Annotated in this window: 81 protein-coding genes, 5 tRNA genes and 1 pseudogene (1 of these 87 running past the window's edge); 63 read left to right on the top strand and 24 right to left on the bottom strand. The window is 69.3% G+C overall.

Translation table 11 applies throughout. The annotated features are described in order from the left end of the window. The 8 genes from ACGFSB_RS31445 to ACGFSB_RS31410 form a co-directional block, all read right to left on the bottom strand. Nucleotides 1-434: ATP/GTP-binding protein (locus ACGFSB_RS31445; protein ID WP_393406223.1), on the bottom strand; the 434-nt coding region annotated here is incomplete at its 3' end. Further along, nucleotides 415-1,014 (bottom strand): DUF742 domain-containing protein, encoded by a 600-nt coding sequence (locus ACGFSB_RS31440; protein ID WP_393406221.1) that lies wholly within the window; start codon nt 1,012-1,014, stop codon nt 415-417. The genes ACGFSB_RS31445 and ACGFSB_RS31440, both read right to left, overlap by 20 nt. Nucleotides 1,015-1,107: 93 nt before the next feature. Continuing rightward, complete coding sequence (locus ACGFSB_RS31435) at nt 1,108-1,521, bottom strand: roadblock/LC7 domain-containing protein (RefSeq protein ID WP_135330751.1); 414 nt, start codon at nt 1,519-1,521, stop codon at nt 1,108-1,110. Between the two features lie 10 nt (nt 1,522-1,531). Then, the gene (locus ACGFSB_RS31430) at nt 1,532-4,756 is read right to left on the bottom strand and encodes a nitrate- and nitrite sensing domain-containing protein (protein ID WP_393406219.1); all 3,225 of its coding nucleotides are present in this window, start codon (nt 4,754-4,756) and stop codon (nt 1,532-1,534) included. Nucleotides 4,757-5,096: 340 nt separating this feature from the next. Beyond that, nucleotides 5,097-5,681, bottom strand: a complete 585-nt coding sequence (locus tag ACGFSB_RS31425) for an ATP/GTP-binding protein (protein ID WP_249587535.1) — start codon at nt 5,679-5,681, stop codon at nt 5,097-5,099. After that, nucleotides 5,662-6,066 carry a DUF742 domain-containing protein gene (locus ACGFSB_RS31420; protein ID WP_160507411.1) on the bottom strand — a complete coding sequence of 135 codons (405 nt, stop codon included), beginning with the start codon at nt 6,064-6,066 and terminating at the stop codon, nt 5,662-5,664. Before ACGFSB_RS31420 ends, ACGFSB_RS31425 begins: the two co-directional genes overlap by 20 nt. Before the next feature lie 123 nt (nt 6,067-6,189). Continuing rightward, nucleotides 6,190-6,609, bottom strand: coding sequence for a roadblock/LC7 domain-containing protein (locus ACGFSB_RS31415; RefSeq protein WP_098244998.1), 420 nt, complete (start codon nt 6,607-6,609; stop codon nt 6,190-6,192). Further along, entirely contained in the window at nt 6,610-10,455 is a 3,846-nt protein-coding gene (locus ACGFSB_RS31410) for a nitrate- and nitrite sensing domain-containing protein (RefSeq protein ID WP_393406215.1), read from the bottom strand. It abuts the gene before it with no gap. Between the two features lie 576 nt (nt 10,456-11,031). Between ACGFSB_RS31410 and ACGFSB_RS31405 the strand changes: the two genes are divergently transcribed. The 9 genes from ACGFSB_RS31405 to ACGFSB_RS31365 all read left to right on the top strand — a co-directional run bounded on the left by ACGFSB_RS31405 (nt 11,032) and on the right by ACGFSB_RS31365 (nt 15,195). Continuing rightward, nucleotides 11,032-11,232 (top strand): hypothetical protein, encoded by a 201-nt coding sequence (locus ACGFSB_RS31405; RefSeq protein ID WP_393406239.1) that lies wholly within the window; start codon nt 11,032-11,034, stop codon nt 11,230-11,232. A 118-nt stretch (nt 11,233-11,350) separates the two neighbouring features. After that, nucleotides 11,351-12,139, top strand: coding sequence for a fumarylacetoacetate hydrolase family protein (locus ACGFSB_RS31400; protein WP_393406213.1), 789 nt, complete (start codon nt 11,351-11,353; stop codon nt 12,137-12,139). Beyond that, on the top strand, nt 12,132-13,613 hold the full coding sequence (gene gltX / locus ACGFSB_RS31395) for a glutamate--tRNA ligase (protein ID WP_393406211.1): 1,482 nt from the start codon (nt 12,132-12,134) through the stop codon (nt 13,611-13,613). Before ACGFSB_RS31400 ends, gltX begins: the two co-directional genes overlap by 8 nt. Nucleotides 13,614-13,885: 272 nt before the next feature. After that, complete coding sequence (locus ACGFSB_RS31390; protein WP_393406209.1) at nt 13,886-14,611, top strand: HAD family hydrolase; 726 nt, start codon at nt 13,886-13,888, stop codon at nt 14,609-14,611. An 89-nt stretch (nt 14,612-14,700) separates the two neighbouring features. Further along, nucleotides 14,701-14,772, top strand: a tRNA-Gln gene (locus tag ACGFSB_RS31385). A 21-nt stretch (nt 14,773-14,793) separates the two neighbouring features. Further along, nucleotides 14,794-14,866 (top strand) — tRNA-Glu (locus ACGFSB_RS31380). A gap of 62 nt (nt 14,867-14,928) precedes the next feature. Continuing rightward, a tRNA-Glu gene (locus ACGFSB_RS31375) sits at nt 14,929-15,001 on the top strand. Nucleotides 15,002-15,028: 27 nt separating this feature from the next. Continuing rightward, nucleotides 15,029-15,100: transfer RNA gene (locus ACGFSB_RS31370), tRNA-Gln, on the top strand. Nucleotides 15,101-15,122: 22 nt separating this feature from the next. Beyond that, nucleotides 15,123-15,195, top strand: a tRNA-Glu gene (locus ACGFSB_RS31365). 58 nt (nt 15,196-15,253) lie between these two features. Here the strand turns inward: ACGFSB_RS31365 and ACGFSB_RS31360 are convergent. Continuing rightward, the gene (locus ACGFSB_RS31360; protein ID WP_393406207.1) at nt 15,254-15,901 is read right to left on the bottom strand and encodes a MerR family transcriptional regulator; all 648 of its coding nucleotides are present in this window, start codon (nt 15,899-15,901) and stop codon (nt 15,254-15,256) included. 106 nt (nt 15,902-16,007) lie between these two features. Between ACGFSB_RS31360 and ACGFSB_RS31355 the strand changes: the two genes are divergently transcribed. Next, on the top strand, nt 16,008-16,493 hold the full coding sequence (locus ACGFSB_RS31355) for a DUF4188 domain-containing protein (RefSeq protein ID WP_393406205.1): 486 nt from the start codon (nt 16,008-16,010) through the stop codon (nt 16,491-16,493). 126 nt (nt 16,494-16,619) lie between these two features. Here the strand turns inward: ACGFSB_RS31355 and ndgR are convergent, their stop codons facing one another. Further along, nucleotides 16,620-17,336, bottom strand: a complete 717-nt coding sequence (gene ndgR, locus ACGFSB_RS31350) for an IclR family transcriptional regulator NdgR (RefSeq protein ID WP_393406203.1) — start codon at nt 17,334-17,336, stop codon at nt 16,620-16,622. 180 nt (nt 17,337-17,516) lie between these two features. Between ndgR and leuC the strand changes: the two genes are divergently transcribed. The 4 genes from leuC (at nt 17,517) to ACGFSB_RS31330 (ending at nt 20,886) form a co-directional block, all read left to right on the top strand. Next, on the top strand, nt 17,517-18,950 hold the full coding sequence (gene leuC / locus ACGFSB_RS31345; RefSeq protein ID WP_393406201.1) for a 3-isopropylmalate dehydratase large subunit: 1,434 nt from the start codon (nt 17,517-17,519) through the stop codon (nt 18,948-18,950). A gap of 5 nt (nt 18,951-18,955) precedes the next feature. Further along, nucleotides 18,956-19,549: a 3-isopropylmalate dehydratase small subunit gene (leuD, locus tag ACGFSB_RS31340; RefSeq protein ID WP_393406199.1), complete on the top strand. Its 594-nt coding sequence runs from the start codon at nt 18,956-18,958 to the stop codon at nt 19,547-19,549. Nucleotides 19,550-19,787: 238 nt separating this feature from the next. Next, nucleotides 19,788-20,024 carry a hypothetical protein gene (locus ACGFSB_RS31335; RefSeq protein WP_393406197.1) on the top strand — a complete coding sequence of 79 codons (237 nt, stop codon included), beginning with the start codon at nt 19,788-19,790 and terminating at the stop codon, nt 20,022-20,024. 184 nt (nt 20,025-20,208) lie between these two features. Continuing rightward, nucleotides 20,209-20,886, top strand: a complete 678-nt coding sequence (locus ACGFSB_RS31330) for an HU family DNA-binding protein (protein ID WP_393406195.1) — start codon at nt 20,209-20,211, stop codon at nt 20,884-20,886. Between the two features lie 118 nt (nt 20,887-21,004). Here ACGFSB_RS31330 and ACGFSB_RS31325 read toward each other — a convergent pair whose 3' ends face one another. Continuing rightward, nucleotides 21,005-21,208 (bottom strand): hypothetical protein, encoded by a 204-nt coding sequence (locus tag ACGFSB_RS31325; protein WP_393406193.1) that lies wholly within the window; start codon nt 21,206-21,208, stop codon nt 21,005-21,007. A 13-nt stretch (nt 21,209-21,221) separates the two neighbouring features. Then, the gene (gene cofC / locus ACGFSB_RS31320; RefSeq protein WP_393406191.1) at nt 21,222-21,857 is read right to left on the bottom strand and encodes a 2-phospho-L-lactate guanylyltransferase; all 636 of its coding nucleotides are present in this window, start codon (nt 21,855-21,857) and stop codon (nt 21,222-21,224) included. A gap of 159 nt (nt 21,858-22,016) precedes the next feature. Between cofC and ACGFSB_RS31315 the strand changes: the two genes are divergently transcribed. The 3 genes from ACGFSB_RS31315 to ACGFSB_RS31305 are packed head-to-tail and all read left to right on the top strand — an operon-like array spanning nt 22,017 to nt 25,065. After that, nucleotides 22,017-22,841 (top strand): lysophospholipid acyltransferase family protein, encoded by an 825-nt coding sequence (locus ACGFSB_RS31315; protein WP_393406189.1) that lies wholly within the window; start codon nt 22,017-22,019, stop codon nt 22,839-22,841. Then, nucleotides 22,838-23,848, top strand: a complete 1,011-nt coding sequence (locus ACGFSB_RS31310; RefSeq protein ID WP_393406187.1) for an NAD(P)H-dependent glycerol-3-phosphate dehydrogenase — start codon at nt 22,838-22,840, stop codon at nt 23,846-23,848. The genes ACGFSB_RS31315 and ACGFSB_RS31310 overlap by 4 nt, the downstream gene beginning before the upstream one ends. A 35-nt stretch (nt 23,849-23,883) precedes the next feature. Beyond that, nucleotides 23,884-25,065, top strand: a complete 1,182-nt coding sequence (locus ACGFSB_RS31305) for a D-alanine--D-alanine ligase family protein (RefSeq protein WP_393406185.1) — start codon at nt 23,884-23,886, stop codon at nt 25,063-25,065. Nucleotides 25,066-25,090: 25 nt separating this feature from the next. On the opposite strand, the gene ACGFSB_RS31300 is transcribed toward ACGFSB_RS31305, so the two are convergent. Together ACGFSB_RS31300 and ACGFSB_RS31295 are read right to left on the bottom strand one after the other, a co-directional pair. Continuing rightward, a complete protein-coding gene (locus tag ACGFSB_RS31300) occupies nt 25,091-25,582 on the bottom strand; it encodes a DUF3515 domain-containing protein (RefSeq protein ID WP_393406183.1) in 492 nt (163 codons plus the stop codon). Nucleotides 25,583-25,602: 20 nt separating this feature from the next. After that, entirely contained in the window at nt 25,603-25,836 is a 234-nt protein-coding gene (locus tag ACGFSB_RS31295; protein WP_016642988.1) for an Lrp/AsnC family transcriptional regulator, read from the bottom strand. Nucleotides 25,837-26,045: 209 nt separating this feature from the next. On the opposite strand from ACGFSB_RS31295, the gene ACGFSB_RS31290 reads away from it, so the two are divergent. Both ACGFSB_RS31290 and thiD read left to right on the top strand, forming a co-directional pair. Then, entirely contained in the window at nt 26,046-27,011 is a 966-nt protein-coding gene (locus ACGFSB_RS31290) for a thiamine-phosphate kinase (protein ID WP_344524763.1), read from the top strand. Between the two features lie 2 nt (nt 27,012-27,013). Next, nucleotides 27,014-27,826, top strand: coding sequence for a bifunctional hydroxymethylpyrimidine kinase/phosphomethylpyrimidine kinase (thiD, locus tag ACGFSB_RS31285; protein WP_393406180.1), 813 nt, complete (start codon nt 27,014-27,016; stop codon nt 27,824-27,826). On the opposite strand, the gene ACGFSB_RS31280 is transcribed toward thiD, so the two are convergent. The 3 genes from ACGFSB_RS31280 to rpmB form a co-directional block, all read right to left on the bottom strand. Continuing rightward, nucleotides 27,799-29,088 (bottom strand): FAD-dependent monooxygenase, encoded by a 1,290-nt coding sequence (locus tag ACGFSB_RS31280; protein ID WP_393406178.1) that lies wholly within the window; start codon nt 29,086-29,088, stop codon nt 27,799-27,801. The two genes, thiD and ACGFSB_RS31280, sit on opposite strands and share 28 nt — an antisense overlap. A gap of 34 nt (nt 29,089-29,122) precedes the next feature. After that, nucleotides 29,123-32,158, bottom strand: coding sequence for a BTAD domain-containing putative transcriptional regulator (locus tag ACGFSB_RS31275; protein ID WP_393406176.1), 3,036 nt, complete (start codon nt 32,156-32,158; stop codon nt 29,123-29,125). A gap of 117 nt (nt 32,159-32,275) precedes the next feature. Then, on the bottom strand, nt 32,276-32,461 hold the full coding sequence (rpmB, locus tag ACGFSB_RS31270) for a 50S ribosomal protein L28 (RefSeq protein ID WP_135330749.1): 186 nt from the start codon (nt 32,459-32,461) through the stop codon (nt 32,276-32,278). Nucleotides 32,462-32,713: 252 nt separating this feature from the next. Here rpmB and ACGFSB_RS31265 point away from each other — a divergent pair, with 252 nt between their 5' ends. The 9 genes from ACGFSB_RS31265 to mutM all read left to right on the top strand — a co-directional run bounded on the left by ACGFSB_RS31265 (nt 32,714) and on the right by mutM (nt 41,886). Further along, complete coding sequence (locus ACGFSB_RS31265) at nt 32,714-34,357, top strand: DAK2 domain-containing protein (protein ID WP_393406174.1); 1,644 nt, start codon at nt 32,714-32,716, stop codon at nt 34,355-34,357. Between the two features lie 72 nt (nt 34,358-34,429). Beyond that, nucleotides 34,430-36,631: an ATP-dependent DNA helicase RecG gene (gene recG, locus ACGFSB_RS31260; protein ID WP_393406172.1), complete on the top strand. Its 2,202-nt coding sequence runs from the start codon at nt 34,430-34,432 to the stop codon at nt 36,629-36,631. A gap of 131 nt (nt 36,632-36,762) precedes the next feature. Then, on the top strand, nt 36,763-37,356 hold the full coding sequence (gene rsmD / locus ACGFSB_RS31255; RefSeq protein ID WP_393406170.1) for a 16S rRNA (guanine(966)-N(2))-methyltransferase RsmD: 594 nt from the start codon (nt 36,763-36,765) through the stop codon (nt 37,354-37,356). A gap of 26 nt (nt 37,357-37,382) precedes the next feature. Continuing rightward, a complete protein-coding gene (coaD, locus tag ACGFSB_RS31250) occupies nt 37,383-37,862 on the top strand; it encodes a pantetheine-phosphate adenylyltransferase (protein WP_393406237.1) in 480 nt (159 codons plus the stop codon). A gap of 110 nt (nt 37,863-37,972) precedes the next feature. Then, on the top strand, nt 37,973-39,046 hold the full coding sequence (locus ACGFSB_RS31245) for a cell division initiation protein (protein WP_393406168.1): 1,074 nt from the start codon (nt 37,973-37,975) through the stop codon (nt 39,044-39,046). A gap of 170 nt (nt 39,047-39,216) precedes the next feature. Continuing rightward, nucleotides 39,217-39,861: a YceD family protein gene (locus tag ACGFSB_RS31240; RefSeq protein WP_393406235.1), complete on the top strand. Its 645-nt coding sequence runs from the start codon at nt 39,217-39,219 to the stop codon at nt 39,859-39,861. Nucleotides 39,862-39,863: 2 nt separating this feature from the next. After that, a complete protein-coding gene (gene rpmF, locus ACGFSB_RS31235; protein WP_053675094.1) occupies nt 39,864-40,037 on the top strand; it encodes a 50S ribosomal protein L32 in 174 nt (57 codons plus the stop codon). A gap of 7 nt (nt 40,038-40,044) precedes the next feature. After that, nucleotides 40,045-40,911: a ribonuclease III gene (gene rnc, locus ACGFSB_RS31230; protein ID WP_393406165.1), complete on the top strand. Its 867-nt coding sequence runs from the start codon at nt 40,045-40,047 to the stop codon at nt 40,909-40,911. Between the two features lie 111 nt (nt 40,912-41,022). Then, nucleotides 41,023-41,886, top strand: a complete 864-nt coding sequence (mutM, locus tag ACGFSB_RS31225) for a bifunctional DNA-formamidopyrimidine glycosylase/DNA-(apurinic or apyrimidinic site) lyase (RefSeq protein WP_393406163.1) — start codon at nt 41,023-41,025, stop codon at nt 41,884-41,886. Here the strand turns inward: mutM and ACGFSB_RS31220 are convergent. Together ACGFSB_RS31220 and ACGFSB_RS31215 are read right to left on the bottom strand one after the other, a co-directional pair. After that, nucleotides 41,856-42,236 carry a winged helix-turn-helix transcriptional regulator gene (locus ACGFSB_RS31220; RefSeq protein WP_393406233.1) on the bottom strand — a complete coding sequence of 127 codons (381 nt, stop codon included), beginning with the start codon at nt 42,234-42,236 and terminating at the stop codon, nt 41,856-41,858. The two genes, mutM and ACGFSB_RS31220, sit on opposite strands and share 31 nt — an antisense overlap. Before the next feature lie 123 nt (nt 42,237-42,359). After that, a complete protein-coding gene (locus ACGFSB_RS31215; RefSeq protein ID WP_393406160.1) occupies nt 42,360-43,304 on the bottom strand; it encodes a CAP domain-containing protein in 945 nt (314 codons plus the stop codon). Between the two features lie 131 nt (nt 43,305-43,435). Between ACGFSB_RS31215 and ACGFSB_RS31210 the strand changes: the two genes are divergently transcribed. The 4 genes from ACGFSB_RS31210 to ACGFSB_RS31195 all read left to right on the top strand — a co-directional run bounded on the left by ACGFSB_RS31210 (nt 43,436) and on the right by ACGFSB_RS31195 (nt 49,815). Continuing rightward, nucleotides 43,436-43,717, top strand: coding sequence for an acylphosphatase (locus ACGFSB_RS31210; RefSeq protein ID WP_393406158.1), 282 nt, complete (start codon nt 43,436-43,438; stop codon nt 43,715-43,717). 384 nt (nt 43,718-44,101) lie between these two features. Beyond that, nucleotides 44,102-44,305 (top strand): hypothetical protein, encoded by a 204-nt coding sequence (locus ACGFSB_RS31205; protein ID WP_393406156.1) that lies wholly within the window; start codon nt 44,102-44,104, stop codon nt 44,303-44,305. Between the two features lie 279 nt (nt 44,306-44,584). Then, entirely contained in the window at nt 44,585-48,148 is a 3,564-nt protein-coding gene (gene smc, locus ACGFSB_RS31200; RefSeq protein ID WP_393406154.1) for a chromosome segregation protein SMC, read from the top strand. 242 nt (nt 48,149-48,390) lie between these two features. Further along, the gene (locus ACGFSB_RS31195; RefSeq protein WP_393406152.1) at nt 48,391-49,815 is read left to right on the top strand and encodes a sugar porter family MFS transporter; all 1,425 of its coding nucleotides are present in this window, start codon (nt 48,391-48,393) and stop codon (nt 49,813-49,815) included. 44 nt (nt 49,816-49,859) lie between these two features. Here the strand turns inward: ACGFSB_RS31195 and ACGFSB_RS31190 are convergent, their stop codons facing one another. Next, nucleotides 49,860-50,840: an LLM class flavin-dependent oxidoreductase gene (locus ACGFSB_RS31190; protein WP_393406150.1), complete on the bottom strand. Its 981-nt coding sequence runs from the start codon at nt 50,838-50,840 to the stop codon at nt 49,860-49,862. A gap of 109 nt (nt 50,841-50,949) precedes the next feature. After that, nucleotides 50,950-52,401 carry a purine-cytosine permease family protein gene (locus tag ACGFSB_RS31185; RefSeq protein WP_393406148.1) on the bottom strand — a complete coding sequence of 484 codons (1,452 nt, stop codon included), beginning with the start codon at nt 52,399-52,401 and terminating at the stop codon, nt 50,950-50,952. A 198-nt stretch (nt 52,402-52,599) separates the two neighbouring features. Here ACGFSB_RS31185 and ftsY point away from each other — a divergent pair, with 198 nt between their 5' ends. Beyond that, entirely contained in the window at nt 52,600-53,808 is a 1,209-nt protein-coding gene (ftsY, locus tag ACGFSB_RS31180) for a signal recognition particle-docking protein FtsY (protein WP_393406146.1), read from the top strand. 95 nt (nt 53,809-53,903) lie between these two features. Here the strand turns inward: ftsY and ACGFSB_RS31175 are convergent, their stop codons facing one another. Next, a complete protein-coding gene (locus ACGFSB_RS31175) occupies nt 53,904-54,566 on the bottom strand; it encodes a bifunctional DNA primase/polymerase (RefSeq protein WP_393406144.1) in 663 nt (220 codons plus the stop codon). A gap of 422 nt (nt 54,567-54,988) precedes the next feature. Here ACGFSB_RS31175 and ACGFSB_RS31170 point away from each other — a divergent pair, with 422 nt between their 5' ends. The 6 genes from ACGFSB_RS31170 to ftsH all read left to right on the top strand — a co-directional run bounded on the left by ACGFSB_RS31170 (nt 54,989) and on the right by ftsH (nt 65,080). Beyond that, entirely contained in the window at nt 54,989-56,464 is a 1,476-nt protein-coding gene (locus ACGFSB_RS31170; protein WP_393406231.1) for a hypothetical protein, read from the top strand. A 300-nt stretch (nt 56,465-56,764) separates the two neighbouring features. Then, nucleotides 56,765-58,132 carry an ammonium transporter gene (locus ACGFSB_RS31165; RefSeq protein ID WP_393406142.1) on the top strand — a complete coding sequence of 456 codons (1,368 nt, stop codon included), beginning with the start codon at nt 56,765-56,767 and terminating at the stop codon, nt 58,130-58,132. Beyond that, the gene (locus ACGFSB_RS31160; protein ID WP_249587501.1) at nt 58,129-58,467 is read left to right on the top strand and encodes a P-II family nitrogen regulator; all 339 of its coding nucleotides are present in this window, start codon (nt 58,129-58,131) and stop codon (nt 58,465-58,467) included. Before ACGFSB_RS31165 ends, ACGFSB_RS31160 begins: the two co-directional genes overlap by 4 nt. Nucleotides 58,468-58,526: 59 nt before the next feature. Next, a complete protein-coding gene (locus tag ACGFSB_RS31155) occupies nt 58,527-61,010 on the top strand; it encodes a [protein-PII] uridylyltransferase (protein ID WP_393406140.1) in 2,484 nt (827 codons plus the stop codon). 469 nt (nt 61,011-61,479) lie between these two features. After that, nucleotides 61,480-63,036, top strand: a complete 1,557-nt coding sequence (gene ffh, locus ACGFSB_RS31150) for a signal recognition particle protein (protein ID WP_393406138.1) — start codon at nt 61,480-61,482, stop codon at nt 63,034-63,036. A 106-nt stretch (nt 63,037-63,142) separates the two neighbouring features. Further along, a complete protein-coding gene (gene ftsH, locus ACGFSB_RS31145) occupies nt 63,143-65,080 on the top strand; it encodes an ATP-dependent zinc metalloprotease FtsH (protein ID WP_393406136.1) in 1,938 nt (645 codons plus the stop codon). Between the two features lie 27 nt (nt 65,081-65,107). Here ftsH and ACGFSB_RS31140 read toward each other — a convergent pair whose 3' ends face one another. Further along, a complete protein-coding gene (locus ACGFSB_RS31140) occupies nt 65,108-65,968 on the bottom strand; it encodes an SAM-dependent methyltransferase (RefSeq protein WP_393406134.1) in 861 nt (286 codons plus the stop codon). A 245-nt stretch (nt 65,969-66,213) separates the two neighbouring features. Between ACGFSB_RS31140 and proS the strand changes: the two genes are divergently transcribed. From proS to ACGFSB_RS31050, 18 genes are all read left to right on the top strand, one after another. Further along, nucleotides 66,214-67,644 carry a proline--tRNA ligase gene (gene proS / locus ACGFSB_RS31135; protein ID WP_393406132.1) on the top strand — a complete coding sequence of 477 codons (1,431 nt, stop codon included), beginning with the start codon at nt 66,214-66,216 and terminating at the stop codon, nt 67,642-67,644. 272 nt (nt 67,645-67,916) lie between these two features. After that, nucleotides 67,917-68,513 (top strand): hypothetical protein, encoded by a 597-nt coding sequence (locus ACGFSB_RS31130; protein ID WP_365864749.1) that lies wholly within the window; start codon nt 67,917-67,919, stop codon nt 68,511-68,513. Nucleotides 68,514-68,712: 199 nt separating this feature from the next. Beyond that, nucleotides 68,713-69,150: a 30S ribosomal protein S16 gene (gene rpsP / locus ACGFSB_RS31125; RefSeq protein WP_351165392.1), complete on the top strand. Its 438-nt coding sequence runs from the start codon at nt 68,713-68,715 to the stop codon at nt 69,148-69,150. Between the two features lie 2 nt (nt 69,151-69,152). Beyond that, complete coding sequence (locus ACGFSB_RS31120; RefSeq protein WP_030361979.1) at nt 69,153-69,392, top strand: RNA-binding protein; 240 nt, start codon at nt 69,153-69,155, stop codon at nt 69,390-69,392. A gap of 113 nt (nt 69,393-69,505) precedes the next feature. Continuing rightward, nucleotides 69,506-70,114: a ribosome maturation factor RimM gene (gene rimM, locus ACGFSB_RS31115; protein ID WP_393406129.1), complete on the top strand. Its 609-nt coding sequence runs from the start codon at nt 69,506-69,508 to the stop codon at nt 70,112-70,114. Next, nucleotides 70,114-70,935 carry a tRNA (guanosine(37)-N1)-methyltransferase TrmD gene (gene trmD, locus ACGFSB_RS31110; protein ID WP_393406127.1) on the top strand — a complete coding sequence of 274 codons (822 nt, stop codon included), beginning with the start codon at nt 70,114-70,116 and terminating at the stop codon, nt 70,933-70,935. Before rimM ends, trmD begins: the two co-directional genes overlap by 1 nt. A gap of 132 nt (nt 70,936-71,067) precedes the next feature. Then, entirely contained in the window at nt 71,068-71,418 is a 351-nt protein-coding gene (gene rplS / locus ACGFSB_RS31105) for a 50S ribosomal protein L19 (protein ID WP_351165399.1), read from the top strand. A gap of 45 nt (nt 71,419-71,463) precedes the next feature. Further along, nucleotides 71,464-72,183, top strand: a complete 720-nt coding sequence (lepB, locus tag ACGFSB_RS31100) for a signal peptidase I (RefSeq protein ID WP_393406125.1) — start codon at nt 71,464-71,466, stop codon at nt 72,181-72,183. After that, a complete protein-coding gene (gene lepB, locus ACGFSB_RS31095) occupies nt 72,176-73,261 on the top strand; it encodes a signal peptidase I (protein WP_393406123.1) in 1,086 nt (361 codons plus the stop codon). Before lepB (ACGFSB_RS31100) ends, lepB (ACGFSB_RS31095) begins: the two co-directional genes overlap by 8 nt. Continuing rightward, nucleotides 73,146-74,117, top strand: a complete 972-nt coding sequence (lepB, locus tag ACGFSB_RS31090; protein WP_393406121.1) for a signal peptidase I — start codon at nt 73,146-73,148, stop codon at nt 74,115-74,117. The genes lepB (ACGFSB_RS31095) and lepB (ACGFSB_RS31090) overlap by 116 nt, the downstream gene beginning before the upstream one ends. 81 nt (nt 74,118-74,198) lie before the next feature. Further along, nucleotides 74,199-74,966, top strand: coding sequence for a signal peptidase I (gene lepB, locus ACGFSB_RS31085; RefSeq protein ID WP_393406119.1), 768 nt, complete (start codon nt 74,199-74,201; stop codon nt 74,964-74,966). Further along, complete coding sequence (locus tag ACGFSB_RS31080; RefSeq protein ID WP_393406117.1) at nt 74,956-75,477, top strand: NUDIX hydrolase; 522 nt, start codon at nt 74,956-74,958, stop codon at nt 75,475-75,477. The genes lepB (ACGFSB_RS31085) and ACGFSB_RS31080 overlap by 11 nt, the downstream gene beginning before the upstream one ends. A gap of 55 nt (nt 75,478-75,532) precedes the next feature. After that, nucleotides 75,533-75,841 carry a DUF2469 domain-containing protein gene (locus ACGFSB_RS31075; RefSeq protein ID WP_003965949.1) on the top strand — a complete coding sequence of 103 codons (309 nt, stop codon included), beginning with the start codon at nt 75,533-75,535 and terminating at the stop codon, nt 75,839-75,841. A gap of 105 nt (nt 75,842-75,946) precedes the next feature. Beyond that, a complete protein-coding gene (locus ACGFSB_RS31070) occupies nt 75,947-76,324 on the top strand; it encodes a YraN family protein (RefSeq protein WP_393406115.1) in 378 nt (125 codons plus the stop codon). Next, complete coding sequence (locus tag ACGFSB_RS31065; protein ID WP_393406113.1) at nt 76,324-77,943, top strand: YifB family Mg chelatase-like AAA ATPase; 1,620 nt, start codon at nt 76,324-76,326, stop codon at nt 77,941-77,943. The genes ACGFSB_RS31070 and ACGFSB_RS31065 overlap by 1 nt, the downstream gene beginning before the upstream one ends. Continuing rightward, complete coding sequence (dprA, locus tag ACGFSB_RS31060) at nt 77,940-79,160, top strand: DNA-processing protein DprA (RefSeq protein WP_393406111.1); 1,221 nt, start codon at nt 77,940-77,942, stop codon at nt 79,158-79,160. Before ACGFSB_RS31065 ends, dprA begins: the two co-directional genes overlap by 4 nt. 329 nt (nt 79,161-79,489) lie before the next feature. Next, the gene (gene whiG, locus ACGFSB_RS31055; protein ID WP_393406109.1) at nt 79,490-80,332 is read left to right on the top strand and encodes an RNA polymerase sigma factor WhiG; all 843 of its coding nucleotides are present in this window, start codon (nt 79,490-79,492) and stop codon (nt 80,330-80,332) included. Nucleotides 80,333-80,496: 164 nt separating this feature from the next. Then, a complete protein-coding gene (locus tag ACGFSB_RS31050) occupies nt 80,497-81,054 on the top strand; it encodes a TetR/AcrR family transcriptional regulator (protein WP_393406229.1) in 558 nt (185 codons plus the stop codon). 106 nt (nt 81,055-81,160) lie between these two features. Here the strand turns inward: ACGFSB_RS31050 and ACGFSB_RS31045 are convergent. Then, a pseudogene (locus ACGFSB_RS31045) lies at nt 81,161-81,733 on the bottom strand (peptidoglycan DD-metalloendopeptidase family protein); the annotation flags it as partial. Between the two features lie 423 nt (nt 81,734-82,156). Between ACGFSB_RS31045 and rpsB the strand changes: the two are divergent. From rpsB to rlmN, 6 genes are all read left to right on the top strand, one after another. After that, the gene (rpsB, locus tag ACGFSB_RS31040; RefSeq protein WP_393406107.1) at nt 82,157-83,113 is read left to right on the top strand and encodes a 30S ribosomal protein S2; all 957 of its coding nucleotides are present in this window, start codon (nt 82,157-82,159) and stop codon (nt 83,111-83,113) included. 94 nt (nt 83,114-83,207) lie between these two features. Beyond that, on the top strand, nt 83,208-84,044 hold the full coding sequence (gene tsf, locus ACGFSB_RS31035; protein ID WP_393406105.1) for a translation elongation factor Ts: 837 nt from the start codon (nt 83,208-83,210) through the stop codon (nt 84,042-84,044). A 186-nt stretch (nt 84,045-84,230) separates the two neighbouring features. Further along, nucleotides 84,231-84,992, top strand: coding sequence for a UMP kinase (gene pyrH, locus ACGFSB_RS31030; protein ID WP_393406102.1), 762 nt, complete (start codon nt 84,231-84,233; stop codon nt 84,990-84,992). Nucleotides 84,993-85,142: 150 nt separating this feature from the next. Continuing rightward, nucleotides 85,143-85,700: a ribosome recycling factor gene (gene frr / locus ACGFSB_RS31025; protein ID WP_393406100.1), complete on the top strand. Its 558-nt coding sequence runs from the start codon at nt 85,143-85,145 to the stop codon at nt 85,698-85,700. A 34-nt stretch (nt 85,701-85,734) separates the two neighbouring features. Beyond that, nucleotides 85,735-86,790 (top strand): phosphatidate cytidylyltransferase, encoded by a 1,056-nt coding sequence (locus tag ACGFSB_RS31020; RefSeq protein WP_393406098.1) that lies wholly within the window; start codon nt 85,735-85,737, stop codon nt 86,788-86,790. An 87-nt stretch (nt 86,791-86,877) separates the two neighbouring features. Next, a protein-coding gene (gene rlmN / locus ACGFSB_RS31015) for a 23S rRNA (adenine(2503)-C(2))-methyltransferase RlmN (protein ID WP_393406096.1) crosses the window boundary here: on the top strand, nt 86,878-87,955 show its 5' portion. 29 nt of this gene lie beyond the right edge of the window; the window shows 1,078 of its 1,107 coding nt (coding positions 1-1,078); its start codon is at nt 86,878-86,880; its stop codon lies beyond the right edge, outside the window.

Below are 87,955 nucleotides of genomic sequence, written 5' to 3'. Positions count from 1 at the left end.
CCGTCGAAGCCGTTGAGGGCGATGACGAAGGGGAGGCCGCTGTTCTCGAAGTAGTCGACGGCGGGGAAGCAGTCGGCGAGGCGGCGGGTGTCGACCAGGACCACCGCGCCGATGGCGCCGCGTACGAGGTCGTCCCACATGAACCAGAAGCGGTCCTGTCCGGGTGTACCGAAGAGGTACAGGATCAGGTCCTGGTCCAGGGTGATGCGGCCGAAGTCCATGGCCACCGTGGTGGTGGTCTTGTCTCCGGTGTGTGTGAGGTCGTCGATGCCCGCCGATGCGGACGTCATGACGGCCTCGGTACGCAGCGGGTTGATCTCAGAGACCGCTCCGACGAACGTGGTCTTGCCCACGCCGAAGCCGCCCGCCACCACGATTTTCGCGGAAGTGGTGGAGCGGGCTGTTGCTCCGCCGCTAGAGCTTGCGAAGTCCACTGAGCACCCTTTCGAGCAGTGTCACGTCTGGCTGGCCGCCGGCGGACTCGTCGCCGCCCGGCTGATGGATGGCGACAAGTCCGGCCTCCGCCAGGTCGGCTACGAGGATCCGGGCGACGCCGAGGGGAATGGTGAGGAGTGCCGAGATCTCGGCGACTGACTTGATCTCGCGGCACAGATTGCAGATCCGCTGATGCTCGGGCAACTGGCCCTGCATCTGGTGCGGTTGTGCGGTGGTGTGCACCAGCGCCTCGATGGCGAGCTGGTAGCGGGGCCTGGTGCGGCCGCCCGTCATGGCGTACGGGCGCACCAGGGGGTTGCTCGCAGACCCGGCAGGCGCCGGTTCCGGAGCGCGTCGCTGTGGCTGCACTGGCTGGATCCTGGGGGTATGAGGCTGCTCGTACGGGCTCTGGCGGGGGCCCGGCTGCTGCGGCTGCTGGTAGGGCCTGCGGTGCTGGCTGGGTGCGGAGGGGAAGTTGTAACGGTTGGGCGCCCCGTCGTACGGTCCCTGCCCCTGGCCGTGACCAGGCGACCAGTTGGCCGATGACGAACCGTCCGGGGGTGTTCCTGAGCCTGCCACGTACTCCTCCTCCGACTGTGCCGGGCACCATCATTCTGGAGCCGCGTCTCGAAACCTTACGGCCACGGGACGCGAAAACGCACCGTACGTCTACTAGTTGAGAAGGCTCCCCTGCAGCTCCGCACGCAGGTCGGGCGTGAGTACGGTCCCCGCGCGGTCGACAAGAAGCGCCATCTCGTACCCAATGAGACCGATGTCCGCATCCGGGTGGGCGAGTACGGCCAGCGAGGAACCGTCGGAGATGGACATAAGGAAGAGAAATCCTCGCTCCATCTCCACAACGGTCTGGGTCACGGAACCGCCCTCGAAGATCCGGGAAGCCCCGGCGGTGAGGGAGGTCAGACCGGATGCGACGGCCGCGAGCTGGTCGGCTCGGTCGCGGGGGAAGCCTTCGGACATAGCCAGAAGGAGTCCGTCGGCGGAGACCACCACCGTGTGGGACACCCCAGGGGTGTTGTCCACGAAGTTGGTGATCAACCAGTTCAGGTTCTGCGCCGCCTGGCTCATCGGGCTCACACTAACGCTCCTGGTTGTAGGTGCTGTCAGAGCCGAAGCCCTGGCCATTCGTGGTGTCACTGCCTGCGCTGCGTCCCCGCTGGACGCCGCGGCGCAGGTTGCTCAGTCGACCCCGAACGTCCTCGGGGTCGCGGGAGACCTGAGGGCCGCCCTGTGGGGTCTGTTCCGCCGTGCCCTCGACCAGATTGGCCTTGGGTACCCGCTTCGGGAGACCGGACGGGGTGACCCCACCCGCCTTGGGCTCCTTCAGCGATTCGGCGCGCTGCCAGCGGTCGTCGTTGGGCGAACGCCAGCTGCTGCTCTCGGTGTTGCCGTCCCCAGTCCCGTTCCCGTTCCCGGGATCGGCCGGGGCGGGGGCCGGGGCGTTGCCGTTGCTGTTCGCGCCGGTGGAGCCGCGGCGCGGAAGACCTGCGGAGGTCGTGTCCTGCACTGCGGACGGGGCCGGTCCGGGACGCTCGAAGCCTACGCGCTCCCCGCCGTTCGCGGGAGCCACGGGACCGGATTCCGGTTCCGGAGAGTACTCGGTCCGATACGCACCCGAGTTCGTCTCATATCCTTCACGACCCGGCCAGTCGTCCTGGTGAGAGCGGTCGGGATAGGCCGCGAACGGCTCGGAGACAGCACCCGTACGAGCGGCGTGGTCGTCGTGACCGGCCTCCGTGTAGGTGTCCTGGTAGCCGTCCTGCGCCGGGTAGTACGGATCGTCGTACGACGGCTGTGCGACCTGACCCTGGTTGTACTCGTCGTACGCGGGAGCCTGCTGGTCGTACCCGGGCTCGTAACCGCCCTGCTGCTGGAAGCCCTGCTGGTCGAAGCTCTGCTGGTCGAAACCCTGCGGTGCGTCGACCTCGTCGCGGAACAGCGGACGCCCGTCGGCGGACTGCGCCTGCGCCTCCAGAGCGGCTCGCCGCTCCTCACGCATCAGCGAGCGGCCCACCGGGTCGAGATCCGGGGAGTCGGCCCCGTCGCCGTTGTAGCGGCTGTCGTCGAAGCCGAGCTCGGCGGCCGTACGGATCGGCTGGTGCGCGAACGCGGGCTGCTCGGGAGCGTGCTGCTCCGGCATGATCGAGGAGACCGTGAACTCGGACTCGGGCAGCTGGTTCTCGCCACCGCCACCGTGCGTGATCCCGTCGGGGAGCATGACGAGCGAGGTCGTACCGGCCTGCTCGCCCGAAGGACGCAGCTGGACACGGATGCCGTGCCGGTCGGACAGACGGCCGACCACGAACAGGCCCATGCGCTGGGAGATCGCGGCGTCCACCGTCGGCGGGTTGGCCAGCTTGTGGTTGATGTCCGCGAAGTCCTCGGCGGTGAGGCCGATGCCCTTGTCGTGGATCTCGACCATGACGCGGCCGTCGGGAAGGCGGGTCGCGGTGACGCGGACCTTGGTCTGCGGCGAGGAGAACGTGGTGGCGTTCTCCAGGAGCTCGGCGAGCAGGTGCACGAGGTCGGTCACGGCAAGGCCGTGGATCTCGGCCTCCGGGACACCCGAGAGTTCGACGCGCTCGTACTGCTCCACCTCGGAGGAGGCGGCGCGCAGCACGTCGACCAGCGGGACCGGCTGGTCCCAGCGGCGGCCCGGCTCCTCGCCGGAGAGAACGAGGAGGTTCTCGCCGTTGCGGCGCATACGGGTCGCCAGGTGGTCAAGGCGGAAGAGGCTCTCCAGCTGGTCCGGGTCGGCCTCGTTGTTCTCCAGGTCCGTGATGAGGGTCAGCTGGCCCTCGATCAGGGACTGGTTGCGCTGCGACAGGTTGGTGAAGATCGCGTTGATGTTGCCACGGAGCAGAGCCTGCTCGGCGGCGAGCCTGACGGCCTCGCGGTGCACCTGGTCGAAGGCGCGGGCGACCTCGCCGATCTCGTCCGTGGACGTGATCGGGATGGGCTGTACGCGGGTGTCGACGCGGCCGGGGTCGGTGCGCGAGAGCTGGTCGACCAGCATCGGCAGGCGCTGCTCGGCGATACCGAAGGCGGCGGTGCGCAGCTGGCGCATCGCGCGGCTCATCTGGCGGGCCATGAGCCCGGCCAGGATGAAGGCGGCGAGCAGCGCGATCACGACGATGGCGCCGTTGATGTAGGCGCTGCGCTGGGCGTTGGACGCGATGTCCGACGCCTCCTTTACCGCCTTGTCCGCGAGGTCGGACTCGATGGTGCGGTACGCGTCGAACTTGGCGGTGGTGGTGGCCCACCAGGCCTGGGGGGTGACGCCCTTGCCCGCGAGGGCGACGCGGGCGCTGGGCTGTGTGCTCTGCAGCTGCGCCATGGCCGCGACCATCGCCTGGGAGGACGGCGGCGGTACGAACGTCTCGCCCTTGGCCTTCGCGGCGGCAGCGGCCTGCTTGGCCTGCTTCTCGCCGTCGGCCGTCAGCTTCTTCTTCGCGGCCTCGAGCTTGGCGACGTCGGCGGGGGTGCCACCACCGGTGTACTCCTCGATGGCGATGCCTTCGAGGTAGGCGTACGAGGAGAGTGCCACGCGCTGCTTGCCGAGGCTGGTGGCGGTGGGGCCCGGCTTGACGAGCAGGTGCGTGCCGAGGGAGCGCTGCAAGGAGAGCGCGGCCTTGGTCAGCGAGATCGCGTAGACGGTGCGGCCGTAGCTCGTGATGTTTCCGGTGCCCAGACCGAGCTCGTTGGCGAACTCCATCAGGGGGTGCTGGATGGCTACGTAGCCCTCTTCGGTCTGCGCGCCGGAGAGCTTGGAGGTGTACGCGGCCTGGCGAAGCGCCTGCAGACCCGGCTCCACCTTGTGGAAGCCTTCGAGGCGGCGCTCGAGGCCTTCCTTCTGCGGCATGTTCTCGGCGGCGGCGTCGAACTCGTCACCGGCCTTGTCGGTGGCCTTGCGGGCCTTCACGACGACCGGGTCGTTCTTCTTGCCGCGCAGCAGGGGAGCGGCGGAGAGGTCGCGCTCCTCGATGAGGCGGTTGCCGTAGTTCAGCGAGGCCTGCACAAGGCGGGCCGTGTGCTCGGCGTCCTGGGCCTCGCTCCAGGTGTCGATCGAGCCCTTGACCTGGAAGCCGCCCATGACGAGGCCGACCAGCACGGGTATGAGGAGGATCGCGTTCAGGCGGGTCGGCACGCGCCAGTTGCGCGGGGACATTCTGCCGCCGCTGGGCGCCGGCGCCTCCATGCCCTGCACATCGGTGGGGGACGCCGCTGTGCGCGGCGGCGGGGTGAAGTTGCCCCGCGTGTCCCGCGTATGCGGCGGTGCGGGGCTCGGCTTGCTTCGCCTCACTCGACCAACAACCTCTCGGCGGCGGGACCTGAACTGGTCCCGCTGTCGTCTCCAAGGCCCGTGCTACTGGGCAGTTCAGCGCATTCCAGCACGTCAGGGCGCCGTCTTCCAAACACTGGGAAGCGGAAGTTCCGAGTGGTGTAAGCCTCAGATAAAACGGTCAAATAGAGCGAGCCCCGCCAAAAGGCGGGGCTCTTGTGAGCACAGCGACACCGGATGACCGCGACGCGTGGTGGCGTCCGGCGAATTCTCTGTCGAAACGTTATGAACAGAGCGGCCGTCCGTGTCAAAGGACACAGCCCGCTCTGTTGAATCTACGGTAACTGCCGTACTGCCCTGTCTACTTGAGTCGTGCCATAAGTGCGTGCTCGACCAGCGTGATCAGGCCACTCTTTGCGTCCGCACGGTGTCGTGCGTCGGTCGTGATGATCGGGGTGTTGGGACCGATCTGGAGAGCTTCGCGCACCTCGTCCGGCGTGTAGGGCTGGTGGCCGTCGAAGCCGTTGAGGGCGATGACGAAGGGGAGGCCGCTGTTCTCGAAGTAGTCGACGGCGGGGAAGCAGTCGGCGAGGCGGCGGGTGTCGACGAGTACGACGGCGCCGATGGCGCCGCGTACGAGGTCGTCCCACATGAACCAGAAGCGGTCCTGTCCGGGTGTACCGAAGAGGTACAGGATCAGGTCCTGGTCCAGGGTGATGCGGCCGAAGTCCATGGCCACCGTGGTGGTGGTCTTGTCTCCGGTGTGTGTGAGGTCGTCGATGCCCGCCGATGCGGACGTCATGACGGCCTCGGTACGCAGCGGGTTGATCTCGGAGACTGCCCCGACGAACGTGGTCTTGCCCACGCCGAAGCCGCCCGCCACCACGATTTTCGCGGAGGTGGTGGAGCGGGCTGTTGCTCCGCTGCTAGAGCTTGCGAAGTCCACTGAGCACCCTTTCGAGCAGTGTCACGTCAGGCTGACCGCCGGCGTTCTCGTCGCCGCCGGGCTGGTGAATGGCGACGAGCCCGGCCTCGGCCAGGTCCGCCACGAGGATCCGGGCCACGCCGAGCGGCATGGAGAGCAGGGCCGACACCTCGGCCACCGACTTGACCTCGCGGCACAGGTGGCAGATCCGCTGGTGCTCGGGGAGCAGCCCCATCAGCTGGGCCGGGTCGGCCGTCGTGCTCACCAGCGCCTCTATCGCGAGCTGGTAGCGGGGCCTGGTCCGGCCGCCGGTCATCGCGTATGGACGCACCAGCGGCTGGTCGCCTTCATAGCCGTACGACGCCTGAGAGCCGTACGGATCGTGAGAGGCGTTGGGCGGGGTCATGGATCCTCCGGGCGGGACAGCAGGTGGTCTGCGTGCCGTCGATAGAGCCGGTGGGGGCACAAATGGCGGCCGGACGGTTGGTCAGTACGTACGGTCGGTCGGTGGGGCGGCCGATGGGCGGAACTAGTGGAGCAAGCTGCCCTGCAGTTCTGCGCGGAGGTCCGGGGTGAGGACGGCACCGGCGCGGTCGACGAGGAGGGCCATTTCGTACCCGACGAGGCCGATGTCGCACTCGGGGTGCGCGAGCACGGCCAGGGACGAGCCGTCGGAGACCGACATGAGGAAGAGGAACCCTCGCTCCATCTCCACCACGGTCTGCGTGACGGCACCGCCCTCGAAGATCCGGGAGGCTCCTGCGGTGAGGGAGGTCAGGCCCGACGCGACCGCCGCGAGCTGGTCGGCGCGGTCACGCGGGAAGCCCTCGGACATCGCCAGAAGGAGGCCGTCGGCGGAGACCACGACCGTGTGGGACACCCCGGGGGTGTTGTCCACGAAGTTCGTGATCAACCAGTTCAGATTCTGTGCCGCCTGGCTCGGACTCAACTAACGCTCCTGCTGGTGAGTGGGGAAGCTGCCGGTCTGGCCGGTACCGGCCTGGCGACCCTGCTGGATGCCCCGACGGAGATTCGTCAGCCGGCCGCGTACCTCTTCGGGCGCACGCGAGACCTGCGGACCTGTGCTTTCCTGCTGCTCCTGTGCGGTGCCCGCGACGAGGTTGGCTCGCGGGACGCGGCGCGGCAGGCCGGACGTGGTGATGCCGCCTGCGGACGGCTTCTTGACGCGCTCGGCCTGGCGGCCCAGCTCGTCGTTGGGCGAGGTGCGCCAGGATGCGGCGCTGCCGTTCGTGACGTTGTTGACGTTCCCGCCGCCGTTCCCGCCGCCGCCTCCGCTGAACGCGGAGCCGGAGGAGGAAGCGGGCGCGCCGGTCGGGCGTGGGGGCCCTGCCGGGTTCTGCGGCTGCTGTGCCTGCGGCTGCTGTGCCTGCGGCTGCTGTGCCTGCGGTCGCGAAGGCAGGGGGGAGGTGGGCTGAGGCCGCTGCGGACGCTGGGGCCGCTGCTGCTCGGGAGCGGCGGGCTCGGGGGAGCGGCCACCGCCCTGCGGGGCGCCGGGCTGCTGGCCCTGCTGCTCTTGCTGCTGCTGGAACCAGTTGGTCTCCAGCGTGTCGAACAGCGGGGTGCGGCCGTCACCGGGACCTGCGGGCGGCAGCTCGCCGGGCTGGGAGGGCTGCTGCTGCACGGGCTGCTGAGGCTGCTGCGACTGGGACGGCTGCTGCGGCCTGGACGGCACCGGAGGCTGCGGCGGGATGCCCGCGTCACGCGAGCCACGCTGCTGCGGGGCGTTCGGGACGCCCGGGGCACCGGCGCCCGGCGCCATGCCGTTGTTGTAGCCGGGGGCAGTGGTGCCGGGACGCTGGAACTGGCCCGTGCCGGCGGAGGTGTCCTGGCCGCCGAAGACATCCGGGCGGACGAACTGCCCGGTGCCCTGCTGGTTGCCCTGGCCCTGACCACCCTGCTGGCCGGTGTTCTGCGTGTTCTGCGGCGAACCCGTGCCGGGCGGCGGCCCGTTGAAGTCCGGCCGCTCGAACTCGGCGGTCGATCCAGGCCCCTGCACGCTGTTGCCGGCCGCCGGGTGCGGGAACTGCCCGGTGGTCTCCGGCTCCTCGTGCCCACGCGGGGTGTCGAAGGGCTCGCGCGAGACCTGCGGCTGCGCGTTCTCGTCGCTCCAGCTGGGCACGCGCGGCTGCGGGTTGCCCCCGGGAAGCTCGGCTCGCGGGCCACCACCACGGGGCGGCAGCTGCGGCCTGCGCCCCTGCTGGCCCGCGTCGTTCGCGGCGGGGTTCGCCGGATTCGTACGCTGCTGGGGTACGGGAGGCTGCGGCGCGGAGCCCTGTCCACGGCCACCGCCCGGCCTGCCCCCGAAGAGGCTGCCACCGGAACCGGAACCCTGTCCGGGCTGCCCCTGCTGAGGAGGCTGCTGACCGGAGGCCCCCACCGGAGCGGACGGCGAACCGGCTCGCGGCCCCGCGTCACGCGAGGGCAGCGCGGCCCGCGGCCCCGCTCCCGTGACCTGCCCACGAGGCGGACCGGCAGCGATCCTGCCCGCGGCACCCGCGGGCCCCGCCGAGCCGGGCGCACCGTTTCCGGCACCGACTCCACGACGCGCGGCGGCGGCACCCGCCGAGGCCTGTGCGGCGACGGGGCCACCGCTCTGGCCGGGGCCGGGCGAACCGGGCTTGTTCGGCGCCTTCTTGCCGCCCTGGGCGACATCGATGGGCAGCATGACGAGCGCGGTCGTACCGCCGGAGTCCGAAGGCCGGAGCTGGATACGGATGCCGTGGCGCTGCGACAGACGGCCGACCACGAACAGACCCATGCGGCGCGAGACCGAGACGTCCACGGTGGGCGGCGACGCGAGCCGCTCGTTGATCGCGGCGAGGTCCTCGGGGGAGAGGCCGATGCCGGTGTCGTGGATCTCGATGAGCACACGGCCGTCGGGCAGTGCGTGACCGGTCACCTTGACCTTGGTCTGCGGCGACGAGAACGACGTCGCGTTCTCGAGGAGCTCGGCGAGCAGGTGCACGAGGTCGTTGACCACGCGTCCGGCGACCTCGGTCGTCGGAACCGCGGAGAGCTCGATGCGCTCGTACTGCTCCACCTCGGACGCGGCGGCACGCAGCACGTCGACGAGCGGAACGGGCCGGGTCCAGCGGCGACCGGGCTCTTCACCGGCGAGAACGAGGAGGTTCTCGCCGTTACGGCGCATACGGGTCGCGAGGTGGTCGAGCTTGAAGAGCGAGGACAGCTGGTCCGGGTCGGCCTCGCGGGACTCCAGCTCGGAGATGAGAGACAGCTGACGCTGGATGAGACCCTGCGAACGCCTCGACAGGTTGGTGAACATCGCGTTGACGTTGCCTCGCAGCAACGCCTGCTCGGCGGCGAGGCGGACGGCCTCGCGGTGCACGTCGTCGAAGGCCGCGGCCACCTGGCCGATCTCGTCCCTGGAGTGCACACCGACGGACTCGACGGAGGTGTCGACGTCCTGCGGGTCGGCCTCGGAGAGCTGCTTGACCAGCTCGGGCAGGCGGTCCTGGGCGACCTTGGTCGCGGTGTCCTGGAGGCGCCGCAGCGAGCGGATCATGGACCGGGCCACGACGAAGGCGCCGACGAGGGAGACGCCGAGGACGAGCAGGATCAGCGCACCGTTGAGGATGGCCGTCTGCTCGGACTCGTTGCGCAGCTCGCGGGCCTTCTGCTCCATCTCGTTGAGCAGCGTGAGCTCGATCTTGGACATCGCGTCGATCTTGGTGGTGTCGGCGTCGACCCAGTCCTTGTACGAGCGCTTGTCCTGGAGCTTGATGCCGCCCCCCTGCCCGAGCACACGCTTGGCGTAGGAGTCGGCGCCCTTGATGGAGGCGTTGCCGCCGTCGATGGGCTTGGTCAGCTCGTCCGGGTTACCGGCGTAGATGCCCTTGAAGGCGTCGAGCTGCGAGTTCTCCTTGTCCAGCGCGGCGAAGCCGTAGAGCCGGTCGGTCTCGGAGATCTTGCCGAACGTGGTGTCGCCCGCCGGGAGCGCGGCCGCGATGACGGCCCGCTGCACCGACGCGTACTCCTTGGCGGAGGAGAAGGCCGCCAGGGCGCGGGTGCGCTGGATCATGTCCGGGTTGCTGGTCGCCTGCGCCATGTCCGTGGACAGCGCGAGGAGCTGCTCGATGAGCTGGCTGTAGGCGTCGACCGTCTGCGAGGTGGAGCCCGAGTCCGCGTAGGCGTTCTTGCGTACGTCGTTGATCTTCTGGAGCTGCTGGGTGATCTCGACGGTGTTCGCCCGGACGCCGAGGAGACCCTTGTTGCCCTCGGTGTCGTCGAGGTCCTGCGTCCCCTGGAGGAAGCGGTTGTAGGCGCGGTCGGTCTTCTGCCGGGCGCCCTTGACCACGTAGTCCGAGGCCTTCGCGCCGTGCGCGAGGGGGCCTGCCGAGCGGTCGCGCTCCTCCTGGAGCGCCGAGGCCAGCTCGGTGGCCTGCTTGGTCATGTCGGTCAGCAGCTTCATGTTGTCGAGCTGCTGGATCTCGTCCATGGACGCGTTGATACGGAGCGCGCCGAGGGAGGTCGCGGTGATCACGGGGAGCGCGAGCAGCGAGACCAGACGGGTGGAGATGCGCCAGTTGCGCAGGGCTATTCGCGAGCCGGGCCCGGTGGGCGGCTTCGCCGAGCCCGTCGGACCACCCGCCTTTGCACCGGCCGACGGCAGACTGCCGCCACCTGTTCCGCGCGTGGCACCGAGGCCGTTCTCGCCGGACGGTACCTGCCCGGCGTTCTGGGCGTGCGGGGCCGCGGCCCCGCCGCGCTCCGGCTCCGCCGCGGCGCTGCCATCCCTCTTGAAACGTCCCTGCACTAGCGTCGCAACCTCTGGACCAGGCGTCCCGCCGCTTGAGACGGTGGGACGGTGTCGGCGTCGTGGGGCGCGAAAACGCCCCATGGTGGTCGTGAGTGACCGGCGCTGCTCCCCTTTCCCGCCGCCACTCGGCGCTTCGTTGCGCCCCTGCGCGCCGGTTCGATCCCGCGGCGGTCCCGGGAATTCCAGCACAGTGCAGGATCTCCAACAAGGCCCGTGTGCTGTGCCGTGACCTCCGTGACACCGCGTGAGTGTCGCGTCACGAGATGTAGAAAGTGATTCAGGGCAAAACGGTACATCCAGCGCAATGTGACTACGGGGAGGGGGTGTCCCAGTGTTCATGATCAGGAGCGGAATGATGGCTTCAGTGGCGCAATGTCCGATTCCAACAAGCCCTCCACGAGCCTGAATTGACCCATTTGCCCGCTAGTTCGTGAGCAAACTCACATCAAGATCATGGCCTCATCCGGGCTTTGGCCGGGAATTGGATGTTTAGCCTGACGCTTTACAGGGATGGCGAATCCGACAACCCGCGTCCACGACACGACGCCTCAACTGACAGGGCCTGAACAGCAGATGAAGACTGTGAAGTCGGCGATGTTCCACAACATAGCCAACCCGCGCCGCACCACCCTCGCCCACCTCACGGACGCACAGGAGGTCGCCCCCGCCGCCGAGCAGCCGGACCACGCACTGGAACTGCCGACGGTGACGGCCAATCCCCGGCGCACGGTCCTGATGGACGCCCCCGAGGCCTTCAGTCCGTCCGGCGTCTGAGGACGAGCGCGCAGCGCGATCGACGGCGGCCGAAGCCGCGGGGCACGGAAGGCCTGGCGGCACACGGCCACGTTAACCTGGGGTGGTCAGACTCTCCCTCCAGCAAAGGGCACCGCTCTTGCGCATCGCCAGGTTCTCCATCGACGGCAACGTCGCCTTCGGCGCGGTCGAGGGCGAAAGTCCCCCCGGAACGACCGACGGGCTCGTCCTCGACATCATCAAGGGCATCCCGTTCGCGGACTTCGAGCTCTCCGGTACGAAGGTCCCGCTGAGCAAGGTCAGGCTGCTGCCCCCGGTGCTCCCCAACAAGGTCGTGGGCATCGGCCGCAACTACGCGGACCACGCGGCGGAGCTCGGCAACGAGGTCCCGGACATCCCGGTCGCCTTCTTCAAGCCGTCCACCTCGGTGATCGGCTCCGGCGACGCCATCGCGTACCCCTCCTTCTCGCAGGAGCTGCACTACGAGGCCGAGCTGGCCGTGGTCATCGGGCGCATGTGCCGCGAGGTCCCGCGCGAGCGTGCCCGTGACGTCATCCTCGGCTACACCTGCGCCAACGACGTCACCGCGCGTGACGTGCAGAAGCGCGAGAAGCAGTGGGCCAGGGCCAAGGGCTTCGACACGTCCTGCCCGCTCGGCCCCTGGGTGGAGACCGACCTCGACCCCTCCGACCTGACCATCCAGTGCACGGTCAACGGCGAACAGCGCCAGCTCGGCCGTACGGCGGAGATGGTCAGGTCCATCGAGGACCTGATCGTGCACATCAGTGAGGCCATGACGCTGCTTCCCGGCGACGTCATCCTCACGGGGACCCCGGCCGGAGTCGGCCCCCTGAACGTCGGCGACGAGGTCGCCGTCACCATCGAAGGCATCGGCACTCTCACCAACAAGGTGATCAAGCGTGGCTAACGCGACCCCCGTACGCGTCCGTTTCTGTCCCTCGCCGACCGGCAATCCCCACGTGGGCCTGGTCCGCACCGCTCTCTTCAACTGGGCCTACGCCCGGCACAACGAGGGCGTCCTGGTCTTCCGCATCGAGGACACCGACGCGGCTCGCGACTCGGAGGAGTCGTACGAGCAGCTCCTCGAGTCGATGCGCTGGCTGGGCTTCGACTGGGACGAGGGCCCCGAGGTCGGCGGCCCGCACGAGCCGTACCGCCAGTCGCAGCGCATGGACATCTACCAGGACGTCGCCGCCAAGCTCCTGGACGGGGGCCGTGCGTACTACTGCTACTGCTCCACGGAGGAGCTGGACAGCCGCCGCGACGCCGCCCGCGCCGCGGGCAAGCCGTCCGGCTACGACGGGCACTGCCGCGACCTGACCGCCGAGCAGAAGGCCGCGTACGAGACGGAGGGCCGCAAGCCCATCGTCCGCTTCCGTATGCCCGACGAGGCGATCACGTTCACGGACCTGGTCCGCGGCGAGATCACCGTCCAGCCGGAGAACGTCCCGGACTACGGCATCGTCCGCGCCAACGGAGCACCGCTCTACACCCTGGTGAACCCGGTCGACGACGCGCTGATGGAGATCACCCACGTCCTGCGCGGCGAGGACCTGCTCTCCTCGACCCCGCGCCAGATCGCCCTCTACGGAGCGCTGGCCGACCTGGGCATCGCCAAGGAGACCCCGGCCTTCGGCCACCTCCCGTACGTCATGGGCGAGGGCAACAAGAAGCTCTCCAAGCGTGACCCGCAGGCGTCCCTGAACCTCTACCGCGAGCGTGGCTTCCTCCCCGAGGGCCTCCTTAACTACCTGTCCCTCCTGGGCTGGTCGTTCTCCGCGGACCAGGACGTCTTCTCGATCCCGGACATGGTCGCCAAGTTCGACCTCGCGGACGTGAACGCCAACCCGGCCCGCTTCGACCTGAAGAAGGCCGAGGCGATCAACGCCGACCACATCCGGCTGCTGGACGTGAAGGCGTTCGCGGCGGCCTGTGAGCCGTGGCTGAAGGCCCCGCACGCCAACTGGGCCCCCGAGGCGTTCGACCAGGCGGCCTGGGAGGCGATCGCCCCGCACGCCCAGACCCGCATCAAGGTCCTCTCCGAGATCACGGAGAACGTGGACTTCCTGTTCCTGGACGAGCCCGTCGAGGACGAGGCGTCCTGGACGAAGGCCATGGGCAAGGGCGACCCCGCCGCGCTCCTGACGACGGCCCGCGCCAAGCTCGACGCCGCCGACTGGACGTCTCCGGAGTCCCTCAAGGAGGCCGTCCTGGCCGCCGGCGAGGAGCACGGCCTGAAGCTCGGCAAGGCCCAGGCCCCGGTCCGCGTGGCCGTCACGGGCCGCACGGTCGGCCTGCCCCTCTTCGAGTCCCTGGAGATCCTGGGCAAGGAGAAGTCGCTGTCCCGCATCGACGCGACGCTGACGAAGCTGGCCGCGTAGCCGCGAGCACCCAGACGAAGGACCCGGAAGTCACGACGGCTCCCGGGTCCTTCGCGTACGTTCAGAACATGCCGATCAAAGCCGTGGTCTGGGACATCGACACTGCGTTCATCGGGGGATGACCCCCGAACCCCCAGCCGGGATCGGCGGCGGCGATTACCGTCGACCTCATGCCGATCAAAGCCGTGGTCTGGGACATCGACACTGCGTTCATCGGGGGATGACCCCCGAACCCCCAGCCGGGATCGGCGGCGGCGATTACCGTCGACCTCATGCCGATCAAAGCCGTGGTCTGGGACATCGACGACACGATCTTCGACTACGCGCACGCCGACACCACTGGTATGCACGCCCATCTCACCGCCGAAGGCCTCATCGAGCGGTACGAAACCGCCGAGCGTGCCCTCGTCCTGTGGAAAGAGGTCACCGAGCGCCACTGGGCCCGCTTCAGTGCCGGAGGGATCGAGTTCGAGGCCCAGCGCCGCGACCGCGTACGCGAGTTCCTGGACGCCGTCCTGACCGACCAGGAGGCGGACGCCTGGTTCCACCGTTATCTCTCCCACTACGAATCCGCCTGGACCCTGTTCCCCGACACCGTCCCCACCCTGGACGCCCTCGCCGACGACTACCGCCACGCGGTCCTGTCCAACTCCGCCCTGGTCGTCCAGGAACACAAGTTGCGCGTCCTCGGCGTGCGCGACCGCTTCGAGTCCGTCCTGTGCGCGGCCGAACTCGGCGTCTCCAAGCCCGCCGCCGAGGCCTTCCTCGCGGTCTGTACGGCGATGGGGCTGCGACCGGAGGAGATCGCCTACGTGGGGGACCAGCCGGAGATCGACGCCAGAGGAGCTCGTGACGCGGGTCTCCTCGGGATCTGGCTCGACCGCAACAGCGCGGCGCAGGAAGGCCCGTCGGGCGTACACCGGATCACGCGCCTCACCGAGCTGCCGCCGCTGCTCCGCACCGATACCCGTTTTGGAGCGCCGTCCACCTTCGGGTAATGTTCTTCCTGCGCCGCCCGAGAAGGCCGAAAGGTCCGGACAGGGAGGCGTAAGTCGAAGCAAAACTCCCGCAAGGGGTTGCGTATCGATGGCCTATGGTGTAATTGGCAGCACGACGGTTTCTGGTTCCGTTAGTCTAGGTTCGAGTCCTGGTAGGCCAGCTCGCAGAGCTTATCTGCAACGCCCCCGTTGTGTAGCGGCCTAGCACGCCGCCCTCTCAAGGCGGTAGCGCCGGTTCGAATCCGGTCGGGGGTACAGATCCTTCCCATGGAAGCAGTCCGGGTCGCACCCACTGCAGCCGATGCAGGATCGCTAGGGCCCCCGTTGTGTAGCGGCCTAGCACGCCGCCCTCTCAAGGCGGTAGCGCCGGTTCGAATCCGGTCGGGGGTACGCAGGTCTAGCTGGTCTAGACCACAGTGGGCTATGGTGTAATTGGCAACACGACGGTTTCTGGTTCCGTTGTTCTAGGTTCGAGTCCTGGTAGCCCAGCGCAGTAACGCAGGACAAGCTAGCCCCCGTTGTGTAGCGGCCTAGCACGCCGCCCTCTCAAGGCGGTAGCGCCGGTTCGAATCCGGTCGGGGGTACGCGAATTGGCAAGGGGCCTTCCCGTAGGGGAGGGCCCCTTCGTCGTTCCCTCTCCGGTCAACTCTCTTGCCTGTAGCGGCGGTTGGACTCCTCGGCCTGAGCCAGCCTGCGCAGGCTCAGCAGGACCGGCTCGTAGAGGACGGTGAGCGCGACCGCTGCCTCGAGCTGTTCGTCGGGTGACTCGTAGCGCTCCACCAAATCCAGGTCGGCGACGGCCAGTTGACCCGCCGAGCGGGCGTAGGGCGCCAAGTCGTCGACGTCGCAGGGGTATCCGAGCCTGGCGAGCGTCGCGACCGCGGTCACGAGCATTCCGTACGCCGGTGACTCGGGCCCGTAGCCCTGGCCGTACTGCCAGTCGAGCCGTTCGAGCAGGGTGTCGGCCGTATGGCGTGCCGTCACTGTCGCCGGGTCGTCCTCGACGGGCTCGGGGCCGTGGGGGAGTGCCCAGACGGCCGTGCCCAGGCGGGAGCTGTGGTCCAGGGAGTCGTCCTCCAGGGCGGCGAGCACCTCTCTGGCCGATGCGACCGGCACCCGGCCCACCTGGATGAGCGCGCGGACGAGGCGCAGTCGTTGCAGGTGCTTCTCGTCGTACTCGGCCTGCGTCGCGCTCACGCGGTGGCCCGGCGGGAGCAGGCCCTCGCGCAGGTAGTACTTGATCGTGGCCGTCGAGACCCCGCTGCGCGTGCTGAGCTCCGCCAGTCTCATCGGCTCGCTTCTCCTCTGTCTTGCCCTCTTGCGCATCCACTTGGTGAGTGACACTATCCAATCATGGATAGCATAACTATCCAACGCTCTCTGAAGGGGGACCAGCATGAGCAGCAAGCCGATCGAAGGGCGCATGACCGCCGACGCGCAGGGCGGCGTGACCGTCTTCAACATCGGGATGCGCATCAACAACTTCCGCGCCGTGCGCAGCTGGTGGCCCGTCTTCCGGGCGATGACACCCATGCTCAAGGAGCTGTCCAAGGACCCGGAGAGCGGGCTCCTCGGCTATGAGCTGCTGCTCGGTGGCCCGCGACTGCTGTACATCGCCCAGTACTGGGAGTCCTCGGAGAAGCTGCTCGCCTATGCGTCCGCGCAGGGCAAGGAGCACCGGCCCGCCTGGGCCGCCTTCAACCGGCGGATGCGGGAGGGCAAGGGGAAGGTCGGCTTCTGGCACGAGACGTATGTCGTGCCGGCCGGTGCTCATGAGCAGGTGTACGTGAACATGCCGGAGTTCGCCCTGGGGAAGGCCGTCGGTGTGGTGCCCGTCGGGCGGCGGGGCGAAAGTGCCGCGGATCGCCTCAAGGCGGCCTGAGTCAGGACTGTCCTGAACTGTCCTGGACTGTCCTGAACCACGAATGAAGCAAGCCCGGAGGGGCCGCCGCGGCGTTGGGGCGGCCCCTCCGGGCTTGTACGTGTTCTGTGGTGTCGGCCGCTGGGCTCAGCTGGTGCGGCGCAGGGCCTCGGACAGGCGTCCGGCCGCGTCGATGACCGCCTGGGCGTGCATACGGCCCGGGTGGCGGGTCAGGCGCTCGATCGGCCCGGAGACCGAGACGGCGGCGACCACGCGGTTCGAGGGGCCGCGCACGGGGGCGGAGACGGACGCGACGCCCGGCTCCCGCTCGCCGATCGACTGGGCCCAGCCCCGGCGGCGTACGCCCGAGAGGGCCGTGGCGGTGAAGCGGGCACCCTGGAGGCCGCGGTGCAGGCGCTCCGGCTCCTCCCAGGCCATCAGGATCTGGGCGGACGAGCCCGCCTTCATCGTGAGGGTCGAGCCGACGGGCACCGTGTCCCGCAGGCCCGAGAGGCGCTCGGCAGCGGCGACGCAGATGCGCATGTCGCCCTGACGGCGATAGAGCTGCGCGCTCTCGCCCGTCACGTCACGCACATGCGTGAGGACCGGGCCCGCCGTGGCCAGCAGGCGGTCCTCGCCCGCCGCCGCCGCGAGCTCGGAGAGACGCGGGCCGAGAATGAAACGGCCCTGCATGTCCCGCGCCACCATCCGGTGGTGTTCCAGTGCCACGGCGAGACGATGGGCCGTGGGTCGTGCGAGTCCGGTGGCCGCGACCAGACCCGCGAGGGTGGCCGGGCCGGACTCCAGGGCGCTCAAGACGAGAGCCGCCTTGTCGAGAACGCCGACGCCGCTAGAGTTGTCCATGCGTCGATACTCGCGTCTCACTCTGTGAAACGCAAGTTCAATTTTCCATGGAACACGTCACTCTGTACGTGCGATCCGCGGACCAACGGAAAGCGGTCCACGCACGGCACGAGGGGTACGGGCGTGGACGAACAATTCTCTAGTTGGGCCGGCCCACAACAGCCGGTCGGAGGGAAAGCGATGGGTAGGACACTCGCGGAGAAGGTCTGGGACGACCACGTCGTCCGGCGCGCCGAAGGCGAGCCCGACCTCCTCTTCATCGATCTGCACCTGCTGCACGAGGTGACAAGCCCCCAGGCCTTCGACGGCCTGCGGCAGGCGGCCCGCCCGGTGCGGCGGCTCGACCTCACCATCGCGACGGAGGATCACAACACCCCGACCCTCGACATCGACAAGCCCATCGCGGACCCGGTCTCGCGGGCGCAGTTGGAGACGCTGCGCAAGAACTGCGCCGAGTTCGGCGTACGGCTGCACTCGCTGGGCGATGTCGAGCAGGGCGTCGTCCACGTGGTGGGCCCCCAGCTGGGACTGACCCAGCCCGGCACCACCGTGGTCTGCGGCGACTCGCACACCTCCACGCACGGCGCCTTCGGGGCCCTCGCGTTCGGCATCGGAACCTCCCAGGTCGAGCACGTCCTGGCCACCCAGACGCTGCCGATGGCGCGCCCGAAGACCATGGCCATCACGGTCGACGGCGAACTGCCCGACACCGTCACGGCCAAGGACCTCATCCTCGCCATCATCACGAAGATCGGCACGGGCGGCGGCCAGGGCTATGTCCTGGAGTACCGCGGCTCCGCCATCGAGAAGCTCTCGATGGAAGCCCGCATGACCATCTGCAACATGTCGATCGAGGCCGGTGCCCGTGCGGGCATGATCGCCCCCGACGCCACCACCTTCGACTACATCGAGGGCCGCGACCACGCCCCGCAGGGCGAGGAGTGGGACGCGGCGGTCGCGTACTGGAAGACCCTGAAGACGGACGAGGACGCGGTCTTCGACGCCGAGGTCTACATCGACGCCACGAAGCTCGCGCCGTTCGTCACCTGGGGCACCAACCCGGGCCAGGGTGCGCCGCTCTCCGCGAACGTCCCCGATCCTGCTTCGTACGAAGACGAGTCGGAGCGCTACGCCGCCGAAAAGGCCCTGGAATACATGGGGTTGACCGCAGGACAGGCGCTGCGCGACATCAAGGTCGATACGGTCTTCGTAGGTTCGTGCACCAACGGCCGCATCGAGGACCTGCGTGCCGCCGCCTCCATCGTCGAGGGCCGCAAAGTCGCCGATGGCGTACGGATGCTGGTCGTCCCCGGCTCGGTCCGGGTGGCCTTGCAGGCCATCGAGGAGGGCCTGGACAAGGTCTTCACCGCCGCGGGCGCCGAATGGCGGCACGCGGGCTGCTCGATGTGCCTGGGCATGAACCCCGACCAACTTGCCCCCGGCGAGCGCTCCGCGTCGACCTCCAACCGCAACTTCGAGGGCAGGCAGGGCAAGGGCGGCCGCACCCATCTGGTCTCGCCCCAGGTCGCCGCCGCCACCGCCGTCACCGGCCATCTGTCGTCGCCCGCGGACCTGACCGACGCCCCTGGTAACCCCGTCACCGCCGGAGTCTGAGAGCCATGGAAGCATTCACCACGCACACCGGCCGGGCCGTTCCGCTGCGCCGCAGCAACGTCGACACCGACCAGATCATCCCCGCCCACTGGCTGAAGAAGGTCACCAGGGACGGATTTGAGGACGGGCTCTTCGAGGCCTGGCGCAAGGACGGCGAGTTCGTCCTGAACAAGCCCGAACGCCGGGGCGCCACGGTTCTGGTCGCGGGACCCGACTTCGGTACGGGCTCCTCGCGCGAGCACGCCGTGTGGGCGCTGCAGAACTACGGCTTCAAGACCGTCATCTCCTCCCGCTTCGCCGACATCTTCCGCGGCAACTCGCTGAAGAACGGTCTGCTCACCGTCGTGCTCGACCAGCAGGTCGTGGACGCGCTCTGGGCGCTGACGGAGGCCGACCCGCAGGCCGAAATCACCGTTGACCTGCAGGATCGTCAAGTCCGCGCCGAAGGCGTCACCGCCGACTTCGAGCTCGACGAGAACGCCCGATGGCGTCTCCTGAACGGTCTGGACGACATCAGCATCACGCTCCAGAACGAGCCCGACATCGCCGCGTACGAGACGACGCGCCCCTCGCACAAGCCGCGGACCGTCCAGGTCTGACGCCCCCGCAACACCCTGGTGTACCCCCAATCGTGGACGGTTGGGGGTACATCTGCGTCTGGGGTCGGCGGGTGCCCGCTGACCTGAACGGGTGGTCTCAACTCCCTTGATTCGGAAGGCAGAAGAGGCTTGAAATCCCCTTGTACTCGCATCGACCGGGTACCCTCAGGAGGGCGCCGGATGTGGGTAGTTACCCCCTGCGGAGGCGACAACTCGCCCCAGATGGCACAATCGGTGCATGGGACGTGACAGCCAACTCGAGCTTTACGGGCTTGTTGCGGACCAACTGAAGGAAGCGCACTCAAGAGTGCGTGCACTGCAAGTCCCGGAGGGCGTACGGATGGCGCTGACCCGGAAGCTGCTGGTCATTACGGCCGCGGCCAAACACGATCTCGCCGATGCGGCAAGGCGTCTGGAGCTATTGATGGCGTCCCTCGATGAAGCCGACGAGGGCCGATTCCCCGAAGACCCCTGAAGCGCCAAGGCTCAACGGCCCTTCGGGGAACCTTTGGGGAACCTTCGAGGAAGTCATGGACAGTCGAGTTCGTTGCGGCACAAGGGTGATTAGCCCGTTTCGTGTTTGATTTGCGGTATATATCTGCCTAACGTGCGAAAAAGCCTGGCGAATACGCTCGGGCGAGGTCTCCGAAGGGGAAGACGTGAACAAGGCGCAGCTCGTAGAAGCGATTGCCGACAAGGTGGGTGGCCGTCAGCAGGCCGCCGACGCTGTGGACGCGGTTCTGGATGCAGTCGTCCGTGCCGTGGTCAGCGGAGACCGTGTTTCGGTCACCGGTTTCGGCTCGTTCGAGAAGGTCGACCGTCCGGCCCGTTACGCCCGCAACCCGCAGACCGGGGAGCGCGTTCGGGTCAAGAAGACCTCGGTTCCGCGTTTCCGCGCCGGACAGGGCTTCAAGGACCTGGTGAGCGGCTCGAAGAAGCTCCCGAAGAACGACGTCGCGGTCAAGAAGGCGCCCAAGGGCAGCCTTTCGGGCAGCAGCGCTTCGGCGACCGTGAAGAAGGCCGCGGCCAAGAAGGCCACCGCCAAGAAGGCGACGGCGAAGAAGGCCACCACCGCCAAGAAGGCCACCGCCAAGAAGGCGACCGCGACGGCCAAGAAGGCGTCCACGGCCAAGAAGGCCACCGCCAAGAAGGCCACCGCGACGGCCAAGAAGGCGTCCACGGCCAAGAAGGCGACGGCGAAGAAGGCCACCACCGCCAAGAAGGCGACGGCCAAGAAGACCGCGCCGGCCAAGAAGGCCACGGCAAAGAAGGCGCCCGCCAAGAAGTCGACGGCGCGCAAGACCACCGCCAAGAAGGCGACCGCCCGCAAGAAGTAAGGGCACGAGGGCACTCACGCGCCGGGCCGGGCTCCCAGTAGGGGAGCCCGGCCCGCGGCGTGTGTGGGATGTGCGGGGCGCCCGGAGTGCCCCGGGGCTCAGGCAGAGTGCCCGGGGTTCAGAACGTCTGCAGCGTCACCAGGGTGATGCGGCGCCCCTCGCCCTCTCCCTCGACCTCGATCCGCACCCGCTGACCGGACCTGAGCAGCCGCAGGCCGCCCGCGTCGAACGCCGGGGGATCGAAGGGCACCGGAGTGCCGTCGTCGAGCAGCACGCTGCCGCTGCGGGTCTCGGGGTCGTACGTGTACGCGGTCGCCTGCATGGGGGAAGCGTACTCAGTCGGCGATCAGCAGCCGCGCGGCGGCCGTCGCCGTGCGCGGCCCGACGCCGAGAGCCAGGGCCGCCCGCAGGTCCTCGCCGGTGTCCACGTCCTGGCGTACGGAATCGACGCCGTCGAGCCCGAGTTCCACCGCTCCGGATGCAGTGTGCCGGGAACGGGACGCCGTGCCGAATGCGGGGCGCAATTCCCTGCCGGAAGCCGCGGACAGCAGAGTCGTCCCGATTCCGGCGGCATCCGGCAGAAAAGAACGGGGGAATTCGGCGGCGTTGCCGAGTACCCGGGCCAATTCCATGGGGCGCAGTGCGGGGAGATCGGCATTCAGCGCCGCGACAGCGGTTCGGGGGCGCTCGGCGCGTACGGCCGCCGCTCCGTGCGCCAGGGCGGCGTTGAGGCCGCCCGCGGGCTCGTCCCCGACGATCCGGGCCCCCAGTACCGCCAGCTCGCGCCCGGCGGTGCTGTCGTCCGTGACGACCACCACATCCCGTACCGCGGAACAGGCGAGCGCGGCGGCCACGGTGTCCTGCGCGAAGGCGAGCGCGAGGCCGGGACGCAGGGTGTCGCCGGTGGTGGCGGCGAGCCTGCTCTTGGCGCGCTCCAGCGGTTTCAGGGGTATGACCAGGGTCCACTGCACGGGGGGCGGCTCCGTCCTTCGCGTCGGGCCCATTGTGACCTCATCGCCCCACTACGACGGGGGCTGGGTGCCAAGGGCGGGCGTACGGTGTTCTCGACAGACAGGCAGCCTGGGGCGACACTTGTGCGGCCGACCAGGTTCATGGAGGAAGGTGTCCGAGTGTCCCGCCGCAGAATCGGCTTCTGGTACCGCCTGGCGGCGGTCATCGCTAAACCGCCGCTGGTGGTTCTGTTCAAGCGGGACTGGCGTGGAATGGAGCACATTCCGGCCGACGGCGGATTCATCACCGCCGTGAATCACAACTCGTATATCGACCCGCTCTCGTACGCGCATTTTCAGTACAACACCGGACGAGTGCCTCGTTTCCTGGCAAAGGACGGCCTTTTCAAGGACGGGTTCGTCGGCAGGATCATGAAGGGCACCGGGCAGATCCCGGTCTACCGCGAGACCACGAACGCCCTCGACGCCTTCCGCGCCGCGGTCGACGCGATCGAGCGCGGTGAGTGCGTGGCGTTCTACCCCGAAGGCACCCTCACCAGGGACCCCGCGATGTGGCCGATGACGGCCAAGTCCGGTGCCGCGCGCGTCGCCCTGCGGACCAAGTGCCCGGTGATCCCCGTCGCCCAGTGGGGCGCCAACCTCGCGCTTCCCCCGTACAGCAAGAAGCTCACCCTCTTCCCGCGCAAGAGGCTCCAGGTGCTCGCGGGCGAGCCGGTCGACCTCTCGCGCTTCTACGACACGGAGCCCACCCCCGAGATCCTGCGGGAGGTGACCGAGACCATCATGGCCGCGGTCACCGAACTCCTCGAGGAGATCCGGCAGGAGAAGGCCCCCGAGACCCCGTACGACCCGCGCAAGGCGCGGCTCGCACAACGGAACAAGGCGACGGGCCGGAGCGCTCGGAGCGCTCGGAGCGCCGTAGGGAAGACCCCTGAGCCCAGCCCTGAGCCCACCCCAGAGAACACCACGGAGGACAGCAAGTGACGAACCCGGTGAAGGCCGCCGTCTTCGGAACGGGCTCTTGGGGTACGGCCTTCGGCATGGTGCTCGCCGACGCCGGGTGCGACGTCACCCTGTGGGGCCGTCGCGCCGGACTCGTCGACGCGGTCAACTCCTCGCACAGCAACCCGGACTACCTCCCCGGTGTCGAACTCCCGGAGAGCATCAGGGCGACCACCGACCCGGCAGAGGCCGCGGCCGACGCCGACTTCACCGTGCTCGCCGTGCCCTCGCAGACGCTGCGCGGCAACCTCGCCGAGTGGGCGCCGCTGCTCGCCCCCGACACCGTGCTCGTCTCCCTCATGAAGGGCGTCGAACTCGGCTCCGCGATGCGGATGAGCGAGGTCGTCGAGGACGTCACGAAGGTCGCCTCCGACCGCATCGCCGTCGTCACCGGGCCCAACCTCGCCCGTGAGATCGCCGCCAGGCAGCCCGCGGCCGCGGTGGTCGCCTGCCGCGACGAATCGATCGCGCAACGCCTCCAGACCGCCTGCCACACGCCGTACTTCCGCCCGTACACGAACACGGACGTCGTCGGCTGCGAGCTGGGCGGCGCCGTCAAGAACGTCATCGGTCTCGCCGTCGGCATCGCGGACGGCATGGGCCTCGGTGACAACGCCAAGGGCTCGCTCATCACCCGCGGCCTCGCCGAGACGACCCGCCTGGGCCTGGCGATGGGTGCCGACCCGCTGACGTTCTCCGGACTCGCGGGCCTCGGCGACCTGGTGGCCACCTGCTCGTCGCCGCTCTCGCGCAACCACACCTTCGGCACGAACCTCGGCAAGGGCATGACGCTCGAGGAGACCATCGCGGTCACCAAGCAGACCGCCGAGGGCGTCAAGTCCTGTGAATCGGTGCTTGATCTGGCCCGCAGGCACGGTGTCGACATGCCCATCACCGAGACGGTCGTGGGCATCGTGCACGAGGGCACGCCGCCGGTGGTCGCCCTCAAGGAACTGATGTCGCGCAGCGCCAAGGCCGAGCGCCGCTGACTCTCCGGGGGGCCAGCGGGTACCCTCAACCCGATATGAGCAGCGAGAACTTCCCCCAGAGCCCCGAGCCCAGCTCCGAGCAGAGCTCTGAGCTGCCGCTCCGCAAGCCGCGTGTGGCCGTCGTCTTCGGCGGCCGCAGTTCGGAGCACGGCATCTCGGTCGTCACGGCGGGCGCCGTACTGCGCGCCATCGACCGCACCAAGTACGACGTCCTGCCCATCGGCATCACCACGGACGGCCGGTGGGCACTGACCGCCGACGAGCCCGACCGGATGGCGATCACCGACCGCAAGGTCCCCAACGTCACCGACCTGGCCGAATCGGCCGAGGGCGGCGTCGTCCTGCCGATGGATCCCGGCAATCGCGAGGTCGTCTACAGCGAGCCGGGCTCCGTGCCCAAGGCGCTCGGTGAGGTCGACGTCGTCTTCCCGATGCTGCACGGTCCGTACGGCGAGGACGGCACCCTGCAAGGGCTCCTGGAGCTCTCCGGAGTGCCCTATGTGGGCGCCGGAGTGCTCGCGTCGGCCGTCGGCCAGGACAAGGAGTACATGAAGCGGGTGTTCACCTCCTTCGGGCTGCCCGTCGGCCCGTACCTGGTGATCCGTCCGCGCGAGTGGGACCGCGACGAGCAGACGTCCCGCAAGAAGATCGTGGAGTTCGCCGGCGAGCACGGCTGGCCGCTGTTCATCAAGCCCGCACGCGGGGGCTCTTCGATGGGCATCACGAAGGTCGACTCCTTCGAAGGCCTCGACGAGGCGATCGAGGAGGCCAGGCGCCACGACCCGAAGATCCTCGTCGAGTCGCTGCTGCGCGGCCGTGAGATCGAGTGCGGGGTCCTCGAGTTCGAGGACGGGCCGCGCGCGAGCCTGCCCGCGGAGATCCCGCCGGTGCAGTCGCACGACTACTACGACTTCGAGGCGAAGTACATCGACTCGACGCCCGGCATCGTGCCCGCCCCGCTGACGCCCGAGCAGACCGCCGAGATCCAGCGGCTCGCGGTCGACGCCTTCGAGGCGACGTCCTGCGAGGGCCTGGTGCGCGCGGACTTCTTCCTTACGGAGGACGGGCAGTTCGTGATCAACGAGATCAATACGATGCCCGGCTTCACGCCCATCTCGATGTACCCGAAGATGTGGGAAGCGAGCGGCGTCAGCTATCAGGAGCTGGTGGACCGCCTCATCCAGGCAGCGCTCGACCGGTCGACAGGGCTGCGCTAGCACTCTCCGTAGAGGCGCTGTGGCGCTACGCGATCCCCTTGGGGATGGCCTTCTTCATGGGGGCGGCGAAGTCCGTGAGCGGGCCCACGCCGCCCCCCGCGCGTTCCTCGGGCAGGGTGATCTCCACGTACGCCTTGCGCAGCGTGGAGGTGAAGCGGAACGAGCCGTCGTCCTGCTCCTCGAGCAGCCAGTTGACGCCGTCCACCGTCACGCCGTCCGCCTCGGGGTTGTTCATCTCGGGCGGTTTGGCGACACCGCAGCGCAGTATGATCGCCGGGTCTCCCCACCCGGCGGTCAGCTCCGACTCCGGCTCGGGATCGGCGCGCTCGAGGCCGTCCACCTTGTCCGGCAGCTGCTTGTGCAGATTCCGGCACAGTTCGGTGACCTTGCTGTCCGGGGTGGGAACCACGGGCTTCGCCGCTTCGTCTGCTGAGGAGCAGCCCGCGGATGCGATCAGCAGTGCGAGGGCAGGGGCTGAGACGAGGCAGCGGCGGCGCCGGCGAGCGGAAACGTTCACCGGCCAAGGGTAGACGGGGGCTACAGGTGCACGACGGGGCAGGTCAGGGTCCGGGTGATGCCGTCCACTTGCTGGACTTTGGCGACCACCATGCGACCGAGTTCGTCCACCGTGTCCGCCTGGGCGCGCACGATGACATCGTAGGGTCCTGTCACGTCCTCGGCCTGGATGACTCCCGGGATCTTGCCGATCAGCTCGGCGACGGTCGACGCCTTGCCGACCTCTGTTTGGATCAGGATGTACGCCTGTACCACGGAACCTCCAGGGCGGCCACGAGGATCATGTGGGGAGAAGGGACGCCACGGTACCGCGTCGCCGCTGCCCACGGGGAGACCCGGGGGGCCTGTGGCGCGCACATCGCGGTGGACGGGCAACAGAAGTTGACGGTCATATCGACCGTACCTATGACAGTGAAGGCTCGCGACCGCAAGCCGAGCAGCGTGAAAGGGCATGGTGAGTCCCGGTGAAGGGAACCGTCGGCGAGTTGGGGGAGTTCGGGCTCATCAGGGAACTCACTTCCCGGCTCACCTCCACACCGGCCGTCCGTCTCGGTCCGGGCGATGACGCCGCCGTCGTGTCGGCTCCCGACCGCAGGGTCGTGGCGAGCACCGACATCCTCCTTGAGGGGCGGCATTTCCGCCGGGACTGGTCCACCGCTTACGACGTGGGCCGCAAGGCCGCCGCGCAGAACCTCGCGGACATCGCCGCCATGGGCGCCGTGCCGACCGCGCTGCTGCTCGGCCTTGTCGTCCCCGCCGAACTCCCCGCGAGCTGGCCCACCGAGCTCATGGACGGCCTGCGGGACGAATGCCAGGTCGCGGGAGCGGCGGTCGTGGGCGGCGATGTCGTACGCGGCGACACGATCACCGTGGCGATCACGGCACTCGGCGATCTGCGCAACCACGAGCCGGTGACCCGCGCGGGCGCTCAGCCCGGCGATGTCGTCGCCGTCACGGGCTGGTTGGGCTGGTCGGCCGCGGGGCACGCGGTGCTCTCGCGCGGATTCCGCTCGCCCCGCGCCTTCGTAGAGGCCCACCGCAGGCCCGAGCCGCCGTACCACGCGGGCCCCGCGGCGGCGGGCCTCGGCGCGACCTCGATGACGGACGTGAGCGACGGGCTCATCGCCGACCTCGGGCACATCGCCGATGCGAGCAAGGTGCGCATCGACATCCGCTCCGGGGACGTCGACGTGCCCTCCCAGATGAACGACATCGGCCAGGCCGTCGGCGTCGACCCCCTGCAGTGGGTGCTCAACGGCGGCGAGGACCACGCCATCGTGGCGACGTTCCCGCCGGACGTGAAGCTGCCCGCCCGCTGGAAGGTCATCGGCGAGGTCCTCAACCCCTCGGCGCTCCCACAGGTGACGGTGGACGGGGCACCCTGGACCAGCAAGGGCTGGGACCACTTCGGCGACAACCTCGAGGACTGAGCATGACTGTGTCTTCAGGGTTTTCAGGGCCCCCTCGCGTCCTGACCGTCGCAGGATCCGACTCCGGCGGCGGCGCGGGCATCCAGGCCGACCTGAAGACGATGCTGGCGCTCGGCACGCACGGCATGAGCGTGATCACGGCCGTCACGGCGCAGAACTCCCTCGGCGTGCAGGGCTTTTGGGAGCTGCCCGTCGAGGCGGTGCGCGCGCAGTACCGCAGCGTCGTCGACGACATCGGCGTCCAGGCCGTCAAGACCGGCATGTTGGCATCGGCCGAACTGGTCGAGACGGTGGCCGAGTTGATCGCGGGCACGGACGCCCCCGCGGTCGTCGACCCGGTGGGCGTCTCCAAGCACGGCGACTCACTCCTGGCGGCCTCCGCGCTCGACTCCGTCCGTACGAAGCTGCTCCCGGTCGCCACGGTCGCCACCCCGAACCTCGACGAGGTCGCCCAACTCACCGGCGTCCACGTCGAGTCCGAGGACGGTATGCGGAGGGCGGCAGCCGCCCTCCTGGAGTACGGCCCGCGCTGGGCGCTCATCAAGGGCGGCCACCTGCCGGGTGACGCGGTGGACCTCCTCACCGACGGCTCCGACGAGCACTGGCTGCGGGCGCCCCGCCACGACAACCGCCACACGCACGGCACAGGCTGCACCCTGGCCAGCGCGATCGCCTCGCACCTGAGCAAGGGGCTGCCGGTGCCGGAGGCTGTCGCGGCGGCGAAGGAGTACGTGACCGGGGCGATCGCGGCCGGGTTCGCACTCGGCGGCGGGATCGGGCCCGTGGATCACGGGTGGCGGTTCAGGGACGCGTAGGCCCCGTCCGCGTCCCTGTAGCCCGCGTTCTCGTAGTCCTTGAGCTCAAGGCTGCTCGCCGTCCTTTCGGTGACCTTCTTAAAGAAGCCCGCGAGTACGCGCGAGCTCAGCATCCGGTACATCCGGTCGCGGCTGCGGAGCTTCCTCTCGGTCGGCGGCGCGAAGAACGGGCCCGCGTTGCCCGCCTGCTTCTGGCAGCCCTTCGCGTAGTCGCGGATCTCCGCCTCGTACGCGGCGAAGGCGGCCCGGTGCTCACCCCGCGCCGCGGCGAGCTCACCCGCCAGGACGTACGCGCACACCAGTGCGGTGCCGGTCCCGATGCCGCCCATCGTGGCGCCGTAACCGGCGTCCCCGAGGAGGACCACGCGGCCCTTGGAGAGCCGGTCGACGTGGATCTGGGCGATCGCGTCGAAGTACAGGTCGTCGGCCTTGTCGAGGGCCGCGAGGACCTTCGGGGTGTGCTGCCAGCCCATCTCCGTGAACCGGTCGGCGATGAGCGTCTTCTGCTCCCCGACGTCGTGCCGGTCGTAGGCGAGCTGCTCGGACCGGAAGACCAGGAACCCGCCCGCCCTGTCCGGGGCGCCGTCGTAGTTGTTGATGGCGGCCATGCGGCCCGGTTCGCTGTACATCCGGGCGGTGCGGTCGAGCCCCAGATCGTTGGGCATGTCGAAGCCCGCCACATAGAAGCCGAGGTGGTGCAGGTACCGCGACTCGTCCCCGAAGGCGAGCCGACGGGTGTGGGAGTGCAGCCCGTCGGCACCGACGACAAGGTCGAAGCGGCGGGGAGCGCCGTGGTCGAAGGTGACGTCGACGCCTTCGGAGTCCTCGGTGAGGGAGGCGATGGAGTCTCCGAAGACGTACTCCACGCTGTCCGTGCCGGCCGAGGTGCGCTCGTGGAGGATCTTGGAGAGGTCGCCGCGGAAGATCTCGACGTCACCGCTCATCATGAACGCGGGCAGATCCACGCACTCCTTGTCGTCGGCGTCGACGACCGTCTGCCGCCCCATGTGCGTCTGACGGCGGTGGACCTCGTCCCAGATGCCCATGCGCCGCAGGACGGTGCGGTGCACGTCGCCGCGGAAGTCGACCGCGAAGCCGCCCGCGCGCAGGGCGGATGCCTTCTCGATGACGGTGACGCGGGCTCCGTAGCGGGAGAGCCAGAGGGCGAGCGCGGGCCCGGCGATGCTGGCGCCGGAGATCAGGACGTTCAGGTGGGCGAGGCTGTGGGTGGCGGTCTGTGGCGTGTTCGTTGTCTTCGGCATGGCAGGAGCCTCGCCGGTGGTGCTTACCAGCCGCTTACCGTTCCCTGACCGCTGTTGACCGAAGGCTCCGCCCCTGTTCGAAGGCCCTCGCGTACGTTCCGGGGGTCATCCGCGCACGCGTCGACTCCTCGGTGCGTACGACATCGGGGTCGTCGGCGATCAAGGTGCCGCGCAGTGCGTGGGCGGCGCCCAGGAGCCGGGCCGCCTCCTCCGGGCCCGTGGCGGTGGCCGCGAGCGCCTCGGCGACCTCGGCGACTTCGGAGGTGCCCGGGGTGCCGGGGACGTCATCGGTGCCGAGCGCGAGGACGCGGGCCTGCTCGAACCAGTCGGCCGCCTCCTCCGCACCCGACTCGGCCAGCGCGGTCCTGCCGAGACCGATGAAGATCCGCACGGTCTCGCCGACGCTGAACCAGTTGGCGGCGCACGCCTCGAGGGCCGCTTCGTAGTGCCCACGCGCGCGTGCCGTGTCGCCCCGGAGACGGGCCACGTCACCGAGCCCGCGCCGCGCGGTCGCCACCTTGCCGGGGACATCGACGCTGCGGGCGAGGGCGACGGCACGCGTGAAGTCGGCGGCGGCGCCATCGAGATCGCCCTGACGCAGGAGGACCGTGCCGCGCTGGTGCAGCAGATCGGCGGTCTCTTCGGGGGCCGCCAACTCACGTACGTACGCGAGACCTTCGTCGAGGAGGCCGATGGCCCGCTCCCGCTCGCCCCGCCAGTCGGCGAACATCCCCAGCGGATCGAGGCAGTTGGCCATGCCCCAGCGGTCGCCGGTCCTCCTGAAGCCCGCCAACGCCCGCGCGAAGGCCGCGTCGGACGCATCAGGGCGCCCGGCGAACAGCTCCTGGAAGCCGAGCCCCATGTCCAGCAGCGCCATACCCCACGGATCGTCGCCGACCTGCGCCCGCACCCGCTCCTCCATGGAGCGCTCGGGGCCGCCGACCAACGACCAGAGCACCACCAGGTACGGCAGCCTGAGCGGGCCCTTCAGACCCGTGAGGAAGCCGTCCGCGCGCGCGAGCTGCTCCGGTTCGGCGGGGTCGTCACCGTCACCCGCGATCGTGTTGATCAGGCACAGGACGTACTCCTCGGCCAGGCCGTCCGGCGGCTCGGTGCCCACGGCTTCGAGGAGCGAGACGGCCAGTGCCCTGCGCTCCCCGTACCGGCCGCGCAGCCGCCAGAACCAGGAGAGCGCCGCCATCAGACGCAGCGCGCCGTGCGGATCGACGCGGGTCAGGTGGCGCAGTGCGGCGTCCAGATTGCCGTGCTCGGCGGAGAGTCCGGCCAGCCAGGGCAACTGCTCGCCGCCGCGCAGCCGTGGCTCGGCCCGCTCGGCCAGGCGCAGGAAGTACGCGGCGTGCGCGGCCCGCAGCCGGTCCTCCTCGCCCGCGTCGGCCAGCCGCTCGGCACAGAACGCGCGAATGGTCTGCAACATGCCGTAGCGTCCATCGGCCACGTCGAGGAACGACTTCTCCGCGAGGGAGGCGAGCAGATCCTCCGGGTACGGGACACCGCAGACGGCTTCGACGGCATCGAGCGTCGCACCCGACGAGAACACCGTCAGACGGTGGGCAAGATCACGCTCCTCGTCGTCGAGCAGCTCCCAGCTCCACTCGACGACCGCGTGCAGGGTGCGGTGCCGGGGCGCCTTCGTCCGGTCGCCGCGCGACAGGAGCCGGAAGCGGTCGCCGAGCCGGGCGGCGAGCTCGTCCAGGGTGAGGGTGCGAAGCCGGGCGGCGGCCAGCTCGATGGCGAGCGGAAGCCCGTCGAGTGCCGCGCAGATGTCGCCGACCAGCTGCTCGTTGCTGCTCTCCATGCCGGGCCGTACGGCGGTCGCACGGTCGGTGAAGAGGCGGGCGGCGGGCTCGGCGGCGAGTGGCGGCACGGGCCACCGGATCTCGCCGGTGATACCGAGCCCTTCCCGGCTCGTGGCGAGCACCCGCACGCCGGGACAGGCGCCGAGCAGCAGCCCGGTGACCCTGGCCGCGTCATCGACGATGTGCTCGCAATTGTCGAGCACGAGCAGCAGCTCACGGCCGTGCAGAGCGGACAGCAGTCGATCAGTGGTGTCACCGGCCGGCGTCCGGAAGCTGTCGCGCACACCGAGTGCGGTGAGGATCGCGTACTTCACCCGCGTCCCGTCGGTGAGCGGCGCGAGCTCCACGTAACAGACGTCCGGCAGCGCGCGGGCGGCTTCCACCGCGAGCCTTGTCTTGCCCACGCCACCGGGCCCGGTGAGCGTCACGAGCCGTCCGTCGGCCAGCAGGGCGCCGATCCTCGCGAGTTCGTCCGCCCGCCCGATGAAACGCGTCAGCTGCGCGGGAACACCCCGCTGCCTGGCCGGTTCCTGGCCCTGGAGCAGCTCCAGATGGAGCGCGGAGAGCCCGGCCGACGGATCAGCGCCCAACTCGTCCGCGAGGGTGCGCCGGGCGTCCTCGTAGACCGTGAGCGCCTCCGCGGGGCGCCCGCCCGCGTGCAGCGCCCGCATCAACTGCCCATAGAGCCGCTCGCTCAGCGGGTGCCCGGCGATCAGCTCGCGCAGTTCCGGTACGAGTTCGGGGCCGCCGCCCAGCGCGAGATCCGCGTCGACGCGGTCCTGCACGGCGGCGATCCTGAGCTCTTCGAGCCGGGTGGCGAGGTGATGGGCGGCCGGGAGATCGCCGAGGGCGGGGCCCCGCCACAGGCTGAGCGCCTCCCTCAGGAGTATGGCGGCCCGCGGATGATCCCCGGAGGCGAGGGCCTGAGACCCCTCGCGGGCAAGGCGCTCGAAGCGGCGGAGATCGACGTCCTCGGGTGACGCGGCGAGGCGGTAGCCGATGGGGGAGGCCACGGCCTCGATGTTCAGGTCGAGGCGCTTACGGAGCCGGGAGACCTGGGACTGCAGGGCGTTCGCGGCCCCCGCGGGCGGCTCTTCGCCGTACAGCCCGTCGATCAGCCGCTCCACGGGCACGGTGCGGCCGACGTCCATGAGCAGCAGCGTCAGGAGTGCGCGGGGGCGGGGTCCGCCGGGGTCCAAGGGGCTGCCGTCGGGGGAGCGTACGTCGAGGGAGCCGAGGATGCCGAAGCGCATCCGCCAGATTCTGGCAGTGATTCCGGCAGGCCACGCGCGCGTGGGCGAACGAAAAAGCCGGTCCTCCCGAAGGGGGACCGGCTTCTTCAGCAACCAGCTAGGTGGCCGCGCTGTACGTCAGCGCGAGACCTTGCCGGCCTTGATGCACGATGTGCAGGCGTTGAGCCGCTTCGGCGTCCCGCTGACCATGGCACGAACGCGCTGGATGTTCGGGTTCCAGCGACGGGACGTGCGGCGGTGAGAGTGCGAGATGTTGTTGCCGAAGCTCGGCCCCTTGCCGCAGACGTCGCAGTTGGCAGCCACGGGTCACTCCAAGACTTCAGATGCACTTACGGTTAATCCCGGCATGCCGGGATCAGTGCAATGATCGTGGGTGGCGTTGCCAGGAGGAATGTCCCGATGGGTATCGGGCAACCGGAGCAGCATACAACGACTGCTTCGGTAGAACGAAACTACCATGTCTCGCCCCGGCCCCGCCCCGGTCCCTTCGCCCGTCCCCGTCTACGCTGCGTCCATTCCGGATGCCCCACCGGAAGCCCTAGAGGAGGCGAGCAGGTGCCGCAGAACCTCGACGCCGTCGCGGTGCGCGCCTGGTGCGGCCTCGCTCTGGACGCCCTGGGAGGCGCCCGCGAGGAAATCGACGCGATCAACGTCTATCCGGTCGCGGACGGAGACACCGGAACCAACCTCTATCTGACCGTGGAATCGGCGTCCCAGGCGGTCGACGCGGTCTTCACCGGCCTCGAGCCGACAAGACCCACCCTCGCCGAGGCCGTGCGGGCGATGGCGCACGGCGCGCTGATCGGGGCCCGCGGGAACTCGGGCACGATCCTCTCGCAACTGCTGCGGGGCATGGCACAGGTCATCGGCGCCGACCGTGACACGGATCACGCGGACGGCCGTGACCTCGCGCTCGCGCTGCGGCGGGCCGCGGAGTCGGCGTACCAAGCGGTGGCGCATCCCGTCGAGGGCACGGTCCTCACCGTGGCCGCCGCCGCGGCGGACGCGGCCGCCGGCTCCGACGGCGACTGCGGGGTGGTGGCACGGGCCGCGTACGACGGTGCCTGCCGGGCTCTTGACGCGACTCCCGGGCAGCTCGCGGTGCTCGGCCGTGCGGGAGTGGTGGATGCCGGGGGGCGCGGACTCGTGGCGGTGCTCGGGGCGCTCGTGGGGGCCTTGTCGGGCGGGACGGTGCTCCTGAAGACAACTTCGGGTGCAGGCGGCCACGCGCGCGTGGAGCCCGTCGAGTGCCAGGACGCTTCAACCGACGTCTCGGCCCCCGCCTTCGAGGTGATCTACCTCCTGGAGGCGGACGACACGGCCGTCGCTCGGCTGCGGACCCGGCTCGACGGGCTCGGCGACTCGCTCGTCGTCGTCGGTGGTGACGGACTGTGGAACGTCCATGTCCATGTGGACGACGCCGGGGCAGCCGTGGAGGCGGGCGTCGAGGCGGGGCGCCCCCACCGCATCCGCATCACCCACTTCGGGGTGGGCGACGCGCACACCGCGGGCGTCGCCCTGCCGCCCAGGGAACGTACGCAGCGCGCCATCGTCGCCGTCGTACCGGGGGAAGGGCTCGCCGGTCTCTACTCCGAGGCCGGGGCGACCACGGTGCCCGCGCGGCCCGGGGAGCCGCCCGCCAGCGGGGAGCTCGTCGAGGCGATCCGGCGCGCCCACGCGCGCGAGGTCGTGCTCCTGCCGAACGACGCCGAGCTGCGCCACACCGCTGCCGCCGCCGCGGAGCAGGCCCGCACCGAAGGGGTGCGCGTCGCGCTGATCCCCACCCGCTCCGCGGTTCAGGGCATCGCGGCGCTCGCCGTGCACGAGCCGGACCGCCGCTTCGATGAGGACGTCGTCGCGATGACATCGGCGGCCGGCGCGACCCGGTACGCCGAACTGGCGATCGCCGAGCGGCAGTCGTGGACCATGGCGGGCATCTGCCAGGCCGGTGACGTCCTCGGCCTGATCGACGGCGACGTCGCGGTGATCGGCGAAGAGACCACGCACACCGCGCGGTCCGTCCTCGACCGGATGCTGGCCGCGGGCGGCGAGATGGTCACGCTGGTGCTCGGCGACGACGCGCCGGACAGCCTCGGTGACGAGCTGGAGAAGCATGTGCGCGAGGCGCATCTGGCGGTCGACACGGTGGTCTACCGCGGGGGACGTCAGTCGGCGCTGCTGCTTATCGGCGTGGAGTGACCGAACCCTCACAACAGTTCTGACCAGCGGATTTCATAGACGTACGGCGAATTGTCAGAGCCATGGTGTGCAATGGATCTCGTGCCCGCGCTCGAAGAACCCCTGAAGAAAGTGGTCGGTCCCGCCACCGCGAAGGTGATGGCCGAGCACCTGGACCTGCACACCGTCGGTGACCTGCTGCACCACTATCCGCGGAAGTACGCGGAGCGTGGCGAGCTCACGCGCCTCGCCGACCTGCCGCTCGACGAGCACGTCACGGTCGTCGCCCAGGTCGCGACCGCGCGCATCCTGACGTTCAACGGCGGCAGAGGCCAGCGCCTCGAAGTGACGATCACAGACGGCAGCGGCCAGCTCCAGCTGGTCTTCTTCGGACGCGGCATCCACAAGCCCCACAAGGACCTGCTGCCCGGCACGCGCGCGATGTTCGCGGGCAAGGCATCCGTCTTCAACCGCAAGATGCAGCTCGCGCACCCCGCGTACGAACTGCTGAAGGGTGAGGCCGACGAAGCGGTCGACTCCTGGGCCGGGGCCCTCATCCCGATCTATCCGGCCACCGCCAAGCTGGAGTCCTGGAAGATCGCCAAGTCCGTCGATGCGGTCCTGCCCAGCGCCCAGGAGGCCCTCGACCCGCTGCCGCCGAGCCTGCGCGACGGCCGGGAGCTGATCCCGCTCCCCGAAGCGCTCCTGAAGATCCACCGGCCGCACACGAAAGCGGACATCGCAGCCGCCCGCGACCGTCTGAAGTGGGACGAGGCCTTCGTCCTGCAAGTCGCCCTGGCCCGGCGGAGGTTCGCGGACGCGCAGCTCCCCGCGATCGCCCGCCGCCCCCGCGAGGGCGGCCTGCTCGACGCCTTCGACGCCAAGCTGCCCTTCACCCTCACGGAGGGCCAGGAGAAGGTCACCAAGGAGATCTTCGACGACCTGGCCACCGAGCACCCGATGCACCGGCTGCTTCAGGGTGAGGTGGGCAGCGGTAAGACGATGGTCGCCTTGCGCGCCATGCTCGCCGTGGTGGACGCGGGCGGGCAGGCTGCGATGCTCGCGCCCACCGAGGTCCTGGCCCAGCAGCATCACCGCTCGATCACCGAAATGATGGGCGATCTTGCTGAAGGCGGCATGATCGGCGGCTCGGACCAGGGCACGAAGGTCACGCTGCTCACCGGCTCCATGGGCGTGGCAGGCCGCCGCCAGGCCCTCCTCGACCTGGTCACCGGCGAGGCCGGGATCGTCATCGGCACGCACGCGCTGATCGAGGACAAGGTCCAGTTCCACGACCTGGGCCTGGTCGTCGTCGACGAACAGCACCGCTTCGGGGTCGAGCAGCGCGACGCCCTGCGCGGCAAGGGCAAGCAGCCCCCGCACCTCCTCGTCATGACGGCCACGCCCATTCCGCGCACGGTCGCGATGACGGTCTTCGGCGACCTGGAGACCTCGGTCCTTGACCAGCTTCCCGCGGGCCGTTCGCCGATCGCCACCCATGTCGTGCCGGCCGAGGACAAGCCCCACTTCCTGGCGCGCGCGTGGGAGCGCGTGCGCGAGGAGGTCGAGAACGGCCATCAGGCGTACGTGGTGTGCCCCCGGATCGGCGACGATGTCGACGAAGCCGCCGACCCGAAGAAGGCCAAGCAGAAGTCGGAGGCGGAGGCCACCGCCGAGAAGCGGCCGCCGCTCGCCGTCATCGAGGTCGCCGAGCAGCTCGCCCGAGGCCCGCTCAGCGGACTCAAGGTGGAGATCCTGCACGGCCGTATGCAGCCCGACGACAAGGACGCGGTGATGCGCCGCTTCGCCGCGGGCGAGACCCAGGTCCTGGTCGCGACGACGGTCATCGAGGTCGGCGTGAACGTCCCGAACGCCACCGCCATGGTGATCATGGACGCCGACCGCTTCGGCGTATCGCAGCTGCACCAGCTGCGCGGCCGTGTCGGCCGTGGCTCGGCCCCCGGCCTCTGCCTCCTGGTCACCGAGATGCCCGAGGCGAGCCCGGCCCGCGCCCGCCTCGGAGCCGTGGCCGCGACGCTCGACGGTTTCGAGCTCTCCCGGATCGACCTGGAGCAGCGCCGCGAGGGGGACGTACTGGGCCAGGCGCAGTCCGGCGTCCGCTCCAGCCTGCGCATGCTCGCGGTCATCGAGGACGAGGAGATCATCGCCGAGGCCCGTGAGGAGGCCGTCACGGTGGTCGCCAAGGACCCGGACCTGGAGCAGCTGCCCGAGCTGCGCACCGCCCTCGACGCCCTCCTGGACGACGAGCGCGAGCAGTATCTCGACAAGGGCTGACAGGCAGTGGAGGGGGAAGGACTGAGAGACTGGGGCCCGGACCTTCCTGTCCGTACACCGTTCGTAGACCTCGCTACACCTCGTACGCCTGGTATGCCTCGTACACACCTCGTACATCGACAAGGACTCAGATGACCCGCGTGATCGCCGGTGTGGCCGGCGGACGTCTCCTCGCCGTCCCGCCAGGAAACGGCACACGGCCCACGTCCGACCGCGCGCGCGAGGGCCTGTTCTCCACCTGGCAGGCCTTGCAGGGCACGCTGGACGGGGCGCGGGTCCTGGACCTGTACGCCGGGTCCGGTGCCGTCGGTCTCGAAGCGCTCTCGCGCGGCGCGGGCCACGCCCTGCTCGTCGAGACGGACGCCCGTGCGGTGCGCACCATCAGGGACAACGTGAAAGCGATCGGCCTGCCCGGCGCCGAGGTCAGGGCGGGCAAAGCGGCCCAGATCGTCCAGGGCGGCACTCCGAGTACCCCTTATGACCTGGTCTTCCTCGACCCGCCCTATGCCGTCACCGATGACGATCTTCGCGAGATCCTGCTCACACTCCGCGCGGAAGGCTGGCTCACGGACGATGCACTCGTCACCGTTGAACGCAGTACCAGAGGCGGAGAATTCTGCTGGCCCGACGGCTTCGAAGCACTGAGGGCCCGTCGCTACGGCGAAGGCACGTTTTGGTACGGTCGCGCCGCCTCTACGTGCGACGACTCAGTGATCGCGCCATGACCGGACCGGAGAGCGAGGGACTTCAGTTGCGCCGCGCCGTCTGTCCGGGGTCATTCGACCCCATCACCAATGGACACCTCGACATCATCGCCCGCGCCTCCAGGCTGTACGACGTGGTGCATGTCGCGGTGATGATCAATCAGTCGAAGAAGGGCCTGTTCTCCGTCGAGGAGCGGATCGAGATGATCCGTCAGGCCACCGCCGACTTCGGGAACGTCGAGGTCGAGTCCTTCCACGGCCTCCTCGTCGACTTCTGCAAGCAGCGCGACATCCCGGCCATCGTCAAGGGCCTGCGCGCGGTCAGCGACTTCGACTACGAACTGCAGATGGCCCAGATGAACAACGGCCTCTCGGGCGTCGAGACTCTCTTCGTGCCCACCAACCCCACCTACAGCTTCCTCTCCTCCTCGCTGGTCAAGGAGGTCGCGGCATGGGGCGGCGACGTCGCCCACCTGCTGCCGCCGCTGGTCCACGAGGCCCTGGTCGAGCGCATCGGCAAGAAGTGACCTCCTACCGGGCACACTGACAGTCCGTCACCCAGTGTCGGGCGGCCACCGACTGGCCTTACAGTCGTGCCGTCCGTCTCCAATCAGCTGTAGAGAGTGGCGAGCACACGGTGGACGTGCAGAAGAAGATCGACGAGATCGTCGAGGCGGTCGGCAGCGCCCGGTCCATGCCCATGTCGGCCTCGTGCGTGGTCAACCGCTCCGATCTCCTCTCGATGCTCGAAGAGGTGCGCCAGGCGCTGCCCGGCTCCCTCGCCCAGGCCCAGGAGCTCATCGGCGGCCGCGAGCAGATGGTCGAGCAGGCCCGCCAGGAGGCGGACCGGATCATCGAGACCGCGCACGCCGAACGCGGCTCGCTGATCTCCGACACGGAGGTCGCCCGCAACTCCCAGGGCGAGGCGGCCCGCATCCTCACCGAGGCCCGCCAGACCGCCGAAGAGGTCCGCGTCGAGGCGGACGACTATGTGGACAGCAAGCTGGCCAACTTCGAGGTCGTCCTCACCAAGACCCTCGGCTCGGTCGGCCGCGGTCGCGAGAAGCTCCTCGGCACAGGGCCCGGCCTCGACGAGCAGGGTTACGAGGACGAGGACGCCCCGCAGCGCAGCCTGGACCCCGAGACCCTGCGCCGGGACGCGGACGCGTACGTCGACGCCAAGCTCGGCGCCTTCGAGGCGGTCCTCGCCAAGACGCTCGAGGCGGTCGGCCGCGGCAGGCAGACCCTGCACGGCCGGGCGCCCGCCGACGACCTCGCGGGCCTCGCCGATGGCCCCGGCTCGCAGGCGCACGCCACGGACGCCGAGTACCTCGCGGGTCTCACCGACCCCACGGCGCCCACGCCCCCCGCGCCTGCCGCCCCGCAGCCACCCCAGGCGGCCCCGCAGATCCCCGTACAGCAGCCGTACGCCCCGCCCCAGCAGGAGCCCGACCCCTACGGGTACCAGCAGCAGGATCAGTACGCCTACCAGCAGCAGTACGCCCAGCAGGACCCGTACGGGTACCAGCAACAGGATCCGTACGGCTACCCGCAGCAGGGATACGACCAGACGCAGCAGCAGACGCAGCAGCAGGGCTACGTCGAGCCGCAGCAGCACCAGCAGGCCCCCGGGGTGCTCGACGAGACCAGCCTCTTCGACACCGGCATGATCACTGCGGAGCAGCTGCGCCAGTACGAACAGGGCCGCTAGACCTCGCTCCGAGAGCTGTCCCGGACCGGATTGGGCCGTGAGCGAAAGGTCCAGTATCCTGGCTCTTCGGTCGCGCGTACGTCCGCGATCCAGGCTGCCCGCCCAGTGAGTGAAGCTCACGACGGGGGCGGTCTTCTGAACTCTTCCAGGATTCGAAAGCAGGAAACGCCCTGAGTGCTCGCCTTGACCACCGAAACCCTCTTGTGTTCGACACACACGAGCTGGGTCGGCGTCCCGGTGCGCTGCAGCGGCTGACCCGTTCCGTCGAAGCCCCCGGTTCTCCGGGCGTCCTCGGTATCGAAGGGGTCATCGGGGTGCCGGCAGGTGCTCCGGTCGAGCTGGAGATCCGCCTTGAGTCGGTCATGGAAGGTGTGCTTGTCACAGGCACCGCCCGTGCATCGGCCGAGGGGGAGTGCGTAAGGTGTCTGGAGCCGCTGAAGCTTGAGGTGGAAGCGGACTTCCAGGAGATGTTCTCGTACCCTGACGCCGACGACCGGAGCCGCACCGCGGAACCGGCCGACGACGCCGAGGAAGATGAGGACAGGCTCTATCTCGAGGACGGCTTGTTCGACCTCGAGCCTGTGCTGCGTGACGCGGTAGTGCTCGCACTGCCGATGCAGCCGGTGTGCCGGGACGACTGTCCGGGCCTGTGTTCCCAGTGCGGAGCGCGGCTCGCGGACGACCCGGACCACCACCATGACGTCGCCGACATTCGTTGGGCGGCACTGCAGGGACTCGCCGGGACCATCCAGGACGGCGAGAAGGACGACGTGAACGGCGCCGAAGCCGGCGTCGACGAGAAGCAGGAGAAGTAGCCGTGGCTGTTCCGAAGCGGAAGATGTCGCGCAGCAACACGCGCCACCGCCGGTCGCAGTGGAAGGCTGCGGTCCCCAACCTGGTTTCGTGTGAGCGCTGCCAGGAGCCGAAGCTGCAGCACATCGCGTGCCCCAGCTGCGGCACGTACAACAAGCGCCAGGTCCTCGAGGTCTGAGCGGCTGGTGAGAGGCACCGTGTCTAGCCACAATACGGCGGAAGACGCCAACGCTGAAAAGGCTGCAAACGCCAAGAAGCAGGCGGAAAACACGACCTCGTCCCACACGCTTTTGGAAGGGCGGCTCGGGTACAAACTCGAGTCCGCCCTTCTGGTGCGTTCACTGACCCACCGTTCGTACGCGTACGAGAACGGCGGTCTGCCGACGAATGAACGGCTCGAGTTCCTCGGGGACTCGGTGCTCGGACTCGTCGTCACGGACACGCTCTATCGCACCCACCCCGACCTGCCCGAAGGCCAGCTGGCCAAGTTGCGGGCCGCGGTGGTCAATTCGCGTGCGCTGGCGGAGGTCAGTCGTGGCCTAGAACTCGGCTCCTTCATCCGGCTCGGCCGGGGCGAAGAGGGCACGGGTGGCCGGGACAAGGCATCCATCCTCGCCGACACCCTTGAAGCGGTGATCGGCGCTGTCTATCTGGACCAGGGTCTGGACGCGGCGGGTGAGCTGGTGCACCGGCTCTTCGACCCGCTGATCGAGAAGTCCTCGAACCTGGGTGCGGGCCTGGACTGGAAAACCAGCCTCCAGGAGCTCACCGCGACCGAGAGCCTCGGCGTGCCCGAGTATCTCGTCACGGAGAGCGGCCCGGACCACGAGAAGACCTTTACTGCTGCCGCCCGCGTCGGAGGCGTCTCGTACGGCACCGGCACCGGCCGCAGCAAGAAGGAAGCGGAGCAGCAGGCCGCTGAGTCCGCGTGGCGCGAGATTCGTGCTGCCGCGGATGAGCGGATCAAGGCGGCGGAAGCCGCCGCTGCGGCTCCCGCTCCCGCTACCGCTGCCGTGAAGGTTGACGGGGGCTTCGAAGCTCCGTCCGCCTGACAGCGTTTTACTGTTTGGTGCCGGTCGCCCGTCGGGTGACCGGCACCAGCTTTTTCGCCGCTGAGCGGCATTTCTTCCCGCTCACCCACCCCATTGCTCCGGAGCCCTCCCATGCCCGAACTGCCCGAGGTCGAAGTCGTCCGGCGTGGGCTCGAACGGTGGGTCGCTCACCGCACCGTCGCTGATGTCGAGGTGCTGCATCCGCGTGCCGTTCGGCGGCACATCGCGGGCGGTGAGGACTTCGCGCACAGCCTCAAAGGCCACCGCGTCGGTACGGCGATGCGGCGCGGGAAGTATCTCTGGCTGCCCCTCGAGGACAGCGGCACCTCGATCCTCGCCCACCTCGGCATGAGCGGACAGCTTCTCGTGCAGCCCCAAGAGGCGCCCGACGAGAAGCACTTGAGGGTACGGGTACGGTTCGCCGACGCGCTCGGCACCGAACTGCGCTTCGTCGACCAGCGCACCTTCGGCGGTCTCTCGCTGCACGAGAACACCCCCGACGGTCTTCCGGACGTCATCGCACACATCGCGCGCGACCCGCTCGACGAGCAGTTCGACGACGCGGCCTTCCACACCGCGCTGCGCCGCCGTCGTACGACGATCAAACGCGCCCTGCTCGACCAGTCGTTGATCAGCGGCGTTGGCAACATCTACGCCGACGAGGCCCTTTGGCGGGCGAAGCTGCACTACGAGCGCCCCACCGCCACATTCACGCGCCCGCGCACGGCCGAACTCCTGGGCCACGTACGGGATGTGATGAATGCCGCCCTCGCCGTCGGCGGCACGAGCTTCGACAGTCTCTACGTGAATGTGAATGGCGAGTCCGGGTACTTCGAGCGTTCGCTCGACGCCTATGGGCGCGAGGACGAGCCGTGCCGCCGCTGCGGTACGGCCATGCGCCGACGCCCCTGGATGAACCGTTCCAGTTACTTCTGCCCGCGCTGTCAGCGCCCGCCGGCCGCCACGCTGTCGTAACGCTCGCGCGCTTCGAGCACGCCGTCCATCCTGCCCTCCACGAAGTGGATGAGGTTCAGCAGGCGGTCGGCGATCTCCCGTCCCAGCGGCGTCAGTTGATACTCCACGCGCGGCGGGTTGGTGGGCTGCGCCGCACGATGGACCAAGCCGTCGCGCTCCAGCGCGTGCAGGGTCTGGGACAGCATCTTCTCGCTCACCCCGTCGACCCGGCGGCGCAGTTCGTTGAAACGCAACGTGCCGTCGTGCAGCGCACCCAGAGTGAGCGCACCCCAGCGCCCGGTGACGTGCTCCAGGGTGCCGCGCGAGGGGCACTGCCTGGCGAACACGTCGTACGCGATGTCGTACGCCATATCGACGGCGGCGTCCGGGGCGGCGTCCGGGGCGGCGTCAGCCTGAGGAGCGGTGGAATCCATGCACTCAGGGTACTCCCGCGCAGCGCAGTCCATCAGGTTGCGCTAACTGGAAGTTAGCGCCTAGAAACCGAAGTCCTGCGTCCACCACGGGCCGCCCGGCGCGAAGTGCGCGCCGACGCCCAGGGTCTTGTAGTCGCAGTTGAGGATGTTGGCCCGGTGGCCCGCGCTGTTCATCCAGGCGTCCATCACGGACTGGGCGTTTGCCTGCCCGCGGGCGATGTTCTCGCCGCCCAGGTCCGATATCCCGGCCTTCTCCGCGCGGTCCCAGGGGGTCGCGCCGTCCGGGTCGGTGTGGTCGAAGAAGTCGCGCTCGGCCATGTCCGAGCTGAACCGTCCGGCGAGCGAGGCCAGCGAGCTGTCCGCGCGCACGGGGGAGCAGCCCACCTTGGCCCGCTCCGCGTTGACGAGGGTGAGCACCGAGGCCTCGGCCGCGTTCTCCGCGGACGGCGACTGCGAGCTCTGCGTCGGCGGCGCCTTGGGCTTCTCGGTGGCGGTGCGCGACGGGCTCGGCGGGGTCTTCGTCTTCTTCTCGGAGGTCTGGGAGGGCTCAGGCGCGGGCGCCTTGGTCGACGGCTTCTTCGACGGCTCGGCCGACGGCTTCTCGGTGGCTTTCGAAGGGGAGGGGGCCGGGGCCTCGGGGCGGTCCGAGCCGCGGCTCGGCGGGGCCGACTCGCGGTCGGCGGTGCCGTTGTCGCCGCCCTGGGGCGCCACCTGGCTGGGAGAGCCGGCGGAACGCACCTTGTTCGAGTCGCCGCCCCCGCCCAGGGAGTAGTTGTCGGCGCCGGGTACCAGGCCGGAGGCGACGGCGACAGCGCCCATCGCGACGGCTGCCGACACACCGAGCAGACCGGTGCGCACCGGTGTGGCGCGGCCCCTGCGGCGGTGCGACACGGTGGCGGGGCGGGGCTCCGGAACGCCGGCGTGCTCGCCTGCGTACGGGTCGGAGACCCCGGTGGCGCGGCCGGTGGCGGCTGCCCCTGCGCCGGAGCGTCGGTGGCGTCCCATCTCCTGGCCTTCCTCGTCCTAGCGGTCAACGTGGCTCACCCATACGAGTGAGGCTCATCGAGTCGGGACTGTACGCGATGGCGCATGGGGGCGAAGTGCTACGAGTGCAATTGGCCGGTTAGCGTGCACCCATGAACGAAGAAGTCAGGCTCACCGCCTGGGTGCGTGGCCAGGTGCAAGGCGTGGGTTTCCGCTGGTTCACGCGGGCCAAGGCTCTGGAGATCGGGGGCCTGAGTGGTTTTGCTCTCAATCTGGGCGACGGCCGTGTGCAAGTCGTCGCCGAGGGTCCGCGAGCGGGTGCCCAGGGACTGCTCGACTGGCTGCGCGAGGGCGACACACCCGGCAGGGTCGACGGTGTCACTGAGATCTGGGACACCCCGCGTGGCATCTACGAGACGTTCGCGATTCGCTGACGGAGTGCCGCCGAGCGGACCCGCTCAGACGTGGCCAGGGCAACTGCCCGGGGCAGGAAAGACCTGGTGGTTGCCAAGAACCCCTCCTCGTGGCAGGCTCCCGGATAGAGGATGATCGATACGCCCCCTGGGCCCCGCAGCAGAGGCAGCGCCGCCGTTCTTACGGCCGTACGCCCCCGGGTTGCCCGCCGATACGGGGCGTGATCGTGTTGACCGTCAAACTTTTTGGTGAGACTCTGAAAGCCCCGCGCACCTTAGCTGTTTGGCATGTGAGAACGGCCAGCAAGACCCAGCAGTAAACAACGAGTGCCAAGCACCGCGGGTGCGATTCCCTCACGACCCACACCGCTTCGGTCGGTCACTCATTGTGGAGGACCATCCATCATGGCAAAGGCGCTTCTCGGTTACGTCGGCGGTTCCGACCCGCGACTTCTCGCCGAGATGCGACGGCTCCAGCAACGCGTCCAGGACCTGGAATCTGAGCTCACGAAGATCCAGGCCGAGAACGACGCGCTCGCGGCTGCCGCTTCTCACGAATCGCTCCTGGAGAGCATCGACGTACCCCAGGCGGAGCCTGCGCTCACCTGACCACAGCCACTTCAGTAAGGCACTTATCTCGCAAGGCATCGCGTAGCGCTCGTAGGGCGCGACGCTCTGTGTCCGTGTCCTTGTTGTCCTTGTGAGCTGCCTGTTGACGCACGTGGTCAGGCTGCCCATGTCAGCCGCTTGTCCAGATTCGCACCAGAATTTCAAGGGACGCTTCGGCGTCCCTTCTTTCTTGTCACCGCGTGCGCCGCTTCCTTTACCGTCTGATGTGCCCTGCATCTTCCTGGGTGAAACGGACAGTGAAAGGTAGAGTGCGTCCGCGTGCACCTCAAGGCCATGACACTGCGCGGTTTCAAATCCTTCGCGTCGGCCACGACGCTGAAGTTCGAACCGGGCATCACCTGCGTCGTCGGACCGAACGGCTCCGGCAAGTCCAACGTCGTGGACGCGCTGTCCTGGGTCATGGGCGAGCAGGGTGCCAAGTCGCTGCGCGGCGGCAAGATGGAGGACGTCATCTTCGCCGGCACCACCGGGCGCCCGCCGCTCGGCCGGGCCGAGGTGTCCCTCACCATCGACAACTCCGACGGCGCCCTCCCCATCGAGTACGCCGAAGTCACCATCACGCGGATCATGTTCCGCAACGGCGGCAGCGAGTACCAGATCAACGGCGACACCTGCCGCCTCCTGGACATCCAGGAACTGCTCTCCGACTCCGGCATCGGGCGCGAGATGCACGTCATCGTCGGCCAGGGTCAGCTCGACGGCGTACTGCACGCCGACCCCATGGGGCGCCGCGCCTTCATTGAGGAGGCCGCGGGTGTCCTCAAGCACCGCAAGCGCAAAGAGAAGGCGCTGCGCAAGCTCGACGCGATGCAGGCCAACCTCGCCCGCGTCCAGGACCTCACCGACGAACTGCGGCGCCAGCTCAAGCCGCTCGGCAGGCAGGCCGCCGTGGCGCGCAGGGCCGCCGTCATCCAGGCCGATCTGCGCGACACCCGCCTGCGGCTCCTCGCCGACGATCTCGTACGTCTGAGAACCGCGCTGCGGACCGAGGTCGAGGACGAGGCCGCGCTCAAGCAGCGCAAGGACTCCGCCGAGGCCGAGCTGAAGAAGGCCGCGCAGCGGGAGGCCGACCTCGAGGACGAGGTGCGGCGCCTGACGCCACGGCTCCAGCGGGCACAGCAGACGTGGTACGAGCTTTCGCAGCTGGCCGAGCGGGTGCGGGGCACGGTGTCGCTGGCCGACGCCCGGGTCAAGAGCGCCACCGCCGCGCCCCCGGAGGAGCGGCGCGGCCGTGACCCCGAGGACATGGAGCGCGAGGCCGCGCGGATCCGCGAGCAGGAGGCGGAGCTTGAAGCCGCCCTCGAAGCGGCCGAGCACGCCCTTGAGGACACGGTCGGCCACCGGGCCGAGCTCGAGCGGGAGTTGGCGGTCGAGGAGCGCCGTCTCAAGGATGTGGCGCGGGCCATCGCCGACCGGCGTGAGGGGCTCGCGCGGCTGAATGGGCAGGTCAACGCGGCGCGTTCGCGGGCGGGTTCCGCACAGGCCGAGATCGACCGGCTCGCCGTGGCGCGCGACGAGGCCGGGGAGCGTGCGGTCGCCGCCCAGGAGGAGTACGAGCAGCTGAAGGCGGAGGTCGACGGGCTCGACGCCGGTGACGCGGAGCTCGGCGAGCGGCACGACGAGGCGAAGCGTTCCCTCGCCGAGGCCGAGGGTGCGCTGACCGCGGCACGCGAGGCGGCCACCGCCGCCGAGCGCAAGCGGGCCGCGGTCGCGGCCAGGCACGAGGCGCTCGCGCTCGGCCTGCGGCGCAAGGACGGCACGGGAGCGCTGCTCGCCGCCAAGGACCGCATCACGGGGCTGCTCGGCCCCGCGGCGGAACTGCTCTCGGTCACCCCGGGGCACGAGGTCGCGATCGCGGCGGCGTTCGGAGCGGCGGCCGACGCGATCGCCGTGTCCACGCCGGGGTCGGCGGCGGAGGCCATCCGGCTGCTGCGGAAGCAGGACGCGGGCCGTGCGGCGCTGCTGCTCGCCGGGGCGCCCGAAAGAGTGGGCGGGGACGTACGGGAAGGCGGCGGCGAAGGGCCTCCCTTCGCCGCCGAGCTCGTACGCGGGCCCCAAGAGCTGATGCCCGCCGTACGGCGGCTGCTGCGGGGCATCGTCGTCGTCGGCACCCTCGAAGACGCCGAAGACCTCGTCTACGCTCGCCCGGAGCTCACCGCGGTCACCACCGAAGGCGATCTGCTCGGGGCTGACTTCGCGCAGGGTGGGTCCGCCGGGGCGCCGAGCCTCCTCGAAGTGCAGGCCTCCGTCGATGAGGCGGCCGCGGAGCTCGAGCAACTGGCAGCCCAGTGTGATGAGTTGGCGGATGCCCAGCGGGATGCGGGCGAGCAGCGGAAGGAAGTCGCCGCGCTTGTCGAGGAGTTGGGGGAGCGCAGGCGTGCCGCCGACCGGGAGAAGTCGGCCGTGGCCCAGCGGCTCGGCGCGCTCGCCGGGCAGGCCCGCGGTGCGGCGGGCGAGGCAGAGCGGTCCGCAGGGGCTGCCGCCAAGGCGCAGGAAGCCCTGGACAAGGCGGTCGAGGACGCCGAAGAGCTGGCCGAGCGCCTCGCCGTGGCGGAGGAAGGGCCGGCCGACGAGGAGCCCGACACCTCCGTGCGCGACCGGCTGGCCGCCGACGGGGCCAATGCCCGGCAGACCGAGATGGAGGCCAGGCTTCAGGCACGTACGCACGAGGAGCGGGTCAAGGGGCTTGCGGGGCGCGCCGACTCGCTCGACCGGGCGGCGCGCGCCGAACGCGAAGCACGCGCGCGTGCAGATCAGCGCAAGGCCAGGATGCGGCACGAAGCCGCGGTCGCCGAGGCCGTCGCCGGGGGTGCGCGGCAGCTGCTCGCGCACGTCGAGGTCTCTCTCGTGCGGGCACAGGAGGAGCGTGCCGCCGCCGAGCGTGCCAAGGAGGTGCGGGAGCGGGAGCTCGCCGCCGAGCGCGATCAGGGGCGCGACCTCAAGGCGGAGCTGGACAAGCTGAAGGATTCAGTTCACCGCGGCGAGGTACTCGGTGCCGAGAAGCGGCTGCGGATCGAGCAGCTGGAGTCCAAGGCACTGGAGGAACTCGGTGTGGAACCGGCAGGACTCGTCTCCGACTACGGCCCCGACCAGCTCGTACCGCCGTCGCCCGCGGCCGAGGGCGAGGAGCTGCCCGAGGACCCGGAGCATCCGCGCAACAGGCCCGTGCCGTACGTCCGCGGTGAGCAGGAGAAGCGGCTGAGGTCAGCCGAACGGGCGTACCAGCAGCTGGGGAAAGTGAACCCGCTCGCCCTGGAGGAGTTCGCCGCTCTGGAGGAACGTCATAAGTTCCTCAGCGAGCAGCTGGAGGACCTGAAGAAGACGCGCACCGATCTCCTGCAAGTGGTGAAGGAGGTCGACGAGCGCGTCGAGCAGGTCTTCTCCGAGGCCTACCGGGACACGGCCCGGGAGTTCGAGGGCGTCTTCTCGCGGCTCTTCCCCGGCGGTGAGGGACGGCTCATCCTCACCGATCCCGACAACATGCTCACCACGGGAGTCGATGTCGAGGCGCGTCCGCCGGGCAAGAAGGTCAAGCGGCTCTCGCTGCTTTCCGGCGGTGAGCGGTCGCTGACCGCCGTGGCGCTGCTCGTTTCGATCTTCAAGGCACGGCCGAGTCCCTTCTATGTGATGGACGAGGTCGAGGCGGCGCTCGACGACACCAACCTGCAGCGCCTCATCCGCATCATGGAGGAGTTGCAGGAGGCCTCGCAGCTCATCGTGATCACGCACCAGAAGCGGACGATGGAGGTCGCGGACGCGCTGTATGGCGTGTCCATGCAGGGCGACGGCGTCTCGAAGGTGATCAGCCAGCGGCTTCGCTAGCCCTCTTCACCGCTCCCTTCAGCGGCGTACACCGTTTGGTCTCCACAACTTCAAGACTTGAACGAAGCTGACCTCAAGCGTGCCTGAATTTCACAGGAACCCAGGTCTTGACTTCGAAACTTGAAGGCATAGTCTCTGCAACGTTGCTTTTACCTTCAGGTGGTGGGCGGCGTGAAGTTGTGCGCCACTTGAAGTGCTCACCCCCACCCCCGGCGATGCTGCCGGTGGCCCGAGGAGTCCATGTGACCAGCACAACGAAGGCGCCGCAGCCCGAAGGCAGAGAGGCCAGGCCGGACCATCTCGGCCATGTCATCTTCATTACGGCGGCCGCCGCCATGGGCGGCTTCCTCTTCGGCTACGACAGTTCGGTGATCAACGGCGCGACCGTCGCCATCCAGGACCGGTTCGACGTCGACGCGAACACGCTCGGCTGGATCATCGCCACCGCGCTGCTCGGCTGTGCCGTCGGTGCCGCGGTCGCGGGGCGCATCGCCGACCGTATCGGCCGCATCCGCTGTATGCAGATCGCCGCCGTCCTCTTCGCGGCGAGCGCCATCGGTTCCTCCCTGCCGTTCGCGGCGTGGGACCTGACGATGTGGCGCTTCATCGGCGGCATCGGCATCGGCATGGCCTCCGTCATCGGCCCGGCCTACATCGCCGAGGTCGCCCCGCCCGCGTACCGAGGCCGCCTCGCCTCCTTCCAGCAGGCCGCGATCGTCATCGGCATCGCCGTCTCCCAGCTGGTCAACTACGGCATCCTGAAGTTGGCGGACGACGACCAGCGCGGCGAGGTGATGGGCATCGAGGCCTGGCAGCTGATGCTCGGCGTCATGGTCATCCCGGCCGTCCTGTACGGCGTGCTCTCCTTCGTCATCCCCGAGTCGCCGCGCTTCCTGGTCTCGGTCGGTCGTGAAGCCGAGGCCAAGAAGGTGCTCGGCGAGGTCGAGGGCACCAAGATCGACCTGGACGCGCGCGTCGCCGAGATCGAGCACGGTATGCGCAGCGAACACAAGTCCTCGTTCAAGGACCTGCTCGGCAAGGTCGGCTTCCTGCCGATCGTCTGGGTCGGCATCGGGCTCTCGGTGTTCCAGCAGCTCGTCGGCATCAACGTGATCTTCTACTACTCGAACCAGCTGTGGCAGTCGATCGGGCACGACCCGAGCAGCTCGTTCCTGTACTCGTTCGAGACGTCGATCGTGAACATCGTCGGCACGGTCATCGCGATGATCTTCGTCGACCGGATCGGCCGCAAGCCGCTGGCCCTGATCGGGTCCGCCGGTATGGCTCTGGCGCTGTTCACCATGGCCTGGGCGTTCTCGTACCGGACCGGTTCCGGCGACAACGTCTCGCTGCCGGACGCGCAGGGTCTGACCGCGATCATCGCTGCCAACCTCTTCGTGCTCTTCTTCGCCCTCTCCTGGGGCGTGGTGGTCTGGGTCCTGCTCGGCGAGATCTTCCCGAACCGGCTCCGTGCCGCCGCCCTCGGTGTGGCCGCGTCCGCCCAGTGGCTCGCCAACTTCGCGATCACCAAGACGTTCCCGAGCATGTCCGAGTGGAGCCTGACCGGCTCGTACATCATCTACGGCGCCTTCGCGGCGATCTCCATCCCCTTCGTCATGAAGTTCGTCAAGGAGACGAAGGGCAAGACCCTGGAGGAGATGGGCTAATCCCCGCTGCCCCTCCTCTGAGGAAGCTGCCCCGGCTCAAGGACCTATTCCTTGAGCCGGGGCAGTACGTTTTCCCCGAAGTGGTGCAGGCTGCGCCATCCCTCGTCGATCGGCATCCCGCCCGAGAGCGGATGCAGTACGAGATTGGCGGCGCCGCCCTGCGCGTAGGCCACGCACTCGTCGGGCGTGAGGACGCGGTAGACGCCCTCGGCGCGCAGCTCATCGACCGTGGTGGCGGCGGACTTCACCGCCGAGCGGATGTCCTTGGACTGCCAGGAGGCATAGGTGCGGGCCTCGTGCAGGAAGTGCTCGCCGTGCTCGGCCCAGGTGCGGTCGGGGTCGTCGGCGATGTGCAGGAGCGGGGTCTCGGCGGCGGGCATCATGGTCCAGCCCTCGGTGCCGTACTCCGCGAGGCGTTCGTTGTAGTACGCCTCGAGCTCCGGGAGATGGGCGCTGGGGAAGAACGGAAGCCCGAGTCTGGCCGCGCGCCTGGCCGCTGCCTGCGAAGAGCCGCCGACCAGAAGCAGTGGGTGGGGCCGGGTGTGCGGGCGCGGGGTCACGCGGACCGTGCGGCCGCGGAACTCGAAGGGCTCGCCCGTCCAGGCCTTCAAGAGCGTCTCGAGCAGCTCGTCCTGGAGCTTGCCGCGCCGCTTCCACTCGACGCCGAACGCCTCGTACTCGGCGGGCCGGTAGCCGATCCCCGCCACCGTCACCAGACGGCCGCCGCTCAGCAGATCGAGTACGGCGATGTCCTCGGCGAGCCGCAGCGGATCGTGCAGCGGGCCGATGATCGCGGAGACCGTGACCGCGATGCGCCGGGTCGCGCCGAACACCGCCCCCGCGAAAGTGAAGGGCGAGGGCAGCCAGTTGTTGTCGACGCCGTGGTGCTCCTCGGTCTGGACCGTGGAGATGCCCCGGTCGTCGGCGTACGCGGCCATCTCCAGGGCGGCTCTGTAGCGTTCGCTCAGCGAGGTGGGCGTCGCATCCGGTTCGACGAGGTTGAAACGTACGACTGTGACGGGCATGGGAAACGTCCCCCTTCACCGTGGGCGGGCGAAGAGGGACGTTAGATGACGCGGTGTCAGATGACCAGTGTCCGGGGGGCAGTTGCTCCGGATCGGGGTCGATGCGGCGTCAGGCGGAGACCAGCTCGGTCTCGCCATCGCCCCCGCCCTTGCCCTCGGGGGCCTCGACGACCGGGTCCCTGGGCAGCACCGCGTACAGCGCGGCGGCGATCAGGATCGTGGCCAGCCAGCCCAGGCCGTTGCGGCCGATCCAGGACGTGGCGAGCGGGCCGCTGAACCAGTCGACCTTCGTGAAGAGCAGGCCCATCACCAGGGCCACGGCCCACGCGGTCATGGCCTGCCAGGCGAAGCCCGCCTTGTACCAGTAGGCGCTGGTGCGCTTGGTGTCCATCAGCGCTTCGGCGTCGTACGTCTTGCGGCGCAGCATGTCGACGCCGAAGACGCCGATCCAGGCGGAGAACGTCACCGCGAGCAGGGTCAGGAAGGAGATGAACGAACCGATGAAGCTGGAGGCCACGTTCATCAGGATGTAGCCGAAGATCAGGCTGATGATGGCGTTGATGCTCACCGCCCACGCGCGCGGGACCTTGATGCCGAGCGTCATCGCGGTGAAGCCCGCCGAGTACATCGACATCGAGTTGATGAGCAGCATCCCGATCAGGGCCATGAGCAGGTACGGCACCGCGATCCACGTCGGAAGCAGCTCGCCGAGGAAGGAGACCGGGTCCGAGGCCTTCGACAGGCTCGGCACGCTGACCGCCATGACGGCGCCCATCAGGACCATCGGCACGACGACGATGCCGGCGCCGCCGATGGCGTTGCCCACCAGGGCCTTGCTGGAGGCCTTGCGCGGGAGGTAGCGCGTGAAGTCCGGGCCCGTGGGGACCCAGCTGATGCCGCCCGCGGCGATCACGCCGACCCCCGCGACCATCGCCGAGGTGGAGCCCGCGGACTGCGAGAAGACGTCCGACCAGGGGGTGTTGGCCACCAGGTAGACAAGGACCAGGACGCTGAACGCGCCGAAGAGGTACGTGGCCCAGGTGTTGCAGATGTGCAGCACCTTGCGGCCCAGGCCGCTGATGACGAACGTACAGGCGACGAAGAGGAACAGCGTCACGACCGTCAGCCATTTGCTGGACTTCACGCCGAAGCAGATGTCCAGGACGACGATGATCGCGTAGGCGCCCGTGACCGCGTTGATCGTCTCCCAGCCCCAGCGGGCGACCCAGATCAGTGCGCCGGGGAAGAGGTTGCCGCGCTGGCCGAAGACCGCGCGCGAGAGCGTCATGCCGGGGGAGCCGCCGCGCTTGCCCGCGATGGAGATGAGCCCCACCATGCCGTAGCTGAGCAGGGGGGAGACCAGGGCGACGACCAGGGCCTGCCAGAAGTTGAGGCCGTTCGTCACGATGAGGCCCGCGCCCATGGTGAGCAGCAGGACGCTGATGTTGGCCGCCACCCAGGTGGGGAAAAGCTCGCGGGTGCGGCCGGTGCGCTCGGAGTCGGGGACGGGCTCTAGGCCGCGTGTCTCCAGGGCGCCTTCGGTTTCGGCGGTGGTGCTCATGGGGTGGGGTCCGTGCCTCTCGCTCGGATCGCAACGCCGCGACCCGTCCGTGGGGGTGATCGGGTTGGACTCTACGCGCGTTGATACGGAGAGCTCCATCGTACTTTAGTCCGAGTAGTGCCCTCTATCAGCTTATGTTCTTTGGAGGAAGGCACAAGGCGGGCCCCTGTTGCCCCCATGGCTGATACTGGGTGCGTTATGGAAATCGTCATCCTTGCTGTAGTCATCGCCGTGGTCGTGATCGGCGCGCTCGGCGGGCTCGTGATCGGCAGCCGCAAGAAGAAGCAGCTGCCGCCGCAGGCCCCGTCGTCCGCGCCCACCATCACCGCTCCTCCGGCCGAGCCGCATGTCGGCGACGAGGCCGCGACGCCGCGCGACGAACCGCGCCGCACGATCGAGGAGGTGGAACTCCCACTCGCCGAGCCGTCGGCGTCGGCCCCCGTTGCCGTCGAAGAACCGACCGCCCCGGAGATCGAGACCCCGGAGCCCACGGCAGGTCGCCTCGTCCGCCTGCGGTCGCGGCTCTCCCGCTCGCAGAACGCGCTCGGCAAGGGGCTGCTCACGCTCCTCTCCCGCGAGCATCTGGACGAGGACACGTGGGAGGAGATCGAGGACACGCTCCTCACCGCCGACGTCGGCGTCGCCCCCACCCAGGAACTGGTCGAGCGGCTCCGCGAGCGCGTCCGCGTGCTCGGCACCCGCACCCCGGACGACCTGCGCGCCCTGCTGCGCGAGGAACTCCTCACGCTCCTCGGCCCGGACCTCGACCGCGTGGTCAAGACCGAGTCGGGCCTGGAGACGCCCGGCATCGTGATGGTCGTCGGCGTGAACGGCACCGGCAAGACCACCACCACCGGCAAGCTCGCCCGCGTCCTCGTCGCCGACGGCCGCTCCGTGGTCCTCGGTGCCGCCGACACGTTCCGCGCCGCCGCCGCCGACCAGTTGCAGACCTGGGGCGAGCGCGTTGGCGCCCGTACGGTGCGCGGCCCCGAGGGCGGCGACCCCGCGTCGATCGCCTTCGACGCGGTCAAGGAAGGCATCGCGGAGGGCGCCGACGTCGTCCTCATCGACACGGCGGGCCGGCTGCACACCAAGACGGGCCTGATGGACGAGCTCGGCAAGGTCAAGCGCGTCGTCGAGAAGCACGCGCCGCTCGACGAGGTGCTGCTCGTCCTGGACGCGACGACCGGGCAGAACGGCCTGGTGCAGGCGCGCGTCTTCGCCGAGGTCGTCGACATCACCGGCATCGTCCTGACGAAGCTGGACGGCACGGCCAAGGGCGGCATCGTCATCGCGGTCCAGCGGGAGCTGGGCGTGCCGGTCAAGCTGGTTGGGCTCGGCGAGGGCGCGGATGATCTGGCGCCGTTCGAGCCGGAGGCGTTCGTGGACGCGTTGATCGGGGACTAGGGTCGGGCACAGCGCTTCATGTGCCGCGTACGAAAGAAATGCCCCACCCCGGGGTGCAGCCGGGGTGGGGCATTTCCGCGTGCGGGCGGCGGTGACTACGCGGGCGAGCGATGCGCCACGTACGCCAAGGTGCCGAGCACCAACCGCGCCTGCGGCGGATGCGTAGCCGAGTCCAGGTCGGGCGCGCGGAGCCAGCGGACCGGGCCGAGGCCCGCGCGGTCGGACGGCGGTGCCGTGATGTGCTCGCCGGGGCCCAGGCCGTGCAGGTCGATCCCGGCGTCGTCCCAGCCCATGCGGTAGAGCAGCTGGGGGAGTTCGGCGGCGGCGCCGGGGGCGACGAAGAAGTGCGCGCGGCCGTTCGGCGTGGCCGCCACCGGGCCGAGCGGGAGCCCCATGCGCTCCAGGCGGACCAGCGCCCTGCGCCCGGCGGCCTCGGCCACCTCGATCACATCGAAGGCGCGCCCCACGGGCAGCAGCACGGCCGCGCCGGGGAACTGCGCCCAGGCTTCGGTCACTTCGTCGAGTGTCGCTCCGGCAGGGACCTCCGGTGCGAAGTCCAGCGGATGGGCGCCGGGGGCCTCGCAGTCGGCGGCGCCGCAGGAGCAGCGCCCGGCCAGGGCGCGTGCGCCGGGGACCGCGGCCCAGCCCCACAGGCCGGTGTACTCGGCCACCGTGGTGCAGTCCGACGTGCGTCCCCGCCGCCGTGTGCCGGTGCGGGGTTCTCTGGTCCCCCGGATGCCGCCGATCGTGAAGCCCATGCCCCCTCCAACGGGTCGAGCGCAGTGTGGTTACGTGACGGAATCGGATCGTGACCCTGCGTTTTCAGGCGGCGCCCGGTGGTCTGAAGGTGGTGCACTCGGTCATACGCGCCCCCAAGTGCTTCGTTTCGCCCACTGTCGGTCGTCCGCTGTCAAGTCAATCGCTTGTGGCGGGCCGGGAGTTCATTCGAAGGGGTGGCGAATGGTGGCGTTTCCGCGATCGCCCTCGCCGGAGGGGTGATCGTAGGATTACTTTCAGTGCACGGACCCTCGGTGTTGTGCACTTGTGGGTATGCCGGAGGCAAGTCGGTTTCCTGTTCGATGGGTGACGTTCTCCGGACGCAGGGCCGCAATGCGCGGCATTCTGGTAGGGCTTGGCGTGGACCACGCGTAAGTGTCGTTGAGGGATGGGGGCGTTCCGGGTGGGCGGCAATGGCGGAAGTGCTACGAACGCTGAGAAGCGCCCCAACGAACTGCTCAATTCCTGGTTCGTGCGCAGCGGCTGGTCGAAGGGCGAGCTGGCGCGCCAAGTCAACCGCAGGGCGCGGCAGTTGGGTGCCCATCACATCTCCACCGATACCTCGCGCGTGCGGCGCTGGCTGGACGGCGAGAGTCCGCGCGAGCCCATTCCGCGCATCCTCTCCGAGCTGTTCTCCGAGCGGTTCGGCTGTGTGGTGGCGGTCGAGGACCTGGGCCTGCGCGCCGCGCACCAGTCGCCCTCGGTGTCCGGTGTGGACCTGCCCTGGACCGGACCCCAGACCGTCGCGCTCATCAGTGAGTTCTCCCGCAGCGACCTGATGCTGGCGCGGCGCGGCTTCCTCGGCGCCTCGCTCGCGCTCTCCGCGGGCCCCGCCCTCATCGAGCCCATGCAGCGCTGGCTGGTCCCAGGGCCGACGACACCGGTCGGCGACCCCGAGCCGTCAGTGCCGTCCCGCAGGCCGGGGAGGCTTTCCAAGCCGGAGCTCGACCTGCTCGAGTCGACGACCATGATGTTCCGGCAGTGGGACGCGCAGTGCGGCGGCGGGTTGCGGCGCAAGGCGGTCGTCGGCCAACTGCACGAGGTGACGGACCTGTTGCAGGAGCCCCAGCCGGAGGCCACGTCCAAGCGGCTCTTCAAGGTCGCGGGCGAACTGGCCGAGCTGGCCGGATGGATGAGCTACGACGTCGGGTTGCAGCCCACCGCCCAGAAGTACTTCGTCCTCGCCCTGCACGCCGCGAAGGAAGCGGGCGAGAAGCCGCTCGGTTCGTACATCTTGTCCAGCATGAGCCGCCAGATGATCCACCTCGGCCGGCCGGACGACGCCCTCGAACTCATCCACCTCGCGCAGTACGGAAGCCGTGACTGCGCGAGCCCGCGCACCCAGGCCATGCTGTATGCGATGGAGGCCCGCGCCTACGCCAGCATGGGCCAGCCCGGCAAGTGCAAACGGGCCGTGCGCATGGCCGAGGACACCTTCGCCGACGCCGCCGACTTCGACGACCCCGAGCCCGACTGGATCCGCTTCTTCTCCGCGGCCGAGCTGAACGGCGAGAACGCCCACTCGTTCCGCGACCTGGCCTATGTGGCGGGCCGCAGCCCCACGTACGCATCGCTCGCCGAGCCCGTCATGGAGCGCGCCGTCGATCTCTTCGGCAAGGACGCCGAGCACCAGCGTTCGTACGCACTGAACCTCATCGGGATGGCCACGGTCCACCTGCTCCAGCGGGAGCCCGAGCAGAGCACGGTCCTCGCGAGGGAGGCCCTCACCGTCGCCAAGAAGGTCCGCTCCGAGCGGGTCAACACCCGCCTCCGCAAGACCGTGGACACCGCCGTGCGGGACTTCGGGGACCTCGCGGATGTCGTGCGCCTGACCGAACAGCTCGCCATCGACATGCCGGAAACCGCGGAGGCGGTCTGACACCGCCCCGCCAGAGCTCCGGCCGCGGCCGGCCCATCCCGAACAGTCCGACTCGGCTCCCCTACGCCAGTCAGCCGGATGGCCGCCGCGGCCGGTTCGTGCGGTGTGCGCAGGGTATGAAACCGCGCCCCGCGTGACCCGGCAGTTCATGGACGCGTAACACGTACGACCTCTTCGTCACCGCTGCGAAACATCGAGGGGCGCCCGTCGAAACGGCGCTGGGCCAATCTCATGGCGCATAACGGCCCACCGCTCTTGCACCGCCCCGCACGGGCCGCATACGACGACGAGGAGACGCCGATGCCCCCAGGCATCACGATCGCCGCAGACGCCCCGCAGCTGTCTGCCGCCAACACAGGGTTCATGCTCATCTGTTCCGCCCTGGTGATGCTCATGACGCCGGGACTCGCCTTCTTCTACGGAGGCATGGTCCGCGTCAAGAGCACACTGAACATGCTGATGATGAGCTTCATCAGCCTGGGGATCGTCACCATCCTCTGGGTGCTGTACGGCTTCTCCATCGCGTTCGGCACCGACCACGGCAGCCTCGTCGGCTGGTCGTCCGACTATGTCGGGCTCAGCGGCATAGGCATCACCGAGCTGTGGGACGGCTACACGATCCCGGTCTATGTCTTCGCTGTCTTCCAGCTGATGTTCGCGATCATCACGCCCGCGCTGATCAGCGGCGCGCTCGCGGACCGCGTGAAGTTCACCGCCTGGGCGCTGTTCGTCACGCTGTGGGTCACGGTCGTCTACTTCCCGGTCGCGCACTGGGTGTGGGGCACCGGCGGCTGGGCCTTCGAGCTCGGGGTCATCGACTTCGCGGGTGGTACGGCCGTGCACATCAACGCCGGTGCCGCGGCGCTCGGCGTGATCCTCGTCATCGGCAAGCGCGTCGGCTTCAAGAAGGACCCGATGCGGCCGCACAGCCTGCCGCTCGTCATGCTCGGCGCCGCACTCCTGTGGTTCGGCTGGTTCGGCTTCAACGCCGGATCGTGGCTGGGCAACGACGACGGCGTCGGCGCGATGATGTTCCTGAACACGCAGGTCGCCACCGCCGCGGCCATGCTGGCCTGGCTCGCCTACGAGAAGATCCGGCACGGCGCGTTCACCACGCTCGGCGCCGCTTCGGGTGCCGTCGCCGGTCTCGTCGCCATCACTCCGTCCGGCGGCTCCTGCTCGCCGCTCGGCGCGATCGCCATCGGCGCGATCGCCGGTCTGCTCTGCGCCATGGCCGTCGGCCTCAAGTTCAAGTTCGGCTACGACGACTCGCTCGACGTCGTCGGAGTCCACCTCGTCGGCGGTGTCGTGGGCTCGCTGCTCGTCGGCTTCTTCGCCACCGGTGGCGTCCAGTCCGACGCCAAGGGCCTCTTCTACGGAGGCGGCCTCGACCAGCTCGGCAAGCAGGCCGCGGGTGTCGGCGCCGTCCTCGCGTACTCCATGATCGCCTCCGCGATCCTCGCCTTCCTGGTCGACAAGACCATCGGGATGCGGGTCACCGAGGACGAGGAGGTCGGGGGCATCGACCAGGTGCAACATGCCGAGACGGCGTACGACTTCAGTGGCGCGGGCGGTGGCACGGCTCCCCGTACCGCCGCCGTGCCGGGCACGCCGGCCCAGGGCGCCGGTAAGGCTGCGACCGAGAAGAACAAGAGGGTGGACGCATGAAGCTCATCACCGCGGTCGTCAAGCCGCACCGGCTCGACGAGATCAAGGAAGCCCTCCAGGCCTTCGGCGTCCAGGGCCTGACCGTCACCGAGGCCAGCGGCTACGGCCGCCAGCGCGGGCACACCGAGGTCTACCGTGGCGCGGAGTACACCGTCGATCTCGTACCGAAGATCCGGATCGAGGTCCTGGTCGAGGACGACGACGCCGAACAACTGGTGGATGTCGTGGTGAAGGCCGCCCGTACCGGCAAGATCGGGGACGGCAAGGTCTGGAGCGTCCCGGTCGAGACGGCGGTGCGGGTGCGGACCGGCGAGCGCGGCCCCGATGCGCTGTGAGCCGGACCGGGTTGACGTTGGGCTGAGCGGAACTGAGCGGGACTGACAGGAGCTGCTGGGTGACGAGTGTGGATGTACGTACTGAATCGGACTCGGAAGACTCCGGACCCAGCGGCTACGCGGCGGCCCGGCTGCGCCTCCTTCAAGGGGAGGCGCGGTCCGGGCCGCCGCGCCGTTCGGCCCTCGCCGATCTCACGGACGACTGGCTGACGGGACTCTTCACGGCAGCGGGCGCGCCGCGCGGGGCGTCCCTTGTCGCGGTGGGCGGCTATGGACGGGGCGAGCTGTCGCCGCGCAGTGACCTCGATCTGCTCCTGCTGCACGACGGCAGCGCGGACGCCGGTGAGGTGGCGGCCCTCGCGGACCGCATCTGGTACCCCATCTGGGACCTCGGGCTCGCGCTCGACCACTCCGTGCGTACGCCGGTGGAGGCGCGCAAGACCGCGGGCGAGGACCTCAAGGTGCAGCTGGGGCTGCTCGACGCGCGGCATGTGGTGGGTGACCTCGGGCTGACCGCCGGGCTGCGTACGGCGGTCCTCGCCGACTGGCGCAACCTCGCGCCGAAGCGGCTGCCGGAGCTGCGGGAGCTGTGCGAGGAACGGGCCGAGCGGCAGGGAGAGTTGAGCTATCTCCTTGAGCCGGATCTGAAGGAGGCACGGGGTGGGTTGCGGGATGCGACCGCCTTGCGGGCCGTCGCTGCTTCGTGGCTGGCTGATGCGCCTCGGGAGGGGCTCGCCGATGCCCGGCGGCGTCTGCTGGACGTACGGGACGCGCTGCATCTGACGACGGGGCGGGCCACGGACCGGCTCGCTCTGCAGGAGCAGGACCAAGTGGCCGCGGACTTGGGCCTGTTGGATGCCGACACCTTGCTGCGTCAAGTGTACGAGGCGGCGCGGACAGTCTCGTACGCGAGTGATGTGACGTGGCGCGAGGTGAGCAGGGTGCTGCGGTCCCGCTCCGTGCGGCCCCGGCTGCGGGCCATGCTGGGCGGCGGCAAGGGGGCGGCGGCCGAGCGGTCGCCGCTGGCCGAGGGGGTCGTGGAGCAGGACGGGGAGGTGGTTCTCGCGCGGGCGGCCAGGCCCGAGCGGGACCCTGTGCTGCCGCTGCGTGCCGCCGCGGCCGCGGCGCAGGCCGGTCTGCCGCTGTCGCTGCACGCGGTGCGCAGGATGGCGGCGGCGGTGCGGCCGCTGCCCACGCCGTGGCCCGCGGAGGCCCGGGAGCAGCTGGTGACGCTGCTCGGTGCCGGGCGGCCGACGGTCGAGGTGTGGGAGGCGCTGGAGGCCGAAGGGCTGATCACGCGACTACTGCCCGACTGGGAGCGGGTGCGGTGCAGGCCGCAGCGCAACGCCGTGCACACGTGGACGGTCGACCGGCATCTGGTGGAGACGGCGGTGCAGGCCTCGGAGTTGACCCGGCGGGTGGGGCGGCCCGACCTGTTGCTGGTGGCGGGGCTGCTGCACGACATCGGCAAGGGATGGCCGGGGGATCACTCGGTGGCCGGGGAGGTCATCGCCAGGGATGTCGCCGCTCGGATCGGGTTCGACCGCGGAGACGTGGCGGTTCTCGCGACTTTGGTGCGGCATCACCTGCTGTTGATCGAGACGGCGACGCGGCGGGACCTGGACGACCCGGCCACGGTGCGGTCCGTCGCCGAGGCCGTGGGGTCGCTGGGGACTTTGGAGCTGCTGCACGCGCTGACCGAGGCGGACGCGCTGGCCACCGGGCCCGCGGCCTGGTCCGCCTGGCGGGGGTCGCTCGTCGCCGACCTGGTGAAGCGGGTGGGGGCGGTGCTTGCGGGGGACGAGCCGGAGGGGGCGGAGGACGTCGCTCCGACCGCCGAGCAGGAGCGTCTCGCTGTGGAGGCGTTCCGTACGGGCGGTCCTGTGCTGGCTCTGCGGGCGCAGACGGAGGGGGCTGCCGCTGGCGCTGCTGCGGAGGGCGGGACGGGGGACCCTGAGCCGCTGGGTGTGGAGCTGGTCATCGCGGTACCGGATCAGCCCGGTGTGCTGTCCGCCGTCGCGGGGGTGCTCGCCATGCATCGGCTCGCGGTACGGACCGCGGAGCTGCGGGGGGTGGGGCTGCGGGCTGTGGGGCTGCCGTCCGGGCTTGAGGACTCCGTACTGCTCCTGAACTGGCGGGTCGCCGCGGAGTACGGCTCGCTGCCGCAGGCGGCGCGGCTGCGGGCGGATCTGGTGCGGGCCCTTGACGGCTCACTGGACATCGCGGCGAGGCTGGCGGAACGGGACGCGGCGTATCCGAGGCGGAGAGGGACTGTGGCGCCGCCGCCTCGCGTCACGGTGGCCTCGGCGGGCTCCCGGCTCGCGACGGTGATCGAGGTGCGGGCCCAGGACGCACCTGGGCTGCTGCACCGGATCGGGCGGGCCCTTGAGGCGGCCGGGGTGGTGGTGCGCAGTGCGCATGTGTCGACGCTGGGGGCGAACGCGGTGGACGCGTTCTACGTAACGGACCTTGAGGGGAAGCTGCTGCCGGGGGAGCGGGCGGCGGGGGTGGCTCGGGGGGTGGAAGGGGCGTTGAGGGGGTAGGGGGGGTGTTGTTGGGGTGCGGGGCCGTGTGTGGGGTGCGGGTTTGTGGGTGGGGATGCCTGCGGCGCCTGTGGCGGGTTGGGTGGGGGTTGTTGTAGCGGCCTCGGTCTGTTTGGGCAGCGGGGCCGCGCCGGTATGTCCGTCCTCGCTATCGTCCAGTGGCCGCGTGGTGCTTCGGCCCCGGAGTGCCGCGAACCGTGCTCCGGGCGGAAATACCGGCACGTCCCCGCGCGAGCGCTGCCGACCGCGGGTGCGTTGTGGGACCACCAACGCTGCGGGGCAGAGCGCCTCGGCACGGGGGTGAAGACGCCCTCCCGAGCCAAGAGGGACCCGCGCTGCGCACCGCCAAGGTGCTGCGCACTCAACCTCTACCCGAGGCAGATACCCTGGAGGGCGACTTGCCCGCCCTCACCCAAGCTCCGCTCCACCCGAGCAGGGGCCCCCTTCGACCCGAGGATTCGCGACCGCCGTGTTCGATACTCTCTCCGACCGCCTCGCAGCGACATTCAAGAACCTCCGGGGCAAGGGCCGCCTGTCCGAGGCGGACATCGACGCCACCGCGCGCGAGATCCGCATTGCCCTGCTCGAGGCGGACGTCGCCCTGCCCGTCGTACGCGCCTTCATCAAGCAGGTGAAGGAGCGTGCCGCCGGAGTCGAGGTCTCCCAGGCGCTCAACCCCGCCCAGCAGGTCATCAAGATCGTCAACGAGGAGCTCGTCGGCATCCTCGGCGGCGAGACGCGACGGCTGCGGTTCGCGAAGAATCCGCCGACCGTCATCATGCTGGCCGGTCTGCAGGGTGCCGGTAAGACCACCCTCGCCGGAAAGCTCGGCCTCTGGCTGAAGGGGCAGGGCCACTCCCCGCTCCTGGTGGCGTGTGACCTGCAGCGCCCGAACGCCGTGAACCAGCTGTCCGTCGTCGCCGAGCGCGCCGGCGTCGGCGTCTACGCCCCGCAGCCGGGCAACGGCGTCGGCGACCCCGTCGCGGTCGCCAAGGACTCGATCGAGTTCGCCAAGCAGAAGCAGTACGACGTCGTCATCGTCGACACCGCCGGTCGGCTCGGCATCGATCAGGAACTGATGCAGCAGGCCGCGGACATCCGCGACGCCGTCAGCCCGGACGAGGTCCTTTTTGTTGTCGACGCCATGATCGGTCAGGACGCCGTCAATACGGCGGAGTCCTTCCGTGACGGTGTCGGTTTCGACGGTGTGGTGCTCTCGAAGCTCGACGGTGACGCCCGTGGTGGTGCCGCGCTCTCCATCGCGCAGGTCACCGGGCGCCAGATCATGTTCGCCTCCAACGGCGAGAAGCTGGACGACTTCGACGCGTTCCACCCGGACCGCATGGCGTCCCGCATCCTCGGCATGGGCGACATGCTCACGCTGATCGAGAAGGCCGAGCAGACCTTCTCCCAGCAAGAGGCCGAGAAGATGGCCGCCAAGCTGCAGGGCAGCAAGGGCGGCAAGGACTTCACGCTCGACGACTTCCTGGCCCAGATGGAGCAGGTCAGGAAGATGGGCAGCATCAGCAAGCTGCTCGGGATGATGCCCGGCATGGGGCAGATCAAGGACCAGATCAACAACCTCGACGAGCGGGACGTGGACCGCACCGCCGCGATCATCAAGTCGATGACGCCCGCCGAGCGGGCGGACGCGGCGATCATCAACGGCTCGCGCCGTTCTCGTATCGCCAAGGGATCCGGTGTCGAGGTCAGCGCCGTCAAGAACCTGGTCGAGCGCTTCTTCGAGGCCCGCAAGATGATGTCGCGGATGGCCCAGGGCGGCGGAATGCCGGGTATGCCCGGGATGCCGGGCATGGGTGGCGGCGCGGGCAAGACGAAGAAGAAGCAGAAGCAGGCCAAGGGCAAGCAGCGCTCCGGCAACCCGATGAAGCGCAAGCAGCAGGAGCAGGAGGACGCCGCCCGCCGCGAGCAGGCCGCTCAGGAGGGTGGCGCCTTCGGCCTCCCCGCGGGGCAGCAGGCGCAGGACTTCGAGCTGCCGGACGAGTTCAAGAAGTTCATGGGCTGACGCCTCATATTGCGTACGTCATTTGGGGCGCCCCTTCTGTAGAAGGGGCGCCCTAGGCGTTTCCCGAGCGGGTGCCCGGCAGCTGTTTGTGTCGTAACGTCCGGATATGAGCAACCCTGTGCCGCCGCGCCAGGCGCCCGATCAGCCCTGGCGCTCCGAGGGCGCGCCCCCGCCCGAGCCCACGCCGCCGCCGAAGAAGAAGATGCCGGGCGGCTGGGGCGGGCTCATCCTCACCGCGCTCATCGTCTATCTCATCGCCAACCTCGTCCTCTCCTTCTTCAATGAAGGCGACGAGCCGACGATCTCGTACACGGAGTTCAGCAAGCAGGTCGACTCCGGCAACGTCACGAAGATCTACTCCAAGGGCGACGCGATCCAGGGGCAGCTCAAAAAGGAGCAGGAGAAGCCGGGGGACGAGAAGGGGAAGTACACCAAGTTCACCACCCAGCGGCCCGCCTTCGCCGACGACAAGCTCTGGGACGACCTGACCAAGCACGACGTCACCGTCACCGCCGAGCCGGTCGTCCAGGAACGCAGCTTCCTCTCCAACCTGCTCATCTCGCTCGCCCCGATGCTGCTCCTGGTCGTCCTGTGGATCTTCATCGCCCGGCGGATGAGCTCGGGCATGGGCGGCGCGGGCGGCATGTTGGGCCGCAAGGCTCCGCCGAAGCCGGTGGAGCTGGAGCCCGGCGACAAGCGCACCACCTTCGACGACGTGGCGGGCATCGACGAGGTCGAGGGTGAGCTGAGTGATGTCGTCGACTTCCTGAAGAACCCCGAGGCCTATCGCGAGATGGGTGCCAAGATGCCGCGGGGCGTGCTGCTCGCGGGCTTGCCAGGCACCGGCAAGACGCTGCTCGCGCGGGCTGTCGCCGGTGAGGCTGGGGTGCCCTTCTTCTCGGCGTCCGCTTCGGAGTTCATCGAGATGATCGTGGGCGTCGGTGCATCGCGTGTACGTGAACTCTTCGCCGAGGCCAGGAAAGTCGCCCCGTCCATCATCTTCATCGACGAGATCGACACCATCGGGCGGGCGCGTGGCGGCGGCAGCGGGATGGGCGGACACGACGAGCGTGAGCAGACCCTGAACCAGATTCTCACCGAGATGGATGGTTTCTCCGGCGCGGAAGGCGTCATCGTCCTCGCGGCCACCAACCGGGCCGACATCCTCGATCCGGCTCTGACCCGCCCCGGACGCTTCGACCGGGTCGTCACCGTCAGCCCGCCCGACCGCGACGGACGCGAGGCCATCCTCAAGATCCACTCCCGTGAGATCCCGATGGCCGACGACACGGACCTCGCCCAAGTCGCCCGTACGACACCGGGGATGACCGGCGCGGACCTCGCCAACCTCGCCAACGAAGCCGCCCTGCTCGCCGTCAAGCGCAAGCAGAAGGAGGTGACGCAGGCCGACCTCTCCGAGGCCCTGGAGAAGGTGCAGCTCGGCGCCGAGCGGCCGCTGGTCATGCCCGACGAGGAGCGGCGGCGCACGGCGTACCACGAGAGCGGGCACGCACTGCTCGGCATGTTGCAGCCCGGCGCCGACCCGGTCCGGAAGATCACCATTGTGCCCCGGGGGCGCGCCCTCGGCGTCACACTTTCGACACCCGACGCCGACAAGTACGCGTACACGGAGGAGTATCTGCGCGGCCGCATCGTCGGAGCCCTGGGTGGCATGGCGGCCGAACACGTCGTCTTCGACACCATCACCACGGGCGCCGAGAGCGACCTCGAACAAGTCACCAACATCGCCCGCGGCATGGTCGCCCGCTGGGGCATGAGCGAGCGTGTGGGCCGCCTTTCCGCCCTGCCGAGCGATGCCCAGCAGGCGTACGGGCTCTCGGCGGCCCCCGGCACCCTCGATGTGATCGACCACGAGGTCCGGCGGATCGTCGACGAGTGCTACGAGAGTGCGTGCCGGCAGCTGAGGGACCACCGGGGTCAGCTGGACGACCTGGCCGCGGCGCTCCTGGAGAACGAGACCCTGGAGGAGGCGGCGGCCTACCGCGTGGCGGGCATCACGCGGCTCCGGAAGGACGCCGACTAGGTCTGTCCGGCGGCCTCGAAGCGCCGCTCAGCGCGTACGCGCGATCAAGTACCGGAAGACATTCGGCATCCACACCGTCCCGTCCCGCCGCTTGTGCGGGTGCAGGGCCTCCGTCAGTTCCTTGTCGACCTGCACCTGATCCGTCGCCCCCACCGCCGCGTCGAAAAGGCCCGTGGAGAGCAGGCCGCGGGCCGCGCTGTCCGTGTCGGCGTACCCGAAGGGGCACGCGACCCGGCCCGAGCCGTCCGGTTTGAGGCCCGCCCGCTGGGCGACCTCCTCCAGGTCGTCGCGGAGCGCGGGGCGCCAACTCCCCGTACTACGAAGAGGGTCGGCGAGCTTGGTCGCCACCCTCAGTACAGAAGAGGTCGTGCAGCGCTCCGGCGGGCCCCAGCCGGCCAGCACCACGGGAGTGCCGCGCGCGGTCAGCGGGACGCTGGCCTCCAGGAGGCTGGAGAGGCCTTCGGAGTCGCCCGCCATACAGCCGATCGGCTGGAACGCGGTCACCAGATTGAACGGGGGCACGTCCGGGCCCGACACATCGGCCGGGCCGCCCTCCACGAGCCGTGTGTCGCCGTACGGCCCTGCGTCCCGGCTCGCGTCGGGCAGCAGGCGTTCGCGTGCCAGGGCGAGCCGTTCGGGCGCCGACGGGTCCACGCCGGTGACCGACGCGCCCCGTGAGGCCGCCATCAGGAGGGCGAGGCCGGAGCCGCAGCCGAGGCCGAGAAGCCGGGTCCTGCCGCCCACTTCGAGTCGTTCGTACACCGCTTCATAGAGCGGGACCAGCATCCGTTCCTGGATCTCCGCCCAGTCACGCGCGCGTGCGCACCGGTCCACACGCGGGGTCGCGCCCGCATGGGGGAGGTGCGGCTGCACGAGTGTAGGTGTCATCGAAAGCGCCCCAATCCGACGAGAGTTGCTGGAGTGTCGTATTCAAACGGTTCGTCCGCCCCCCGCCCCCGTGCAGTGCGCTCGCACTCCCCCCGTATGCCAGAGAACTCCGCATCCGTCGTGGCGTCCAGGGGTTGTGGGGCAATGCTTGCGTGCCACCGTCGTGCGCCCCCTGGAGAACCCCCGGAGAACCCCGGGCGGAATTCAATTCACGCTCTCCGGAGGCCCGCCGTACCATGCGCGCCATGGCTAAGGCACCCGTTCTCACGCCCCGGGCGGAAGACTTCCCGCGCTGGTACCAGGATCTGATCAACAAGGCCGAGCTGGCCGACAACGGCCCGGTGCGCGGCACCATGGTGATCCGACCGTACGGCTACGGCCTGTGGGAACGCATGCAGCAGGACATGGATGCCCGTATCAAGGGGACGGGCACCCAGAACGCGTACTTCCCGCTCCTCATCCCTCAGTCGTACCTGACCAGGGAGGCCGAGCACGTCGAAGGCTTCGCCCCGGAGCTCGCCGTCGTCACGCACGGCGGCGGCAAGGAGCTGGAGGAGCCGGTCGTCATCCGCCCCACCTCAGAGACGATCGTCAACGAGTACTTCTCCAAGTGGGTGCAGAGCTACCGAGACCTGCCGCTCCTGATCAACCAGTGGGCGAACGTGGTCCGTTGGGAGCTGCGTCCGCGGCTCTTCCTGCGTACGTCGGAGTTCCTCTGGCAGGAGGGCCACACGGCCCACGCGACGTACGAGGAAGCACGCGATTTCGCGGCCCGCATCCACCGGGACGTCTATGGAGCCTTCATGCGGGACGTCCTCGCGATGGACTTCGTCCTGGGCCGCAAGACCGCCCAGGAGCGCTTCGCGGGCGCCATCAACACCCTCACCCTCGAAGGCATGATGGGCGACGGCAAGGCCCTCCAGCTCGGCACGAGCCACGAGCTCGGCCAGAACTTCGCCAAGGCCTTCCACACCCAGTACCTCTCCAAGGAAGGCAAGCAGGAGCTCGTCTGGCAGACCTCCTGGGGCAGTACGACGCGGATGGTCGGCGCTCTGGTGATGATGCACGGCGACGACAGCGGTCTGCGGGTCCCGCCGCGCCTGGCGCCCGTCCAGGTCGTCGTCCTCGCCGTCAAGGGCGACGACGCGGTGCTCGCCAAGGTCCGCGAGATCGGCGACCGTCTGAAGGCCGCGGGCGTGCGCGTCCAGGTCGACGACCGCACGGACACCCCCTTCGGGCGCCGCGCCGTCGACTGGGAGCTCAAGGGAGTGCCGGTCCGCGTCGAGGTCGGCCCGCGCGATCTGGAGAACGGGACCGCGATGCTGGCGCGCCGGATCTTGGACAAGCACAGCGAGGGCGGCAAGGAGCCGGTCGCGATCGACTCCCTCGCGGCGCTGCTCCCCACTGTCCTCGAAGAGGACCAGCAGCTGCTCCTCGACCAGGCCCGCGAGCGCCGCGAGTCCCGCACGTCGGACGTCACCACCATCGACCAGGCCTTGGAGGCCACGTCCGCCGGCGGCTGGGCGCGCATCCCGTGGGCCACGCTCGGCCCGGAGGGCGAGGCGAAGCTCGCCGAGCACTCCGTGTCCGTACGGTGTCTGGTCGCGGCGGACGGGGCGGTGCCGGACGCCGATGAGACCCCGGGTAACGTCGCTGTCGTGGCCCGCGCCTACTGAGGGGCGCCCGTCCGGTACCAGAGCGCTCGTTCCCGGCTCGTACGCCTGCTCAGGCAACACAGGCTCCGGCGTGGGGACTTCTTCTACGAGCCGGGGCGTACGCGCTACTACGTACCGGCTTGCTATGAGCTGCGAGGCTTCTGCGCAGATCAGCGCACCCGCCCTCGTCCGGACGCATCAATGGCACATCAATGGCAACTGACGGGTACGTGCAAATTATTTGGGATGCCCCGGAATGGAACCCCCAAGGGTCCCTGCTCGTTGTTCACGACGTGAGCACGACACCACCTGTTCTCGCCGCAGAGCTGGCACAGGCGTGGGCCGATATTCAGCGGCACCACCCCGAGCTGCCAGATCTTGCCGCGCCCGAATCCCTGATCGGAGAGTCGTCGTCCGCCTGCGGCGCCGAGCTCTCCTTCGAGCGACTGCTCCATGAGGCAGTCCATGGCATCGCCGCGTCACGCGGCGTACGCGACACCTCACGAGCGGGCCGCTATCACAACCGCAGATTCCTCGCGATCGCCGAGGAGCTGGGTCTTGACCACCCCGATGAGCCGCACCCCAGCAGTGGCTTCTCGCTGGTCACGCTCAACCCCGAGGCGCGCAAGCGCTACCGCCCGACGATCGAGCGGCTCCAGCGCGCCCTCAAGGCACACACCGCGGCGACCGCCGCCGACACGGCACGCAGCTTCCGGGGCCCGGCCGCCCGGCACGGCTCCTCCGGGGGCGGCGTCCGCGTCAAGGCGGTCTGCGACTGCGGGCGCAACGTCCGCGTGGTCCCGTCGGTGCTCGCCCAGGCGCCCATCGTCTGCGGCGGCTGCGGCAAGCCCTTCCGTATCCCGGAAGTGGTCGGCGCCGCCGCCGGGTGACACGGCTGAGCCGGACAGGGGCGGCCGGACCGGTTTCGGTCGCCCCGACGACGTATGGCACAATGGCTAGCTGTACTCGACAGCCGCATAGGAACCCTCTCGCCTCCGGCTGACGCGTCCATCGGGCACTCCGAGTACCGCAACCCCACGTGGCATCTAGTTGTGCCCAACCACGTCAAGACCAGGAGACACCACTCCAGTGGCAGTCAAGATCAAGCTGAAGCGTCTGGGTAAGATCCGTGCGCCTCACTACCGCATCGTCGTCGCCGACTCCCGTACCCGCCGTGATGGTCGGGCCATCGAGGAGATCGGCCTGTACCACCCGGTGCAGAACCCCTCGCGCATCGAGGTCAACTCGGAGCGTGCGCAGTACTGGCTCTCCGTCGGCGCTCAGCCGACCGAGCCGGTCATGGCGATCCTGAAGCTCACCGGTGACTGGCAGGCGCACAAGGGCCTTCCGGCCCCGGCGCCGCTGCTCGTCGCGGAGCCCAAGGACAAGCGCGCCGCGTTCGAAGCCTTCACCAAGGGCCTCGAGGGCGACGAGGCGAAGGGTGAGGCCATCACCCAGAAGGCCAAGAAGGCTGACAAGAAGGCGGACGCGGCCGAGGCTGCGCCCACCGAGTCGACCGAGGCCTGAGCATGCTCGAGGAGGCTCTCGAGCACCTCGTGAAGGGCATCGTCGACAACCCCGACGACGTGCAGGTCGCCTCGCGCAACCTGCGCCGCGGGCGTGTGCTCGAGGTCCGGGTCCACCCGGACGACCTCGGTAAGGTGATCGGCCGTAACGGCCGCACCGCTCGCGCTCTGCGGACCGTCGTGGGCGCCATCGGCGGCCGCGGTGTCCGCGTCGACCTCGTCGACGTGGACCAGGTTCACTGAACCACCTGCAGCACCGGCACGGGCCGGGGAGGGCTTCTTGGCCTTCCTCGGCCCGTAGTCGTTTGTAGTCGTCTACGGGGCCACTCCGTAGGCACACGACAGGAGAGAAAGCAGTGCAGCTCGTAGTCGCGCGGATCGGCCGCGCCCACGGCATCAAGGGTGAGGTCACCGTCGAGGTACGCACGGACGAGCCGGAGCTGCGGCTCGGGCCCGGCGCCGTCCTCGCCACCGACCCCGCCTCCACGGGGCCGCTGACCATCGAGACCGGCCGGGTGCACAGCGGTCGCCTGCTGCTGCGCTTCGAGGGCGTACGCGACCGCACGGGCGCGGAAGCGCTGCGCAATACGCTGCTGATCGCCGAGATCGATCCCGAGGAGCTCCCGGAGGACGAGGACGAGTACTACGACCATCAGCTGATGGACCTCGACATCGTCACCAAGGACGGGCTCGAGGTCGGCCGGATCACCGAGATCTCGCACCTGCCCTCACAGGACCTGTTCATCGTGGAGCGGCCCGACGGCAGCGAGGTGATGATCCCCTTCGTGGAGTCGATCGTCACCGAGATCGACCTGGAGGAGCAGCGGGCGATCATCGACCCGCCGCCCGGCCTGATCGACGACCGCGCCGAGATCGTCTCCACCAGGCCCGCCGAGGCCGCTGAGGACGAGGTCGCTGAGGACGAGGCCGCTGAGGATGAGGCCGCTCCGAAGGACGACGCCTGATGCGGCTCGACGTCGTCACGATCTTCCCGGAGTACCTGGAACCCCTGAACGTTTCACTCGTCGGCAAGGCACGCGCGCGTGGGCAGCTCGACGTGAACGTGCACGACCTCAGGGAGTGGACGTACGACCGGCACAACACGGTCGACGACACCCCCTACGGCGGCGGCCCCGGCATGGTCATGAAGACCGACCCCTGGGGCGCGGCACTCGACGACGTACTCGCGAACGGGTACGAGGCAGGCGCCCACGGGCCCGTCCTGGTCGTCCCCACGCCCAGCGGGCGGCCCTTCACCCAGGAACTCGCCGTCGAGCTCTCCGAGCGCCCCTGGCTGGTCTTCACGCCCGCGCGCTACGAAGGCATCGACCGCCGCGTCATGGACGAGTACGCGACCCGGATGCCCGTCTGCGAAGTGTCGATCGGCGACTACGTCCTCGCGGGTGGCGAGGCGGCCGTCCTGGTCGTCACCGAGGCTGTGGCCCGGCTCCTGCCCGGCGTCCTCGGCAACGCCGATTCCCACCGCGACGACTCCTTCGCACCTGGCGCGATGGCCGACCTCCTCGAAGGCCCCGTCTACACCAAGCCTCCCCAGTGGCGCGGTCACGGCATTCCGGACGTGCTGGTCAGCGGCCACCACGGCAAGATCGCGCGCTGGCGCCGGGACGAGGCGCTGCGGCGCACGGTCCGCAACAGGCCCGATCTGATCGAGCGCGCGGACCCCAAGGCCTTCGACAAGAAGGACCGCGAGATGCTCTCGATCCTGGGGTGGCGGCCGGGCCCCGACGGCCGATTTGGGCGAGACCCCGAGGCCGTGGAACAATAGGTCGCTGCTGTACGTCCAGCGTGCGCCCCTGCCACAGGGGGAAAGACGCCCGTCCGACGCGAACAGCTATCGAATCCTCATCACGAACTTACCGCTGATGACCTGTGGCATCAGTGAAGAAAGCAGACGATCATGGCTAACCTGCTCGACTCCGTCGACAGCGCTTCGCTGCGCACCGACATCCCGGCCTTCCGCCCGGGTGACACCGTCAACGTCCACGTGCGCGTCATCGAGGGCAACCGCTCCCGTGTGCAGCAGTTCAAGGGCGTAGTCATCCGTCGCCAGGGTGCCGGCGTGCGCGAGACCTTCTCGGTCCGTAAGGTCTCCTTCTCCGTCGGCGTGGAGCGCACCTTCCCGGTGCACACCCCGATCGTCGAGAAGATCGAGCTCGTCTCCCGCGGCGCCGTGCGTCGCGCGAAGCTGTACTACCTCCGTGAGCTGCGCGGCAAGGCCGCGAAGATCAAGGAGAAGCGCGACAACTGAGCTCGCGCACGGGTCCACAGCGGAGCCGGATAGCATCTGGCCCCGATGGACACCGAAGCACAGCACACGGAGCGCGACCGCTCCTCCCCACCCGCTGATTCCCCTGACGCCGAGCGCGTCGAGGAGTCCGAGGGGACGGAGGACCGGTCGCGCTCCGTTTTCATGTCCGTCGTGTCCTGGCTGCCGGGCGGCGGATTCACGCTGACGCTGCTCATCTGCATGGCGTCGCTGCTGCTCGTCAGCACCTTCGTGATGCAGCCCTTCCAGATCCCCAGCGGCTCCATGCAGCCCGCGTTCCGGGTGGGAGACCGCGTACTCGTCAACAAGTTGGCGTACCGTTTCGGTTCTGAGCCGCAGCGGGGTGACGCGGTCGTCTTCGACGGCAGCGGTTACTTCGGGGATGCTGACTACATCAAGCGGGTCGCGGGCGTGGGGGGAGACCGAGTGGTCTGCTGCGACAAGCGGGGGAGGATCAAGGTGAACGGCGAGCCTGTCGACGAGCCGTACCTGTACCCCGGGGATGTCCCCTCCAAGGTGCCCTTCGTCGCCGTTGTACCTGAAGGAAGCCTGTTCGTCCTCGGTGACCATCGCAGCGACTCCCGTGACTCCCGCGACTACTTGGGCCTGCCCGGCGGCGGCATGATCCCCGTCGACTCCGTGATCGGCAGGGCCGACTGGATCGCCTGGCCCATCGGCCACTGGACGTCCCTGGAGCGTCCCGACGGCTACGCGCGCGTGCCCGCACCAGGGGGCACGCATGGGTAACCGCGGGCGCACGCGCGCCGCCAGCCATCGGTCCGACACTCGGCTGCCCACCGGATCCCGGCCAACCACCGGCCCCGTACTGCCCGGAAGGGCCGAGCGGCGCAAGCTCGCCAAGAAGGTCAAGCGGCGCAGGCAGCGCTCGGCGATCAAGGAGATACCTCTCCTCATAGGTGTCGCGCTGCTGATAGCCCTCGTCCTGAAGACCTTCCTGGTGCAGGCCTTCGTGATTCCTTCGGGCTCGATGGAGCAGACGATCAAGATCGGCGACCGCGTCCTCGTCGACAAGCTCACCCCGTGGTTCGGCTCCAAGCCCGAGCGCGGTGACGTGGTCGTCTTCCGGGACCCGGGGAACTGGCTCGAGGAAGAGAAGACCAAGAAGAAGGACGACCCTGTAGGGGTCAAGCAGGTCAAGCAGGGGCTGACCTTCATCGGACTGCTTCCGTCCGACGACGAACGGGACCTGATCAAGCGCGTGGTCGGAGTCGGCGGCGACACCGTGAAGTGCTGCGACAAGAACAACAAACTCACGGTCAACGGAGTCCCGCTCACCGAGCCTTACATCAATCCGGGCGACGACCCGTCCTCCTTCGAGTTCGAGGTGAAGGTCCCCGAGGGGCGCATCTTCGTGATGGGCGACCACCGTTCCGACTCGGCCGACTCGCGCTTCCATCGGACAGAGAAGTTCAGCGGCACTGTCTCCGAGGAGAGCGTCGTGGGACGGGCGCTCGTCATCGCCTGGCCGTTCGACCACTGGCGCAAGCTGGAGGAGCCGGATACGTACGCGTCCGTGCCCGACGCGCGTGCGGCATCGGACACCGCCATCGGGCCGTCGCATAGGGTGGCACCTGGCGATCGATACGGATTGACCGGACTCCCGACCCCTGCGGAACTCCCGCTCGTTATGGGAGTGGTGGGCCTGCATCGCATCAGGAGCGGGCAGCGGCACGGACTGAGGAGTGGATGTGGGGGATGTGGCGGTCGGCGCACGGTCCGGACACGGTGGGCCCGAGGAGCAGCCAGGGCGATCAGACGAGTCGGAGGCCGAGTCCGCGGCGGACGGCGTGAACCCCGGGAGTGACACCGAGGGTGCCACTCCCGCACCCAGTGAGCTCGACGGCAAGCGGGCCAAGGGGGCGAAGAAGTCACGCTCCTTCTGGAAGGAGCTGCCTCTCCTCATCGGCATCGCGCTGATCCTGGCACTGGTGATCAAGACCTTCCTGGTGCAGGCGTTCTCGATTCCTTCGGACTCGATGCAGAACACGCTCCAGCAGGGCGACCGTGTCCTGGTCGACAAGCTGACGCCGTGGTTCGGCTCGGAGCCCGAGCGCGGTGAGGTGGTCGTCTTCAACGACCCCGGCCACTGGCTCGACGGTGAGCCGACGCCCGATCCGAACGCGATCCAGCGAGTGCTCGGCTGGGTCGGACTGATGCCGTCCGCCGATGAGAAGGACCTGATCAAGCGGGTCATCGCGGTCGGCGGCGACACGGTCGAGTGCAAGGGCACCGGCCCGGTGAAGGTCAACGGCAAGTCGCTGAACGAGCCGTACGTCTTCGAGGGCAACACCCCTTGCAGCGTCGACGACCAGGGCGGTCAGTTCAAGGTCACCGTTCCCGCGGGCAAAATCTGGGTCATGGGTGACCACCGGCAGAACTCGCTGGATTCCCGCTACCACCAGAACCAGCCCGGCGGCGGCGCCGTCCCCGTGGACAACGTCGTGGGCCGCGCCATCGTGATCGCCTGGCCGCCCACCCGCTGGGCGACGCTGCCCAAGCCGGACACCTTCGATCAGCCGGGCATCAACGCCGCGATGAACGCGACGCCGGCGGCCCTCGGGCTCGCGGGTGCGGTGCCGATCGTGCTGTGGCGCAGGCGTCGTCTCACGGTGGCCGCCGCCAAGGGTGCGAGGGTTTCTGGCGGACGTACCGCCGGGTAGGGTGCCGTCCCAGATCGCCGATCTTCCGTGCCCCTTCACGTAGGGGTCGCGGGGTCGTCTCCGAGATAGGGGAGCACTGGGATGAGCAGGACACAACGTACGGACGAGGGCCGCGGGCGGCTCGGCAGCGTGCTGTCGGGACTGGCCGTGGCCCTCGGCTGTGTGCTCTTCCTGGGCGGCTTCATCTGGGGTGCTGTCCTGTACCAGCCGTACACCGTTCCCACCGGGTCGATGACGCCGACGATCGGCGCGGGTGACCGGGTCCTCGCGGAGCGGATAGACGGTGACGAGGTGCGTCGAGGTGACGTCGTCGTCTTCCAGCAGTCGAGCTGGGGCGACCTGCCGATGGTCAAGCGTGTCGTCGGCATCGGCGGCGACAGGGTGGCCTGCTGCACGGACGGCAAGCTGACCGTGAACGGCAAGGAAGTCGCAGAACCGTATCTTCCCGCGGACAAGGGGGCCTCGGCCACCGGGATCCCGCCCACCACCGTCCCCAAGGGCAATCTGTTCATGCTCGGCGACGAGCGCAGCGGCTCCCTGGACTCCAGCGTGCACCTGGGCGACTCGAACCACGGCTCCGTGCCGCGGGGCGCGGTGAAGGGGCGGGTCGACGCGGTGGCCTGGCCGATGGGCAAGTTCGGGACGCTCGAGCGTCCGGACGGCTTCGCGGACATGCGGGGCGGCATCTCCGAGCCGGGGCCCGTGCGGTTGATGGTGTGGGCGGTCGTGGCCGGTGCGGTGCTCGTCCTGGGCGGCGCGGCGTACGGTCCGGTGGCCAACCGGCTGCGGCGCGGGCGTGAGCGCCCGCAGAGCCGTGACCGCTCGGGGGCGACCGCGCATGTCGGCTGAGGGGCAGACGGCGGCGGGAGAGGCGGCACAGCGGCGGCGCAGGGTGGCGCGGGTCGTGCTGCTCGACCCGCAGGACCGGATCCTGCTCCTTCACGGCCATGAGCCGGAGGATGTGGCGAACCACTGGTGGTTCACGCCGGGCGGAGGTCTGGAGGGCGACGAGACGCATGAACAGGCCGCACTGCGTGAACTGATGGAAGAGACGGGCATCACCGAGGTCGAGCTCGGCCCCGCCCTGTGGCAGCGGTTCTGCTCCTTTCCCTTCGCCGGACGGCGCTGGGACCAGGACGAGCGGTACTTCCTGGCGCGTACGTCACAGACGTCTACGCAGGCCACAGGGCTGACGGAGCTGGAAAGGCGGAGTGTCGCGGGAGCGCGTTGGTGGACGTGCCAGGAACTGACCGAGGCACATGAGACGGTGTATCCGACCAGGCTCGCCGAGTTGCTTCGCCGGCTGCTCGACGAGGGTCCCCCGAGTCGGCTCGAGACCCTCGCCACGGAAATCGTGTAGAGGCTCCAGGGGCTGACGCACAATAGGGGGACGCACGGCTGAAGGGGAACATGCCATGAGCGCCGAGGACCTCGAGAAGTACGAGACCGAGATGGAGCTGAAGCTCTACCGGGAGTACCGCGATGTCGTCGGTCTGTTCAAATATGTGATCGAGACCGAACGGCGCTTCTACCTCACCAATGACTACGAGATGCAGGTGCACTCGGTCCAGGGTGAGGTTTTCTTCGAGGTGTCCATGGCGGACGCCTGGGTGTGGGACATGTACCGGCCCGCACGGTTCGTGAAGCAGGTACGGGTGCTCACGTTCAAGGACGTGAATATCGAGGAGCTCAACAAGAGCGATCTCGAGCTGCCGGGGGGCTGAGCTCACCGGTTCGAGTGAGCGGGTTATCCACAAAGTGTGAGTCGTCCACCAAGATCCACAATGTTCGGGGCCGAGCCTCAACGTGGGTGTCGGAGGTGGTGCGACATGAACGCACGGGGGGCACTCGGGCGGTACGGCGAAGACCTGGCCGCGCGGCGGCTCGGCGAGGCCGGAATGACGGTTCTGGAGCGCAACTGGCGCGGCGGCAGAACCGGCGAGATCGACATCGTGGCCATGGACGGCGAAGCGCTGGTCGTCTGTGAGGTCAAGACGCGCAGAGCGGGCCTGGCGGGCACGGCGGTCTATCAGCATCCGATGGCGGCCGTGGGCCGCGCGAAGGCCGAGCGGCTGCGACGTCTTGCCGAGCGCTGGATCAAGGAGCGCGGCGGGCCACCGCCGGGCGGAGTCCGGATCGACCTCGTCGGTGTGCTGATCCCACGGCGCGGCGCCCCTGTCGTGGAGCACGCGCGGGGGGTGGCCTGATGGGGTTCGCGCGTACGTGTTCCGTGGCGCTGGTGGGCGTCGAGGGCGTGGTCGTCGAGGTGCAGGCCGATCTGGAGCCGGGCGTCGCGGCGTTCACGCTGGTCGGGCTCCCCGACAAGAGCCTGACGGAGAGCAAGGACCGGGTCAGGGCCGCGGTGGTCAATTCGGGCGGGGCCTGGCCGCAAAAGAAGCTCACGGTGGGCCTGAGCCCGGCATCCGTGCCCAAGAGTGGCAGCGGTTTCGATGTGGCCGTCGCCTGCGCGGTGCTCGGGGCGGCGGAGCGGATCGACCCCCGAGTGCTCACCGACATCGTGATGATCGGGGAACTGGGGCTCGACGGGCGGGTGCGGCCGGTCCGGGGCGTGCTTCCCGCGGTCCTCGCGGCGGCCGACGCGGGCTATGAGCAAGTGGTCGTCCCGGAGTGCACGGCGGCCGAGGCGGCGCTCGTGCCGGGGGTCTCGGTGCTCGGCGTTCGCAGTCTGCGGCAACTGATCGCCGTGCTGACCGACGAGCCGGTCCCGGAGGAGGAGCCGGACGAGCCGGGGCGGCCCGACCCGATGCTCGCCGGGCTCTGTGTGCCCGGAGCCGGTGTGGGCACAGGGCTCAGCGGCGGCCTGGACGATGCCCGCCATCTCGACCTGTCCGATGTGGTCGGACAGCGGTCGGCACGGACCGCCATGGAAGTGGCGGCGGCGGGCGCTCACCACATGTTCCTGCAAGGCCCGCCAGGCGCGGGGAAGACGATGCTCGCGGAGCGGCTCCCCGCGCTCCTGCCGCCCCTGACGCGCGAGGAGTCGCTGGAAGTGACGGCGGTTCACTCGGTGGCGGGCATACTGCCCCCGGGCAAGCCGCTCGTGGCCACGGCGCCGTACTGCGCACCGCACCACTCGGCGACGATGCAGTCGCTCGTGGGTGGCGGGAAGGGGCTGCCGCGGCCCGGAGCCGTGTCATTGGCTCATCGAGGAGTCCTCTTTCTCGACGAGGCCCCGGAGTTCACCGGCCAGGCTCTGGACTCCCTGCGCCAGCCGCTCGAGTCCGGCCACGTCGTGATCGCCCGCAGCGCGGGAGTGGTGAGGCTGCCCGCGAAGTTCCTGATGGCACTGGCCGCCAACCCCTGCCCCTGCGGTCGCCACACGCTCGTCGGCGACGGATGCGACTGCCCGGCCTCCGTCGTGCGCCGCTATCAGGCCCGGCTCTCGGGGCCGCTCCTGGACCGCATCGATCTCAAGGTTCAGGTGGAGGCCGTCACCCGCTCGGAGCTTTCCGGGTACGGCGAGCGGGGCGAGAGCACGCGGACGGTCGCCGACCGGGTGCGTGCGGCACGCGAGAGGGCGGCGGCCCGTCTCGCAGGCTCCGGGTGGCGGACGAACAGCGAGGTGCCGGGGCATGCGTTGCGCACGCGCTGGCCCGCGGCACCCGGCGCGCTCGACGTGGCCGAGCTCGACCTGGAGCGTGGCTTCCTGACGGCCCGGGGGCTCGACCGCGTCCTGCGGGTCGCCTGGACCGTCGCGGACCTCGCGGGCCGCGACCGGCCATCGGTACAGGACGTCACGCTGGCGCTTCAGTTGCGTACGGGGGTGTCGCGGGGCGCGCCCATGGCGATCGGGGCGCTGACATGACCCCGGGTCCCGTCGGCGGTGGTCCCTTCGATCCCGGTCCCGTCAACCCGGTGCCTTTCGCCCTGGACCCCGACTCGGGTGACGAGCGGTTGGCCAGGGTTGCCCTGACCCGGATCCTCGAACCGGGGGACGAGGTGGGCGGGCGGTGGTTGAGGAAGATCGGCGCCGCCGAAGTGGTGCGGCGGCTCGGCACGGAGGACGAGCGGCCGGCCGGCGTGACTCAGATGCGGTGGGAGGGGCTGCGGGCCAGGGCCGGGAAGGCGCGGCCCGAGCGCGATCTGGCAGTGGCGCGGGACGCCGGGGTGCGGTTCGTGTGCCCGGGGGAGGCGGAGTGGCCCGCGCAGTTGGACGACCTGGGGGACGCGCGGCCGATCGGGCTGTGGGTGCGAGGGCGGCCCAGCCTGCGGATATGGGCGCTGCGATCGGTGGCCGTGGTCGGCGCGAGGGCCTGCACCGAGTACGGCGCGCACATGGCGGCCAGTCTCGGTGCGGGGCTCGCCGAGCGGGGCTGGGTGGTGGTGTCGGGCGGCGCCTATGGGGTGGACGGTGCCGCCCATCGGGGAGCGCTGGGCGCCGGTGGGGCCACGGTCGCGGTGCTCGCCTGCGGGGTCGACCGGCCCTATCCGCGAGGACACGCCGAGTTGATCAGGAGGATCGCGGAACAAGGCCTGGTGGTGGGGGAGTTGCCACCCGGGGACCATCCCACGCCGAGCAGGTTCATTCTCCGCAACCGCGTGATCGCCGCCCTCACCCGTGGCAGCGTCGTCGTCGAAGCCGCGTACCGCAGCGGTGCGCTCGTCACGGCGCGCTGCGCGCAGGAGCTCGGCCGCTTCACGATGGGCGTGCCGGGGCCCGCGACCAGCGGACTCTCCGCCGGAGTGCATGAACTCCTGCGGGGTGACGGCGTCCTGGTGACCGATGCGGCGGAAGTCGTGGAGCTGGTCGGAGGCATGGGCGAGCTGGCCCCGGAGCGGCGTGGCCCCGTCGTGCCGCGCGATCTGCTCGCCCCGGACGCGGCGCGCGTCCTGGCCGCGCTGCCCGGCCGGGGGAGTGCTTCGGCGCGGGAGATCGCACTCGGAGCGGGCACGGTGGTGGATGAAGCTGTCGGTCGGTTGTACGAGTTGCGCTCACTGGGGTTCGTCGAACGACACGGCGACGGCTGGCAGTTGACACGCCAGGCGATTGTGTCGGTCTTCCCCGAGGGAGGAGCATCGTGACGGAATGTGTTCGGCCGTCTGGATGAACCCCCGATGGCCCTGGAAATACGTGCAGTTGACGCGCTGAGGTGATCACGCACGGCGACGGATCGAACTCCGCGGGGCGCCCAGCGGAACGTATCTGCGTACGTGTGATCCCCTACTCTTCGCACACTGCGACACTCCAGTCACGCTACGCTCACAAGGATTTCCGACGCGGACAGGCAACCACAGGCAATCAGACGGACAACCTCATTCACTTCACGCAAGCTCACGACCTCGCGGGCGCGGGCGAATCCACCGGCTCGCGCGACCTCACCAGTTCACGGCAGAACGGCTCAAGGCGACCCATGCCCCAGCACACCTCAGGGTCCGATCGGGCGGCAGCTCCTCCCGCCGCCCGTAGCGGCGAGCGGGAGCGGCCACCCGCACCCTCGTCGCTGGACGAGCTGTGGCGGTCGTACAAGGAATCGGGGGACGGGCGGCTGCGCGAGCAGTTGATCCTGCACTACTCGCCACTGGTGAAGTACGTCGCGGGCCGGGTCAGCGTGGGTCTTCCGCCCAATGTCGAGCAGGCGGACTTCGTCTCGTCCGGGGTGTTCGGTCTGATCGACGCGATCGAGAAGTTCGACATCGAGCGGTCGATCAAGTTCGAGACGTACGCGATCACGCGTATCCGTGGCGCGATGATCGACGAACTCCGGGCGCTCGACTGGATTCCCCGGTCCGTACGGCAGAAGGCGCGCAACGTCGAACGCGCTTACGCCACGCTGGAGGCGCAGTTACGGCGTACGCCGTCGGAGACCGAGGTCGCCCAGGAGATGGGGATCGCCGTGGAGGAACTGCACGCCGTTTTCAGCCAGTTGTCGCTGGCGAATGTGGTGGCCCTGGAGGAGCTGCTGCATGTCGGCGGCGAGGGCGGCAACCGGCTGAGCCTCATGGACACGCTCGAGGACACCGCGGCCGACAACCCCGTGGAGGTCGCGGAGGACCGCGAGCTGCGGCGGCTGCTCGCACGGGCGATCAACACCTTGCCGGAGCGGGAGAAGACCGTCGTCACGCTCTACTACTACGAGGGTCTGACGCTCGCGGAGATCGGCAATGTGCTCGGGGTGACGGAGAGCCGGGTGAGCCAGATCCACACGAAGTCGGTGCTCCAGCTGCGGGCGAAGCTGGCGAGTTTCGGCCGCTGAAGGGGCTGAGCCGCTGAAGCCGCTGAATCGTCCCTGCCTGCCGTGGGGCGGCGCTGGGCGGCGGTCGTGTGGGGCCCGTGTGCGGTGCCGCCGAGGCGGATCGGCTCCCGTGCTCGCGGTCGCGTCCGTAGAGTGGAGACGTGCCAAGGATTCGAGCGGCCTCTGTGGCCGAGCACCGGTCGATGCAGCGCGGAGCCCTGCTGGACGCTGCGCGGTCCCTGTTGTCCGAAGGCGGTACGGAGGCGCTGACCTTCCCCGCCCTCGCCGAGCGCACGGGGCTCGCGCGGTCGTCCGTGTATGAGTACTTCCGCTCGCGTGCCGCCGTGGTGGAGGAGTTGTGCGAGGTCGACTTCCCCGTCTGGGCTGCGGAGGTCTCCGCCGCGATGGAGGGGGCGGAGTCCCCCGAGGGCAAGGTCGAGGCGTATGTCCGGCGGCAGCTTGACCTGGTGGGGGACCGGCGGCACCGAGCCGTGGTCGCCATCTCCGCGGCAGAGTTGGACGTGGGGGCGCGGGAGAAGATTCGTGCCGCGCACGGCGGGCTCGTCGCCATGATCGGCGAGGCGTTGCGCGAGTTGGGGCATACGGAGCCTCGGCTTGCGGCGATGTTGCTCCAGGGCGTTGTGGACGCGGCTGTCCGGCGGATTGAGCTGGGCGCCGCGGAGGACCCCTCAGCCATTACCGAAGCAGCGGTCTCCATGTCGCTGCGGGGTGTGCGGGGCTAGGGCCCTTCCGACGGACTCGCTCATCGACGCGTGGCAGTAGGGCCAGGCGCTCCTCTGCTCCGCCGCGGGGAACGCCTGCCCACGGCGGGAGCAGCGGGAGCAGTCGCGGGAGCGGCACGTCGATCACCGGCAGTAGACGGGACGCCCCGCGCCGCAGCAGCCACGGCGGCAGCAGCGACAGTGGGTTCAGGTAGGTGTCGGCCCTCAGCAGGCCCCAGTGGAGGCAACTGGTCGGGCAGTGGGCCGTGGGTGGTTCAAGGATCCCCAGTGCCTCGCCCGTCGCCACCTGGGCGCCCTTCTCGGCCGTGGCCCGCACCGGCTCGTACGTCGTGCGCAACGGTGGTTCGCCAGTGCCCGCCAGCTCCACCGCGATCACTCCACGGCCCGCCACCCGGCCCGCGAAGGACACCCTCCCCGGAGCGACCGCCCGGACCACGGCCCCCGGCGGCGCCGCGAGATCCACGCCCCGGTGCCCCCGGCCGTACTCCGTCGCCGGAGGTTCCCAGCCCCGCAGGACAGCGGGACGCACCCCCACCGGCCATGCGCCGCCCACCTTCGGTACCGGTGGGCCGGGCGGACCGGTCCCCCCGGCGGCAGCGGAAGGCAGTGCCGCTGCCGCAGTGATCAGCGCTACGGCAAGCAGCACAGAAGCCAGTACCCGCCGCAGCTGTCGCCGCACCCCTCGCCGCGGCTGTCGTCGCAGCCCCAGCCCCAGCCGCGGCTGTCGCCGCACCCCTAGCCCCACCCGTTGTCGCAGCTCTCGTCGCATGTAAGACATGTGAGAACCGTCCCGCGCCGGGCCTGCCCGTAGGGATCATGGTCTGAATCTGTGGACCACCGGCCGGTTGGGGATAACGCCGTCACCCCCTGGGGGCAACGGCCTCACGGACTGGTGGACAGCGGCGTCACCCGCTGCCTCCCGGGTCCCGTACACTTCTTGTGGCGATCCGGGTCACCGGGTCGACTTCGCACGCCCCGACACCAGGCCCTGAAAGCCAGGTGCCAGCGCCTCTCGGTCCTTTGTGGCACGGCGCATCGCGGGCGTCAGGCGCGACCGCCATCCGGCGGACGCGGCACAACCGAGAACACTAGGAGTACGGCCATGGCCGTCGTCACGATGCGGGAGCTGCTGGAAAGCGGCGTCCACTTCGGTCACCAGACCCGTCGTTGGAACCCGAAGATGAAGCGTTTCATCTTCACGGAGCGCAACGGCATCTACATCATCGACCTGCTCCAGTCGCTGTCGTACATCGACCGCGCCTACGAGTTCGTCAAGGAGACCGTCGCCCACGGCGGCACGGTCATGTTCGTCGGCACGAAGAAGCAGGCGCAGGAGGCCATCGCCGAGCAGGCGACCCGCGTCGGTATGCCCTACGTGAACCAGCGCTGGCTGGGCGGCATGCTCACCAACTTCTCGACCGTCTACAAGCGTCTGCAGCGCCTCAAAGAGCTCGAGCAGATCGACTTCGAGGATGTGGCCGCGTCCGGCCTCACCAAGAAGGAACTGCTCGTCCTCTCCCGCGAGAAGGCCAAGCTGGAGAAGACCCTCGGCGGTATCCGCGAGATGTCCAAGGTGCCCAGCGCCGTCTGGATCGTGGACACCAAGAAGGAGCACATCGCTGTCGGCGAGGCCCGGAAGCTTCACATCCCGGTCGTCGCGATCCTCGACACGAACTGTGACCCCGACGAGGTCGACTACAAGATCCCGGGCAACGACGACGCGATCCGCTCCGTCACCCTGCTCACCCGCGTGATCGCCGACGCTGTCGCCGAGGGCCTCATCGCCCGTTCCGGTGCCGCCACTGGCGACCAGAAGCCGGGCGAGAAGGCCGCCGCTGAGCCGCTCGCCGAGTGGGAGCGCGACCTCCTCGAGGGCGAGAAGAAGGCCGACGAGCCCAAGGCTGACGAGGCCAAGGCCGACGAGCCGAAGGCCGACGACGCCGAGGCCGAGGTCCAGACCTCCGCCGAGACGGAGAAGGTCGCCGACGCCGAGCAGGCCGAGGCCCCCGCCGACGTTGCCGCCGCTGAGGCCCCCGCCGCGGAGACCGAGCAGGCCTGACCTTCACAGGTTCGGTAGTTGACGGCGGGGGCCCATCCGGCCCCCGCCGTTCACCCGTAGATCTTTCAGACCTCCGAAAGAGAATTTCAGGATCATGGCGAACTACACCGCCGCTGACGTCAAGAAGCTCCGTGAGCTCACGGGCGCCGGCATGATGGACTGCAAGAAGGCGCTCGACGAGGCTGACGGCAGCGTCGACAAGGCCGTCGAAGCCCTGCGCATCAAGGGCCAGAAGGGCGTTGCCAAGCGCGAGGGCCGCTCCGCCGAGAACGGCGCCGTGGCTTCCCTCATCGCCGACGACAACACCTCCGGCGTGATCGTCGAGCTGAAGTGCGAGACGGACTTCGTCGCCAAGGGTGACAAGTTCCAGGCCGTGGCGAACAACCTCGCCGCCCACATCGCCAAGACGTCCCCGGCCGACCTCGAGGCGCTTCTCGCGTCCGAGATCGAGTCCGGCAAGACGGTCCAGGCGTACGTGGACGAGGCCAACGCCAACCTCGGCGAGAAGATCGTCCTGGAGCGCTTCGCGCAGTTCTCGGGCACCTTCGTCTCCGCGTACATGCACCGCACCATGCCCGACCTGCCCCCGCAGATCGGTGTCCTGGTCGAGCTTGACAAGGCCGACGCCGGTCTCGCCAAGGGCATCGCGCAGCACATCGCCGCCTTCGCGCCGAAGTACCTCTCCCGTGAGGACGTCCCGGCCGAGGTCGTCGAGTCCGAGCGCCGCGTCGCCGAGGAGACCACCCGCGCCGAGGGCAAGCCCGAGGCCGCGCTGCCCAAGATCGTCGAGGGTCGCGTCAACGGCTTCTTCAAGGAGGCCACCCTCCTCGGTCAGCCGTACGCGCTCGACAACAAGAAGTCCGTCCAGAAGGTCCTGGACGAGGCCGGTGTCACCCTGAAGCGCTTCTCGCGCATCAAGGTCGGCATCTGAGTCCGTACCGCGATCGACGGTAGACCCCGCTAGGGTCGACAGCGGTCGCCCGCGTACCCCACGCAGTGCGCGACGTACGACCGCAGATCTGACGAGGAGGCCATTGCCGAGCATGGGATGCGAACAACACCCCACCGGCAGTGGCCTTCTTCGTATGTGCGCCGAGCAAAAAGAAGCGAGAACTCCATGACCACCAAGGCCGACACAAACAGTGGTGACGACAAAGTCGCCGGTCGTTTCCTGCTGAAGCTCTCCGGCGAGGCATTCGCCGGCGGGGGCGGCCTTGGCGTCGACCCCGATGTGGTGCACGCGATCGCCAAGGAGATCGCCGCTGTCGTACGCGACGGTGCCCAGATCGCGGCCGTCATCGGCGGCGGCAACTTCTTCCGTGGCGCGGAGCTCCAGCAGCGCGGCATGGACCGCGCGCGCTCCGACTACATGGGCATGCTCGGCACCGTCATGAACTGCCTTGCCCTGCAGGACTTCCTGGAGAAGGAAGGCATCGAGTGCCGCGTCCAGACCGCCATCACGATGGGCCAGGTCGCGGAGCCGTACATCCCGCTGCGTGCCGTCCGGCACCTGGAGAAGGGCCGTGTGGTCATCTTCGGTGCGGGCATGGGTATGCCGTACTTCTCCACCGACACCACCGCGGCGCAGCGCGCCCTTGAGATCGACGCCGAGGCCCTGCTCATGGGCAAGAACGGCGTCGACGGGGTCTACGACTCCGACCCCAAGACCAACCCGGACGCGGTGAAGTACGACGCGCTCGGCTACGGCGAGGTCATCACCCGCGACCTGAAGGTCGCCGACATGACCGCGATCACCCTGTGCCGCGACAACAAGTTGCCCATCCTGGTCTTCGAGTTGCTGTCCACCGGCAATATCGCCCGTGCCGTCAAGGGTGAGAAGATCGGCACACTCGTGGGCGACGAGGTCACCCGCGCCTGATCTCGGGTACGCCCCCGAGGGATGGACAAAGCCCTGCCGGTCGGACACGGTGCAGGGAAAGAGACGCGACGCAGCCGACGCCCCATGGACTCCCCCTACTTCACCGTCTTGGGGGCGCCCCAAGACCACTCACAGACGCAGGAGCAAGTGGTGATCGAAGAGACCCTCCTCGAGGCCGAGGAGAAGATGGAGAAGGCCGTCGTGGTCGCCAAGGAGGACTTCGCCGCGATTCGCACAGGCCGTGCGCACCCGGCGATGTTCAACAAGATCGTGGCTGACTACTACGGCGCCCTTACGCCGATCAACCAGCTGGCCTCGTTCTCGGTGCCCGAGCCGCGGATGGCCGTGGTGACCCCGTTCGACAAGAGCGCGCTGCGCAACATCGAGCAGGCGATCCGCGACTCCGACCTCGGCGTCAACCCGAGCAACGATGGAAACATCATCCGGGTGACGTTCCCCGAGCTGACGCAGGACCGCCGCAAGGAGTACATCAAGGTCGCCAAGACCAAGACCGAGGACTCCAAGATCTCGATCCGCTCCATCCGCCGCAAGGCCAAGGAAGCGATCGACAAGGCGATCAAGGACGGCGACATCGGCGAGGACGAGGGCCGTCGCGCGGAGAAGGAGCTCGACGACACCACGGCGAAGTACGTCGCCCAGGTGGACGAGCTGCTCAAGCACAAGGAAGCCGAGCTGCTCGAGGTCTGAGGGCTCGAGGTCTGAGGACTGAGGAATCCGATCCGTGAACGACTCTTCCTGGGGGGCGCCTCCCAGAGCCGGGTACTGGGGGCCGCCCGACCAGGGTCCCGCTCAAGGGGCTGCCCCGGCAGGTCCCGCGTACGATGCGCATGACTCCCTGTATCCAGCAGAGACGCAGCCCATGCCCATCGTGCCCGACGTGCCTGACCTGCCTGACGTACCCCAGGAGCCCATGCCCAGCGCATCACAGCCCGCCCCCAAGGCGCCACAGGCGCCGCAGAAGAAGAGCGCGGGCCGTGATCTCGGGGCGGCCATAGGAGTCGGCGTGGGGCTCGGCGCGGTGATCGTCGCGTCGCTCTTCATCGTGAAGGCCCTCTTCATCGGCGTCATAGCGGTCGCCGTCGTGGTCGGCCTCTGGGAGCTCACCTCGCGGCTCGAGGAGCGCAAGGGCATCAAGGCGCCGCTGGTCCCGCTCGCGGTGGGCGGCGCCGCGATGGTCGTCGCCGGATACGTCCGCGGGCCCGAGGGCGCCTGGGTCGCCATGGCGCTCACCGCGCTCGCGGTGCTCGTCTGGCGGATGACCGAGCCGCCCGACGGCTATCTGAAGGACGTCACGGCGGGCGTCTTCGCGGCGTTCTACGTCCCGTTCCTCGCGACGTTCGTGGCGATGATGCTCACCGCGGACGACGGCGCGATGCGGGTGCTCACGTTCCTGCTCCTGACCGTGGTCAGCGACACCGGGGCGTACGCGATCGGCTGGCGCTTCGGCAAGCACAAGCTCGCCCCGCGCATCAGCCCCGGCAAGACCCGCGAGGGCCTGGTCGGTGCCGTGACGTTCGCGATGGCGGGGGGTGCGCTGTGCATGGAGTTCCTGATCGACGACGGCACGTGGTGGCAGGGGCTGCTCATCGGCCTCGCGGTCGCCGCGAGCGCGACGCTCGGTGACCTCGGCGAGTCCATGATCAAGCGTGACCTCGGCATCAAGGACATGGGCACGCTGCTCCCCGGCCACGGCGGCATCATGGACCGCCTCGACTCGCTGCTGCCGACCGCACCGGTGGTGTGGCTGCTGCTTGTCATCTTCGTGGGGTCTGGCTGACGGCTGACCTGCGTATCTGTACGCGAGGGGTTCGTTGTCCACAGGGCGGCGGGCCCCTTGCTGTATGTCTGCGACACTGGACGGACCATGCCTGTACCCGGAGAACTCACCTTCGTCGCGCCCCGCGGAGCCAAGAAGCCGCCGCGGCATCTCGCCGACCTCACGCCCGCCGAGCGCAAGGAAGCCGTTGCCGCCGTCGGCGAGAAACCGTTTCGTGCCAAGCAGCTCTCGCAGCACTACTTCGCGCGGTTCGCGCACGATCCGGAGCAGTGGACCGATATCCCTGCCGGCTCGCGCGGGAAGTTGCAGGAGGCGCTGCTTCCCGAGCTGATGTCCGTGGTGCGGCACATCAGCTGTGACGACGACACCACGCGCAAGACGCTGTGGCGGCTCTTCGACGGGACGCTCGTCGAGTCCGTGCTCATGCGCTATCCGGACCGCGTGACGATGTGCATCTCGTCGCAGGCCGGGTGTGGGATGAACTGTCCGTTCTGTGCGACGGGACAGGCCGGGCTCGACCGGAATCTGTCGACCGCCGAGATCGTGCACCAGATCGTGGACGGGATGCGGGCGCTCAGGGACGGAGAGATCCCGGGTGGGCCCGCTCGGCTCTCCAACATCGTGTTCATGGGCATGGGCGAGCCGCTCGCCAACTACAACCGCGTGGTCGGCTCGATCCGTCGGCTCACCGACCCCGAGCCCGATGGGGTCGGTCTTTCGCAGCGTGGGATCACCGTGTCGACCGTCGGGCTTGTGCCCGCCATCCACCGGTTCGCCGACGAGGGCTTCAAGTGCCGCCTCGCCATCTCCCTGCATGCGCCCGACGACGAGCTTCGCGACACCCTCGTACCCGTCAATACGCGGTGGAACGTGCGTGAGGTCCTTGACGCAGGATGGGAGTACGCCGCCAAGTCGGGGCGCCGCCTCTCCATCGAGTACGCGCTGATCCGGGATATCAACGACCACGCGTGGCGCGGTGACCGTCTCGGGCGGCTGCTCAAGAACAAGCCCGTGCATGTGAACCTGATCCCGCTGAACCCGACGCCGGGCTCGAAGTGGACGGCGTCGCGGCCGGAGGACGAGAAGGCCTTCGTGGACGCCATCGCCGCCCACGGGGTGCCTGTCACGGTTCGTGACACCCGTGGTCAGGAGATCGACGGGGCGT

The sequence above is a fragment of the Streptomyces sp. NPDC048441 genome, from assembly GCF_043200235.1.
Lineage (GTDB): Bacteria > Actinomycetota > Actinomycetes > Streptomycetales > Streptomycetaceae > Streptomyces.
The sequence above is the reverse complement of the archived record's forward strand: the minus strand, read 5'-3'. Positions and strand labels throughout refer to the sequence as shown.

Bases quoted from the DNA above. Each gene is read 5' to 3' on its own strand.
- ACGFSB_RS31435 (WP_135330751.1), bottom strand. From the start codon at position 1,521: ATGAGCCAGGCGGCGCAGAACCTGAACTGGTTGATCACCAACTTCGTG.
- ACGFSB_RS31420 (WP_160507411.1), bottom strand. From the start codon at position 6,066: ATGACCCCGCCCAACGCCTCTCACGATCCGTACGGCTCTCAGGCGTCG.
- ACGFSB_RS31405 (WP_393406239.1), top strand. From the start codon at position 11,032: ATGAAGACTGTGAAGTCGGCGATGTTCCACAACATAGCCAACCCGCGC.
- ACGFSB_RS31390 (WP_393406209.1), top strand. From the start codon at position 13,886: ATGCCGATCAAAGCCGTGGTCTGGGACATCGACGACACGATCTTCGAC.
- ACGFSB_RS31360 (WP_393406207.1), bottom strand. From the start codon at position 15,901: ATGAGACTGGCGGAGCTCAGCACGCGCAGCGGGGTCTCGACGGCCACG.
- ACGFSB_RS31355 (WP_393406205.1), top strand. From the start codon at position 16,008: ATGAGCAGCAAGCCGATCGAAGGGCGCATGACCGCCGACGCGCAGGGC.
- ndgR (WP_393406203.1), bottom strand. From the start codon at position 17,336: ATGGACAACTCTAGCGGCGTCGGCGTTCTCGACAAGGCGGCTCTCGTC.
- leuC (WP_393406201.1), top strand. From the start codon at position 17,517: ATGGGTAGGACACTCGCGGAGAAGGTCTGGGACGACCACGTCGTCCGG.
- leuD (WP_393406199.1), top strand. From the start codon at position 18,956: ATGGAAGCATTCACCACGCACACCGGCCGGGCCGTTCCGCTGCGCCGC.
- ACGFSB_RS31335 (WP_393406197.1), top strand. From the start codon at position 19,788: ATGGGACGTGACAGCCAACTCGAGCTTTACGGGCTTGTTGCGGACCAA.
- ACGFSB_RS31325 (WP_393406193.1), bottom strand. From the start codon at position 21,208: ATGCAGGCGACCGCGTACACGTACGACCCCGAGACCCGCAGCGGCAGC.
- ACGFSB_RS31305 (WP_393406185.1), top strand. From the start codon at position 23,884: ATGAGCAGCGAGAACTTCCCCCAGAGCCCCGAGCCCAGCTCCGAGCAG.
- thiD (WP_393406180.1), top strand. From the start codon at position 27,014: ATGACTGTGTCTTCAGGGTTTTCAGGGCCCCCTCGCGTCCTGACCGTC.
- ACGFSB_RS31280 (WP_393406178.1), bottom strand. From the start codon at position 29,088: ATGCCGAAGACAACGAACACGCCACAGACCGCCACCCACAGCCTCGCC.
- ACGFSB_RS31275 (WP_393406176.1), bottom strand. From the start codon at position 32,158: ATGCGCTTCGGCATCCTCGGCTCCCTCGACGTACGCTCCCCCGACGGC.
- recG (WP_393406172.1), top strand. From the start codon at position 34,430: ATGGATCTCGTGCCCGCGCTCGAAGAACCCCTGAAGAAAGTGGTCGGT.
- rsmD (WP_393406170.1), top strand. From the start codon at position 36,763: ATGACCCGCGTGATCGCCGGTGTGGCCGGCGGACGTCTCCTCGCCGTC.
- mutM (WP_393406163.1), top strand. From the start codon at position 41,023: ATGCCCGAACTGCCCGAGGTCGAAGTCGTCCGGCGTGGGCTCGAACGG.
- ACGFSB_RS31220 (WP_393406233.1), bottom strand. From the start codon at position 42,236: ATGGCGTACGACATCGCGTACGACGTGTTCGCCAGGCAGTGCCCCTCG.
- ACGFSB_RS31215 (WP_393406160.1), bottom strand. From the start codon at position 43,304: ATGGGACGCCACCGACGCTCCGGCGCAGGGGCAGCCGCCACCGGCCGC.
- ACGFSB_RS31210 (WP_393406158.1), top strand. From the start codon at position 43,436: ATGAACGAAGAAGTCAGGCTCACCGCCTGGGTGCGTGGCCAGGTGCAA.
- ACGFSB_RS31205 (WP_393406156.1), top strand. From the start codon at position 44,102: ATGGCAAAGGCGCTTCTCGGTTACGTCGGCGGTTCCGACCCGCGACTT.
- ACGFSB_RS31190 (WP_393406150.1), bottom strand. From the start codon at position 50,840: ATGCCCGTCACAGTCGTACGTTTCAACCTCGTCGAACCGGATGCGACG.
- ACGFSB_RS31185 (WP_393406148.1), bottom strand. From the start codon at position 52,401: ATGAGCACCACCGCCGAAACCGAAGGCGCCCTGGAGACACGCGGCCTA.
- ftsY (WP_393406146.1), top strand. From the start codon at position 52,600: ATGGAAATCGTCATCCTTGCTGTAGTCATCGCCGTGGTCGTGATCGGC.
- ACGFSB_RS31175 (WP_393406144.1), bottom strand. From the start codon at position 54,566: ATGGGCTTCACGATCGGCGGCATCCGGGGGACCAGAGAACCCCGCACC.
- ACGFSB_RS31165 (WP_393406142.1), top strand. From the start codon at position 56,765: ATGCCCCCAGGCATCACGATCGCCGCAGACGCCCCGCAGCTGTCTGCC.
- ACGFSB_RS31160 (WP_249587501.1), top strand. From the start codon at position 58,129: ATGAAGCTCATCACCGCGGTCGTCAAGCCGCACCGGCTCGACGAGATC.
- ftsH (WP_393406136.1), top strand. From the start codon at position 63,143: ATGAGCAACCCTGTGCCGCCGCGCCAGGCGCCCGATCAGCCCTGGCGC.
- ACGFSB_RS31140 (WP_393406134.1), bottom strand. From the start codon at position 65,968: ATGACACCTACACTCGTGCAGCCGCACCTCCCCCATGCGGGCGCGACC.
- proS (WP_393406132.1), top strand. From the start codon at position 66,214: ATGGCTAAGGCACCCGTTCTCACGCCCCGGGCGGAAGACTTCCCGCGC.
- ACGFSB_RS31120 (WP_030361979.1), top strand. From the start codon at position 69,153: ATGCTCGAGGAGGCTCTCGAGCACCTCGTGAAGGGCATCGTCGACAAC.
- trmD (WP_393406127.1), top strand. From the start codon at position 70,114: ATGCGGCTCGACGTCGTCACGATCTTCCCGGAGTACCTGGAACCCCTG.
- rplS (WP_351165399.1), top strand. From the start codon at position 71,068: ATGGCTAACCTGCTCGACTCCGTCGACAGCGCTTCGCTGCGCACCGAC.
- lepB (WP_393406125.1), top strand. From the start codon at position 71,464: ATGGACACCGAAGCACAGCACACGGAGCGCGACCGCTCCTCCCCACCC.
- lepB (WP_393406123.1), top strand. From the start codon at position 72,176: ATGGGTAACCGCGGGCGCACGCGCGCCGCCAGCCATCGGTCCGACACT.
- lepB (WP_393406119.1), top strand. From the start codon at position 74,199: ATGAGCAGGACACAACGTACGGACGAGGGCCGCGGGCGGCTCGGCAGC.
- ACGFSB_RS31080 (WP_393406117.1), top strand. From the start codon at position 74,956: ATGTCGGCTGAGGGGCAGACGGCGGCGGGAGAGGCGGCACAGCGGCGG.
- ACGFSB_RS31075 (WP_003965949.1), top strand. From the start codon at position 75,533: ATGAGCGCCGAGGACCTCGAGAAGTACGAGACCGAGATGGAGCTGAAG.
- ACGFSB_RS31070 (WP_393406115.1), top strand. From the start codon at position 75,947: ATGAACGCACGGGGGGCACTCGGGCGGTACGGCGAAGACCTGGCCGCG.
- ACGFSB_RS31065 (WP_393406113.1), top strand. From the start codon at position 76,324: ATGGGGTTCGCGCGTACGTGTTCCGTGGCGCTGGTGGGCGTCGAGGGC.
- dprA (WP_393406111.1), top strand. From the start codon at position 77,940: ATGACCCCGGGTCCCGTCGGCGGTGGTCCCTTCGATCCCGGTCCCGTC.
- whiG (WP_393406109.1), top strand. From the start codon at position 79,490: ATGCCCCAGCACACCTCAGGGTCCGATCGGGCGGCAGCTCCTCCCGCC.
- rpsB (WP_393406107.1), top strand. From the start codon at position 82,157: ATGGCCGTCGTCACGATGCGGGAGCTGCTGGAAAGCGGCGTCCACTTC.
- tsf (WP_393406105.1), top strand. From the start codon at position 83,208: ATGGCGAACTACACCGCCGCTGACGTCAAGAAGCTCCGTGAGCTCACG.
- pyrH (WP_393406102.1), top strand. From the start codon at position 84,231: ATGACCACCAAGGCCGACACAAACAGTGGTGACGACAAAGTCGCCGGT.